Origin of the sequence: Parafrankia irregularis (assembly GCF_001536285.1) — a bacterium.
GTDB lineage: Bacteria > Actinomycetota > Actinomycetes > Frankiales > Frankiaceae > Parafrankia > Parafrankia irregularis.
The window spans coordinates 1-115343 of the sequence record NZ_FAOZ01000018.1; the positions used below are offsets into that span (position 1 = coordinate 1).

92 protein-coding genes are annotated in these 115343 nt (G+C 70.5%); 31 read left to right on the forward strand and 61 right to left on the reverse strand.

Annotated elements, in window-relative coordinates; genetic code table 11:
- Positions 1-354 (forward strand): cytochrome P450 (locus AWX74_RS23610; protein WP_131799526.1); only part of this gene is annotated, 354 nt, incomplete at its 5' end.
- A 95-nt stretch (positions 355-449) separates the two neighbouring features.
- On the opposite strand, the gene AWX74_RS23615 is transcribed toward AWX74_RS23610, so the two are convergent.
- The 6 genes from AWX74_RS23615 to AWX74_RS23640 form a co-directional block, all read right to left on the reverse strand.
- A complete protein-coding gene (locus tag AWX74_RS23615) occupies positions 450-3341 on the reverse strand; it encodes an ABC transporter permease subunit (protein ID WP_091281047.1) in 2892 nt (963 codons plus the stop codon).
- Between the two features lie 45 nt (positions 3342-3386).
- Positions 3387-4178, reverse strand: coding sequence for an ABC transporter ATP-binding protein (locus AWX74_RS23620; protein ID WP_091281050.1), 792 nt, complete (start codon positions 4176-4178; stop codon positions 3387-3389).
- Between the two features lie 383 nt (positions 4179-4561).
- Positions 4562-5542 (reverse strand): zinc-dependent alcohol dehydrogenase, encoded by a 981-nt coding sequence (locus AWX74_RS23625; protein ID WP_091281054.1) that lies wholly within the window; start codon positions 5540-5542, stop codon positions 4562-4564.
- Between the two features lie 83 nt (positions 5543-5625).
- Positions 5626-6411, reverse strand: coding sequence for an alpha/beta fold hydrolase (locus AWX74_RS23630; RefSeq protein ID WP_091281059.1), 786 nt, complete (start codon positions 6409-6411; stop codon positions 5626-5628).
- Positions 6412-6420: 9 nt separating this feature from the next.
- Complete coding sequence (locus AWX74_RS23635) at positions 6421-8085, reverse strand: flavin-containing monooxygenase (RefSeq protein ID WP_207550400.1); 1665 nt, start codon at positions 8083-8085, stop codon at positions 6421-6423.
- Between the two features lie 149 nt (positions 8086-8234).
- Positions 8235-9407: a thiolase family protein gene (locus tag AWX74_RS23640; protein ID WP_091281061.1), complete on the reverse strand. Its 1173-nt coding sequence runs from the start codon at positions 9405-9407 to the stop codon at positions 8235-8237.
- A gap of 404 nt (positions 9408-9811) precedes the next feature.
- On the opposite strand from AWX74_RS23640, the gene AWX74_RS23645 reads away from it, so the two are divergent.
- Complete coding sequence (locus AWX74_RS23645; protein WP_091281064.1) at positions 9812-11530, forward strand: class I adenylate-forming enzyme family protein; 1719 nt, start codon at positions 9812-9814, stop codon at positions 11528-11530.
- Between the two features lie 94 nt (positions 11531-11624).
- Complete coding sequence (locus AWX74_RS23650; RefSeq protein ID WP_193209695.1) at positions 11625-13091, forward strand: aldehyde dehydrogenase family protein; 1467 nt, start codon at positions 11625-11627, stop codon at positions 13089-13091.
- A 156-nt stretch (positions 13092-13247) separates the two neighbouring features.
- Here AWX74_RS23650 and AWX74_RS23655 read toward each other — a convergent pair whose 3' ends face one another.
- From AWX74_RS23655 to AWX74_RS23685, 7 genes are all read right to left on the reverse strand, one after another.
- A complete protein-coding gene (locus AWX74_RS23655; RefSeq protein ID WP_091281066.1) occupies positions 13248-13994 on the reverse strand; it encodes a FadR/GntR family transcriptional regulator in 747 nt (248 codons plus the stop codon).
- A gap of 277 nt (positions 13995-14271) precedes the next feature.
- Positions 14272-15783 carry an acyl-CoA synthetase gene (locus tag AWX74_RS23660; RefSeq protein WP_091281367.1) on the reverse strand — a complete coding sequence of 504 codons (1512 nt, stop codon included), beginning with the start codon at positions 15781-15783 and terminating at the stop codon, positions 14272-14274.
- 356 nt (positions 15784-16139) lie between these two features.
- Entirely contained in the window at positions 16140-17279 is a 1140-nt protein-coding gene (locus AWX74_RS23665) for a lipocalin family protein (RefSeq protein ID WP_091281069.1), read from the reverse strand.
- A 548-nt stretch (positions 17280-17827) separates the two neighbouring features.
- Positions 17828-20191, reverse strand: coding sequence for a LuxR C-terminal-related transcriptional regulator (locus AWX74_RS23670; protein WP_091281072.1), 2364 nt, complete (start codon positions 20189-20191; stop codon positions 17828-17830).
- A gap of 366 nt (positions 20192-20557) precedes the next feature.
- Positions 20558-21637, reverse strand: coding sequence for an NAD(P)H-dependent amine dehydrogenase family protein (locus AWX74_RS23675; protein WP_091281076.1), 1080 nt, complete (start codon positions 21635-21637; stop codon positions 20558-20560).
- A 155-nt stretch (positions 21638-21792) separates the two neighbouring features.
- Positions 21793-22815 carry an NAD(P)H-dependent amine dehydrogenase family protein gene (locus tag AWX74_RS23680; protein WP_091281079.1) on the reverse strand — a complete coding sequence of 341 codons (1023 nt, stop codon included), beginning with the start codon at positions 22813-22815 and terminating at the stop codon, positions 21793-21795.
- Complete coding sequence (locus AWX74_RS23685) at positions 22812-23735, reverse strand: SDR family NAD(P)-dependent oxidoreductase (RefSeq protein ID WP_091281371.1); 924 nt, start codon at positions 23733-23735, stop codon at positions 22812-22814. The genes AWX74_RS23680 and AWX74_RS23685 overlap by 4 nt, the downstream gene beginning before the upstream one ends.
- A 287-nt stretch (positions 23736-24022) precedes the next feature.
- Here AWX74_RS23685 and AWX74_RS23695 point away from each other — a divergent pair, with 287 nt between their 5' ends.
- Positions 24023-24643 (forward strand): TetR/AcrR family transcriptional regulator, encoded by a 621-nt coding sequence (locus AWX74_RS23695; RefSeq protein ID WP_207550401.1) that lies wholly within the window; start codon positions 24023-24025, stop codon positions 24641-24643.
- A gap of 204 nt (positions 24644-24847) precedes the next feature.
- On the forward strand, positions 24848-25666 hold the full coding sequence (locus AWX74_RS23700) for an ABC transporter substrate-binding protein (protein WP_242666378.1): 819 nt from the start codon (positions 24848-24850) through the stop codon (positions 25664-25666).
- A gap of 299 nt (positions 25667-25965) precedes the next feature.
- Here AWX74_RS23700 and AWX74_RS23705 read toward each other — a convergent pair whose 3' ends face one another.
- Entirely contained in the window at positions 25966-27051 is a 1086-nt protein-coding gene (locus AWX74_RS23705; protein ID WP_091281092.1) for a TIGR03857 family LLM class F420-dependent oxidoreductase, read from the reverse strand.
- A gap of 195 nt (positions 27052-27246) precedes the next feature.
- On the opposite strand from AWX74_RS23705, the gene AWX74_RS23710 reads away from it, so the two are divergent.
- Positions 27247-28461: an amidohydrolase family protein gene (locus AWX74_RS23710; protein ID WP_091281096.1), complete on the forward strand. Its 1215-nt coding sequence runs from the start codon at positions 27247-27249 to the stop codon at positions 28459-28461.
- Positions 28462-28552: 91 nt separating this feature from the next.
- On the opposite strand, the gene AWX74_RS23715 is transcribed toward AWX74_RS23710, so the two are convergent.
- Positions 28553-29560, reverse strand: a complete 1008-nt coding sequence (locus AWX74_RS23715) for a DUF2382 domain-containing protein (RefSeq protein WP_091281099.1) — start codon at positions 29558-29560, stop codon at positions 28553-28555.
- A 312-nt stretch (positions 29561-29872) separates the two neighbouring features.
- Between AWX74_RS23715 and AWX74_RS23720 the strand changes: the two genes are divergently transcribed.
- Complete coding sequence (locus tag AWX74_RS23720; RefSeq protein ID WP_091281103.1) at positions 29873-31072, forward strand: cytochrome P450; 1200 nt, start codon at positions 29873-29875, stop codon at positions 31070-31072.
- Here the strand turns inward: AWX74_RS23720 and AWX74_RS23725 are convergent.
- The 6 genes from AWX74_RS23725 to AWX74_RS23750 all read right to left on the reverse strand — a co-directional run bounded on the left by AWX74_RS23725 (position 31069) and on the right by AWX74_RS23750 (position 36503).
- The gene (locus AWX74_RS23725) at positions 31069-32379 is read right to left on the reverse strand and encodes a PIN-like domain-containing protein (RefSeq protein WP_091281106.1); all 1311 of its coding nucleotides are present in this window, start codon (positions 32377-32379) and stop codon (positions 31069-31071) included. The genes AWX74_RS23720 and AWX74_RS23725 overlap by 4 nt on opposite strands.
- The gene (locus AWX74_RS23730) at positions 32376-32891 is read right to left on the reverse strand and encodes a hypothetical protein (protein WP_131799527.1); all 516 of its coding nucleotides are present in this window, start codon (positions 32889-32891) and stop codon (positions 32376-32378) included. The genes AWX74_RS23725 and AWX74_RS23730 overlap by 4 nt, the downstream gene beginning before the upstream one ends.
- A complete protein-coding gene (locus AWX74_RS23735) occupies positions 32884-33813 on the reverse strand; it encodes a ParA family protein (RefSeq protein ID WP_165615760.1) in 930 nt (309 codons plus the stop codon). The genes AWX74_RS23730 and AWX74_RS23735 overlap by 8 nt, the downstream gene beginning before the upstream one ends.
- 403 nt (positions 33814-34216) lie before the next feature.
- A complete protein-coding gene (locus AWX74_RS23740; RefSeq protein WP_091281117.1) occupies positions 34217-34930 on the reverse strand; it encodes a TetR/AcrR family transcriptional regulator in 714 nt (237 codons plus the stop codon).
- Positions 34927-35691 carry a carboxymuconolactone decarboxylase family protein gene (locus AWX74_RS23745; protein WP_091281119.1) on the reverse strand — a complete coding sequence of 255 codons (765 nt, stop codon included), beginning with the start codon at positions 35689-35691 and terminating at the stop codon, positions 34927-34929. Before AWX74_RS23745 ends, AWX74_RS23740 begins: the two co-directional genes overlap by 4 nt.
- Entirely contained in the window at positions 35688-36503 is an 816-nt protein-coding gene (locus AWX74_RS23750; protein ID WP_091281121.1) for an SDR family oxidoreductase, read from the reverse strand. The genes AWX74_RS23745 and AWX74_RS23750 overlap by 4 nt, the downstream gene beginning before the upstream one ends.
- Before the next feature lie 330 nt (positions 36504-36833).
- Between AWX74_RS23750 and AWX74_RS23755 the strand changes: the two genes are divergently transcribed.
- Both AWX74_RS23755 and AWX74_RS23760 read left to right on the forward strand, forming a co-directional pair.
- Entirely contained in the window at positions 36834-37895 is a 1062-nt protein-coding gene (locus AWX74_RS23755; protein ID WP_091281124.1) for a phosphotransferase family protein, read from the forward strand.
- A 70-nt stretch (positions 37896-37965) separates the two neighbouring features.
- Positions 37966-38799 (forward strand): amidohydrolase family protein, encoded by an 834-nt coding sequence (locus tag AWX74_RS23760; RefSeq protein ID WP_193209696.1) that lies wholly within the window; start codon positions 37966-37968, stop codon positions 38797-38799.
- Positions 38800-38929: 130 nt separating this feature from the next.
- Here AWX74_RS23760 and AWX74_RS23765 read toward each other — a convergent pair whose 3' ends face one another.
- The 3 genes from AWX74_RS23765 to AWX74_RS23775 all read right to left on the reverse strand — a co-directional run bounded on the left by AWX74_RS23765 (position 38930) and on the right by AWX74_RS23775 (position 41200).
- Complete coding sequence (locus tag AWX74_RS23765; protein ID WP_091281127.1) at positions 38930-39334, reverse strand: hypothetical protein; 405 nt, start codon at positions 39332-39334, stop codon at positions 38930-38932.
- A 346-nt stretch (positions 39335-39680) separates the two neighbouring features.
- Positions 39681-40430 carry an enoyl-CoA hydratase/isomerase family protein gene (locus AWX74_RS23770; RefSeq protein WP_091281377.1) on the reverse strand — a complete coding sequence of 250 codons (750 nt, stop codon included), beginning with the start codon at positions 40428-40430 and terminating at the stop codon, positions 39681-39683.
- A gap of 8 nt (positions 40431-40438) precedes the next feature.
- The gene (locus tag AWX74_RS23775; protein WP_006539424.1) at positions 40439-41200 is read right to left on the reverse strand and encodes an SDR family oxidoreductase; all 762 of its coding nucleotides are present in this window, start codon (positions 41198-41200) and stop codon (positions 40439-40441) included.
- 511 nt (positions 41201-41711) lie between these two features.
- Here AWX74_RS23775 and AWX74_RS23780 point away from each other — a divergent pair.
- The 3 genes from AWX74_RS23780 to AWX74_RS23790 all read left to right on the forward strand — a co-directional run bounded on the left by AWX74_RS23780 (position 41712) and on the right by AWX74_RS23790 (position 44748).
- On the forward strand, positions 41712-42515 hold the full coding sequence (locus tag AWX74_RS23780) for an enoyl-CoA hydratase/isomerase family protein (protein ID WP_006539423.1): 804 nt from the start codon (positions 41712-41714) through the stop codon (positions 42513-42515).
- A gap of 155 nt (positions 42516-42670) precedes the next feature.
- Entirely contained in the window at positions 42671-43447 is a 777-nt protein-coding gene (locus tag AWX74_RS23785; RefSeq protein ID WP_091281129.1) for a FadR/GntR family transcriptional regulator, read from the forward strand.
- A gap of 137 nt (positions 43448-43584) precedes the next feature.
- Positions 43585-44748, forward strand: a complete 1164-nt coding sequence (locus AWX74_RS23790) for an alpha-hydroxy-acid oxidizing protein (RefSeq protein ID WP_207550402.1) — start codon at positions 43585-43587, stop codon at positions 44746-44748.
- Between the two features lie 22 nt (positions 44749-44770).
- Here AWX74_RS23790 and AWX74_RS23795 read toward each other — a convergent pair whose 3' ends face one another.
- The 5 genes from AWX74_RS23795 to AWX74_RS23815 form a co-directional block, all read right to left on the reverse strand.
- Positions 44771-45580 carry a patatin-like phospholipase family protein gene (locus AWX74_RS23795; RefSeq protein WP_226930946.1) on the reverse strand — a complete coding sequence of 270 codons (810 nt, stop codon included), beginning with the start codon at positions 45578-45580 and terminating at the stop codon, positions 44771-44773.
- Between the two features lie 80 nt (positions 45581-45660).
- Positions 45661-46590, reverse strand: coding sequence for a sugar phosphate isomerase/epimerase family protein (locus AWX74_RS23800; RefSeq protein WP_091281137.1), 930 nt, complete (start codon positions 46588-46590; stop codon positions 45661-45663).
- A 73-nt stretch (positions 46591-46663) separates the two neighbouring features.
- Positions 46664-47938 (reverse strand): tetratricopeptide repeat protein, encoded by a 1275-nt coding sequence (locus tag AWX74_RS23805; protein WP_091281141.1) that lies wholly within the window; start codon positions 47936-47938, stop codon positions 46664-46666.
- Complete coding sequence (locus tag AWX74_RS23810) at positions 47935-48345, reverse strand: PadR family transcriptional regulator (RefSeq protein ID WP_091281144.1); 411 nt, start codon at positions 48343-48345, stop codon at positions 47935-47937. Before AWX74_RS23810 ends, AWX74_RS23805 begins: the two co-directional genes overlap by 4 nt.
- A 285-nt stretch (positions 48346-48630) precedes the next feature.
- Entirely contained in the window at positions 48631-49422 is a 792-nt protein-coding gene (locus AWX74_RS23815; RefSeq protein ID WP_165615761.1) for an RICIN domain-containing protein, read from the reverse strand.
- 511 nt (positions 49423-49933) lie between these two features.
- Between AWX74_RS23815 and AWX74_RS23820 the strand changes: the two genes are divergently transcribed.
- Positions 49934-51238 (forward strand): NtaA/DmoA family FMN-dependent monooxygenase, encoded by a 1305-nt coding sequence (locus AWX74_RS23820; protein ID WP_091281151.1) that lies wholly within the window; start codon positions 49934-49936, stop codon positions 51236-51238.
- Between the two features lie 179 nt (positions 51239-51417).
- Here the strand turns inward: AWX74_RS23820 and AWX74_RS23825 are convergent, their stop codons facing one another.
- The 4 genes from AWX74_RS23825 to AWX74_RS23840 all read right to left on the reverse strand — a co-directional run bounded on the left by AWX74_RS23825 (position 51418) and on the right by AWX74_RS23840 (position 54553).
- The gene (locus tag AWX74_RS23825) at positions 51418-52212 is read right to left on the reverse strand and encodes a VOC family protein (RefSeq protein ID WP_091281154.1); all 795 of its coding nucleotides are present in this window, start codon (positions 52210-52212) and stop codon (positions 51418-51420) included.
- A 237-nt stretch (positions 52213-52449) separates the two neighbouring features.
- Entirely contained in the window at positions 52450-53445 is a 996-nt protein-coding gene (locus AWX74_RS23830; RefSeq protein ID WP_091281157.1) for a cobalamin biosynthesis protein, read from the reverse strand.
- Positions 53442-54266 (reverse strand): CbtA family protein, encoded by an 825-nt coding sequence (locus AWX74_RS23835; protein ID WP_091281160.1) that lies wholly within the window; start codon positions 54264-54266, stop codon positions 53442-53444. The genes AWX74_RS23830 and AWX74_RS23835 overlap by 4 nt, the downstream gene beginning before the upstream one ends.
- A gap of 50 nt (positions 54267-54316) precedes the next feature.
- Entirely contained in the window at positions 54317-54553 is a 237-nt protein-coding gene (locus AWX74_RS23840) for a CbtB domain-containing protein (protein WP_091281163.1), read from the reverse strand.
- A 314-nt stretch (positions 54554-54867) separates the two neighbouring features.
- Here AWX74_RS23840 and AWX74_RS23845 point away from each other — a divergent pair, with 314 nt between their 5' ends.
- The 4 genes from AWX74_RS23845 to AWX74_RS23860 are packed head-to-tail and all read left to right on the forward strand — an operon-like array spanning position 54868 to position 59206.
- Complete coding sequence (locus AWX74_RS23845) at positions 54868-56241, forward strand: ABC transporter substrate-binding protein (protein WP_193209697.1); 1374 nt, start codon at positions 54868-54870, stop codon at positions 56239-56241.
- A complete protein-coding gene (locus tag AWX74_RS23850) occupies positions 56220-57125 on the forward strand; it encodes a carbohydrate ABC transporter permease (protein ID WP_193209907.1) in 906 nt (301 codons plus the stop codon). Before AWX74_RS23845 ends, AWX74_RS23850 begins: the two co-directional genes overlap by 22 nt.
- Positions 57122-57964: a carbohydrate ABC transporter permease gene (locus tag AWX74_RS23855; RefSeq protein ID WP_226930947.1), complete on the forward strand. Its 843-nt coding sequence runs from the start codon at positions 57122-57124 to the stop codon at positions 57962-57964. Before AWX74_RS23850 ends, AWX74_RS23855 begins: the two co-directional genes overlap by 4 nt.
- 15 nt (positions 57965-57979) lie before the next feature.
- The gene (locus tag AWX74_RS23860; protein ID WP_091281168.1) at positions 57980-59206 is read left to right on the forward strand and encodes an ABC transporter ATP-binding protein; all 1227 of its coding nucleotides are present in this window, start codon (positions 57980-57982) and stop codon (positions 59204-59206) included.
- A 59-nt stretch (positions 59207-59265) separates the two neighbouring features.
- On the opposite strand, the gene AWX74_RS23865 is transcribed toward AWX74_RS23860, so the two are convergent.
- From AWX74_RS23865 to AWX74_RS23905, 9 genes are all read right to left on the reverse strand, one after another.
- Positions 59266-62235 (reverse strand): DEAD/DEAH box helicase, encoded by a 2970-nt coding sequence (locus AWX74_RS23865; RefSeq protein ID WP_207550403.1) that lies wholly within the window; start codon positions 62233-62235, stop codon positions 59266-59268.
- Between the two features lie 54 nt (positions 62236-62289).
- The gene (gene tatC / locus AWX74_RS23870) at positions 62290-63315 is read right to left on the reverse strand and encodes a twin-arginine translocase subunit TatC (RefSeq protein WP_091281389.1); all 1026 of its coding nucleotides are present in this window, start codon (positions 63313-63315) and stop codon (positions 62290-62292) included.
- Between the two features lie 210 nt (positions 63316-63525).
- A complete protein-coding gene (gene tatA / locus AWX74_RS23875; RefSeq protein WP_054566139.1) occupies positions 63526-63804 on the reverse strand; it encodes a Sec-independent protein translocase subunit TatA in 279 nt (92 codons plus the stop codon).
- A gap of 422 nt (positions 63805-64226) precedes the next feature.
- Positions 64227-64448 (reverse strand): hypothetical protein, encoded by a 222-nt coding sequence (locus AWX74_RS23880; RefSeq protein ID WP_054566138.1) that lies wholly within the window; start codon positions 64446-64448, stop codon positions 64227-64229.
- Positions 64448-65413, reverse strand: coding sequence for a helix-turn-helix transcriptional regulator (locus tag AWX74_RS23885; RefSeq protein ID WP_091281172.1), 966 nt, complete (start codon positions 65411-65413; stop codon positions 64448-64450). Before AWX74_RS23885 ends, AWX74_RS23880 begins: the two co-directional genes overlap by 1 nt.
- Entirely contained in the window at positions 65410-66516 is a 1107-nt protein-coding gene (locus AWX74_RS23890; protein ID WP_226930948.1) for a helix-turn-helix transcriptional regulator, read from the reverse strand. Before AWX74_RS23890 ends, AWX74_RS23885 begins: the two co-directional genes overlap by 4 nt.
- Before the next feature lie 133 nt (positions 66517-66649).
- On the reverse strand, positions 66650-67285 hold the full coding sequence (locus tag AWX74_RS23895; protein ID WP_091281176.1) for an FKBP-type peptidyl-prolyl cis-trans isomerase: 636 nt from the start codon (positions 67283-67285) through the stop codon (positions 66650-66652).
- A 189-nt stretch (positions 67286-67474) separates the two neighbouring features.
- Positions 67475-68833, reverse strand: coding sequence for a Pup--protein ligase (gene pafA, locus AWX74_RS23900; protein WP_054566134.1), 1359 nt, complete (start codon positions 68831-68833; stop codon positions 67475-67477).
- A gap of 10 nt (positions 68834-68843) precedes the next feature.
- Complete coding sequence (locus tag AWX74_RS23905) at positions 68844-69956, reverse strand: hypothetical protein (RefSeq protein WP_091281178.1); 1113 nt, start codon at positions 69954-69956, stop codon at positions 68844-68846.
- Positions 69957-70279: 323 nt separating this feature from the next.
- Between AWX74_RS23905 and AWX74_RS23910 the strand changes: the two genes are divergently transcribed.
- Entirely contained in the window at positions 70280-71038 is a 759-nt protein-coding gene (locus AWX74_RS23910; RefSeq protein ID WP_091281182.1) for a dienelactone hydrolase family protein, read from the forward strand.
- 66 nt (positions 71039-71104) lie between these two features.
- Here the strand turns inward: AWX74_RS23910 and AWX74_RS23915 are convergent, their stop codons facing one another.
- The 6 genes from AWX74_RS23915 to AWX74_RS23940 all read right to left on the reverse strand — a co-directional run bounded on the left by AWX74_RS23915 (position 71105) and on the right by AWX74_RS23940 (position 79100).
- On the reverse strand, positions 71105-72427 hold the full coding sequence (locus AWX74_RS23915; protein ID WP_193209698.1) for a M20/M25/M40 family metallo-hydrolase: 1323 nt from the start codon (positions 72425-72427) through the stop codon (positions 71105-71107).
- 53 nt (positions 72428-72480) lie between these two features.
- Positions 72481-73620, reverse strand: coding sequence for a hypothetical protein (locus AWX74_RS23920; protein WP_076829138.1), 1140 nt, complete (start codon positions 73618-73620; stop codon positions 72481-72483).
- A 59-nt stretch (positions 73621-73679) separates the two neighbouring features.
- On the reverse strand, positions 73680-75263 hold the full coding sequence (locus AWX74_RS23925; protein ID WP_091281189.1) for a hypothetical protein: 1584 nt from the start codon (positions 75261-75263) through the stop codon (positions 73680-73682).
- Positions 75260-76441 carry a pullulanase-associated domain-containing protein gene (locus AWX74_RS23930; RefSeq protein WP_165615762.1) on the reverse strand — a complete coding sequence of 394 codons (1182 nt, stop codon included), beginning with the start codon at positions 76439-76441 and terminating at the stop codon, positions 75260-75262. Before AWX74_RS23930 ends, AWX74_RS23925 begins: the two co-directional genes overlap by 4 nt.
- Positions 76442-76447: 6 nt before the next feature.
- Complete coding sequence (locus AWX74_RS23935) at positions 76448-77692, reverse strand: hypothetical protein (protein ID WP_207550404.1); 1245 nt, start codon at positions 77690-77692, stop codon at positions 76448-76450.
- A gap of 220 nt (positions 77693-77912) precedes the next feature.
- Positions 77913-79100: a hypothetical protein gene (locus AWX74_RS23940; protein ID WP_091281194.1), complete on the reverse strand. Its 1188-nt coding sequence runs from the start codon at positions 79098-79100 to the stop codon at positions 77913-77915.
- 207 nt (positions 79101-79307) lie between these two features.
- Between AWX74_RS23940 and AWX74_RS42610 the strand changes: the two genes are divergently transcribed.
- Both AWX74_RS42610 and rsgA read left to right on the forward strand, forming a co-directional pair.
- Positions 79308-79793, forward strand: a complete 486-nt coding sequence (locus AWX74_RS42610; RefSeq protein WP_091281197.1) for a helix-turn-helix domain-containing protein — start codon at positions 79308-79310, stop codon at positions 79791-79793.
- A 435-nt stretch (positions 79794-80228) separates the two neighbouring features.
- Positions 80229-81509: a ribosome small subunit-dependent GTPase A gene (gene rsgA / locus AWX74_RS23950; protein ID WP_226930950.1), complete on the forward strand. Its 1281-nt coding sequence runs from the start codon at positions 80229-80231 to the stop codon at positions 81507-81509.
- Between the two features lie 109 nt (positions 81510-81618).
- Here rsgA and prcA read toward each other — a convergent pair whose 3' ends face one another.
- The 5 genes from prcA to arc form a co-directional block, all read right to left on the reverse strand.
- Positions 81619-82347, reverse strand: a complete 729-nt coding sequence (gene prcA, locus AWX74_RS23955) for a proteasome subunit alpha (protein WP_054566129.1) — start codon at positions 82345-82347, stop codon at positions 81619-81621.
- Position 82348: 1 nt separating this feature from the next.
- Positions 82349-83170 (reverse strand): proteasome subunit beta, encoded by an 822-nt coding sequence (gene prcB / locus AWX74_RS23960; protein ID WP_193209700.1) that lies wholly within the window; start codon positions 83168-83170, stop codon positions 82349-82351.
- Between the two features lie 368 nt (positions 83171-83538).
- The gene (locus AWX74_RS23965; RefSeq protein ID WP_054566127.1) at positions 83539-83757 is read right to left on the reverse strand and encodes a ubiquitin-like protein Pup; all 219 of its coding nucleotides are present in this window, start codon (positions 83755-83757) and stop codon (positions 83539-83541) included.
- Between the two features lie 221 nt (positions 83758-83978).
- Positions 83979-85478, reverse strand: coding sequence for a depupylase/deamidase Dop (dop, locus tag AWX74_RS23970; RefSeq protein WP_054566568.1), 1500 nt, complete (start codon positions 85476-85478; stop codon positions 83979-83981).
- A gap of 891 nt (positions 85479-86369) precedes the next feature.
- Positions 86370-88175, reverse strand: coding sequence for a proteasome ATPase (arc, locus tag AWX74_RS23975; RefSeq protein ID WP_006539392.1), 1806 nt, complete (start codon positions 88173-88175; stop codon positions 86370-86372).
- A 120-nt stretch (positions 88176-88295) separates the two neighbouring features.
- Here arc and AWX74_RS23980 point away from each other — a divergent pair, with 120 nt between their 5' ends.
- Positions 88296-88664, forward strand: a complete 369-nt coding sequence (locus tag AWX74_RS23980) for a ferredoxin (protein ID WP_054566126.1) — start codon at positions 88296-88298, stop codon at positions 88662-88664.
- Positions 88665-88835: 171 nt separating this feature from the next.
- Here the strand turns inward: AWX74_RS23980 and AWX74_RS23985 are convergent, their stop codons facing one another.
- Together AWX74_RS23985 and AWX74_RS23990 are read right to left on the reverse strand one after the other, a co-directional pair.
- The gene (locus AWX74_RS23985) at positions 88836-89957 is read right to left on the reverse strand and encodes a tRNA (adenine-N1)-methyltransferase (RefSeq protein WP_242666380.1); all 1122 of its coding nucleotides are present in this window, start codon (positions 89955-89957) and stop codon (positions 88836-88838) included.
- 199 nt (positions 89958-90156) lie between these two features.
- A complete protein-coding gene (locus tag AWX74_RS23990; protein ID WP_091281200.1) occupies positions 90157-91347 on the reverse strand; it encodes a site-2 protease family protein in 1191 nt (396 codons plus the stop codon).
- A gap of 202 nt (positions 91348-91549) precedes the next feature.
- On the opposite strand from AWX74_RS23990, the gene AWX74_RS23995 reads away from it, so the two are divergent.
- From AWX74_RS23995 to AWX74_RS24005, 3 genes are all read left to right on the forward strand, one after another.
- Entirely contained in the window at positions 91550-92644 is a 1095-nt protein-coding gene (locus AWX74_RS23995) for a RecB family exonuclease (RefSeq protein ID WP_091281202.1), read from the forward strand.
- A 249-nt stretch (positions 92645-92893) separates the two neighbouring features.
- A complete protein-coding gene (locus AWX74_RS24000; protein WP_091281206.1) occupies positions 92894-94051 on the forward strand; it encodes an ABC transporter ATP-binding protein in 1158 nt (385 codons plus the stop codon).
- Positions 94052-94054: 3 nt separating this feature from the next.
- Complete coding sequence (locus AWX74_RS24005) at positions 94055-96583, forward strand: ABC transporter permease (RefSeq protein ID WP_091281208.1); 2529 nt, start codon at positions 94055-94057, stop codon at positions 96581-96583.
- A 129-nt stretch (positions 96584-96712) separates the two neighbouring features.
- Here AWX74_RS24005 and AWX74_RS24010 read toward each other — a convergent pair whose 3' ends face one another.
- The gene (locus AWX74_RS24010; protein ID WP_091281211.1) at positions 96713-97399 is read right to left on the reverse strand and encodes an HAD family hydrolase; all 687 of its coding nucleotides are present in this window, start codon (positions 97397-97399) and stop codon (positions 96713-96715) included.
- A gap of 337 nt (positions 97400-97736) precedes the next feature.
- Here AWX74_RS24010 and AWX74_RS24015 point away from each other — a divergent pair, with 337 nt between their 5' ends.
- Positions 97737-98579 (forward strand): PAC2 family protein, encoded by an 843-nt coding sequence (locus tag AWX74_RS24015; protein ID WP_006545928.1) that lies wholly within the window; start codon positions 97737-97739, stop codon positions 98577-98579.
- 35 nt (positions 98580-98614) lie between these two features.
- On the opposite strand, the gene AWX74_RS40860 is transcribed toward AWX74_RS24015, so the two are convergent.
- The 4 genes from AWX74_RS40860 to AWX74_RS24035 form a co-directional block, all read right to left on the reverse strand.
- Positions 98615-99880: a DivIVA domain-containing protein gene (locus AWX74_RS40860; RefSeq protein ID WP_193209701.1), complete on the reverse strand. Its 1266-nt coding sequence runs from the start codon at positions 99878-99880 to the stop codon at positions 98615-98617.
- 3 nt (positions 99881-99883) lie between these two features.
- Positions 99884-101173, reverse strand: coding sequence for a cysteine--1-D-myo-inosityl 2-amino-2-deoxy-alpha-D-glucopyranoside ligase (gene mshC / locus AWX74_RS24025; protein WP_091281214.1), 1290 nt, complete (start codon positions 101171-101173; stop codon positions 99884-99886).
- A gap of 102 nt (positions 101174-101275) precedes the next feature.
- Positions 101276-102130 carry an SCO1664 family protein gene (locus AWX74_RS24030; RefSeq protein ID WP_091281217.1) on the reverse strand — a complete coding sequence of 285 codons (855 nt, stop codon included), beginning with the start codon at positions 102128-102130 and terminating at the stop codon, positions 101276-101278.
- Entirely contained in the window at positions 102127-102957 is an 831-nt protein-coding gene (locus AWX74_RS24035) for a histidine phosphatase family protein (protein WP_091281221.1), read from the reverse strand. The genes AWX74_RS24030 and AWX74_RS24035 overlap by 4 nt, the downstream gene beginning before the upstream one ends.
- A 263-nt stretch (positions 102958-103220) precedes the next feature.
- Between AWX74_RS24035 and AWX74_RS24040 the strand changes: the two genes are divergently transcribed.
- Both AWX74_RS24040 and AWX74_RS24045 read left to right on the forward strand, forming a co-directional pair.
- Positions 103221-105614, forward strand: a complete 2394-nt coding sequence (locus AWX74_RS24040; protein WP_091281223.1) for an AAA family ATPase — start codon at positions 103221-103223, stop codon at positions 105612-105614.
- A gap of 95 nt (positions 105615-105709) precedes the next feature.
- Positions 105710-107602, forward strand: a complete 1893-nt coding sequence (locus tag AWX74_RS24045; protein WP_091281226.1) for a glycosyltransferase family 39 protein — start codon at positions 105710-105712, stop codon at positions 107600-107602.
- On the opposite strand, the gene AWX74_RS24050 is transcribed toward AWX74_RS24045, so the two are convergent.
- Positions 107560-109194: a glycosyltransferase gene (locus AWX74_RS24050; RefSeq protein WP_091281228.1), complete on the reverse strand. Its 1635-nt coding sequence runs from the start codon at positions 109192-109194 to the stop codon at positions 107560-107562. The genes AWX74_RS24045 and AWX74_RS24050 overlap by 43 nt on opposite strands.
- 284 nt (positions 109195-109478) lie before the next feature.
- Here AWX74_RS24050 and AWX74_RS24055 point away from each other — a divergent pair, with 284 nt between their 5' ends.
- The 4 genes from AWX74_RS24055 (at position 109479) to AWX74_RS24070 (ending at position 115200) form a co-directional block, all read left to right on the forward strand.
- A complete protein-coding gene (locus AWX74_RS24055) occupies positions 109479-110957 on the forward strand; it encodes an NAD(P)/FAD-dependent oxidoreductase (RefSeq protein WP_091281231.1) in 1479 nt (492 codons plus the stop codon).
- A gap of 217 nt (positions 110958-111174) precedes the next feature.
- The gene (locus tag AWX74_RS24060) at positions 111175-113097 is read left to right on the forward strand and encodes a glycosyltransferase family 39 protein (RefSeq protein WP_091281235.1); all 1923 of its coding nucleotides are present in this window, start codon (positions 111175-111177) and stop codon (positions 113095-113097) included.
- Complete coding sequence (locus tag AWX74_RS24065; RefSeq protein WP_114476414.1) at positions 113094-114506, forward strand: mannosyltransferase family protein; 1413 nt, start codon at positions 113094-113096, stop codon at positions 114504-114506. Before AWX74_RS24060 ends, AWX74_RS24065 begins: the two co-directional genes overlap by 4 nt.
- Before the next feature lie 490 nt (positions 114507-114996).
- On the forward strand, positions 114997-115200 hold the full coding sequence (locus AWX74_RS24070; RefSeq protein WP_054566111.1) for a DUF5703 family protein: 204 nt from the start codon (positions 114997-114999) through the stop codon (positions 115198-115200).
- Positions 115201-115343: the final 143 nt, after the last annotated feature.

Genomic DNA, 115343 nt, shown 5'->3' on the forward strand with positions numbered 1-115343 from the left:
TCCCCCGTCAAGCACTTCATGCGCACCGCCACCCGCGACACCACCATCCGCGGCGTCCCGATCCCCGCCGGCGACGCCGTCCTGCTGTCCTACCCCTCGGCCAACCGCGACGAGGACGTCTTCACCGACCCGCAGACCTTCGACGTCGGCCGCACCCCCAACAAGCACGTCGGCTTCGGCTTCGGCGCCCACTACTGCCTCGGCACCCACCTCGCCCGCCTCGAAGCCCGCGCCCTCTACACCGAACTCGTCCCCCGCCTGCGCGAGGTCGAGCTCGCCGGCACCCCCGAGTACATGCAGACCGTCTTCGTCGGCGGCCCCAAACGGCTCCCGATCCGCTACAAGATCTCCTGACACCGATCCGGTACAAGATCTCCTGACACGAGACTCGCCCGGCCACTGGCGTGGCCGGGCGAGGGGCATTCGTGACCAGCGGCGTCCCGCTGCTGTCAGTCGTTCGACGGGCCGGACGGGCCGCCGTCGACACGGGATCCCGCGCGGGTCCCCACCTTCTCCGCGACCGGTGCCGTCTCCGGTTCCGTGCCCGGCTCGGCTCCGACCTCCGCCGGCTCGACGGCCACGCCCAGGTAGGCGGAGGCGAGACGGTCGGAGTCGACCGCACTGACCGGACCACTCCAGGAGATGTTCCCGACGGTGAGGAACGCGACCCGGTCGGCCAGCGCCAACGCGTCGCGGGTCTTCTCCTCCGCGATGAGCAGTGCGGTGCCCCGGCCCTGCAGTTCGCGCAGCGCCGTGTAGATCTGGTCGATGACCAGCGGTGCCAGGCCCAGGGACGGTTCGTCGGCGATGAGCAGGCGCGGCGGCCGCACCAGTGCCGGCGCGAGGGTGAGCATCTGCTGCTCACCACCTGACATGGCGCCGGCGAGCTGGCGACGACGCTCACCGAGCACCGGGAAGGCGTCGTAGGCCGCGGTGCGCTCGTCCTCCTGCCGCAGCCAGAGCATCAGGTTCTCCTCGACCGTGAGGTCGGGGAAGATGCCCCGGCCCTCAGGTGCGAGGTAGATGCTGTCCCGCTCGCGACGCTGGGCGGGGGTTCGGGTCACGTCCGTGCCGGCGAGCATGACCGTGCCCGCGCTCGGGGCCAGCAGACCGCCGATGACGGCACACAGGCTGCTCTTGCCCGCGCCGTTGCCACCGAGCAGCGCGACCGCCTCGCCGGCGGCGACGGTGAGGTCGATGCCGTGCAGCACCTCGATCTCGCCGTAGCTCGCACGCACGCCCTGGACCCGCAGCACCACCGGGCCCGCAGGCTCCGCCGTCGTGTCAGCCACCGCGGCCGCTGTCTCGGACACTGCCGTGGCCCTGGACGGAGCCGTCGCCTCGGACACAGCCGTCACCCCCGACACAGCCGTCACCTCCGACACAGCCGTCACCTCCGACACAGCTACCACGTCGGCGGTGCCCGCCGCCGCCCTGGAGCGTCGTCGTTTCTGGCTCGAGCGGCCGATGGCGGCCAGCGCTCCGTCCGGGTCACGAGCCAGGCCGATCGCGCCGAGGCCGAACAGCACCTGCATGAAGTAGGACGAGGCCGGGACGGCCTCGAACGCCTGCGGCGCGAGCGCGCTGACCAGGCCGGCGAGAACCGCGCCGGCCGGCCGGCGAATACTGAAGGTGACGGTCGTGGCAAGCCAGACCAGGCCGAGCAGAACGTCGTAGTCGGTGTTGGTGACCCGTCCCCGGCTGGTCGCCAGCATCACCCCGCCGAAGCCGGCGATCGCCGCCGAGATGACGAACACCAGCAGTTTCATCCGGTCGACGGCGATGCCGCTGGTACGCGCACCGACCTCGGTGGAGCGCACCGCGAGCATCGCGCGCCCGGTACTCGACGTACGCAGCGCGTGCACCAGCCAGAGCACCAGGCCGACGAGCACGAGCATGAGGACGACGAGCCACCGCGGGTTCTCCGTGTCGACGATCCCCAGGTCGGGCGCCGGGACGGCCCAGCCGGAGCTGCCGTTGGAGATGTCGTGGATCTGGAAGAGCAGGTTCTGCCCGATGTACGCCAGCGCCAGGGTTGACAGGGCGAGCGGCAGACCGCCGAGCCGGCGGGCCGGCAGCGCCACGATCAGCCCGGTGATCGCGGCCACCGCGGTCCCGGCGAGCAGTGCGAGGAGGAACGGGACGTCATGCCCGATCAGGATGCCGGCGGTGAACGCACCCGAGAGCACGAACGCCGCCTGGGCGAGACTGACCATCCCGCCGACACCCGTGACGACCGTGAACGACATCAGCACGATCGCGGTCGCCAGCCCCTGTGCGAGCAGCCCCGCCCAGAAGTCCGTCGCACCGAACGCCGTGTAGGCCAGTAGTCCCGCGACCACGGCGGCCCACAGTGCCCGCCGGGCCCACGGCGAGGCCTCGGTCGGATCGTCCGCCGGTGGCTTCTCCTCCAGCGTGGCCCCGGCGCTGCGGCCACGTTCGGCACCGAAGTAGATCAGCAGGCCGAACAGGATGATGAACGGCACGGCGGTCGGGAAACCGGTGATGTCCAGGTCGACGTAGCCCGCGACCAGGTTCTGGGCCACTCCCAGGAGCAGCCCGCCGCCCATCGCCACCGGGATCGAGGCGAACCGGGCCAGCACGACGGCCGGGATCGACACGAAGAGCATCGTGTTGAACGTGAAGCTGCCGAGCCCGAACATCGGCGCCAGCAGCACACCGACCAGGCCGGCGAGGCCGCAGGACAGGATCCAGGAGACGGCCGAGGCCCGGTCCGGGTCGACACCGCGCAGTGCGGCGATCTTCGGCCGGCTCACCGAGGCACGCATCTCGAGGCCGATCCGGGTGTGCCGCACCAGCCACCACAGCAGCAGCGCGGCGAAGATCGCCGCGCCCAGCATGGCCAGCTGGTTGGTGTCGATGACGAGCCCGTCCCCGAGGGAGAAGCTCTCCTTCGGGGACGGGCCGAGACCGGGGATGAGGAACACGTCCTCGATCGCCGGGAGATCCCAGTGCGCCTTCTCGCGCAGCATCGCGGTGACCCACAGCGCGAACGCGGGTAGCGCGATCAGCAGGCCGAGCGTTCCCACCATCCGGGCCGCGATCGACGCCTCCCGCAACGGATTGAACAGCACCCGGTGCAGCAGCCAGCCGAGCAGTGGCGCGAACACTCCGACGCAGAGGAGAGCCGCCGGCACCACCGGCATGTCCTGACCGGTGTTCAGCTGGAAGAAGAGATAGGCGGTCGCGAACGCGACCCCGCCCTGCCCGAAGTTGAAGACTCCCGACGTCTGATAGGTGAGGGTGAGCCCCGACGCCAGAATCGCGTATAAGGCGCCGGAGACCAGACCTGCGACCACCAGGCTGAGAAATTCGGTCACGTGTTCCTCCCCCAGTGAGTCTTTACAGCTGGCATCGCCGGCCGGTCAGCCAAGGTAGGCATCGCGGACTCTTTCATCACGCTGGATCTCGTCCGGGGTTCCTTCCGCAAGCACCGAGCCGAGGTTGAGAACGGAGATCCGGTCACAGATCCGCATCACGAACCCGGCGTCGTGCTCGACCAGAAGGACCGCGCAGCCCTCGCTCCGCAGCGACTCGATGAGATCACCGAAACGCGCGGACTCCGCGGCGTCCAGGCCCGAGGTGGGCTCGTCGAGCAACAGGAGGGTCGGGCGATCCACGATCGCCCGAGCCAGCTCGACGAGTCGCTGCTGCCCCAGTGGCAGTGAACCGGAGGTGATCCCGCGGACGGCCGTCAGGCCACACCACTCGAGGACCTCGGCGACCCGCTCCCGGCGTTCACGCTCGTGCCGCCGCCGCGCCGGCCAGCCGCACAGGTCACCCAGGACACCCCCGCCGCCACCTCGCCATTCCAACGCTGCCAGCACGTTGTCCTCCACCGACAGCCAGCTGAAGACCTGGGCACGTTGGAAGGTCCGACGCATGCCCATGCGGGCGCGTGCGGTCGAGGACCGGCCGGTCACGTCGGCGCCGCCGAATCGCACAGAGCCGCGGCTGGCCGGGGTGATCCCGGAGATGACGTCGAACAGCGTCGTCTTTCCCGCACCGTTCGGCCCGATCAGGCCACGCACGGTTCCCGGTGCGACCTCAAGGTCGACGTCGGTGAGTGCATGCACGCCGCCGAATCGTTTGCTGACGCCGCCGAGCGCCAGAAGTGGGCCGTCAGCGGGGGCAGCGGGTGCCGCCGGGGTGGGCATGGGGCCTCCTGTGTCACGCACGAGGTGATCGATATGCGGCGAGCCGTCGGCCAGGACGGTGAACGGGACCCGTCAGGGTCGGCGACGACGACGTCCGAGCCGGGGTCAGTACGACGGCTGCCCGGCACCGGCTCCAGGCCCTCTAGCCCCGACATGTGACGACTCACACAGAAGCGTAGCCGATAGATATATATGTTTCTAGTCCGGCGTCAAACGGCGATCGCCGAACGCCCACGCGGTCGCCCCGCGCAGGCGTCGGCGCGATCCACAGAACCTGGAGGCCACGGGATTGGGTGACGTCCGGCGAACCGGGCGGCAGATGATCCACGACGGAACGTGGCCCGCAAATGAGCTAGAGATTTAAGGTGCCAGACGACGCGGGGTCAGGGCCGGAGGAGAATCTTCGCGCTCGCGGTGACGTTGGCGAGATCGTCGAAGGCCTCGTTCACCTCGCTGAGGCCCACCCACCGGGCGATCAGCGGCTCCGGGTCGATCTGCCCGCCGGCGAACGCGTCGACGACGGTGCGGAACTCCTCGGGGGTGTAGTAGACGGCGAAGCCGACCGAGACCTCCTTCATCAGGGCCGCGACCGACGCGAACGGGGTCGGCTCGATCGTCACGCCTGCCATCACGATCCGGCCCCCCGGCCGCGCGACGGTCACGCAGGCGTCGAGCAGCGATGCCCTGCCCGCGCACTCGGCGACGAAACTGTAGGTGCCGGCGGCGACCTCCTCGACGGAGCCGACGACCTCGGTCGCCCCGAAGGATGCCGCGGCTGACCGGCGGATGGCCACCGGGTCGACGGCGGTGATCCGCCGGGCGCCGCGTTGGCGCGCCCACGCGATCGTCGTGAGGCCCACCGTCCCGGCGCCGACGACGAGCACGTCGTCGCCTTCGGTCAGGTGCCCCGTCCGGGCGATGTGCAGGCCGACCGCGAACGGCTCCACCAGCGCGCTGTACAAGGGATCGATCCCCGGTGCCAGCGGGATGGCGGCGGCCGCGGTGACCACCGCCAGCTCCGCGAAACCGCCCCCACTGCCACCGAGCCCGACCAGGCGCACCTGCGGGCAGTGGATCACCCGGCCGGAGGCGCACCACTCGCATCTCCCGCAGGAAAGCGCGGGCAGCACCGCGACCTGGGTGCCCTCCCGCCAACCCGTCGTCTCCGGGCCGATCCCCACGACCTCCCCGCCGAACTCGTGCCCCATGATCTCCCCTGCGGGCATCGCCGCCCGCGCCTTGACGTCCGAGCCGCAGAACCCGCACGCGGTGACGCGGAGCAGGAGTTCGCCGGGGCCCGGGGACGGATCCGGGACCTCGCTGATCTCATACCGGCCCCCGGAAGCGATCACAGCCGCACGCATGACACCTCGCTTGTTCCACGACCGGCCCACGGTCGCGTGAGATCGACGTCTGTCGTGGCCACCACAGGCAGCCGAGGAGCAGCTCAGGCGAGCGATTCCAGCCACGCGGTGAGAAGGGAGTTGAACTCGGCTGGACGCTCCTGGTGCAGCCAGTGGCCGGCGCCCTCCCAGGTCACCACCCGGGACCGCGGGTCCGTGAAGATCGCCTGCTCGGCGGCGGCCCGCGTCGGGTCGGCGTAGAAGGTCAGCACCGGGCAGGTCCGCCTGCGCAGGTAGGGCGCGCTGTGCGAGTGCAGCGCCATCCCGGTCGCCTGGGCCTCCAGCGCCTGGCGCAGCACGTGGTCGGCCATGCCGGCGATACGGCGAACCTGCCAGGTGCGCAGGGCCAGGTCCCGGGCCGGGGAATCCATGCCCCCCACCAGCTGCTGGACCAGGGGAACCGGGTCGGACACCGCGAGCAGGTCGAGCAGCGGCCGGATGCCGCCGGCGATCTCGTCCGGGAGCAGGTAGGCCGGGTCGACACCGACCATGGCGGCCACCCGGTCGGGGTGTTCGACCGCCAGGCTGCCGGCGACGCTGCCACCCATCGAATGACCGACGGCGACGACCCGCTCCACCTCGAGCTGGTCGAGCAGCCCGGCGAGGTCGGCGGCGAACTGCGTGGTCGTGTAGCCGTCGGGTGGCGCGCTGGAGCGCCCGTGACCGCGGAGGTCGACGGCGATCACCCGCCGGCTGGCGGCCAGGTACGGCAGCTGCCAGCTCCAGTCATGCGAATCGGAGGTGTAGCCGTGGATGAGCAGCAGCGGCAGGTCGCCGGTGCCCTCGTCGGTGAAGAACAGCCGGACGTCTCCGACCTGTGCGAACGCCACCGGAGGCCCCTAGGAGATCTTGAAGCCGGAGTAGCCGGCGGCGACGACCTGATCACACTGTTTGTGGAACTCCGGAACGCCGGCGACGTAGGTCGTGTACATCCGCTTCTTGCCCGGGACGTTGGCGCCGTTGTACCAGGAGTCGCACTTCGGGTGGAGCAGCACGCTGCCCGCCACGAGCGCCTGCACCCCGTCGATCCACTCGCTCTGTGCCTCGGGAAGCGTCTCGATCGTCTGGTGGCCACCGCCGCGCAGGTGGGCCACGCAGTCCGCTATCCACCTGATCTGGTACTCCATGGTCGCGAGGTAGTTCGACGCCGCGGACGGGCTGCCCGGCCCCTGGATGAGGAAGAGGTTGGGGAAGCCGGCGACCCCCAGGCCCAGGTAGGCGACGGGACCCTCGTCCCGCCAGACGTCGCCCAGGACAACACCTCCCCGACCACGGACGTCGATGCGCGTCAGCGCGCCCGTGAGGGCGTCGAAGCCGGTCGCGAAGAGGATCACGTCGACCTCGTGATGGCCCTGCCCGGTCCGGATGCCGGTGGGGGTGATCTCCTCGATCGCGCCCTGGCGCAGGTCCACCAGCGTGACGTTGTCCCGGTTGAACGTCTCGTAGTAGCCGACGTCGATGATCGGCCGCTTGCAGCCGAACGGGTAGGTCGGGGTCAGGCCGGCGGCCGTCCGCGGATCCCGCACGATCAACGCGACCGCCTCGCCGTACAGCGCGGTCGCCAGCTCCCCCGCCTCGGGGTCGGACAGCACGTCGCTCCAGTACAGCGCTCCCCTGACGCCGTTCTCCTCGATCGCGCGCAGCTGCTCCTCGCGCGTCGCCGTCTTCAGCGGCGGGAAACCGCCCATGTTCATGAACACGGAGAAGGCGCTCGTGCGGGCCGCGCCCACGTGGGCGACCAGCTGGGCGGCCCGGATGTCGTCGTAGTTCGCCTTGAGCTCGTCGAGCTCGCCCGGCTCGTAGGGACGGGCGGGCGAGGGCAGCGTGTAGGCGGCGGACCGCTGCAGGACGTAGAGGTGTTCCGCCTGCTCGGCGACCACCGGAATGATCTGGACGCCGGTGGAGCCGGTTCCGATCACCGCCACCCGCCTGCCGGCGAGGTCGAAGCCCTCGCGCGGGTACTGGCTGCTGAACAGGACGGTGCCGCCGAAGGTGTCCAGGCCGGGTATGCCCGGGTCGAGCGGCGCGGAGAGGATGCCGGTGGCGGCGACGACGAACGGCGCGGTGAAGCTCTCCCCCGCCTCGGTGCGCACCGTCCACGTCGAGTCGGCCTCGTCGAAGGACATCTCGACGACCCGGGTGTCGAACTGGATGTCGCGGCGCAGGTCGAGCCGGTCCGCGACGAAGTTCAGGTAGGCCTCGATCTCCGGCTGGCCCGGCAGCACCTCGGACCAGTTCCACTCCTGCTGGAGCTCCGGGGAGAAGCTGTACGAGTACTCGATGCTCTCGATGTCACAGCGCGCACCGGGGTATCGGTTGAACAACCAGGTTCCGCCGACGCTGTCGGCGGCCTCGAGCACCCGCACCCGCAGGCCGTCGGCTCGCAGCCTGTGCAGTGCGTAGAGGCCGGCGAAGCCCGCACCCACCACGATGGCGTCATAGTGCCGGTCCGCGGCGTCCGTCAGCCGGGCGGCACCGGCCCGTGTTCCGTTCCCGTCGCTCACGGCCACGCCCCCACGAATCGCTGATGTAAGTCGGACCCCCGCATAGCTCTAAATATTTCGCCGGTGGCGGGTGTCGTCAAGGGAGCGGCCAGCGCCGACCGGGCGCCAGACCGGCACCGACCGCTCCCCGGCCCGTCAGCCCGGCGGGGTCAGAGGGCCTCGATGACCATCGCGGCACCCATGCCACCGCCGGCACACATCGACACCACGCCGAGCGCGTTCCCCCGGCGGCGAAGCTCGGCGACCATGGTGACCACCATCCGCGCGCCGGTGGCCGCGATCGGGTGGCCCAGGCTCGCGCCGCTGCCGTTGATGTTCACGATCTCCGGCCGGATCCCGAGCTTGCGGATCGTGGCCACCGGGACCGAGCAGAACGCCTCGTTGACCTCGAAAAGATCGATGTCGGCGAGTGTCAGACCCGCACGGTCCAGCGCCTTCGGGATCGCGAGGGAGGGGCCGAGGCCGGTCAGCGCCGGGGCCACCCCGACCGAGGCCCACGACCGGATCCGGGCCAGCGGGCGCAGACCGTGGGCCTCGGCGTACTCGTCACTGGCCACCGTGACGGCGGCCGCCGCGTCGTTGAGACCGGCGGCGTTGCCTGCGGTGACCGTCGGGTTCGGCAGCTCAGGGTGCAGTAGCCGCAGCTGGGCCAGCCCTTCCACCGTGGTGCCGCGGCGGGGGAACTCGTCGGTGTCGAACAGCCGGGTCGAGCCGTCCGGCTGGGGCACCGGCACCGGCACGATCTGCTCGGTGAAGTACCCGCCGTCGATCGAGGCGATCGCCTGCGCGTGGCTGTACACGGCCCACTCGTCCACGTCGAGACGGGTCAGGCCCAGCTCGCGGGCGGTGTTCTCACCGACCGTGATCGACATGTCGAAAGCCGGGGCCTCCGGGCTCTCCGGGTGCGACGCCGACACCCAGGTCACCGGCTGCCCGTCCGCGCCCTTGCGGGTGGTGGTCATCGCGCTGTTGCTGAGGCTCTCCGTCCCGCCGGCGATGACGACCTTGTCCATGCCGGCCCGGACGCTGCCCGCGGCGATGGCGACCGCGCTCAGCCCGCCGGCGCAGTGCTGGTTGGTGGCGACCCCGGCGATGTCGTCGAGGCCGAGCCGTACCGCGATGTTGCGGGCGATGACCCCGCCACCCTGGTAGGCCTCGGCGAGCACCAGGCTGTCGACGTCCCGGGCCGGCACGCCGCTGCGCTCCAGCACCGCGGGGACGACGACCTCCGCGAGGTCGAAGGCGTCCAGGCTCACCAGCGATCCCTTGCGGGCTCGTCCGATCGGGGTGCGGGCGGTCGAGATGATGACTGCTTCGGTCACGGTGGACTCCTCCGGGAGGTTGACTGTGCCCGGGGACGCCGGACACCGACGGCGGATGGTGCGCGAACCGGGCACGGCCGGGCACCAGGCTTCGGGGGGCCGCCGGGTGCGAACTCATCACTCGCCCGAGCACTCGCCGCACCGCGGGCCGGCGCCCGGTACCCGACCTCACACCACCGAGCCCGTGATACATCTACATCTAACAACGTGTGGCGGGTTCGATGCATCGCGATGCTCCTGCTGCTCCGTTGGTCCACCGCAGGTGCGCGCCCGCGATCCGACCACCGATACATCTGGATGTTTTGGGGTCAATGAGGTACAACCCATCGTGGGAAGGTCCGTCGACCTGCGGTTCCGCGGCCGGAACGGACAGGGACCCACGCGCGAAGGGCGGTTCTCCCGCGATGACCCGACATAGCCTGGCCGGCTCCGGCATCGCGCCGGTCTACCGCGACGATCCGCGGCTGGCGCCCCTCGTCGGCCCCGGTGGGCCGTTCGAGGTCGATGACGTCGAGATCCACGGCGTCCCGTTACGCGACTTCGTCCGCGGACCGCGCACCGTCAACGACATCTTCCTGATGGGCGCCGCCCACCAGGCTCTGATCCACACGGTCTACCAGGGTGAGCGGCAGACCTTCGCCCAAACCCGGCTGCAGGCGCGGGCGGTGGCGGCGCAGCTGCGGCTGGTCCACGGCGTGCGCCCCGGCGACCGGGTCGGCATCGCCATGCGCAACCTGCCGGAGTACGTCACGTCGTTCTGGGGCGCCCTGCTCGTCGGCGCCATCGTCACGCCGCTGAACGCGTGGTGGACCGCACCGGAACTCGACTACGCGTTACGCGACGCCGCGGTGTCGGTGCTGTTCGCGGACGAAGAGCGCCTGAGGCGGGTGCGCGCGGCCGGCAGGCCCGACGGCCTCACGCTCGTCGGCGTGCGTTCCGACCTGGGTGACGTCCCGTTCGCCGAGCTCACCGCCGCGGAGCCGATCGACGACGACTCCGTCGCCCGGCTGGACCGCGACGACCCGGTGACGCTGCTGTTCACCTCCGGCACCACCGGACGACCCAAGGGCGCTGTCAGCACGAACCGGGCGATGACCGCCAACATCTGGAACATGGCCTTCGCGAACCTGCGTGAAGGCGTCGTCGCCGGCCGGGCGCCGCGCGAGAACCGCCAGCCCGCGACGCTCTCGACCGGGCCGATGTTCCACATCGGCGGTGTCACCACCATCATCTCCAGTCCGCTCGGCGGCGCCAAGATCGTGATGATGCGCCGGTGGGACGTCGAGGAGGCCCTGCGCCTCGCCGCCGCGGAGCAGGTGACCGCGCTCGGCGGTGTCCCAGCCGTCGCGCGGCAGATACTCGAGCACCCGCGGACCCCCTCGCTCGCCGAGCACGTCCGAGGTTTCTCGATCGGCGGTGCCGCCGTTCCCCCCGACCTCGTCGCGCGTGCCGTCGAAGTGCTCGGCCCCGACGTCCAGGTCTTCAACGGCTACGGTCTCACCGAGACGACCTCCGCCGTGGTGACCAACGTCGGCGTCGAGTTCCAGGCGCATCCGGACTGCGTCGGCCGGCCGAACCTCACCGCGGACGTGCGGGTGCTCGGCGCGGACGGCGAGCCGCTCCAGACCGGCGGGACCGGCGAGGTCTGCTTCCGCTCCCCGCAGGTGGCCAGGGGCTACTGGAACGACGAGGCCGCCACCGCGACGTCGTTCCAGGACGGCTGGTTCCGCTCGGGTGACGTCGGCTTCCTCGACGACGAGGGCTTCCTGCACGTCGTCGACCGGCGCAAGGACGTGGTGATCCGGGGCGGCGAGAACGTCTACTGCACCGAGGTCGAGGCGGTCCTGCACGAGCATCCGGGCGTGGCCGAGGTGACCGTCGTCGGGCTGGACGAGCCGATGTTGGGCGAGCGGGTCTGCGCGGTGGTCGTCCCGCGGCCCGGTGCCACACCCGGCATCGAGGAGCTGCGGGCCTTCGCGGCCGACCGGCTGGCCGTCTTCAAATGCCCCGAGGCGCTGTACGTCATCGCCGAGCTGCCGAAGACCGCCACCGGCAAGGTGGCCAAGAACGACGTCCGTGCACTGATCACGGACGACACCGACAGGATCGTCCGTGCCTGGTGACCCGCGCCGAGCGCCGCTGACCACCAGACCAGGCCGGTCCGCATTTCCGCAACCACGTGTGCCGGCGAAGCCGGCGCCTCCGGAGGGCTGAACCGTGTCCGAGCACCGCCTGTTAATTGACGGAAAGCTTGTCGAGGCCGAGGGCGGCCGGGTGTTCGACAACATCAACCCGGCCACGGAGGAGGTGCTGGGAGTCACCGCGGACGCCTCCCGTGCCGACATGGAACGGGCCGTCGGTGCCGCCCGCGCCGCGTTCGACCAGACCGAGTGGTCGCGTGACCCCGGGGCCCGCAAGCGGGGCCTGCTGCAGTTGCAGGCCGCGATCGAGGGCGAGGTCGAGGAACTGCGGGCCGAGCTCGTCGCGGAGGTGGGCTGCCCGGTCATCACCACCTACGGCCCGCAGCTCGACGCACCCCTGCGGGAGGCGCTGCGCTGGCCCGCCGAGCAGATCGAGTCGTTCCCGTGGACGCGCTCGCTGCCGGACCACGACGCGTTCGGCATGGGCTTCCCCTCCGCCCGCGAGGTCTGGAAGGAGCCCGTCGGCGTCGTCGGGGTGATCGTGCCCTGGAACTTCCCCCTCGAGATCGCGCTGAACAAGCTCGGCCCCATCCTCGCGATGGGTAACACCTGCGTGCTCAAGCCCGCCCCGGACACACCCTGGAACACGACCCGGCTGGGCCGCCTGATCGCTGAGAAGACCGACATCCCGCCGGGCGTCGTGAACATCGTCGCCTCCTCCGACCACCTGGTCGGCGAGGTGCTCTCGACCTCGCCGGACGTCGACATGGTCGCCTTCACCGGCTCGACGGCAACCGGGCGACGGGTCATGCAGGCCGCGGCCGCCACGGTGAAGCCGACGTTCCTCGAGCTCGGCGGCAAGTCGGTGAACCTCGTCCTGGAGGACGCCGACTTCACGAAGGCGATCCCCACCGCCGCCATGGTCTGCATGCACGCCGGGCAGGGATGCGCCATGCCGACCCGGCTGCTCGTCCCGAACTCCCGCTACGACGAGGCGATCGAGCTCGCCAAGGTCGCGTTCGAGGGCGTGAAGTACGGCGACCCGACCGACCCGTCGGTGCTCCAGGGCCCGCAGGTCTCACGCCGCCAGCAGGAGCGGGTCCTCGGCTACCTCGACTCCGGCCGCCAGCAGGGCGCCCGCGTTGTTCTGGGCGGCGGGGTACCGAAGGACCTCGACCGCGGCTACTTCGTCGAACCGACCCTGTTCGCCGACGTCACACCCGACATGACCATCGCCCAGGAGGAGATCTTCGGCCCGGTCCTCGTCGTCATCGGCTTCGACGACGATGACGACGCCGTCCGCATCGCCAACAACTCCGTCTACGGCCTGTCCGGAATGATCACCTCCGGCGACCTGGACCGGGCCAAGGCCGTCGCCCGGCGGATCCGCACCGGAACCCTCGGCATCAACGGCGGCATGTGGTACGGCGCGGACGCCCCCTTCGGCGGTTACAAGCAGTCCGGGATCGGCCGCCAGTGCGGCCTCGAGGGCCTGGAGATCTTCACCGAGACCAAGACCGTGGGGTGGCCGGCAGGCAGGTGACCGGCACCGCGCACCGCACCTGGGCGGTGACGGCGCGGTGGCCCGGGTGGTGACGACGGATGGCCGTCACCACCCGGGCGACGGTCAGGCACGGCAGAGCCCGTCCGCCGTCGCGGATCCGCCCGTCCCCCCGCCCTCCCACGGCCGGGCGCCGGGTCAGTAGTCGTCGATCAGGTCGACGACGGCCTCCGCCCGAGCACTGGGCGCCAGTTTGCCGAGGGCGACCATGTGCGATCGCCAGTGTTCCTGAGCGCCCGGACCGTCGCAGGCCACGATGAGCTCGACCAGGCGGCGCTGGGACCGGACACTGCGTCTCCGGTTGGCGAGCGAACCGGCGACGCCCCGGTCCTGCGCCGCGGCGACCGAGCGCGCGACGATGTCCGTCAGCATCTCGGCCACGATGGCGAGAGTCTGGTTCCCGGCAAGGGCGAGCAGCCGCTGGTGGAACTCCGCGTTCACACGCGCGAACGCCCCCGCGTCGCCCATCACCGCCTCCTGCTCGGCGATCAGCGCCTCGAGCTCGGCGACGGCGGCGAGCCTGGTGTCCAGGTCGGCGACCCGACGCGCCGCCAACGGCTCGAGATGGCTGCGCGCGACGAAGACATCCGCCAGCGAAACGTTACGGGCGAGGAGCATCAGCGCCGCGGTGCGCGCGGTCGCCTGCTCGTCCGGATGACGCACGAAGATCCCGCCGAGGACACCGCGCTGTACCGAGATCAGCCCCTGGGCCTCCAGGATGCGCAGCGCCTCACGCAGCGAGGGCCGGGAGACACCGAACCGCGCCACCAGGTCGGATTCACGGCCAAGCAGGTCGCCGTCCGTCAGCTCCCCGCTGACGATGAGGCGGCGGAGCTCGTCGGCGATCTGCTGGGGCTTCTCCCGGGGCGAGCCTTTCGATGCCATGGGCCCTCCCCGTCTGCAGTTCGCGGTCACGGTATCGCTGATGATGACCGAGCCCTGATGGTTTGACATCCTCCCCGGCCTGAAGGCCGCCCTCGAAGGCGGGGCTCGGGCCAGGCTCCACCCCGACATGGTGGCCGGGGTGGAGCAGCTACTCGCCCAGCGGAACCCCACCACTGGCTGACTGCACCGCACGGAGACGGAAGGGCCTGGCCACCTTGTCAAAGCAGCCACGCCGTTCCCGTCGGGCCCCGCCCGCCTTCCGTCACGTGGGCGCCGGTCACCGTGTTGCCTCCGGGGGCAGCAGTCGCCGGGCGACCTTCCCGGTCAGCAGGCGCGGCAGCTCGGCCAGGAACACCACCGAACGCGGCGCCTTGTAACGGGCGATGCGATCCCGAACGAACTCGATGAGCTCCACCTCGAGCGCCGCGGAATCCGCCGGCGGTGCCACCGGCTGGACGACAGCGCGCACGGACTCCCCCATCTCCGCGTCCGGCACGCCGATCACCACGACGTCCGCGACCGCCGGATGCAGGATCAGCGCGTCCTCGATCTCACGCGGATAGATGTTCACCCCGCCCGAGATAATCATGTTCGACGCACGGTCGGTGAGATAGAGATACCCCTCCTCGTCGACCCAGCCGATCTCCCCGAAGGTGCCCCAGCCCTTCTCGTTGAACGCACTGGCCGTCTTCTCCGGATCTCCGTGATAGGTGAAACCGTTCGGTGACTCGAAGTACACCCTGCCCTCTGTGCGCGGCGGCAGCTCGCCGCCGTCCTCCCCGACGATGTGCACCGGCCCCAGCATGGATTTCCCGACCGATCCCGGATGGGCAAGCCATTCCTCCGGTCCGATCACGCAGAACCCGATGCCCTCACTGCCGGAGTAGTACTCGTGGACCACCGGCCCGAGCCAGTCCAGAACGGCCCTCTTCACCTCCGGCGGACACGGCGCCGCCGCGTGCACGAGAGTCCGAAGGCTCGACAGGTCGAACCGGGCCCGGTCCACCTCGGGCAGCTTCAACAACCGCACCAGATGCGTCGGCACCACCTGAGCCAACGTCACCCGATGGCGTTCGATCAGCCCAAGGAACTCACCCGCGTCGAACCGTTCGACCGCCACAACCGTGCCGCCGATTCGATGGATAGCCGTCGCCCACCCCAGCGGAGCGGCGTGGTAGAAAGGCGCCGGACTCAGATAGACGGTGGACTCGTCGCCGCCGAAAAGGAACCGAACCATCGCGGTGAAGCCGGTGGGTTCACCGAGGGGGCGACCGACCATCGCCGGGGTGATCCCCTTGGGCCGGCCCGTGGTACCCGACGAGTAGAACATCCAGTTGCCCTCGCATTCGTCGCCGATCGGCGACGTGGGATGGGCTGCGAGAGTCTCCTCGTAGGAGACGAACCCGTCGATGGGCCCGCCCACGGCGAGTCTCACCTTCAGTGCCGGCGCGTTGATGCCGGCCGCGATTTCCGCCCGCGGTGCCGACGCGACCAACGCCGTCGCACCACAGTCCACCACGATGTACTCGGCCTCGGCGGCGGACAGATGCCAGTTGATCGGTGTGACGAGCAGCCCGGAGCGCAGCCCCGCCCACACGACCTCGAAATACTCCGACCGGTTCTCCATCAGCACGGCCAGATGACTGCCCGTCTCGAGCCCGAGCGACCTCAGCGCGTGTGCCAGCTGGTTGGAACGTGCCTCGAGCTCGGCGTACGAAACAGTCCGGTCCCCGATGACCACCGCCGGACGGTCAGGCGCCGTCTCCGCGAACCGTTTCGGATGCTCCATGTCCACGTGGACTCCCTCACCGGCCTGTGACGCCCACAAAACTCCAGGCAATTGATATAGATATATATCAACGCCTCTCGTCGCGCACCTGTCCACAGCCGGCGCCAGGCAGCCCGGCAGCCAGCGTCGCGCTGGTCGCGGACCACACCGCGTGGCAGCCGCATCGCGAACCCCAAGGCGATGGCGGACCCGTCACACGGGCCCGCCATCGCTTTGAGCTCTCCTCTGTGCCGAGGTGCCGGGGCTCCTTCACGGAGTCTGACGGCGCACTCCCCGGGCGACCGGGTGGCGGGTCCGCGATAGATCCCGCCACCCGGGTCAGAGAATTTTCCCGAGAAGGGGTTGCCGACGACCGGCTAAAGGCCCAGGAGATCTCCGACCTGCTCCCAGACATAGCCGTGGCCCGGCATCGCGATGAACGGAATGACCTCGGCGTAGGCCTGCCCGGTCACCGCCTGACCGTTGATCGTCCCGGACACGGTCGTGGTGCCCTCCCAGTACGACCCCACCGTGACGATGTCGCTGTAGACCTCCTGGTCAGGGAACTGCGACGTCACGGTCAGCGTGCCGCCCGGAACATTGACCTTCCAGTTCTGGGGATACACGATTCCGGTATGCGGACTGGTCCAGCTGCCGAGCGCCGTCTCGCTGAGCTGGCTCGCCGGCAGGTTCACGGTGCTGCCGTCGGGGTTGATGAGCGTACCGACCGTCTGGACGTAGTTGTGATTCTCGTCGCGGATGAAGTAAAGCATGTACTGGGTGTTGTTGGACAGCTGGATGCTGAACCACTCCCAGCCACCCTTGCCGGGGTTCCAGTTGCCCCACTGGTGGTCCATCCATGCCTTTCCGGTGACGTTCACCAGCAGGCCGTGGTCGAAGAGCTTCCCGGAGACGTCGAGGTTCGTCTGCGAGTAGTAGGCCGACTCACCGAACGGGCCGTAGGGAATCACACCCGAAGGTCCCCCGTGCAGCGCGGCCGGGGTGCTCTGCTTCAGCGTCAGCCCGCTGTACACATAGCTGAGGTCCGGGAATCCTCCCCAGATGTGGTTGACGCCGTTCTTCCCGTCCATGTGCACGCCACCGACGTCGAAGCTGAATCCGCCGCCGGCCGGGGTCTGGTCGTTCTGGATGCTGTAGATGTCCCGGTTCTGCTTGAAGGTCCCCCGGGTCAGGTCGGTGACCGACATGTTTACGTTGTAGATGACACCGGTCGGCGCGGTGTCGAGCCCGTCGTTACGGACGACCATGGTCTCGAACCCGTACGAGTGGCTCTTGCCGAAGACGTCCTTTCCGGTGAGGTGGCCGGTGAAGTACCACCACTCCATTCCGGCGTCCGGGTGGGCGGACTCGTCCGCCGGCAGCACCACCGGGGGTGTCGCCGCCGAGGCCACTGGCGCGTGCACCGCGGACAGCGCCAGGCTGGCCGCCGTGCCTAACACAAGCGCTGCGAGTCTTCGGAACCGTGGCCGGGCCCGGAAGCCCTTGGTCGACGTCATGACGTCGCTCCTTTCGTAAACTGCGGTCGTGCGACGAAGCGGTCGCCTCGCCGCCCGTCGGCGGCCTGTCCCCGGCTGCCGAGGTCCATAACAATCGGCGGCCGCCACCCGAAAAGGCGGAAACGCCGAGATGACATGTCACTGAGAGACCAAAGAATTTGTTTCGCCTGCCGGGAAGTACCCCGGCTCATCTCCGGTCGGCGGTGGCGCCGTGTTCGCGGGATCTCGACAACGACCGCCGGTCGGAAAGAACGTGATCGAAGGGCTGCGTGGCTCACTCCGACGCCGCCGCATCGGTGACTTCCGATACGTACGTCGTCCCGGCGTCCAAAATACGGACGACCCGGAGGTTTTGAACAGGAAACCGGCACTCAAGGCAACCGCAACGATCGCCTGGGCCAGCTGGTCGTGGGTGAATCGCGGAGTCCGGATGGCCGCCGCCGACATACGACGATCATCCGACGAGTGAACCTAGCCGAAATATCCAGAAGTTTCAAGCCGGGATCGGAGCCGATCCAAAACAGGCGCCGGTCCGCCGGCGGCTCCTGTCAGCTCGCCGTCGTCCTGGAGGCACCACCAAGCTGGTCGGCCAGCCACACGGTGACCTTCGCGCGGGAGTGGAAGCCAAGCTTGCTGAGGACCTGGTGGACATGCGACTCCGCGGTCCGCGGAGCGATCCGCAGCTCCGTCGCGATCTCCCTGTTGGTCCGCCCCAGGGCCAACAGGCCGACGACCTCCCGTTCGCGGCGGGTCAGCCCGGCGTCGGACAGCGGGCCCCTGTCGGCGATCCCGCTCGCGACACCAGGCGGGGTGCCTTCCTCGGGTTGGCCCAGAGCGCGGGAACAGGCTTCGGTCGGCGTCAGCTCGGCGCCGTGCGCCCGCGCCGCCTCGAACGGGCCGTCACCGAGTGACCGGAGGCAGTCCGCCTCACAGTCACTGCGAAAGCGGAACAGAGCGGGGAAGGCCGCGGTGGACGTCCCCATCCGCGACCACAGTCGATCCGCCGCACCGAGCAGTACGGCGGCCGTCACGTGCCGGCCGCGGCCCGCCTCGATCCAGGCGATGGTCTCCAGGCACAGTGCGAGGCTCAGCCGGTCGGACCGGCTGGCCGCGAAGGACAGCGCGTCCCGGGCGCTCGACACTGCGGCTTCCGCGTCACCCGAGCGCCATACGGCGAGCGCATAGGGCCAGGCCGTGTACAGGCGCAGCGCCGGCTCGCGACGGCGCACGGCCATCGCGCCGCACTCCGCGTGGTAACGCCCAGCCGCCGCGGGGGCGGGGCCGAGCGCCGCGGCCACGGTGAGCATCGCGAGGGTCTCCAGTTGGCGGTCGACGTCGCCGACCTGGCGAAACCGCTCCAATGCGAGTTCGAGGTGTTCTGTCGCCACGGACTGACCGGTGTACAGCGCCTCCATTCCGTCCAGCTGGGTGATCAGAGCGGCGGCCGAGACGTCATCGCTGCTGGCGGCCAGCTGGGCTCCCTCGCGCAGGATCGCCGCCGAGGCGACGGCGTCGCCCTGCAAGGTCGCCAGCCAGCCTGCCGCGTGCAAGGCCTGTAGACGATCCAGCGCCGTTCCGTCATCGACGTGCTGGAACCGCGCGAGCCAGGTCCGGCCCTCGTCGAACCGCCCGTCGGCCACCCAGTAGTAATGCAGCGACCGCGCCAGGGTGCGTCCTTGTGCGTGGTCATGCGCCTCGGCGCTGTAGGCCATCGCCCGCTGGAGGTTGGCGTGGTCGCGGCGCAGGCGGCGCAGCCACTGCCGTCGGTCGGTACCGAGCAGCCCGCCCTCCGCCCGTGTCGCGAGCTCGAGGAACCAGTCGCGGTGAGCCCGGCGCATCGCGGTGTCCTCGCCGCTTTCGCGCAGCTTCTCGTAGCCGTACTGGCGCAGCATCTCCAGGAGCCGGAAACGCGCCTTCCCGGAGCCCGGCTCGGGCATCAGGATGGACTTGTCCACCAGCGACAGGATCAGGTCGACCACAGGCTCAGGCAGTCCCGAACCGTGACAGACCCCCTCCACGGCATCAAGCTCGAAGCCGCCGGCGAACACCGACAGCCGCGCCCACAGGCGCTGTTCCGCACCGGTGCAGAGGTCGAAACTCCAGTCGATGCAGCCTCGGAGGGTGCGCCGCCGATCCGGCATCCGGCGGCCGTCGTGCCGCAGGACCCCACCTCCCTCGTGGAGTAGTCGCAGGATCTCGGCTGGCGACAACGCACGCAGCCTGACCGCCGCCAGCTCTATCGCGAGCGGTATCCCGTCGACCAGGCGGCAGATGTCCCCGATCGCGTCGCGGTCGTCCCGGGTGAGATCGACGCCTGACCGCACAGCGCGAGCCCGGTCCAGGAAGAGGGTGGCGGCGTCACCGCCGGACTCGCCCTGCTTCTCGATGCTGGACCGCTCCGGCACCGAGAACGGCGCCACCAGGTACGTGCACTCGCTCTCGACGCGCAGCGATTCCCGGCTCGTCGCGAGAACACGCAGTCGCGGGCACCCCCGCAGCAGACTGTCGACCAGATCCGCGCAGGCGTCCGCCAGATGCTCACAGTTGTCGAGAACGAGCAGCAGTCGCCGCTCGCGCAGGTGCCCCAACAACGTGTTCAGAACAGTCCGATCCGCTGGCGGTGAGCAGCCGAGCGTCGCCGCGAGCTGATGCGGGAGCAGGTCCGGATCACGCAGCTGGGCCAGTTCGACGAACCACACCCCGTCGGGAAACTCGCCGCGGACCTCCGCGGCGGTACGCAGGGCCAGCCGTGTCTTACCCACGCCTCCCACGCCCACGAGCGTCACCAGCCGAAACCGCCCGAGCCGCTGTCGTAGGTCGGCACGCTCCTGGCGCCGACCCACGAAGCTGGTCACTTCCGTGGGCAGGACGGCGCCGGGCAGCTGCGGTGACCCGGACACGGACGCGGTCATGGTCAGACTTTTCTGGGCGGTCGACGGGACGTCAAGTCAGACATCTCCGTAGTCCGTCTACGTAGTTCCACTGTGGACGGACCCGGGAAAACCGTCGATCCTTTCCCCGTGGCCGGGTCCGACATCCCGGCCGCTCCGCGCGTTCGAGGTGTGCGACGCGCGCACCAGGACCGACCCCGGGCACCCGGGCCCCGGTGCTCCGACGCGTCGCGCACCGAAACCGAAAGGAGGCCCAACCAGGCCACGGCCCGGGAGACGTCCGGTCCGGTTGTGGAATTCCTTGGCCGGGCCACCGCGCCGGCACCCACTGACACGACGGCAGGACAGCCAGCGCGGGGTCATGGTCGAGTCGCTACGACGATGTCCTCACGGCCGACTTCCCGGACTTTTCCGGTGCAGATGCGGTGGCTGCGCCACCGGGAGGTCCAGATGGGTCCGGATACCCGCGGGTGCGTCCACGACCGTGGGTATGGCGTTGACGGCGGACAACGCCGTCCAGATGCGCCCCCAGTAACCGATGTCGCCGTTCGGCCCGGGATCGGTCGGCTCGTAGTTCACCCGGAAGGATGGCAGACCGGTGAAGTACAGCGCGTATTTGCAGTCCTCGTACCCCCAGTCGGGGTCGGTCTCGTCATCCATCCGCCAGAAGGAGCGAAAGATCAGGACCGGCCGGCCGCCATTCCAGACCCGCCATTCGAGCCGCATTCCCGCGACACCACCCTTTGCGATCGATCCGGCTCGAACGGTGACATCGCGTCGGGCGACCGCGCTGTCCCAGACGAAGTCGTAGTCCTCCACGTCGATTCCCAGGCCTGCGGCCAGCAGGTGGATGGACTCCTTGAAGGTCCGGCCCATGGTGTCGAACATCCGCGGCGGGTTCGCCCTGAGATCGTCCGGATCGCGGCCGAAGCCGAGTCCGTCGAACATCATCGCGGCCGAGGGGTGGTTGCGGAAGTCGCCGACTTCCTGCACCACGAGCTCGTCGATGCGCGAGGCCAGCCGCGCGAAGGTCAGCGGCAGCAGATCGCCGGCGAACCCCGGATGAATGCCGGTGCCGAACAGCGACACGCCGCCCTCCTGGCAGGCGGCCTCCAGCCGCTCCCGCACCTTGTCGTCGAGCGCTGCGGGATAGGTGAAGCCGGAGGGGGTCACCAGGTTCTTTCCGCTGCGCAGAATGCGCGTGATCTCGTCGATGTCGACATACAGCGGCGCGTAGTTGACGCAGTCGGCGTCCAGCGCCAGCACCGCTTCGGCATCACAGGTGGCGAGCACTCCGACCGGGTCGACACCGGCCAGTTCACCGATGTCGCAACCGTCCTTCTCCGCGGAGGTGACGAAACACCCGACCACCTCGAAGGCCGGGTTCTCGACCATGTGCCTGATCGATATCTGTCCGACACTGCCCGTCGCCCACTGGATGACCCGCAGCGGCCGCCTCTCCGACACAGCGTTTCCCCTCTTTGCTCTGGTGCTCTCGGACGGCAGGGACCAGTCCCGCCGGCGGGGCACTTCCCTGCCGTCCGCCGGGCCGATGCCTTGGATGTGGTTCGGAGCCGGAGGTGGTTCGGCGCCTGAGCCGCACTCGGGGCCTGCGCCGTATCTCAGGGCCTGAGCTGGTGGGCGCCCCGGACGAACGGCAGCCCGGTGAGGTTCACGATGCCGGGTGGCGCCGCGCAGACCTGCGGGATGGCATTGACGGCGGGCAGCGCCGTGGTCACGGTGCCGTCGAGGTGGTCACCCTGGGGCTCGAGACGGACCCGGACACCGGGATCACCGTCAAGCTCGATGATGTAGCCATGGGTGACGGGCCAGTTCGGGGTCATGTCCTCGCCGAGCTTCCACACGAAGGAGCACTCGATGAGCGATCGGCCGTCCCGGTCGCCGGACACGGTGCCCTTGAAACCGGCGATGTGTCCCTTGCGGACGGTCATGAACCCGAAGTCGGTGTCCTCGTTGGCCGTGGCGAACTCCACCCGGAAACCGACCCTGTCGATACGGACACCGAGTTCCCTCGCGAGCACTGGGATCTGATCCTTGAACGACCCGCAGGACGCCTCACAGGCCACCGCGGCCGCGGGATCCTCGGGGGGCAGGTCGAAGCCCTGGGCGCGGAACATCTGTTCGTTGGCGTAACCGGCGATGTCGAGCGACTCCAGGATCGAGACCCGTTCGATGCGGCTGCACATCGCGCTGGCGGCGAGCGCGACGTTCGGCGCATGCCCCGGATAGATGCCGGAGGCGTAGAGCGACGAGCCGCCGCGCAGGCAGGCGTCCCGCAGCCGGTGGGTGGCCTCCTCCCCGTAGCCGAAGCCGGCCATCATGTACATCGTCGAGACCACGTTGACGCCGGATTCGAGGATCCGTTCCAGGTGGTCGAAGTTCGGCCGGTAGGCCATGTACGAGACGCAGTCGGGCTCCAGCGCGACGAGCGCCTCGACGTCATCGGTGGCCAGCACTCCGATCGGGTCGAGGCCGCACAGCTCTCCGACGTCCCGGCCGACCTTGTCCGGTGCGTGGGCGTAGCAGCCGACCAGGTCGAGGACGGGGTGGCCGACCATGCCACGGACCGCGGCACGCCCGGTCTTACCGGTCGTCCACTGGACGACGCGCAGCCGCCGGCTCATCGGGCGATCCGGTCCGGTCGCCGGGTCGAGGTCTCCTGCAGCGCACGCCAGACCCCGGTCGCATCCGCCCGCGACAGGCCGAAGCACCTGCGCGACACGAACTCGTCGTCGGAATGCGTGTAGGCCACCGGCCCGTGGGCGAGCCCCTCGTACGACGCGGTCGCGACCTCCTCCGGCGAACTCGGACGCATCAGGCGTGACCGGGCCCGGTCGAGCGGGTCGTCGGTGTCCGTGCGGTTGCACAGGTCGGGATCGAGCGTCTCCTGGAAGGCGTCGTAGTTCGGCGACGAGGTCGCTCCGACGAACACGTTGACCGCGTCCACACCGCGGTCCGCGAGTTCCGTCCACAGCGACTCGGTGAGGATCCACTCGAAGGCCTTGCCCGCGTTGTAGGTGCTGAAGTTCACCGCGCCCTGGGTGCCACCCATCGAGCTGATCATGACGATCCCGCCGCGGCCCCGCTCCGCCAGCCGGCGTCCGAAGTGGTGCGAGAGGATCACCGGCGTCCGACAGTTCACGTCGACGCTGAGCAGGTGCAGGTCCAGGTCGCCGTCGATGAAACGGCTGTTCGGGCCGACCGCGGCGTTGTAGACGAGCAGGCCGACATCGAGATCCGCGGTCGCGTCCGCGAGGATCTCGCCGATGTCGGGTGACGCGAGGTCCGCCGCGACCGTGCGCACCTCGCGACCGTGCCGCGCGGCCACCTCCGATGCGGTCGCTTCCAGCTTCTCCTTGCCACGAGCCACCAGGACGACGTTCAGCCCACGCTCGGCCGCTTCCATGGACAGTGCGCGGCCGATTCCCATCGACGCGCCAGCCACGACCGCCCACGGCCCGTACCTGCCGGCGAAGTCCTTGCTCGCGACGGCGCCGTCCGCCGCATCGCCGTTTCCCGGGCCATGCCCCGACACCACAGTCATCCCGTTCCTCTCGACGTCCACCGCGGCCGGGAGATCCGCACAGCCGCACCATCCGGGTCCACCTACGACCCCGAGGGCGTAAACATAAAACATGCAATGTTATTGGGCAAGACACCTGTACGGCTCCCGACGCGGTGGGGGCGACCTCGTACGATGGCCGCTGTGCCCCTGGATCACCCCGCGCTCATGAGAAGCCCGGCCTGCCCGACCAGGAAGCACCGACGTCGTCCGGCCGGCCGCGACCGGAACGGCCGACGGCACACGACACGGCGATCAGGCCAGCCGAGGTGACCAGGCCAGCCAAGGCGACCAGGCCCAGTGGGCCGACCCAGCGAACCCAGGTTCGTGGCGACCGCACCCGATCGATGATCATCGACGAGACGGTGCGCTGTGTGCGCGAGGAGGGCTTCGGCGCCGCCAGCGCCCGGCACATCGCGGAACGCGCGGGCGTCACCTGGGGGGTGATCCAGTATCACTTCGGTGACCGGGACGGTCTTTTCAGCGCCGTCGTGGAGAGCGGGTACCAGCAGCTGCGTGCGAGCGTCGAATCGGCGCAGCTACCCGTGACAGGTACGACCCGAGAACGCGTCAGCGCTCTCGTCGACGCCGCCTGGGCGGCGTTCTCCGCGCCGACATCCATGGCCAGCCTCGAGATCTCGATCGCCACGCGGGTCGACCGTTCCGCCAGCCAGGCCGCCTACCTTGAGAGCGTCGCCGGCCAACTCCACCAGCTCGGCGGCCGCCTGACGGACGGACCTGACGACCGCCTCGGCGACCTCGTCTGGGCAGCCCTGCGCGGCCTCGTGCTGCGGCAGATGGTCGTTCGCGAGCACCTTGACTTCGCCGACGATCGAGCCCTTCTCGTCGATGTACTCGTCGCCTACCTCGACGCGAGACACACCACCTGATCTCCTTCCAGGCGTGTAACACGGAGGATTCCCACTACACGCAAGCCGGCAGCCGGCTCGCGCAGTCGAGGTTCGTGGCCGGCGCCCGGACCCCCTGCCGATCCGAGGACCAGGGCGTCCTCCGGCGGCTTCGATGCCCCGGCCCGGGCGGGGCCGCGAACAGCCTCACCCGGGCGGACCGCCGGCGCATTCTGCATCGAGTGCGTGCAGACGTACTGGTCCTACATCGCCAAGCTCGCCGGAGCCACGAAGATCGCGGCGATCGGGCTCGGCGTGAATCCGGCGTCCAAGAACTGCGCGAACGGCGTCGTCAAATCCATCGAGAAGCAGGGTGGAGCCTTCGGTCAGAAGGTCGTCTACCTCAACGACGGCCTGCCCTTCGGCCTCCCGAACGGCGTCGGCCCCGAGGTGACGGCCATGAAGAAGGCCGGCGTCCAGCTCGTGATCGGCTGCGTCGACTCCAATTCCATGAAGACCTTCTCCCAGGAGATGCGGCGCCAGGGCGTCGGAGACGTCACCATGGTCCACCAGAACACCTACGATCAGAGGTTCGTCGCCGAGAGCGGCGATCTCTTCGAAGGCGACTACGTACTGGCCCGGTTCCGCCCCTCCGAGGCCGACGCCGGCTCCTCCGCACTGACGAACTTCTTCACCTGGATGGACGGGGCCAAGGCCGAGCACACTGAATACGCCATGCTCGGCTGGATCGACGCCGATCTCGCCTATCAGGGGATCAAGGCAGCCGGCGAATCCTTCACCCGTGAGTCCGTCATCACCGCCACGAACCAACTGACCGCCTACAGCGCGGACGGCCTCATCGACCCCATCGACTGGAGCCGTCAACATGTACCGCCCACGGACGAAGATCCCGTCACCCACGGCAACAAGCAGGAGTGCATCTCTCTCGTCCAGGTCCACGGCGGAAAGTTCAAAGCCGTCGGCGATCCCGCGAAGCCGTTCATCTGCTGGCCGGTGACGAAGGACCGCGCCTGGTCCGAGCCCACCTTCGTCGAGCTGAAGTAACGCCTCGCCAGCTCGCCGGTGGGCCGTACGCAGCCCACCGGCGAGGTCAGGCCCGACCGAGCGAGGTCCGGCCACTCGCCCGTGAACCGCTACTCGTGCGTGAACCTCGATTCCCGACGAGCGACAAACGCCGCAGCCCCTCCAGCAGGCGGACGACACCCGCAGAAAGATCGAAAATCTATCTAGATATTTTGCGGATGTCGAGTGGCACCGCTGATCGCACCCGGGCCGACGCGCCGTACATCAGTGTGGACCTCATCAGGATCAATGCTTGTGGAAGTACGGTGCCGCCGGCCTGTCTAGGACAGCCGGCCGGGGTTCGCGGGCAGGCCACGCGCCGACGGCGGCCGGATCCCGCGATAGGCCTCGACCACCGGAGCGACCTCGTCCGGCGAGACGCCGTGCAGGATCACACCGGTGGCCCCCAGCTCGAACTGGCGGGCCACGGCCGCAGCGCACTGCTCGGCCGTCCCCGTCGCGCTCGCCGCCAGCCATTCCGCCGGGATCAGCGTGGCGAGATGCTCCAGCTGCCGTTCGTCGGCCCTCGCGTCGAACGCGCCCTGGAAACCCTGGACGAACTCGTCGGCCCGGAACCGGGCGAGCACCGCCGGATCCCAGTCGTTGACCCGCACCAGGATGTCGCCGTAGCCCAGCAGGTAGGTGGCCAACCGCCCGACGGTGCGCCGCAGCATCTGGTCCGGTGGGATGTGATCACCGACGACGGCCAGCACCGACCAGACCCGGACGCTGTCCGGGTCCCGTCCCGCCGCCTTCGCTCCCCGGCGCACCGCCTCCACGGACTCCGTCAGCGCGACGTCCGAGAAGAAGGTGTGCAGCACGACGCCGTCCAGGCAGCGCCCGGCGAGCTCCAGGCTGCGCGGTCCGAGCGCGGCGAGCATGAGCGGGATGTCCTCGTCGAAGTCCGGGTCCTGCTGCAGGTACGGGTACTTCCCGGCCGGGCCGTCGTGGCCGAGGATCATCTCTCCTCGCCACAGCCGGCGCATGAGCCCGGCGAAGTCCTCGATCTGGGCGCTGGTCACCGGGCTGAGCCCGACCGCGGACCAGAACCGGTCGAAGCCCCGGCCCAGCCCGAGCGCGAACCTCCCACCGGTGAGGCGGTGCATGGTCGTCGCGAAGGTCGCGGTGACCAGCGGATGGCGGGTGTGGTGGTTGGTCGCCGCCGTGGCGATCCCGAGCGTCTCGGTGAGGGCGCCGGCCGCACCCGACAGCACGGCCGCGTCCTTCGTCGAGAAGCGCTCGGAGACGAACGTGGCGCCAAGACCCAGCCGCTCGCCGGCCAGGACCTCCGTGACCAGGTCACGGGGCGTGCCGGAATGCCCGGGCAGGGTGTAGAAGCCAAGCTCCGTGAGCTGGTCGGTCGTCATGGGCGGTCTCCCTCACAGCGGCCCGGCTCGGGGGTGGCCCGGCTCACACCGAAGCCGGCAAGCCGGAGGACCTCAATACATCTAGATATCTCGACGTCCCCTGGGGTATAACCCGAAGAGGGCACTGTGGGCAAGACCCGTGGCCCTCCGGTCCGCGAAAGCGCCACTTCCCTCTACGCACCCAGGATGTCCAGGATGACCACCAGCAAGGATCTCGGCTTTCCGGTCTTCGACGCGGATCACCACCTGTACGAGACGGAGGACGCCTTCACCCGGCACCTGCCGGCGCGGCACAAGGACCTGTTCCGCTTCGTCGAGCTCGGCGGCCGCAAGAAGCTGGTCGTGCGCAACACCCTCACCGAGTTCATCCCCAACCCGACCTTCGAGGTCGTCGCCGCCCCCGGCGCACACATGGCGTTCTACTCGGGCAACAACCCCGAGGGCAGGTCCCTGCGGGAGCTCAGCGGCAAGCCCATCCGGCCGCTCCCCGCGTTCCGCGAACCAGCGGCGCGCCTCGCCCTGCTCGACGAACAGGGCGTCGCGGCCTGCCTGCTGTTCCCGACCCTGGCCAGCCTCATCGAAGAACGGCTGCGCGACGACCCGGCGCTCACTCAGATCGCGATCCGGGCCTTCAACGACTGGCTGTACGACGACTGGACGTACAGCTACGCCGACCGGATCCTCACCACCCCGATCATCTCCCCCTGCGACGTCGAGGGCGGCATCACCGAGCTCGAACGTGTCCTGGAGCGCGGCGCCCGCGCGATCCTGGTCCGTCCGGCACCGGTCGCCGGCCTGCGTGGCCTGCGCTCACCGTTCCTGCCGGAGTTCGACCCCTTCTGGGCCCGGGTCCAGGAAGCCGGCGTGCTGGTCGCCCTGCACGCCTCCGACAGCGGCTACCAGGACTACCTCAACACCTGGGAAGGCAACACCGGCGAGTACGTCGCCTTCAAGCCCAAGACCTTCGCCTACGTCGCCGACGGCGGCCGCACCATCCAGGACACCCTCGCCTCCGCCATCTGCCACGGGATGCTCGACCGCTTCCCCGGTGTCCGCCTCATCAGCGTCGAGAACGGCGGCAGCTGGGTGGGGCTGCTGGCCAGGAACCTCGAGCTCGCCTGGAAGAAGATGCCGCGGGAGTTTCCCACCCACCCCATCGAGGTCCTGCGGCGCAACATCTGGATCAATCCGTTCTGGGAGGACTCCCTCGACGGCCTCATCAGCCTCATGGGCGCCGACCGGGTCTGCTTCGGCTCCGACTACCCCCACCCCGAAGGCCTCGCCGAACCCCTCTCGTTCGCCGACGAGCTCGGGGACCGGACCCCGGCCGAGATAGAGAAGATCATGTCCGCCAACATGTTCGACCTGCTCGGGCTCAAGCGCCCGGCACCGGCCACAGCTCAGGCCTGACAACCCGGCGGCGTGACGCGACACAGTCCGGCGGCGTGACACAGCCGTCGCCGCCCCCGCTCCCGGGCGGTGGCGGCGACGGTCTCCGGCTTCAGGGCCGGCGAGGCCTCTGCTCGCCGCTGCGACCCTGACTTTCGTCGACGTCCATGTTGATTTCCTCGTGGCGCAACTGCTCCTCTATCTGCCGCTCCTCGGTTACCCGCTCGGTGGTCAGCCGTACACGTTCGACCGGCACGGTCTCCTTCTGGATGACGGGCCGCTCCGCGTGCAGCGTCACCTCCTGATCCTGTTCGGTCAGCTCGGGCCTGGTGCGTATCGCGGCCCGGTCGGCATCCGTGATGGTCTCGCGTTCGAGCCGCACCTCCTCGTGGCTGAACGGAACGGATTTGCGAACGTTCTCGGTCACCACGTACTTGTGCAGCCGAGCCCGACCGGTCTCGACGGTCTCGGTGCTGATCCGGAGGCGCTCCTCCGAGCGGGTCATCTCACCTTCGGCACCACGGACCGGTGCGCCGCGTTCCCGCTCGTCGGGCGCTCTGCCCTGGGCGGCGCCGGCCCGCTGGTCTGTCGCCGATGTCGCCTGCCGGGAAGCTCGCTGCTCCTTCTCCATGCCTCGCTGCCCAGCGGTCCGCTCATCCGCCGCCATGGTTCGCTGGCCCGTCGCACTCTCGTCCGCTTCCACGGTTCGCTGGTCGGCCCGTTCACTGCCCGCGAAGGTTCCGCCCATAGTGCCGGCCGCGGCACCGGCCGCCGTTCCAGCGGCGGAACCCCGGACTGTCCTGCCGGTGCCGAAGCCGTAGTAGGCGTTGATCTCCTCCTGTTTGCGCGGCGAGATGTCCTCACCGGAATCGATCCTCGGCGCGTCCTTCACCTGCTCCCTGGTCAGGGGCACAGCGAGCTTGTCCCCCTGGACGGAGGCCTTGTCCAGCGGCACGACCGTCGTCTTCGTCCCGAACAGCCCGGTGTGCACGGCGGCATAGGCGGGGCGCTCGGTGTTGGACGGCTCGACGTAGAGAGTCGAGATCGTCCCGATCTTCTCCCCGTCGCGGCCGACGACGGTACGGCCCGGCCAGCGGTCGAATTCGGTGAGCGCAGGCATGCGATCCCCTTCTCCTGATTAGTCCGGTCACTGATGTTCGTTTTCCCGCCGGGGCTCCTCTAATACGTCCCCCGGCAAGATAGTCGGCCACGGACAACAGCACGCGAAACGGATTTTCGGGCGTCGGGTGCACCAAAACTATTAATCGCCGACGCGCCACTCGGGGCGGCGAGCCTGCTGCCGCTCGTAGTTGGCCCGCCGCCACTCAGGGCCGGCCGGCCGCCACTCGATGTTGACAGCAGCCCCCACCGATAGTTTGAATCACTGTTCAAACTTTGACCGCGAAATGCGGCCATGTCAGGAGGTGTCCGAGTGAGCGACTCGAGCCCGGTGTACTGGGATCCGTTCGACCGTGAGATCGCGCGCGACCCGTACCCGGTCTACCGGCGGCTGCGGGCCGAGGCCCCGCTCTGGTACAACGACCGCCACGACTTCTGGGTCCTCAGCCGCTGGGACGACGTCAACGGCGGGCTGGTCGACTGGGCCACCTACTCCTCCGCCAAAGGACCGATCCTCGAGGTCATCAAGGCCGACATCGAGATCCCGCCGGGCACGTTACTCATGGAGGATCCGCCCATCCACGACATCTACCGACGGCTGCTCGCGCGGGTGTTCACGCCGCGCCGGGTGCTCTCGCTGGAGCCCGAGATCCGGGAGTACTGCGTCCGCTGCCTCGACCGGCTCGACGGCGCCGACCGGTTCGACCTGATGACCGAGTTCGCAAACGAGGTGCCCATGCGGGTCATCGGCATGCTCCTCGGCATCCCCGAAGCCGACCAGCTGACCGTCCGCGAGCGCGCCGACGCCAAGCTGCGCACCGAGCCCGGCCAGCAGATGAAGGTGTCGGCCGGCGCGCTCATGGACACCGACATCTTCGCCGACTACATCGACTGGCGCGCCGAGCATCCCTCCGACGACCTGATGACCGAACTCCTGCGCGCCGAGTTCGTCGACGAGAAGGGCGTCACCCGCACCCTCACCCGCGAGGAGATCCTGACCTACGTCACCGTCCTGGCCGGGGCCGGGAACGAGACCACCGCCCGCCTGATCGGTTGGCTCGCCGCCCTGCTCGACCGTCACCCCGACCAGCGCGCCGATCTCGTCGCGAACCGGGACCTGATCCCGAACACCATCGAGGAGACGCTGCGCTTCGAGCCCACCGGACACGCCATCGCCCGCTATGTCACACGCGACGTAGAGCTACACGGCCAGACCGTCCCGGCGGGCAGCGCGATGATGCTGCTCGTCGCCTCCGCCAACCGCGACGAGCAGCGGTGGAGCGCCGGCGAACGCTACGACATCCGCCGCAAGATCGACCAGCACATCACCTTCGGGCTCGGTACCCACTACTGCCTGGGCGCCGCCCTGGCGAGACTCGAGGGCCGCATCGCCCTCGACGAGCTCCTCAACCGCTTCCCGGCATGGGAAGTCGACTGGGACAACACCGCGTTGTCCTCCACCTCGACCATGCGCGGCTGGGAATCCCTGCCCATCACCGTCGGCGGCGACTAGGCCGGAGCGTCCTGCGGATCCGCCCATTCCAGGACGAGCGGCAGAGCTGACCTCGGCACGGAGAAGCCGGTGGCCAGCCCCACGGTCTCATCGTCGTAGACCGCCTGAAGCAGGTCATCGACCCCGCCGGGGATCAGACCCCTGTCCTGGAAGGCCTGGACGATGCGGCGCACGGGACGCGTGAATCCGCGGAGACTGCGAGTCGAGTCGTAGTTTCCAATCCGGTAGACGTCGTCCCGGTTGATGAAACCACCCAGTTCAGCGGCACGTCGCAAAACCTGCGCCTGGACCGGAGCCTCCTCGGACAGCCGATCGAGAACAGCCGCGACGGCCTCCGCCGCCCACTCGTCGCCGGCCTGCTTCGCAACCTCGAACTGTTGGACTCGTTCGACGTTCTCCAGAGAGGATTCCGATACGTCGACGTTGAGGAGGCTCCGCGCGCGTTCCAGGAGGCCGTCCGGCTGCATCATGAACAGAGCGCGCCCGGTCTGCTGCCGCATCTCCCGGACCAGCTCGGGTCGCGGACCTCGGGGAGCCTCCCCGACCCGCCGCCACCAGTCCTCCTTGACGTCGCTGGTGACGAAAAGTGCATTGCAGTCGCGCCGCTTCGCCTCCTCGAGGAGCTCACACCAGAGCAGAAAATCCCCGACAGGCCCGTTTCCTGGCTTCCCCTTGTCCTTGTATCCGGGTGGTATTTCCTGTGCAACGCGCTCATGGCCGGTTGCGATCCTGGCCTCCAGCACGTCCTGGGTCGGCTTCGCGCCCACCTTCCCCGCGAGGATGTCTGCGAGGGCGGTCACGACCGGGTCGCCTGCGGAGTCCTCGAGGTACCTCGTCCCGCCACCGTCGTCGAACTCTCCAATGCGTTCGATCGCAGCGTCGAAGGCAGCTTCGATACCGGCTCGCAGATCTTCTGCCGTACCAGGGGAAAGAGATCTCTCCCGCGCCCACTCGCTGATCATCTTCTCGGCACGGGCCTGTAGTTTGTCGAGCTCCGTGGTGAGCGCAAGGGTACCCCTCGGATCACGCAGCACACTGTCACGTACGCTCCAGAACTCGCTTATCACCTGGTGCGGAACCCAAAGGCTGCTGCCGAGGTTCTGGAGCACACTGAGGAGGCTGTCACGGGCTTCGGAGCTGTACCGGTAGAGATTGAGGAGAACGTTCGTGTCCGGCACCACGAGCCCGGCAGAAAAAACGAATCGAAAGTCGTCGTCGGATGGAGTCCGAAAGGCCTCGAAGCCGTCGAAGAGACCGCAGCTCAGCCGCTGGTCGAGTTGACCGCCAGGTGCTGTGGTCACTGTCATCCCGCCGTATCCCCCCGTATGGCGCGTGCTGTCAGCACGGCCCCCAGTGTGCCGTCGACAACCTTGCGGATGATGTCGGGCCGGCGATCCTTCGCGGACAGTCGAACGCCCAGTTCGCCCGCCAGGCCGCGCAGCACCGCCACCGTTCCGAGAGTTCCGACATAGCTCGCCGCTTCCTCACGGCTCGCCATGGTCATGATTGTCGCCCGGATGGATTCCGCGTCGATCTCGCGGCCGGCCCTGGCCACACCGCGGGCCGTCGAGCCTGCCTCCGGGGCAGGCGACCCGACCAGGGTCTCCTGGCTGCTGCGTACCCCGGCCCGCAGCCCCAGATCAGGGGATTCCAGCGGGTGCGGCGCGGCACCGGTGTCCGCAACGGCGGCGGTGGTCACGACCGCCAGTCGGCAGCGGCCAGCCACCAGATCACGGATCTGTGCCGGGTCGAGCCGCTCCAACAGCCTGGAAACCTGATGCAGCAGCAGGCTCGCCACTTCGGCGGACGTGTCAGACATGACTGCCACCCTGTATTCTCGAGACGATCTCGGTGACCAGCTCGCGCATCTCGGCCACATTCTTCTCGGGCGCCCGGTGGGAGAGCACCAGCGGAAGTCCCTCACTGGCCGACTCCGCATAGAATCGGTGACTCTCCCGAACCAGGTTGTTAAATCTCGGGATGCCGGCGCGCGGCAGATCAATGAAATTCTGTTCGGCAAGCACGGGCCCGTTCGCCTGATAGCGGACCATCGTGAAGATGATACCAAGGACCTGCGCCGCCACACGGTCATCAGGCACCACCGAACGAGCCCTGCCAGCCACGCCGTTGTACGCGCCCCGGAAGTGGTTGAATCGATCGACGAAATGCTCGATCGCAACGGTCGACAATTCGTCCGGCCTTGCCGGAACCAGAATGAACTGACTGGCGAGGATAGCCGATCGAGTAAGCATCCCGAAACTGGGTGGGCAGTCGACGAGAACAAGTTCGTAGGTGTCCGGGGGTATCCCCCTGAAGGCGTCACGAAGTCGCCCGAAGACCCGAAGGTAGTTCCGGCGGTCGCGAGCCCCGTTCTCCTTGCTCGCGGCGACCACCAGCTCCTCCTCGACCTCGCTGAGCGTCAGGTCCGAGGCCATGACATCGAGGCGTCCGCTCGAACCGATGTAGAAGTTGGCTCGTTGCGGGCTGTCAACAAGCTCGAGCGGGTTGCGGAGTTCTCCGCGTGGCTGCCAGGACTGGAACCAGTGCTTGACCGTCCGATGCGGCTGAAGGTACTGGCGCCAATGCTCGGGCTTGTAGAAGGACAGCGTCAGGCTGGCCTGCGGGTCGAGATCGACGAGTAGCACCCGATTGCCGCGCCGTGCGAGCTCGGCGCCGATATTGGCGGTGAGCGTGGTCTTCCCGACGCCACCCTTGTAGTTCACTACCGAGACGACCTGCACCGTTCCCCCTCGGCTGTCGCCGCATGCCTCAACCACTTCCACGTACGCGTCGAAGCGCCACTCGACGGCGAGTGCGAGCGTGAAATGCTGAGAGCAGTCGGATGAGTGTAACCAGTGGAGAGGCGGCGCCGATCGGCAGGGGCTCTCAAAGCCTGGCGGCCTCCCTGTGGTTACGTTCGCCGTCAGGCTCTGCGGCGCACGCGTCGTGCGTCGACCCCAGTTGCAGTCGACGGGCGCCGCCCGCACGGATTCGGGTGCGCAGAACAGTTCCCAGACACTCTCAGAATGAGATCTGGCCTGATGAAAGCCGGTCAGGCCAGTCCCGGACCGATGGGACGTCCGCCAATGGCTGGCGTGGCATGAACGGCCTCTGCTGGCAGTGTGCGGGGGGCGCGCTGCGGTCTCAGAGCACCGACGGGGGCACAGCGGGGGGTGCCTGGTCCTGGTCGATCCCGAGGAGGAAGCGGCGGGTTTCCGGGGACACCGGGGCCGCGAGGTGCCCGGTGAAGCCGTCGATCAGGGTGCTGACGAACAGGCCGAACGGACTGACGTGCTCGCCTGCCGCGATCGCCCGCTCGCGCCGCGCGGCGGCATGCACGCTGAGCTCCTGGACCTCGCGGATGCGCATCGTGCGCACCGGCTCCTCGAGGTGGGCCAGCAGCCGGCGCATGTCGTCGAAGAAATCCCGCTGCGACCGCTGGATCTCCGTCGGCTGGGCGAGCGCGCCCGACTCCTCGCTGCGCTGTAGCTGCTCGACGAAGGACACGTAGAAGTTGTCGGGTGACTCGGCCAGTTCGAGCACCGGCAGCAGCTGTGCCTCGAAACGTGCCCGCAGGTCGTCCCGGTCGATGCGGGCGAGCAGCAGCGCGCGCCGCTGCACCAGCTGGGGCAGCCGGTGGGCGAAGATCGCTTCGATCAGCTGGCTCTTCGAGCCGAAGTGATAATGCACGGCCGAGTTGTTGGCCGACCCGGCCTGGGCGGCGATCTGCCGCAGGGACACCCCGTCGATTCCATGCTCGGCGAACAGCCGCTCCGCGGTCAGCAGGAGCCGCAGCGCCATCGCACCCGGCGGGGTGCCCGGCGCATGGCCTGACGGGGTGCCCTGCGGCTGGCTCATGACCGGCCCGCTCGCCAGTGTCGAGCAGCGTCGTGCAGCACCTCGCCCTTGGCGAAACCGTAGTAGGCACTGAAGTGCAGGATGATCTCCTGCATCTCCTCGTAGCTCACATCGCCCGACTCTAGTGCCGAACCGACGTGCGAGAAGATCGGTCCGACGGCGTCCGACGCCCCCACGCAGGGGATCGTGACGAGTCGTCGTTCACGGCGGCTCAGACCCGGTCGGCGCCACACATGACCGAACACGAAGTTGAGGATCCCGGCGTAGAAGTACGGCGAATCGGACGGTGGCGCCGGAATGACGTTGACGCTCCGGAACTCCTCCTGCCCGCCGCGGATCCGTTCCGCACGGTCCTCGGGCCCGAGATCCTCGGCGGTCAGGGTCGGCCAGGCCGGTGCCTCCTGCCCACGTTCCTCGTGCAGCCGCTGCCACTGCGCACGGACGGTCTGTTCCAGGAACGAGGCCTTCGGCCAGCCGCAGTAGACCGCGAAGTGCAGTGTCACCTCGTTCAGCTGCTCGATGGTCAGATCGCCGCTGCGTAACGCCGCGTAGACGTGGCCGGCGATCGGCGTCGCCGCGTCGGCCGCGGCGACGCAGGCCAGCGACACCAGGCGCCGGTCACGGATACCCAGGTCCGGGCGGCCCCAGATCTCCCCGAACAGGAACCGGCGAGACGCGGCTTCGAAAGGTGTCTCCACCGCCGGCGGCTCGACAGTCATCACCAGGCGGTAGAGATCATCGGCGGGCGTGTTCACAGTCATGACCGTCCCTCTGTCTGCTCAGCTATGCGGGCCTGCAGGTAGGCCTCCAGGTTGCCGGCCCGCCCGACCAACTCGTCCCGGATCTCGGGCACGGTGAGGACGAGGAACCGCCCCTTCGCCACGGCTTCGGCCACCAGCTCGCCCACGGCCTCCGCCGAGACGAGGGGGTGGTCGGGGGCGCGCGGCGACGCGGCCACCTCGCCGTAGACGGCGATCTGTTCCACGATGTTCGTGATCACGCCCGAGGGGCAGACGCAGGTGACCCCGACCCCGCGGGGGCCCAGGTACAGCGCAAGCGCTTCGGACAGCCCGACGATCGCGTGCTTGCTCGCGACGTAGGGCAGCCGGTCGAAGCCGTAGGCGAGCAGCCCCGAGGCGGACGACGTGTTCACCACGTGCCCCGAGCCCTGGGCGAGCAACAGCGGGAGGAAGACCCGGTTGCTGCGCGCCACGCTCATCAGGTTCACGTCGAGGACACGTTGCCAGGCCTCGTCGGGCAACGACTCGGGCGCGCCGAGCGCCAGCACGCCGACGTTGTTCATCACGACGTCGACCCGGCCGAACCGTTCGAGGCAGGCGGTTCGCAGTGCCGTGAGGTCGGCCTCGCTCGTGGCGTCGACTCGCAGGCCGATCGCGTCGCCGCCGATGACAGCGATCTCCGCGGCGACGGCCTGGGCCCGGGCCGCGTCGAGGTCGCTCACGACGACCCGAGCCCGGCGGCGCGCGAACGCGAGCGCGCTGGCCCGTCCGATGCCGCTACCCCCGCCGGTGACGACCACGGCGGCTCCGGTGAGTTCCAGAGGATGGGTCATCCGATGCAGGCCTCCCTCACTTAAAGCGGACAGCTTAGAAATCAAGGTAGTCGCCTTCACGGGCGGGCGCACGCCACGACGGGTACGAGGAAGGTCCGAATAGTTTAGATACATAGGCACACCACATCCACGGTGGACGCCCACCCAGCAGCACGTCGGCGGGCCCGCCCAGCCAGCAGCTGGAGCTGTCGTGCCACACATGCCGCTGGTACTCTGACTACAGCTTGCGATCAGGCACGGCTTCCCACCGTCAGGACGAGCTGCAGGCTAGCGGCGTAGGCCTCAGAAACATATAGTTCTTTTAAGCCGCTACCACCGTGAGGCCTGCCCATGGACTTCCAGTTACGTGACCCCCTCGAGACCGCCAGCCGCCTGCGCACCTGGCTGACCGACGTCCGCGGGCTGACCGACGTCGAGGTCGGGGAACCGACCATCCCGGCCGGGACCGGGGCATCCAACGAGACAGTGCTGTTCGAGGCCAGCTGGGCCGGGCCCGCCGGGCCGGAACGGCATCGTCTGGTCGCGCGCATCGCGCCGACGAGCTACGTGGTGTTCCCCGACGACACGTTCGCGCTGCAGTTCCACGTGATGCGCGCGCTCGCCGAAGCCTCCAGCGTGCCGATGGCCCGCATGCACTGGTTCGAACCGGACACCTCCTGGTTCGGCGCCCCCTTTTGGATCATGGAAAGGGTCGCGGGCCTGATCCCCAGCGACACCCCGCCCTACGCGTCGGCCGGGTGGCTGGCCGAGGCGTCGCCCGAGCAGCAGCGACAGGCCTGGGTGAGCGGGGTCCGCGCGCTGGCGGGCATCCACACCACCGCGCTCGCCGATCTCAACGTCCCCGCAGGCCTGCTGGTACCTCCGGACGATCCGGTGGGCGCGGAGCTCGACCGCTACGAACGGTTCCTGGCCTGGGCCGAGGAGGGCAGGCCCTTCGAACTGGCGCGGGAGGCACTCGCCTGGCTCAGGCGCAACAAGCCGTCGACACCCGTCGACGCCCCGGCGCTGTGCTGGGGGGACGCCCGGCTCAGCAACCTCATCTTCCAGGACTTCGAGGTCGCCGCGGTGCTCGACTGGGAGATGGCGAGCGTCGGCGACCCCCTCCTGGACCTGGGCTGGTGGATCTTCGCCGACGAGACGCTCACCACCGGCCCCGGTGTCAACCGACTGCCGGGCTTTCCCTCCCGCGACGAGACGGCCGCGCTCTGGAAGTCGATCACCGGGCGCCCCACGGACAACCTCGACTACTTCGAGGTGTTCGCCGGGCTGCGGTTCACCGTCATCATGGTCCGGATCGGGAAGCTGGTCGTCGACATGGGATTCATGCCCGACACCTTCCCCTACGACAACATGGTCAGCCAGGCGCTCCGCCGAGTGCTCTCCCAGGTCTGACCACGGCCCAGCGCGACTGCGCAGGGGGTATACGCGGGCCGAACAATCCCGACAAGGAAAGGAGATCACGTTGACCCGTGCCATCGACTGCCTGGTGAACGTCGACTTCGGCGACACGAAGAAGCAGCCCGACTGGATGGTCCGTGTGAAGGAGGACTATTTCAAGGGCGGCGACAACTTCTTCCGCAGCCCGGAGCTGCCCGAGCTGCTGGAGGACATGGACGCGAACGGTGTCGAGCGCGCGGTCCTGATCGCGAAGGCCGGGAAGCCCGACGGCCGGGCGTTCCAGTTCGCCGAGGCCCGCCCGGACCGGTTCGCCCTCGCGATCGGCGGCTTCAACCTGCTGCATCCCATGCCGACGGTCCGCGCCCTGGAGTCGTTCGCCCGCGACTTTCCGGTGGTGAGTGCCACCGTCGGCCCCAGCTTCTGGGGTGACGGCATGTACCCGCCCACCGACCCGGTCTACTACCCCCTCTACACGAAGTGCTGCGAGCTCGACCTGCCGCTGTGCGTCAACACCGGCATTCCGGGACCGCCGCTGCCCGCCGAGCCCCAGAACCCGATTCACCTCGACCGGGTCTGCTACCGGTTTCCCGAACTGAAGCTGTGCATGATCCACGGCGCCGATCCGTGGTGGGACACCGCGATCCGTCTGATGATCAAGTACCGCAACCTGCGTCTGATGACGTCGGCGTGGTCGCCGAAGCGGCTGCCCGAATCGCTGCTGCACTTCATGTCGACCCGCGGCAAGAACCGGGTCATCTTCGCCTCGGACTACCCCGTGCTGTCTTTCAAGCGGTGCCTGGGTGAAGCCGAGGCCCTCCCACTGACCGACGAGGTCCGCGACAACTGGCTGTACGGCAATGCGGACGCCTTCTTCTTCGACCGCAAGCCCGCCTCGTAGCAGCGGACGCCATGCCACGGGAACCGGGATGGCGGACCAGCCGTAAGGATCCGCCATCCCGGTTCAGAGGATGCGACGACCGAGCAGGAGTCGTTCCGACAGATCAGACCCCGTAGGGCCGATCAGCTGCCTAGAACAGGGCTCTCCGTAGACGCGACCACAGATCGTCACGACGCCGGTTTCGCACCGGCGCATGCGGACGGGGCTCATGCGCGGGCTCGGTCAACGGGCGGCGCAGCGGATGCTGATAGAGCGGGTGGTCGCTGTCCGGCAACGATTCGTTCATCGCGGTCCGCGCGGAATCGAGAGTGCATCCGGTCGCGTTGGAGATAGCCCCGGCGAGTGCCGCCGGGGTCGGCATGGCGGCGTGCCACGGCGGGCTGAGCCAGACTTCCGGACCCTGCGACTCGGCGTCCCACCCGGACCCATTTCTGGTGAGCTGGGCGTAGAGGGAATCCGAGGCCGGGTCGAACCCCCAGACACTCTGATGATCCCATCCGCTCAGCTCAAGGTTGTACTGCGGATATGACACCATGCGGCGCACCTCACGGACATGCGGGCCAAGGGGCGCCTGTGACCTTAGCCGCGCCCGACAAAGCTGCTGGACTATGGCAGCAAATGGCCTCGCCGGGCCACGCCCGCGTCTGCCCACATGCGTGCGTACGCCGCCGAGGTCTTCGGGATGCGCTTCGAGGCCAGCCGGCCGGTGCGGCGTCGGCCGTGGCGGGGAGGTTGTGCTGTGCGCACCGACTCCGATCTCCGCCACGGCCCCGAGCACCGGCTCGTCCGCTCTGGTGCCATGTCGCTCTGCGGTTCTGTTGCTCTTTCGGCCTGTTACGCCTTCGATCTGTTGCGCTGTTGCCCTTGTCGCCTGCCGGCGATCAGCGGCCCTTCCAGACGGGAGTCCGCTTCTCGGCGAAGGCGCGACCGGCCTCCTGGGCGTCCTCGCTCCCCATGAGCGTGCCCATCGCCTCGAAGACCGGCTTCATCGCCGCCTCGTCGTCGCCGAGCTCCGCACGCATCAGCCGCTTGGTCGCGGTGACGGCGAGCGGGCCGCCGAGCCCGATGCGGGCGGCGAGCCCAAGCGCCGTGGTCAGCAGCTCGTCTCGGGGCACCACGCGGTTGATCAGGCCCCAGCGCAGCGCCTCGGACGCGGGAATCGGCTCCCCTGTGAGCCCGAGCTCGAGGGCGACCGCGATCGGCAGCCGCTGCGCCAGCCGGGTGCCACCGCCACCGGCCAGCAGGCCACGCCGGACCTCGGGCAGCCCGAACGGCGTGTCCTCGACGGCGACAACGAGGTCACAGAACATCATGACCTCGAAGCCACCGCCCAGGCAGGCACCGTTCACCGCGCCCAGCAGCGGCTTCGGGAAGTCCCGCAGCGCGTTCAGACCATCCATGACGGGCTTGAGGTTCTCGCCACGGGCCAGGGCCTTGAGGTCGAGGCCGGCACAGAAGCTGCGGTCGCCGGCACCGGTGAGAACGACGCAGCGGATGTCCGCGTCATCCGAGGCACGTGCGAGCGCGTCGACGATGCCCTGGCCGACCTCGCCGTTCAGGGCGTTGCGGGCCTCGGGGCGGTTGATGGTGACGACGAGCGCGCCGTCGGTCAGGTCGGTGAGGATGCTCATCTGGTCGCTCACTTCGGGGCGAAGCGCTGGCCGCCGTCCAGACGGATCGTCTGGCCGTTGAGCATCGGGTTCTCGACGATCCCGACGGCGAGCAGGGCGTACTCCTCGGGCCGGCCCATCCGCTTGGGGAAGGCCGCGTCCTTCGTCAGCACCTTCTCGTACTCCTCGGGGATCCCCGCGGTCAGCCCGGTGTGGAACAGGCTGGGCGCGATCGCGTTCACCCGGATTCCCAGCGAGCCCAGCTCCCGGGCCATCGTGAGGCTCATCGCCGCGACACCGCCCTTGGCCGCGGTGTAGGCGATCTGGCCGATCTGGCCCTCGAACGCGGCGATCGACGCCGTGTTGATGATCACGCCGCGCTCGCCCTCGGCGTTCGGCTCATTGGTGGCCATCCGTGCGGCGGCCAGCCGGGCCACGTTGAACGTGCCGACGAGGTTGAGGTCGACGACCCGCTGGAACTCCTCGATCGGCAGCGGGCCCGCCTTGCCCAGGGTGCGCCCGGGTGTCGCACCGCCCGCGGTGTTCACCACGACGTCGATGCCGCCGAGCGCGGCCACGGCCGCGTCCAGGACCGCCTCGAACCCGGCGAAGTCGGTGACGTCGCAGGGGTGGAACGTGCCGTTGAGGCCGGCGGCGACCGCTTCCCCGTCGCTCGCCGCACGGTCGAGGATCGCGACCCGGCCACCGCGGGCACCGATCAGCTCGGCCGTCGCACGGGCCATCCCGGAGGCGCCGCCCACGGCGACCGCCCGTATGCCTTTCAGTTCCACGTGATGCTTCCTCTCTGAGGTTCACGTCCTGGCCGGCCCGGCCGGTTCCTGGCCGGCCACCCGATGCGGGTGGTGGGCCCGCGCCTCGGCCGCCCCGCCCGCTGGATGACATCCGCGGGCGGCGAGGCTGATTTTGGATAAAGTATTTCTTTCTTTTATCCCTGCGGACCGGTCACCCGCAAGCACAGCGCGGGCGACCGGTCCAGATGCGGCACCGAACCAGCTAACTCGAAAAATCTACACTTTTTGGGCGACGCGTTCACGCCGCACCTCGCGGAGGATCGACGCCCCACCGATCCGCGCACCGCCGCCGGCAGGTGCGGCAGGCGGGGTCCCCCGCGGCGACCGCCCAGCCGACGGCGGCACGCGGGTGCGCGGACGGCACGGTTGACCACGGCACGGTCCGCGACCGTTGCGCGCACACCACGAGAGAAGCTACGCTCCATAATATCTATATGTTTACGGCGCCTGACGTCGGTGCAGGGCAGACGGACGAGAGGGAGAAACACCCATGGGGTTCGAGTCGATCCAGTACGACGTCGCCGACCGCATCGCCACGATCACCTTCGACCGGCCGGACCAGCTCAACGCCCTGAGCCCGGCCATGATCGAGGAACTGCGCCGTGCCTATGCAGAGGCCGAGGCCGACGACAACGTCTGGATCCTCGTCATCACCGGCAACGGCCGGGCCTTCTGCGCCGGCGCCGACGTCGGCGAGATCTCCGGCGACGGACGGGTCGTCTACGAGGAGCCGTACCTGACGACCTACCCCCAGTGGGAGGCCCCGCAGGAAGGCACACCCCCCTTCCGGACCATGACCAAGCCGATCCTCGCCGCGATCAACGGCCTGTGCTGCGGCGCCGGGCTCGACCTCGTCACCACCGGGGACATCGTCATCGCCTCCGAACGCGCCGAGTTCTTCGACCCGCACGTGAGCATCGGCCTGGTCAGCGGACGGGAGGCCGTCCGCCTCGCCCGCGCACTGCCCACCAACATCGCCATGCGGATGGCGCTGATGGGCCGGCACGAGCGCATGAGCGCCCAGCGCGCCTACGACCTCGGGCTCGTCTCCGAAGTGGTCGAACACGACCGGCTGCTCGAACGCGCACACGAGATCGCCGGCATCGTGAACCGCAACGCCCCCCTCGCCGTGCGCGGCACCCGCCTCGCCATCCGCAAGGGCCGCGACCTCCCCCTGCACGAGGCCGAGATCATGGCCGAGGCCTACCGCGAGCGTGTCGTACGCACCGACGACGCCCAGGAGGGACCGCAGGCGTTCATGGAGAAGCGCACACCCAAGTGGCAGTGCAGCTGATCCCGCGGACCGCGGCCGTTGCGGCCGGCGCCGAGCGCGCCGGTCCGTGTAAGGCAGGTGGCCTGGGCGGGGCGACCAGCCGAAGGCGACCAGCCGAAGGCGACCCGTGGAAGGCAATCCGTGGAAGGTATCCAGCGGAAGGAAGGTCGGGCCAGGTGACCGAGGCCGTGAACGCCCGCGGCGGTGAGCGGGCAGCGCCCCGCGAGAAGCCGCAGCGGATCGCCGACGAGCTCCGGCGGCTCATCGTGCAGGGCGCGCTGGCGGAGGGTGAGTCACTCGGCCGTGAGCCCGACCTGGTCGACCGGTTCGGGGTGTCCCGCCCGTCGCTGCGGGAGGCGCTGCGCATCCTGGAGACGGAAGGCCTCATCTCCGTGCGCCGCGGGGTGCTCGGCGGTGTGATCGTCCATCAGCCCGACGAGCGGTTGACGGCACGCACGGCGGCGATGGTCCTGCAGGCCCGCAATGTTCCGCTGGTGGACGTCTACGACGCCCGCAGCATGATCGAACCGGTCGCGGCAAGGCTGGTGGCCGCGTCGCGCTCGCACCGGTCGGCGGCCGCGGAGCTACGTCGGCTCACCGCCGAGCAGCTTGAGGTGGTTGACGACCCCGAAGCCTTCGGACAGGCCAACTCACGTTTTCACAGCCGGCTCGTCGAGCTCGCGGGCAATCAGACGTTGTCCATCGTCATCGAGATGCTCAACGAGGTCGTCGCCCGGGCGGTGGCCGCGGTGAGCCAGCCCGACGACGCCGGCGACGCCACCACCACCAAGCTGCGCGGCCTGCGTTCCCAGGCCCGGCTCGCCACCCTCATCGAGCAGGGCGACGCCGGCGCGGCCGAGGAGCACTGGGCCGGGCACATGAAGATCGTCGGTCTGGTCATGCTCGCACAGCGCGCGAAGACCGTCATCGATCTCATGCAGCACGCCTTCTGACCGAGTGTCGTTCCTGACCGGATGTCGTTCCTGACCGGATGTGGTCCGGCGGTGGTAGCTCGCCCGGCAACCGCCGGTGGCGGATACGGCGGTACGGGCGTACGGTTGCGCCACCTACGAGCGAGCAGGCGAGCCCTGTGGCGAACTTCGGTGACTACCAGTTCGAGATCTACCTGAACGGCCTCTCCGGCGTCATGCCGACGATGCCGATGACGTATGCCGAACTGGAGGAACGCGGCTCCCGGGCACTCGACCCGTGGCTGCTCTCGTACGTGGCCGGCGGTGCCGGAGACGAACACACCCAGGATCTCAACGTCTCGGTGTTCGACGACTGGGGCCTGATTCCCCGGATGCTCGTCGACGGCAGCCAGCGGGACCTGTCGGTCGAGCTCTGCGGGATGACGCTGCCGTCACCGCTGCTGATGGCTCCCGTCGGCGTGATCGGTGTGTGCGCCCAGGACGGCCACGGCGACCTGGCGGTGGCGCGGGCTTCGGCGAGGACCGGCGTACCCATGATCGCCTCCACTCTCGCGGCCGACCCGTTGGAGGATGTCGCATCCCAGCTCGGGGAAACCCCGGGATTCTTCCAGCTCTACACACCCAACGACCGTGAGCTGGCCGAGAGCCTGGTGCACAGGGCCGAGAAGGCGGGCTTCAAAGGGATTGTCGTCACGCTCGACACCTGGGTTCCGGGATGGCGGCCCCGCGATCTCACCCGATCGAACTTTCCCCAGTTACGCGGGCTGGCACTCGAGAACTACTTCAGCGACCCGGTCTTCGTCTCCCGGCTGGCCAGACCGCCGCGGGAGGATCTCCAGGCCGCCGTGGGGACCTGGGCGCTGACCTTCGGCAATCCGAGCCTTACCTGGAAGGACCTGACCTGGTTCCGGTCCATGACCAGCCTGCCGCTGATCCTCAAAGGGATCATGCATCCGGAGGACGTCCGACGAGCGGTCGACGGTGGTGTCGACGCGATCTACTGCTCCAACCATGGTGGTCGCCAGGCGAACGGCGGGCTGGCCTCGCTCGACATGCTGCCCGACGTCGTCGAGGCCGCCGGCGAGATCCCGGTGGTCTTCGACTCCGGTGTGCGCTCCGGTGACCACATCGTCAAGGCGCTCGCGCTGGGCGCCCGGGCGGTCGGCGTGGGAAGACCGTATGTGTACGGTCTGGCGCTCGGCGGCGAGGACGGAGTCGTCCACGTGCTGCGTTCGCTGCTCGCCGAGGCCGACCTGCTCATGGCGGTCGACGGCTACCCACGGATCGCCGACCTCGGCCCCGCTGCCCTGCGTCGTCGATAGGTCTTCCGCGCGAGGTCCAACGTCAGGAAACCGGAAGGCGAATTCGCCCGGCGGCCGCCGGGGCCTGTCGCAGGCCGGCCTCGAAGGCCGGTACCCAACGGGTGTGGTCACCCACATCCGTGCCGATGGCCGCGAGCGCGGCATCGTCGGGGACGACGCCTATGGTGCGGGTGCCCTGCACCAGTACGTCGCCCGAGTCGACGCCGAAGGGCTCCACCAGGACAATCGTCTTCGCCCCGGCGGCAAGACGCGGATGGGATCCCCCGGCGAGGGCTCCGTCGACATAGCGACGGCCGTTGATCGTGACCGGCGGATAGGCACCGGGCATCGCACAGCTCGCCGCCACCACTCTCGCCAGCGGAGCGGCGCTGGCGCGGTCCCACACCACGGGCTCACCGGTATCGAGATCCACGGTGGTGATCAGCATTGCGCGCTGCGGCCAGCCGCCGGCACCGACCAGGTACTCCATCGAGGCCACATGTTCCTCCTCGGCGATGGTGGGCGCGGTGAGCGCGAGCCGGCCGACGCGGCGGCGGGCCTCGGCCGGCGCCAGCCCGGAATCCCCGAGAACGGCCCGCACCCGAGCCATGAGGTCGGGATCGGGCCGGTGCCACGGTCCGGACGACTCGGGAGGCGCCGCCAGCCGCCGGAGGTCACCGCCGGAGGCCAGCGCCGCGCCGGCGATCGCGCCCGCGGAGGTTCCCACGATCAGATCGGCGTCCGCCAGGTCCACGCCTTCGTCACGAAGCCCGGCCGCGAGCCCGAACAGCCACGCCATGCCGACGAGCCCACCGGGACCGAGCACGACCGCCTGAGCGGCAGAGAACGTCATGCGCGCCAGCATCGGACCTCAAGAGAGGTTCAGGTCAAGTCCCGCCTGTGGATGGACCGGCAGGCGGTTTCGCCCAGAAATCATCCGCCCAGGACCAGCGGGCCGAGAGTACGCGCGGCGATCTCAAGGCCCCTCTTCACCTTCTCCTCCGAACCGCTCCACACCGGGTCCTCGTGCTCGACGGCGACCGTCCCGGAGAAGCCTCCGTCATGGAGGACGTCGATGATGCGGTTCCAGTCGAGCTGGCCGCGGCCCGGAACGCGGTAACGCCACCAGCCGACGTCCTCGGGCCTCGCCCGGCCCAACGCCCGCCCGAAAACGCTGTACCGGCTGCGCCGCCGTTCGTCGATCTCGATGTCCTTCGCCTGCACATGCAGCACTTTTCCGCCCTCCAGGGCGGGCCGCAGCGCGTCGATGGGGTCGATGCCGAGCCAGCGAAGGTGGGAGGGATCGTAGTTCAGGTAGAAACCCAGATCGAAGATCCAGTCCCACAGCTCCGGTGAATAGGCCAGATTTCCCGGGTAGCCGTCGGGGTGCCAGCCCTCCATGGGGCAGTTCTCGACGACGAGCCGCACATCGCGCCGCCGTGCGTAGTCGACCAGCCGTGGCAGGGTCTTCTCCGCGAGCTCCACGTTCGCCGCGACGGTGCGCGAGGGATCCCTGCCGACGAAGGTTCCGACGCAGGGAACCTCGAGCCTGGCCGCGGCATCGACGCAGCGGCGGAGATGGTCATGCGTCCGGCGCCGTTCATCCTCGTCAGCGTGCAGGTTGTTGCCGTAGTAGCTGACCGCCGAAATGGAAAGTCCGTGCTGGGCCAACAGTTTGCGGACGGCGGTCGCCTCCGCCGCGGAGAAGCTCTCGGCATCGATGTGGCTGGCCTGGTGAGCGTGCTCGCTTCCGACCGGCCAGGCAGCGACCTCCAGCGTCTGATAGCCCGACCGGACGCACCAGGCCGCGATGTCGGCGAGCCCGAGCCGCGGCAGGCAGGCGGTGAACAGGCCAAGTTCCACGGTGGTCCCTTTCCGTTTTGTTCCGGACGTCGTCCTCGCGGCGCGCGGGACGACCACCCACGACGAAACCGGGTCAGGCGCCCGGTGAGCCGACGAGTTCGAGGAGGTACGCACGGGTGTCGATGGTGCTCGGATGGTCCGCGCCGAGACGGCTCGTCTGCGTCCGGAGAATCCTCCGCAGCTCGCGGCGCGCCGCCGGAACACGCCGCCGGTCGATCCGTGCCGTGGCCAGCGCGTGGTACTTCCGTGTCTCAAGGGTGTCGGGATGCCCGGCACCGAAGATTCTGCGGCGAGCCACCAGCACCCGCGCGCACAGATCGCGGGCACCTCGGATGTCCCCCATCGCCAGCAGCACCTGAGCCAGCGAATGCTCCGCGTCCAACGTGTCCGCGTGCAGGGGCCCGAGAAGAGCGGCCCGACTGTCGATGACAGCGCGGTAGGCCGCCTCGGCTTCGGCCCATCGCCCCTGCCTGCCCAGCAGCCAGGCGTACATGCAGTCGAAGTGCAGCCGCTGCGTCGCCGTCGTGTCGACGGCCTGCTCGATCATGGCCTCGAGCTCGGCGAAGACCACCTCGGCTTCGTCCGGCCGGCCCTGCTGCACCAGAGCCCAGGCCAGGTAGCGGCACGACTCCACCGTCTCAGGATGACCCGGGCCAAGCACCCTCGTCTGCCTCGTGTGGACGTCCCGCAGCTCGCGCTCCGCCCAGTCACGGTCACCGATCCGCAGCGCCGCCATCGCGCCGGTGAAGCGGCAGCTCAGCGCCGCGGGCCGATCCGCGTCCAGCAGGATCACGTGCGGCCGCGCCGCGGCGATCAGAGCGGCGCCGGCCCGGTCGTCCCGGTTCTCGACGAGCACCGCGCCGGTGTGGGCGACCAGAGCGAGCAGTTCGTCCCTGCTCCGCCGGTCGAACGTGCCAGCCGGGCTTCCGAGCAGCTGGAGCAGCAGCCGCGTCAGCGCGGTGAACCGCCGACGGCTGGCCCGCGGCAGACCACGGATATCCCCGAACGCGTAGATCGCCCGTGACAGCGACTCGATCGCGCTGATGCGCCAGGTGGTCGCCGCCGACCGCGCGGCGAGTCGATCAGGCCGGCCGAACCGCCGCCCGAGCGCGGCCCCGACAGCGGAGACGAACAGCCCGCCAGCGGTACACAGTTTGAGGAGCTTGCCGGGCCGGGCGTCGATGTGTGCGGCCAGCTCCTCGGCCCGCACGTGGGCTCGCAACGGGTCCGTATAGCGGAGGCGTGCGGCCCAGCGGGCGAGCACCCGGCCGAACCACGGAGCGATGTCATAGATCTCGTTCAGCAGATAGCAGCACATGATCCCCAGCAGAGGGCCGGCGATGTTCACCGCGCGCCACCGAAGAGAACGAAACGGCGCCACGCCCCGGTGAAGGAGAGGCCCCGAAGCGCGTCAGAGGGTCGCGCGGGTCCGGATTCGGCCGGCCGCACAACGCCCCGGCGGTTGCTGCTTCCCCGTCGCTCAGCCAGTAGTTCCCGCGCCGCCGCGGCTCCTTCGGCCGAAAGGACGTACAGGCGGCGACGGGGCCGGGACGGCTCCACCGGAGGCTCCTCCCACCGGCCGGTCACCCACCCCAGATCCTCGAGGCGGTCGAGAATTCCGTAGACGGTCGGCCCTGACCTCCCCGTCGACCTGGAGATGACCCATCCATGGAGCTCCTCGGATTTCTGCATGGCGTCAAGAAAGGCTTCCAGGACGTCGAGAAGCGGGCCCGTGACCCGAGTGGGATCCGGCATGACCCTTAATCTACCTAGGAAGAACAAGCGCCGCAGCCATTTCGTCAAACCCGACAAATATCGGGACAATCCGCCGTCAGCCGACCCGCCGCCCGTTCCGGCGCTCGCGACAGCTCAATGCGGATGGCGCTGCCGGGCACCGCGAACGCGTGAGCCCAACGCTCCTGCGACTCGCTGTCCAGCCGGCGCGGCGTCGCGTGCCGCGGCGAGAACGGCGGGCGCGTCTGCTCCCTGTTCTCGGTGGGGATCCGGGCGAGCCGGGTGGATTGGCCACCGTGGCGGACGTCAGGCGCCGCCAAAACGCCAGTACTGCTCAGGTCGATCGCCGCAGACCGTCTGGATCACCGGTGCGGTCTGCCGCGTGTCCCCGTCGCGTACCGCCAGGCAGAGCCCACTGTTGTTGTTGATGATCCGATACAGCGGACGACGACTGGAATCCAGGAACTGGAACTCGATACGCCAGAAATGGTCCGGATAGTTGCCGCACAGGTACTGGTTGACGTTCGCTCCAACCGCCACGCTCGCCCCAGGCACCGCAGCGCAGAATCCGCTGTGATTGTTAACTATCCGGTACACCACCTGCCCGCCCCCCGCGGCGGACCACGGGTCGATCCGCCAGTAGGTGTCGGGAAAGTCCCCACAGCCGAACTGGTTCAGATCCACATAGGTGTTCGTGCTGGCCCCCGGCACAGCCAGGCACAGCCCGCTGTTGTGGTTCACCACCCGCACCGGGCTGTCGATGGGGACCGTCGGGTCCGGCGCCTGCGGGGGTGGCGCAGCGGAGGCGCGCGGTTCCGGCAACACCGATGACGGCGCCGGCGCTGTCGGCGAACGGCTGTCGGGGGTCAGCTGTGCCGGCGAGCGAGCGGTTGACGCAGGGCTGGCGGCCGCCACCGGTGACAGGAGCGACGCGGCCGGCGACGGACCGCGCGGGGTCGGCGATGATGGCGACGAGCCGTCAGTGGTCGCCCGGTTTGTGACGGGCTCCGATCTCACGATCTCCGCCGAGCGCGCACGGTACGGACCGACCAGCACGGTGATCAGAATGCCGATCAGCGGAATCACGATGCCAACCACCCACCATGCCCATCTTGGTGGCTGGTCTGTCATAGAACTGCGTCAAATGACTGGGATTTCCTCAATCCCCACATCACCTGTAGCACCCGCACACTCCCCCCGCGAGATCTCCCGGGAAACAGTATCGCCTAAAACGTGCGCTTCCCTGTGTTTCCTGGTCAACCCGGCCCTTGGCGGGGCCCCGGTTGACCAGGAACAGCCGACACGCCCGAACACGCACCTGCCTGCCGAAGAACCGGTGTCTGCCCGTGCCCTGGGAGTTCCGCCGCCAGCGGGGGCACGGTCCTGACGCGGGTCGCCGTCGCGTACTGCGGCGCGATCGAAGCACACCGGGCACCGATCGGGAACCGCACGGCGGATCCGCCGGCGCAACAGCAGGGCAACCAGACGGCTCCTGGCCGGCAATCCGCGGCGACAAGACTGCCGCGTGCCTGGATCAACGACCCGCGCACGGCCCCATCGGCCCCGGCTGCCGCCACCCGTCGTGGGTACGACCGCGAGGGAGACACACATGTTCCACCTGGGCTGGTTCGTCGGCAGTGGATTCGGGCCGCAGGCCTGGAACGACATGTGGTCGGGCACGCTTTCCTCGGAATGGACCAGGGGCAGCTTTTACACCGATCTCGCCCGTTCGCTCGAGCGCGCGTTCTTCGACTACCTGATCCTCGAAGACGGCCTGATGATCACCGATACCTACAAGGGGACGATGGAGGTCGATCTCGCCCACGCCTGGGAGTCACCGCGGTTGGACCCGATGGCCGCCGTGGCCGTGATGAGCCAGGCCACCTCACGCATCGGGCTGGTCGCGACACTGTCCACGTCGTTCTATCCGCCGTTCATGGCGGCCCGGATGCTGGCATCTCTCGACCACCTCTCCGAGGGCAGGGCCGGGGCGAACCTGGTGACGTCCAGCAGCCACCGCTCGGCCCAGAACTTCGGCTTCGCGGAACACTTCGAGCACGACCTTCGCTACGAGATGGCCGACGAGTGGATGGAGCTGGTGGATCGGCTCCTGTCCTCCTGGGAGCCCGGCGCGGTCATCGCCAGTGGCGGGGTCTTCGCGGATCATCGCAAGGTGCACACCGTCGACTTCGACGGGCGTCTCCACCGCAGCCGCGGGCCTCTCAACGCCCCGGCCGGGCCGCAGGGCCGCCCGGTGATCTGCCAGGCCGGCGGGTCACCCGCGGGCCGGGAGCTCGCCGCGAAGCACGCCGACACCATCATCGCCGTGCCGCACGGCGTGGACGCGATGCGCGCCTACCGGGACGACATCTCCGAGCGCATGCTTCGGCACGGGCGCAAGCCGGCCGACTGCAAGGTGCTGTTCCTGGTCAACCCGGTTCTGGGCGAGACCGACGCGGAGGCCCGCGAGACCCTGGCCCGCCGCCGCGCACGGCAGCACGACCCCGACGTCATGGACACCATCCTCGGGCAGATGTCCTATTTCAGCGGCATCGATTTCGCGCAGTTCGACCTGGACGCTCCTTTCCCGGATCTGACCGGCCAGGTGAACGGCCACCAGAGCTCGATGGCCCGGTTCGCCGCCGCCGCGGGCGGACGCACGCTGCGGGAGACCGTGATGGATCACGACACGGTCGAGTCGGTGGAGCTGGTCGGATCGCCGGACACCGTCGCCGTGCAGATGGGCGAGGTGATGGACGCCGTCGGCGGCGACGGTTTCCTGATCGCCACGCCGGTGCACCGCCGTTCGGTCAGCGAGATCGTGGACGGGCTCGCCCCGGCGCTGCGCCGCCGCGGGCTCATGCGCGGGTCGTACCCGCACCGGCTGTTCCGCGACAACCTGCTCGACTTCTGATCGATCGACACTGACGCTGCCTCCGTGCAAGGCCTGGCAGAACGACACCGGCCAGCACCCGGACGGGCTGCGGCCGGGCGGAACCCGGGATGACGTGCGGCCCGCCCCGGTGACCACCTCTCACCGGGGCCGGACCTCCCGCCGGGTGGATCGCACCGGGGCCGCGGGCGGCATCCACCTCAGGCGGTCGCCTGCTCCTCCTTGTTGGGCCCGACCAGCTTGAAGGCGGCGCCGAACGGGTCGGCCGCGATCGCGAGCCGGCCGTAGGGGGTGTCGATCGGCGGCTGGGCGATCGTGCCGCCGAGCTTCTCGGCCAGGGCCACCGCGGCATCGGTGTCCTCCACCGCGATGTACACACCCCAGTGCGACGGGACGCCCTCGGGGAGGAAACGCGAAGCATCCATGATCCCCGCGTACTGCTCGCCGGCGTCGTCGACCTGGACGAGGTAGCGGAAGTCGTCGGTGTCCCCCATGAGCTTCGTCTTCCAGCCGAAGACCTCCTGGTAGAAGGGGACGGAGGCGGCGAAGTCACGGCTCATCAGCTCGAACCAGCCGGGTGCTCCCGGCTCGGCCAGCAGCTGGAAACCACGGTGGCTGCCCTGCTGCCACAGGCCGATCACCGCACCCGCGGGGTCGGTCACCACGGCCATGGTTCCCAGGTCGGCCACGGGCATCGGCGGGACCAGCACGGTTCCCCCGTGCGCGGATGCCGCCGCCACGGTCTTCTCCGCATCCGCCACCATCAGATAGGTGGTCCAGACGTCGGGGAGCTCGGCCTCCTGCTTCGGCATCCCGCCGGCGATCATCTTCCCGTCCTTGCTGAAGAACATGAAGTAGCCGCCGAACTCCTCGGACGGCTCCGCCGGGACCCAGCCGAACAGCTCCGCGTAGAACGCGCGGGCGCCTTCGACGTCCGAGGTCATCAGGTCGATCCAGCAGGGGGCGCCAGGCAGGGTGGTGTCGTTGGCGGGCATCACAGGCTCCTTCATCGTCGTGGCACGCGGCGCGCGGGGCGCGGGAGGTGCTCCCGCAGGTCGCTGTGCTCGTGCTGTCGACAGATTGGACCCGACCACCGACAGAAACTCATCGCCGCACGGCCGCGGCGTTGCGAGAAATTCGCCGACGGCATGCCGACGCCTGCCGACGCCAGGCGATCGCCCGACGATCAGAGCGGGGTGAAGCAGGGCGCGCCGCCGTGGCCGCACCGGCGATCAGGCCTGCTCCCCCGCCGTGGCCCGCGACCTCGACCTCGACCGCGTCGCCGCCGCGGCGGCGACGCCGGCGCTGAGCCCGGCCGCGGCCACCGTGACCGCTCCGGACAGGCGCGCCGCGACCGCCAGGTCCTCGACCTGCGGCCGGCGTCCGGTGCCCAGCTCGGGACGGTGCTCGACGCCGTGGGCATACCGCAGCTCGCCGCCGAGCCGCAGGCCGGCCGCCCCGGCGAACGCGGCCTCGGCCATACCCGAGTTCGGGCTGGGGTGGCGGCGGCCGTCCCGGCGCACCGTCCGCAGCGCCTGCGCCGGTGAGCCGCCGACCACCGGGGCACAGGCACAGGTCAGCAGCGCGCAGACCCGGGCGGGCAGCAGGTTGGCCAGGTCGTCGGCCCGGGCGGCGGCCCAGCCGAAGCGGCGATGGCGGGCGTTGCGGTAGCCGACCATCGCGTCCAGGGTGTTCACCGCCCGATAGGCGACGAGACCGGGCAGGCCGGCGGCCGCACCCCACAGCAGCGGTGCGACGACGGCGTCCGAGGTGTTCTCGGCCAGCGACTCGACCCCGGCCCGGGCGAGCCCGGCCGCATCGAGCACCGACGGGTCCCGCCCGCACAGCGACGGCAGCCGGGAACGCGCGGCAGCCAGGTCGGCCCGGGCCAGCTCGCCGCCGAGCGCTCGGCCCTCCCGGCGTAGCGATGTGCCGCCCAGCACCGCCCACGTGGTCGCGGCGGTCAGCGCCGTCAGGGCCAGCCCGGCCGCCGGGCTGGCGGGGCGGGCGGCCAGCGCTCGTTCCACCCGGTGGGCGGCCAGCGCCGGGACTCCGACGAGCACCGCCGCGTACGCGGCACCGACCAGCCGGTTGTCACGATGGACGACACGCTCGAGACTCCCGGCGACCCGGCCGAAACCAGCCACCGGATGGGACCGGGCCGGATCCGCGAAAAGCACGTCGAGCCCCGCGCCGAGCAGCAGGCCCAGGGCTCGGCGGCCGATCAACCGGCCGAGCCGCTCGACGCCGGCGAGGCCGACACCGGAAGGGCCGTGGTACGCCGGGCCGGTGACGGGTTGAGCACACGTTCGGCGAGCGGGCCGAAGCCGAGCCCGAGCACCACCCAGACCAGCGCCTGGGTGCCCAGCGAGGACAACCGGAAACGCCACAACAGCTCGGCCGGGAAGGATGCGGGCACCTCGTTGACCACGGGCATGAGAACGGCGGCCACCGTCACCAGCACGGTGAACGCCCCGGCCGAGGCGAGCCAGGCGTTCCATCGGCTGCTGCGGCCGGCGAGCGTCCGGCCGACCTGAGCCGCGATCAGTGCGGCCAGCACCGAGACCAGAACCATCACCACGTACAGGCCGGTCCGGCGGTCGATGGTGTCCGCGTTCCCGACTGCCGGGGGATTCGCCGGGTACTTGAGAAAGGGAACCAGGGCGACCGCGACGAAACCGCCCAGCGCGACTGTCGCGGCGGTGGCCCGCATCCCCGGCACGCCGATGCGACCGTAGGCGACGGCGCACGCGATGGCGAAAAGCCCGCCCATCGCGACGCCGTACAGGCCGGTCGCGACGGCCAGGCCGATCCCCTTCTGGGTCGACCGTGACACCTCCGCGGGCTCCTCGTGCGAGTGCGTGGCCGCGGCCTCGTCGTCATGCTCGCCGTGGGAATGCGGGGTCACCGCCTCCCCCTGGGCCGCCGCCTCCTCGAGGGCGATCGCCGCGTCGACCTGCGGCTCACCCGCGATGGAGGCGAACCCGAAGGCGACCAGACCGGCGACGAGACCTACGAGCATGCCAAATACAAGAAGTCTGCGCATCATGTGAAACGGCCTCCGCCGTCAGCGCGGAAAGCTCCGCGGGCCGAGGCGGATCAGTGGCAGGGGAAACCGAGCAGGTGCCGACCATCGTGCACGAACTCGTGGATCCAGGTGCCGCCCACCATCGAGAAGGCGCCCTCCTCGGACCCGACGAAGTAGATCACGAGCAGCATGAGCACGCCCGTGAGCACAGCCCACGGAACGATCTCGCGCAGCGGAAGCTGAAGCGGCCGCGCGCCGCCGACTGACGGAGCGGGAACAACAGACGAGGGAACAACGGACTCGGCCATGCGAGGACCTCCCAGGGATCACGCGTCCCACTGGTTGTTACGTGACGAATCGGGTCTGGCTTCCACCCATGAGGGAAATCCCCCCAGGCGGTCACAGTGGCGCGGCCGCGCCGGAATCTCACCGGCTTCCTGTCAACATCACGACTATCGGCAGTCAGGCTACGAGATATCCGAACGCACCGTCAACGGCGAGTTCCACCTGTCTGTTCCAAGTCACAACGCCTACCGTGATCGGCACGCAACTCTTCTCACACGAAATCCGGGCATGGGGCCGCACCGGGTAGCACTCTGATCTCCGTCAGGAAGGAGGGGCCGTGCTCCCGAGAAGGCGGCCTGGGCCGGTGACGCTGGACGCGCGGTCGGCCCGCTCGGTGTTGGTGCGGCCGACCCACGCAGCGCTGTTCCGCAGGGCAACGGTCCGCTCGGCAGCGGTCCGCACGGCAGCGGCTGGCTCGGTGGTGGTCGGCTCGGCGACGCTGCTCATCGCCGGCTGCGGGAGCCGGCCGGCCGGCGGTCCACCGGCCCTGCACTGGTATGTCTACAACGAGTCGTCCGGGTCGTTCGCGGCAGCTGCGGCGGACTGCTCCAAGTCCTCGGGTGGCGCCTACCGGATCAGCATCGACGTCCTGCCGAACGACGCCGACGGCCAGCGCCAGCAGCTGGTGCGCAGGCTGGCCGCCGAGGACACCTCGATGGACATCCTCGCCCTCGACGTTACCTGGACGCCCGAGTTCGCCGAGGCCGGGTGGATCGAGGCGTTCGACGACGCCACCGCGCAGCGGATCACCACCGGCACGCTCCCGGTCGCGACCCGCACCGGCACCTGGGCGAACCACCTGTACGCGGCGCCGTTGAACACCAACGTGCAGCTGCTGTGGTATCGCAAGGACCTGGTTCCCACTCCCCCGCGGACCTGGGACGAGATGCTCGCGGCCGCCCGCGGTCTCGCGGCGCGCGGGAGGCCGCACCTCGTCGAGGTGCAGGGAGCCCAGTACGAGGGGCTGACGGTCCTGTTCAACACGCTGGTGGCCTCGGCGGGTGGTTCGATCCTCTCCGCGGACGGATCTCAGGTAACGCTGGGCGCACCGGCGGAGCGGGCGGTGGCAGCGATCCGGGCGCTGGCGGACTCACCGGCGGCCGACCCGTCCTGGTCGAACCAGCGGGAGGACGACAACCGGCTGGTCTTCGAGAGCGGGGCGGCGGCGTTCCAGCTCAACTACCCGTTCGTCTATCCGTCGGCGCGGCACAACGCGCCGGGCCTGGTGCCCGAGATCGGCTGGGCGCAGTGGCCTGGCCTCGTCGCCGGGCAGCCGTCGCATCCCACCATCGGTGGTTACAACCTCGCGGTCAGCTCCTATTCGGCCCATCCCGGCCTGGCCCGACGGGCGATCGAATGCCTGCGCGGCCGGGCCAACCAGATCCGTACCGCGATCAGGGGCGGGCTGGCGCCCACCTTGGAGGCCCTCTACACCGACCGGGAGCTGCTCGACGGCGGCTACCCGTTCGCCGCCGCGGTCGGTGAGGCGTTGCGCAACGCGAGCGTCCGGCCGCGGACCCCGGCGTACCAGACCGTGTCGTTGCAGATCTCCGACGCCCTGTCGCCGCCACGGTCGGCTTCGGCGGGGCGGCTCGACGGCCTGCGCACCGCGATCGCCGACGCGCTCGAATCGAAGGGGCTGGTCCCCTGAGCGGGCTGTCGCCGCGGACGCGGGCCGAGCGGCGGTTGGGCTGGCTGCTGTGCGCGCCGGCGGTGCTGGTGATCCTGCTGGTCACCGCGTATCCGATCGGCTACGCGGTCTATCTGTCGCTGCGCCGGTACGACCTGCGCTTCCCCGCCGACACGGCGTTCGTGGGGCTGGCGAACTACGGCACGGTGCTGTCGAGCGGGCTGTGGTGGCAGGCACTGAAGATCACCATGATCATCACGGTGGTCTCGGTGGCGATCGAGTTCGTGCTGGGCCTGGCGCTCGCGCTGCTGATGCACCGGACGCTGGTCGGCCGCGGCCTGGTACGCACCGTCATCCTGATCCCCTACGGCATCGTGACCGTGGTCGCCGCCTTCGGCTGGCGCTTCGCCTGGACGCCGGGCACCGGCTACCTGGCCGGCCTGTTCGGGGACGCCGCGCCCCTGACCTCGCAGACCTGGGGCGTAGCCGTGATCATCCTCGCGGAGGTGTGGAAGACGACGCCGTTCATGGCGTTGCTGCTGCTCGCTGGGCTGGCGCTGGTTCCCGAGGAGCTGCTGCGAGCGGCACAGGTGGACGGAGCCGGGGCGTGGGCGCGGCTGCGCCGGGTGACGCTGCCGCTGATGAAGCCGGCGATCCTGGTGGCGCTGCTTTTCCGCACCCTGGACGGCTTCCGCATCTTCGACGACGTCTATGTGCTGACGGCAGGCGCCCACGACACCCGCTCGGTGTCCATCCTCGGCTACGACAACCTGTTCACCGCGTTGAACCTCGGCGTCGGCTCCGCGCTGTCCGTTCTGATCTTCGGAGTCGTCGCGCTGATCGCCGTCGTGTTCATCCGGGGATTCGGGACGGCGGCGCCGGGCCAGGAAGCGGACCACCGTTGACCAGCGACCCGGCAGCCGGAAACCGGGCCCTGCTGGGCTGGGTGACGGCGAACACGGTCGTCGTCGTCCTGTCGCTGGTACCGCTGCTGTGGCTGGTGTCGCTGTCGTTCAAGACGCCGGAGTCCATCGGCGACGGCCGTCTCGTGCCCACCGACTGGACCCTGGCGAACTACCGGGGAATCTTCACGCAGTCGCTGTTCACCCGGGCGCTGGTGAACTCACTCGGCATCGCGCTGATCTCGACCCTGCTCGCCGTCGGGATCGGCGGCCTGGCCGCGTACGCGATCGCCCGGCTGCGCTTCCCGGGGCGGCGGGCGCTGGTGGGGCTGGCGCTGCTGATCGCGATGTTCCCGCAGATCTCCCTGGTCAGCCCACTGTTCAACCTGTGGCGCCAGCTGGGGATCTTCGACACCTGGATCGGGCTGATCGTCCCGTACCTGACGTTCTCGCTGCCGCTGGCCATCTACACCCTCGCCACGTTCTTCCGGGAGATCCCGCCGGACCTGGAGAAGGCCGCCGCGATGGACGGGGCCACGCCGGCTCAGACCTTCCTCCGGGTGATCCTCCCGCTGGCGGCGCCCGGGACGGTGACCACCGCGATCCTGGTGTTTATCTTCTGCTGGAACGACTTCCTGTTCGCGATCTCGCTGACGTCCACGGAGTCGTCCCGCACAGCCCCGGCGGCGATCGCCTTCTTCACCGGGGCGTCGCAGTTCGCCCAGCCGATCGGGTCGATCGCGGCGGCGGCCGTGGTCATCACCATCCCGATCATCGTCTTCGTTCTGCTGTTCCAACGACGGATCGTCGCCGGGCTGACCTCCGGCGCGGTGAAGGGCTAGGGGTTGGCGCCGGTCATGGCCGACATCGTTCTGGATCATGTGAGCAAGCGCTTCGCCGACGGCCGGGTCGTGGTCGACGACGTCACCCTGACGATCGCCGACGGCGAGTTCCTGATCCTGGTCGGCCCGTCAGGATGCGGGAAGTCGACCACCCTGAACATGATCGCCGGGCTGGAGGACATCTCCGCCGGCGAGCTGCGCATCGGCGGGAAGGTCGTCAACCGGCTGTCGCCGAGGGATCGCGACATCGCGATGGTGTTCCAGTCGTACGCGCTGTACCCGCATATGACGGTGCGGCAGAACATGGGGTTCGCGCTGTCGTTGGCGAAGCTGCCGAAGATCGAGATCGCCCGCAGGGTGGAGGAGGCGGCGCGGATCCTCGGCCTGACCGAGCACCTCGAACGCCGGCCGGCCGCGCTGTCCGGCGGGCAGCGGCAGCGGGTGGCGATGGGCCGCGCGATCGTCCGCTCACCGCAGGCCTTCCTCATGGACGAACCACTCTCGAACCTGGACGCGAAGCTGCGCGTGCAGACCCGGACCCAGATCTCCCGGCTGCAGAACCGCCTCGGGACGACCACCGTGTACGTGACCCACGACCAGACCGAGGCGATGACGCTCGGCGACCGGGTGGCGGTCATGCGGGCGGGACGCATCCAGCAGATCGCTCCCCCGGGCGAGCTCTACGCGGCTCCGGTGAACATCTTCGTGGCCGGGTTCATCGGCTCGCCGGCGATGAACTTCCTGCCGGTGACCCTCACCGCCGACGGCCGCGCGCTGCGCACTCCCCTGGGCGAGTGGCGGCTGGACGGGCCGCGGCCTGATGACGGACGTCAGCTCGACGACGGGCGGCTGGTGGACCGGCTGCGCCGGGCGGCACCGCCGTCGGGTGAGCGCCCACTCGTGTGCGGGATCCGTCCCGAGCACTTCGAGGACGCCGCCCTCGTCCCCGCAGACCGCGGTGGCGCACGGTGCACGGTGCGCGCCGAGGTCGTGGAGTCCCTCGGCTCCGACAAGTACGTCTACTCGTCCTGGGCGGGCCCGGTGGCGCTGGGCACCGATCTATCCGCCGATCTGCCCACCGATCCGCCCCTGCCCGCAGGCGCCGGCACTCAGCTGGTCGCGCGGCTCGACGCGGCCAGCCGCGCGGCCGAGGGCGAGCCGGTGCGGCTGTGGGTGGACACGACACGGCTTCACCTGTTCGACCCGGCCAGCGGCGCCAACCTCACCGCGCCCCGGGTCTGAGAGTCCGCGCAGGCCCGACGTCCGCGCGGGCCCGAGGTGCGCTCAGGCCCGAGGTGCGCTCAGGTCGACATCGAGTAGGCGACCACTCCGCGGCGGATCGCGTCCATCGCGTCCCGGGCGGCCTTGCCCACCCCGGCCCCGCTCTCGCCCGCCATGAACCTCGGCGCCAGCTGCGCGATCTGGTCGAGAAGGTCGAGGAGCTGACGCATCCAGCGGACGAAATCACCGGCGGTGAGCTCGGTGCCGGCCTCCGAGAGCACCCGTTCCAGCCCACGGCCCGACGCCCACCCGAAGGCTGCCGCGACGAAACCCAGGTCCGGTGGGCGGAGGAAGCCCAGCCGGTGATCGTCCTCGACCATGCTCAGGCGGGTGTAGATGTTCGCCATGTCCGCGAGGGCTTCCTGCAGGGCGGCACCGCCGGGCAACGCGGGGGCCGCGACATCGTCTCCACGCGGTTCGAACACCAGCGTCGAGACGGCCGCGGCCAGTGCGGGCGGGGTCAGCCCCTCCCACGCCCCGGTGCGCAGGCATTCCGCGACCTGCAGGTCCTGCTCGGTGTAGATCCGTGCCAGCATGGCCCCGGCCTCGGTGACGGAGTCGCCGCCGGCGCTGAGGTAGCCGAGCTCGGCGAGGGTGTCCCGGACCCGGTCGAACGTTCGGGCCACCGTGTTCGTCCGCCCCTCGACCTTGCGTTCGAGACCGGCGGTCTCCCGGCGCAGCCGGTCGATGCGCTCGGCGGAACGCAGGTGGGCCTCACGCTGCGGGCAGTCGTGCACGGGATGGCCCCGCATGGCACGGCGCAGCCGGGCGAGCTCGGTGTCGTCCGCCGCCAGCGACCGCATCCGCTCCCGCCGGCCGGGCTCCTCGGGCAGCCGGGTGTTGCGCAGTGACGACGCCAGATCGCGGCGGGCCTGCGGTGAGCGGGGGTTGAACGACTTCGGGATCCGCACCCGCGCCAGCGGCTCCACCGGGACCGGGAAATCGATCATCGACAGCCGCCGGACCTGCCGGTCCACGGTGAGGACGACCGGCCGGGGCCCTTCCGGCGACCCGGTGTCGAGCCCGGCGTCCAGCACCACGACGAGGCCGCCGCGCCGCCCCGAGGGGACGCGCACCACGTCCCCGCTGCGCAGTTTCGCCAACGCCTCGGCCACCTCGGACTGCCGGCGCGCCGTGCCCGCACGGGACAGGTTGTTCTCCCGCTCCCGGATCTGGCGACGCAGCTCGTCGTACTCCGTGACGGCACCGCGGTCGCAGTCCAGCGCGGCGGTCAGCTCCTCGATCGCGGTCTGGTTACGGCGTACGGCACGGGCGATCCCCACCACCGCCTTGTCCGCCTGGAACTGCGCGAACGACGACTCCAACACCACCCGCGCGCGCTGCGCACCGAGCCGCCCGACCAGGTTGACGGCCATGTTGTAGGACGGCCGGAACGACGACTTCAACGGGTAGGTACGGGTCGACGCGAGGCCGGCGAGGGCGAGGGGGTCCAGCCCGGGCTGCCACAGCACCACCGCATGGCCCTCGACGTCGATCCCGCGTCGCCCGGCACGCCCGGTGAGCTGGGTGTACTCCCCCGGGGTGATGTCCGCCCTGGTCTGGCCGTTGAACTTCGTCAGGCGTTCGAGCACAACGGTACGAGCCGGCATGTTGATGCCCAGGGCGAGGGTCTCGGTGGCGAACACGGCGCGGACCAGCCCGCGGACGAACAGCTCCTCCACCACCTCCTTGAAGGTGGGGAGCATGCCGGCGTGGTGGGCGGCGATGCCGCGTTCCAGCCCGTCGAGCCACTGCCAGTAGCCGAGCACGTCGAGGTCGGCCTGCGGAATGCCCGCCGTCCGGGCCCGCACATGCGCGTTGATCTCCCGCCGTTCGTCGGATGTCGTCAGGCGCAGGCCCGCCTGGACGCAGGAGTTCACCGCGGCGTCACAGCCGACCCGGCTGAAGATGAACACGATCGCGGGGAGCAGACCAGCCCGGTCGAGCCGGATCACGACGTCCGGGCGGCTCGGGGGCCCGAAACGACGCCGACCGCCACCATTACCGCCACCGCCACCGCCACCATTACCGCCACCCGGCCGGCCCGAACGCGAGGAGCGGGGCCCGCGGCCGCGCTCGTAGCCGGACTGTGACTCCTCACGCGCGAGCCTGAGCAGGTCCGGGTTGACCACCCGGCCGCCCGCTGCCTGGCCACCCGAGTCACTCGACCGCGGGCCGCCTGGCGTTACCCGCTCCGCGGCAGCGGCCCGGTTCGCGGCAGGCGCCCGATTCGCGGCACGCCTCCCGGCCACGGGAGCGTCGGGGCTGTCCGGGGTGGTCGTGGTGCGTGCGTCAGTGCCGGAGACCGGGCCGTCCGAGGCCGTGGCACGCGACCCGGAGGAGCGATCGACGAAGAGATCGTGCAGGGACCGATCGGCGAGCACATGCTGGTAGAGCGGCACCGGGCGATGCTCGCTGACGATCACTCTGGTGTGGCCCCGGACGGTGACCAGCCACTCGGCGAACTCCTCGGCGTTGCTGACCGTCGCCGACAGGGAGACCAGGCGCACGTGCTGAGGAAGGTGAATGATCACCTCCTCCCACACGGCGCCCCGCTGGCGGTCGGCGAGGTAGTGGACCTCGTCCATGACCACGTAGGCGAGCGCGTCCAGCCGGCCGCTGCCCGCGGCCTCGGTGTAGAGCATGTTGCGCAGGACCTCGGTGGTCATCACGACCACCGGGGCGTCGCCGTTGCGCGACGTGTCGCCGGTCAGCAGGCCGATCGAGTCGGCACCGTAACGGGCGACCAGATCCGCGTACTTCTGGTTCGACAGCGCCTTGATCGGCGTGGTGTAGAAGCAGCGGGTGCCGGTGGCGAGCGCGAGGTGCGCCGCGAACTCGCCGACGACCGTCTTGCCGGCGCCCGTCGGCGCGGCCACGAGCACACCTTCGCCCTGGGCGAGGGCGTTGACGGCCTCGGACTGGAACGGATCGAGCCCGAAGGGATACCGGGCCGCGAATTCCTCGACGGCGCCAGGCGCGGAGGACACGTTGCTCACCCTACGCCGCCTGGGCGTGGCGCAAAAAGTGGGTGTTCGGCGGAATCAGGTGACGTCGCCGTGAAGGTTGTCGGCAGGGGACGCACCCGCGGCACCGGCCACCACCGTGTCGACGTTCAACCCGCTGCCCGAGCCGGCCGCGGCCCCGCCACCCCGGCTGCCCGTGCTGGTCGCACGGTCCGCCCTGGTGTCGTCGAAGTCGAGCGGCGAGACCTCGTCGTCAGCCAGGTCCGCGTACGGCGAGGTGTCACCCCGGCGGATCTTGCGCCGGTCGTTGACCCACCCGATGATCAGCGCGACCTCATAGAGGAAGATCATCGGCAGGCCCAGTGCCAGCATGGTGAAGGGGTCCTGGCTCGGCGTCACGACCGCGGCGAAGACGAACACCAGGAAGATCTCGGCCCGCCGCCAGGAGCGCAGCTTCGCGGTCGTGACCAGACCCGCGAGGTTCAGCATCGTGATGAGCAGCGGCACCTCGAACGACAGCCCGAAGACCAGCAGCATCGCGAAGACGTAGCTCAGGTACTTGCTTCCGTCCAGGACGCTGACAAGACCGTCGCCACCGAAGCCGAGCAGCAGTTTCAGGCCGGTCTGGAGCGTGATGTAGGCGAAGAAGCCGCCGGCGGCGAACAGGACGAGCGAGGCGAGGACGAAGGTCAGCGACCAGCGCCGCTCGTTGCGGTGCAGACCGGGGGTGATGAACGACCAGAGCTGGTAAAGCCAGATCGGGGCCGAGAACACCGCACCCGAGAGCATCGAGATCTTCAGCCGGATGGTGAAGGCATCCAGGATGCCGAAGAAGTACAGGTTGCAGGACCCGTCGGCGCCACCGAAGTCACCGCGCTTGTCTGCTGGCAGGGAGCAGTACGGGTCGATCAGCCACTGGAAGATGTTCGGCTCCCAGATGAAGCAGATGATCGACGCTACGCCGAAGGCGAGAAGCGCCTTGGCCAGGCGGTTCCGCAGCTCTCGCAGGTGCTCGGTGAGAGGCATCCTGCTGTCCTCGACCGTGCGGGTGCGCCGCTGGTTCACCGACGAGGCGAGGGTGCGCGGCGTTGGCAACCGTGGCACGGGCTGAGGCTCCTGCTCGATGAGGGCGATGGTTCGGACGGACGGGCTCACCACGGATGATCGGGGCGACGCTGTCGTTCAGCTCGCCGCCACCGCTCCGTGAGGGTTCAGACGGAGAATCCGCCGACATGCGCACGCCGGGTCAGCCAGCGCGCGGACCGATCGGCAAGCTGGTCCGGGCCTGACGGCCCGGACCGCACCGGCGTTCGTTCAGCGGCGCTCGGCGTCGACCGGCGATGCGCCGTTGACCGAGGTCGCCGGAGTGACCACGGGACGGCTCTCGATCGGGAGCGGAGCGACGGGCTGCGCCGCGGGGGCCGCGGTGGCCGGAGCCGGGGCGTCGTCCTCACGGAGGCCCTTCGTCTCGGCCTTGAAGATGCGCAGCGACCGGCCGAAGGAACGGGCAGCGTCGGGAAGCTTCTTGGAGCCGAACAGCACCATGACTACCAGCGCGATGATGATGATCTCGGTCGTGCCAAGGTTGGGCATGGCAGGCGTCCTCCAAAATGCAAATGCCGGTGCGGTCGGGAGACCGGTGCGGTCGATGCTACGTCGGTCAGCCTAGGAAGCGATAGACAGTAACCGGGTATCCCGCAGGTGACGTCTTCGCAACGCGAAGATGATGAGCTGCCTCACCGGCACTTTCCGCTACAAACCGGACCGCCGACGCAGGGCATCCAGGACACTCCGACCACAGTTTGTCGCGCGCTGCCAACCTCGGCCACCCGACCTCCGGTCGATCATCGACGGATACCGGCCGACATTCGGTGCCGGAACGCCGCGACATAACGACCCTGCGCGATCACACCGCGATGCCCATCAGCGCGCCATCACCCGGCGTCTCCAAACACGAACCTGGTGCGGCCACCACCGAAGTCGGCTTCCTCACCTCGCGTTGGCCGCCGGCTTCCTCACCTCGCGTTGGCCGCCAGCCGGGCGGCGACATCCACGGATTCCAGGCGCTCGGTCAGTTCCGACACCTTGTTTCCCAGGTCGGCGGCGCGGTCCTTCAACTCGAAGGCCGCGGATTTCGTCGCCTTGATCTGCCTCCACAGCCGCAGGGCGCAAAGCGCCAGCACGCCGAGCGAGCCGAAGATCATCACCAGATGTACGAGGAGCAGAGGCACGCCCATCACCCTATGATCTCGTCGCCGTACCCGGCGAGCGCGCGGCCCGCCAGCTCGTTCACGCTCGCGGCGACCGACGCCGGCGCCACCTCGCGCACCAGCTCGCCGAGGCCGAGGACCAGCCGGCTCAGCCACGCCAGGTCGGCCACCCGCAGAACCACGCTGACCCCCCCGTCGGGCAGGTCGCACACCTGGGACACCGGGTAGTAGTCGACCACCCAGCGCGCCCGCGGATCGAGGTCGAGCCGGACCGGGATGTCGTCCGGCCCCGGCTGGTACACCCCCTCGGCGGTGTCCCGGGGGGTCGCGTCCGGCGGCGGCTGCGCCGCGACGTCCAGGACGTCGACGCCCGCGCGGCCATCGATCCGGTCGAGCCGGAACAGACGCACCGCCGACGCCCGGCGGCACCAGCCCTCCAGGTACCAGTAGCCACCGCGCACGAGGACCCGCATCGGGTCGACCTCCCGCTCGGTCATCTCGTCCCGGGCCCAGACCAGGTAGCGCAGGCGCACCCGACGGCGCAGGCGGATCGCCTCCTGCAGCACCGCGAGCACCTCGTCGTGCGGGTCGAGCGCCACCCGCACATGGCGGGCCGACTCGTGACCGACGGCCTCCTCCACCTTGCGCACCGCCCGGTCGAGGGCCTCGCGGCCGGTCAGCCCCGGCACGTCGGTCAGCGCCCGGGCAGCGACGAGAAGCGCCATGGCCTCGTCGGCCGACAGCCGCAGCGGCCGGTCAAGGGTCTGCGGGTCGACCACGGTCACCCGGTCCCCGGAGTAGCTCACATCGATGAGGTCGCCCGGAGCGCCACCGGGAAGCCCGCAGACGAACAGCAGGTCAAGGTCGGCCCGGAGCTGGCGCTCCGTGATCCCGAACTCGCTCGCCGCGTCCTCCAGCGACACCCCCGGGTGGGCCCGCAGCCACGGAACCAGCGCGAGCAGGCGGCTGAACCGATCCACTGATCCACTCACCTGGGACCGGTTCCCACCGCCGCCGCACGGGCCACCGGCGATGCTGCCGGCGTTGGCGGTGCTGTCGCCGCGACAGTGGCCCGCAGCCTGCGGACGACCTCACCGCGCAGATCCGCCGGCTCGAGGACGACCACATCGGGACCGTAGCCGACCGCCCAGCGGGCGAAGCGTTCCAGATCGGAGAACTCGACCTCCAGAAGATCACCGCCCGGGAGGCGGCCCACCCGCTCCGCTGCCGCCGCCCGAGCAGGCCCCGCGGGACGCCCATGGCGGCGCAGCGCATGGCCACAGCCACGCCGGACCCACAGCAGGGCTGTGCGGGTGGGTTCGGTGGGCTCCGTCGCGGACACCATCGCCCGCAGATCCACCTCTGGTGGCACGGTGAACGCCTCGGCCGGGCCGACCGCCCGCACCGGGCCGGTCACCCGCGACAGCCGGAACACCCGCGACGCCTGCCGGTTCAGGTCGTGCCCGACCAGATACCAGCGGCCACGCCAGGACAACACGCCCCAAGGCTGCAGGTGCCTCTCCGTGTCCTCGGTCTGGCCAGGGCGGCGGTAGGGGAAGCGCACCTCGCGCCTGGCCTGGACGGCGGCGAGCACGGCCTCGAACGCCGGCTCCGTCGCGTCGACCCTCGGTTCGAACCCCGCGAACCCGTCAGCGGACCCCAGGCCGCCCATGCCGTCCGCGGCGTCGAACCCTGCCGCGGGCCCGGAGGAGACAGCCAGCGGATCCGGCCCGCGCAGCGCCGCGGGCCGGACCGGCGCCCCGGCGGCGGCGAGCTTGCGCAGCGCGCTCGCCGCCGGCGCGGCCAGTGCCTCGCTGGACCACAGGGAGGCCGCAAGTGCCAGCGCGGCGAACTCGTCGGGATCCAGTGGGATCTCGCCGAGCGCGTAGTCGCCGCGCGGGATGCGGTAGCCGAGCTCGTCGCTGAAGGCCGAGTCGGAACCGGTCTCGACCGGGATGCCGATCTCACGCAGCGACTGCTTGTCCCGCTCGAACATCCGGCGGAACGCCTCCCGGGCCTCCTCCGACTCCCCCGGCTCGTAGCCGTCCACCATCTCCCCGATCTGGGACACGGTGAGGAAACGCGATGTCGCCATGAGGCACATCGTCAGATTGAGCAGGCGCTCCAGCCGTCGGCGGGACACATCTGATCAGGCTAGCGGTACTCGGCGTGATCTCGGCAACCGGCCTGCCGCGACGACCACGCCGATCGTCAGCTACGCCTGCTACTCACAGTTGCCCGGAGGTCGAGCCCGCCGCACCCCCGGAGCCGCTGCCGGTGGCGTCGCCGCTGCCCACGGCGAGCAGGTCGACGATGAACACCAGCGTGTCATCGGCCTCGATCCCCGCCTCCGGCTGGCCACCCATCGGACCGTAGCCCAGGTCGGGCGGGATCACGATCAGGCGGCGACCGCCTTCCTTCATCCCGGCGATGCCCTGGCCGAAACCGGGCACCGTGTTCTGCAGCGGGAACGTTTCGGGGGTGCTCCGGTCCCAGCTCGCGTCGAACTGCTTGCCGGTCTTCCAGATCGTGCCGGCGTAGTGGATCGTGACGGTGCTCGACGCGCTCGCCACCTTGCCGTCGCCGCCCACCAGGTCCTTGGTGACCAGCTCGGACGGCGCCTCGCCCTCGCCGGCCGCCGCGACGGGCTTGCGCTTGAGGTCGGTGGCGTTCTCCACCGCGGGCGTGCCTCCGTCGACCGCGGTCGCCGCCGCTGACGGCGCCGCGATCGGAGCGGCCTTGGTTCCGTCGGGGGCGTCCGACGAGCTGCACGCGGCCATCGGCACCAGCAGCACGGCGGGGAGAACGAAGCCGACCAGCCGGCGACGATGACGGGCTGCGACGTCACGGGAGAAAACGGTCACGGAAACTGAGATCCTCTGCTTGCGCGGGACGCCGGCACGGCAGGCAACACCGCCGCCGCGTTCGGCGCCACGCTCCGGACGAGCTGGCTGCACATGTGCAGACGACTGTAGAGGACCACACACCGACCACCCGCGACCCGGCTGCGGCAGAACACCCCGGCCGCACCGAACGCCCTGGGCTGCTCGCTCCTACATGCTCGCGATCAGCTTGTCCACCCGGTCGTCGACCGAGCGGAAGGGGTCCTTGCACAGCACCGTGCGCTGCGCCTGGTCGTTGAGCTTCAGATGGACCCAGTCCACCGTGAAGTCGCGCCGCTTCTCCTGCGCCCGCTTGATGAACTCCCCACGCAACCGGGCCCGGGTGGTCTGCGGCGGAACCGACTTGGCCTCGAAGATGTCGAGGTCGCGGCACACCCGCTCGACCAGACCGGCCCGCTCCATCCGGTAGTAGAGCCCTCGCTCGCGGTGGATGTCGTGGTACTTCAGGTCCAGTTCGGCGACCCGCGGCGACGACAACGGCAGGCCGTGCCGATGCCGGAACCGGTCTATCAGCACGTATTTCGTCACCCAGTCGATCTCCCGGGCGACAAGCTCCAGATCCTCGGTCTCGATGGCCAGCAGGGTACGGCCCCACAGGTCGAGAACCCGCTTCGCGACGGCGTCCCCGCCGCGCCGCTCGACGAACTCCACCGCCTTCGCGTAGTACTCACGCTGGATGTCCAGCGCGCTCACCTCGCGGCCGTTGGCGAGCTTGATCCGACGCTGGCAGGTCATGTCGTGCGAGACCTCGCGGATGGCCCGGATCGGGTTCTCCAGCGACATGTCCCGCAGCACCACACCAGCCTCGATCATGCGCAGCACGAGGTCCGTCGAGCCGAGCTTGAGCAGCATCGTCGTCTCGCTCATGTTCGAGTCACCGACGATGACGTGCAGGCGACGGAAGCGCTCCGCATCGGCGTGCGGCTCGTCGCGGGTGTTGATGATCGGCCGCGAACGGGTTGTCGCCGAGGACACCGACTCCCAGATGTGCTCGGCGCGCTGCGAGATGCAGTAGACCGCGCCACGCGGAGTCTGCAGCACCTTGCCCGCACCGCACAGGATCTGGCGGCTGACCAGGAACGGCACCAGCACGTCGGCCAGCCGGCTGAACTCCCCGTGCCGGCCGACGAGGTAGTTCTCGTGGCAGCCGTAGCTGTTCCCGGCCGAGTCCGTGTTGTTCTTGAACAGATGGATGTCGCCCGCGATGCCCTCCTCCCGCAGCCTGCGCTCGGCTTCGACGAGGAGGCCCTCCAGGATGCGTTCACCGGCCTTGTCGTGTGTGACGAGGTCCGGCACGGAATCGCACTCGGGAGTGGCGTACTCCGGGTGGCTACCGACGTCCAGATAGAGCCGGGCGCCGTTCTTCAGGAACACGTTGCTGCTGCGCCCCCAGGACACGACACGCCGAAACAGGTACCGCGCCACCTCGTCCGGAGACAGCCGCCGCTGCCCTCGGAACACACAGGTGACGCCGTACTCGTTTTCCAGGCCGAAGATGCGGCGATCCACGAGACCGACCCTATGCTCGGAAGCCCTCCTCGCGCGGCGAGACGCCATGGCTGATCTCGAGTCCACCCTCTCGGGGTCGTACGATCTGCCCCGTCGCCGGCGTCGTGCCCACCTCCGCGGGGGCGGGCTCACCCGGCAACGGGGCTTCCGGCCCACGGGCGAGCCCGGCGCCGGCCCGCTCCCGGCCGACGAGCATGAGCGCGATCCCGACCACGGCCCAGATCGTCAGCACCGCCGCGGCCCGGCCCCCACCGGCCCCGTCGAAGTAGAGCGTCGACCGCGCCAGGGTCACCCCCGCTCCGGGCGGCAGCAGCTGGCCGAACCCGCCCCACGGGGTCGGCAGCATCTCCGGCGCCGACGACGCCCCGGACAACGCCACCCCGACCACCGTCAGGGCGACGGCGGCGACGAGTCCGCGCACAGCGGCCACCGCGCCCAGCCCCATCACGGGCGCGGTGACCGCCGCGGTGATCACGGCCAGCACGACCACGCTGCGCAGGAAGTTGTCGGGCAGCACATCAAGACCACCGCTCAACGCCAGCGTGCCAGCCACCCCACCGGCGACCACGAAGCACGACAGGCCCACGAGACGCTGCTGCCGGGACCGGCCCGAACGTGCCAGCAACACGCCCACCGCCGCGGCGATCAGCACCAGCGGCAGGTACCCGGCCGACACCCCGCCGCCCTGATGATCGGCGGCGGCGTTCGGGACGACGTCCACGACCGGGATCCGCAGATCGGGAAACGTCATCGCCATTCCGCGCACCAGCGCCTCGGCGACCGCCGGGCTGGCGGCGGAGGCAAGCCGCAGCGACAGGCCGTCCGCGGTGAAGACGAACGCCGCGTACGCCTTGCGGTCGCGCAGTGCGCGGTCGGCGGCATCGGCGTCGGCGACGACTGTCACCCGCATGGCACCGGGTGACATGTGCTCCACCTCGTCCATGAACGCCTGTGTCGACTGCGCCGGTCCCGCCACGAGCACGGGCAGGCCACGAGGACGCACGGAGGTGACGGTCGATCCGTAGAGGCAGACGATCAGGCCGAGCAGGACAGCCATCCCCACGGGCAGCGCTGCCGCGCGACGCACCCCGGTCAGGCTGCGGCGTTCCACTGTCAGCACCATCACGCCTCCACTACCTGTCCACTACCTGGCTGCCTGCCCACTACCTGGCCACCGTCGGCGGCTACTGCCCTACACAGGGCGACCAGGGGGCAGCGTCCCCCAGGTCAGGGCGTCCGGGTGGGGTGGCATCAGGGGTGGCGTGTCCGGGTGGGATCACACCGGAGGCCACATCGCCCACGTCACCGACACCGCGGCGGAAAAGTGCGCGCCGCGGGCGTCGACCACGACCCGGCCGCAACCGGGTGGGAGCGGAAGCGGGATCCGAAGCGGGAACATCGGCCCGGATGGTGCTGCCCTGCCCCGCGCGGGGGAAGGATGGCCGCATGACAGCCGAGGCCAACGAGAAGCACACGCACGACCATCTGCGAACCGAGGTGGCGGCCCGGGACCGCACGCCCGCGACCGTGACCGCCCCTGCCGCCGACGACCCGCCGCGCGCCGGGATCGTGGTGATCCAGGACGCCCGCGGGATCACCCCCTACCTGCTGTCCGTCTGCGACGAGCTGGCCGATGCGGGCTATCTCGCGATCGCGCCCCACCTGTACCACCGGGACGGCATCGCCGAGGTCGACCCCACCGACGGCTGGGCCGGCGCGATACCGCAGATGGGCACGCTCACCGGTGACGGGATCCACGCGGATGTGGATGACTGCCTCGCGCACCTGAGCGACGTCGGCCTCGACCCGTCCCAGACAGCCGTCATCGGCTTCTGCATGGGCGGAACCGTGGCGCTGGCCACGGCGAGCCGCCGGCCACTCGCCGCCGCGGTGTCGTTCTACGGCGGATCGGTCAGCACCTCCGCCTGGCCCGGAGTGCCCCCGCTGCTCGACATCGCGCCGGCGCTGATGGGCCCCTGGCTCGGCCTGTACGGCGAGGAGGACGCCCTGATCCCGCTCACCGACATCAACGAGCTTCGGGTCGCCGCGGCCCGATCGGGCCAGCCGACGGAGCTCGTCAGCTACCCGGGCGCCGGCCACGCCTTCCACAGCCACGACCGGCCGGCCGTCCACCGCCCCGAGGCAGCCGTCGACGCATGGCGGCGGACGATCGACTTCCTGGACCAGCGGGTGCGCCCGGCCTGAGCAGGCCACGCGTCGGCACGCCCGGCGGTCCGTGAAGGGATGCCGCGAGGCGGACCGAAGATCTTTTCATGCCCTCGACGGGCGCGCGAGGCCGTGCAGGAACCAGATGCAGGTGTCCACGGACCGCCAGAAGACCTCCAGGTTCAGTTGCTCGTTCGGCCCGTGGATGCCCGCGTCGGGCAGGGTGAAGCCGAGCAGCACGACCGGGATGCCCAAGATGTCGCGCATGAGGGACACGGCCGGGATGGTGCCCCCGGAGCGGAGCAGAACCGGCGATCGCCCAAAGCCATGCCGATAGGCCTGCGCGGCCACCCGCATCGCGGGATGGCCGGGCATGGTCTCCGCGGGGCCGGTCGAGGAAACCACCCGCAGTGTGGCCCGGACCGTGGTCGGCAGCGTGGCGGCGATGTGGCCGCGCAGCGCCTCGACCACTGCCGCAGGGTCCTGGCCAGCCGCCACCCGGACGTTGACAATCGCCGACGCACGACCCGGAATCGCCGTCACCCGATGGTCCCCGGACCGCAACGAGATCACGTTGAGCGCTGGAAGCAGCGTGGTCCGTTCGTAGGCTGTCGGACCGGCCATCCCCCACAACGGCCTGCCACCCGCACTGCTGCGGAGCTGCGCGTCGGTCGGCCCGTGCGTCCGCATCCGGCGCCGCTCGGCGGGCACCGGCACGCGCACCCCGTCGTAGAAACCGGCGACGGCAACCCGGTTGTCCGGGCCGTGGAACGACGACAGCAGATCGGCCAGGGCGTGCGCCGGATTGTGAACGGCCCCACCGAACGCCCCGGAGTGCACATCACGTGGCTGACCGCGGACCTCGATCTCGAAGGTGATGGAGCCCCGCAGCGCGTAGACAAGCGCCGGCCGGTCCGGCCCGAGGATGCGGGTGTCGGACACCACGGCCACGTCCGCCGCCAGCTCGTGGCGGTGACGGAACAGCGCGGCCCGCAGATGCGGGCTGCCGATCTCCTCTTCGCCGTCGAAGACACAGCTCACGTTCAGCGGTAGCTGGCCCGCACTGCGGATGACCGCCGTCAGCGCCGCCACGTGGGCCATGATCGGCCCTTTGTTGTCGGCCGCCCCGCGCCCGACGAGGTTGCCATTGCTGACCACCGCCGTGAACGGGTCGGTGCGCCACCCGTCGCGAGGTGCCGGCTGTACGTCATAGTGCCCGTAGACGAGCAGATGCGGCCGGCCGGGACGATCCGCCGAATGGCCGATCACCATCGGGGGCCCACCGCCGGTCGGCACGAGGCGGGTGTCGGCGAGCCCGGACCGCCGCAGTCGCCCGGCCAGCCATTGCGCGCAACGCCCCAGGTCGCCGGCCTGGCCCGGTCCGGCGCTGACGGACCGGAACCGCAGGAAGCGGGAGAGATCTGCCACGACCTCCCTGCGCGCCGCACGCGCCGCGGACATCGCGGCGCGTGGACCTGCCGTCAGATCACACCCCGGGTGGCTCCCCGCCCACTCTCCGCCATCGGTCGCAGCGGTGCCCGGCCCTGAAACGGCAGGACCCGCGCCCCTGATCGCCGTTCCGCCGCGCCGAGCGCCTCCGCGCTGGTCAGCCACTCCTCGGCGTACTCGGCGATCTCAAGCAGCAGCATCTCGAACTGCACCCGGCTGGTCTGCAACAGGTGCGGTTGCGCGAGCCATCGCAGCACCTCACGGCCGGCAACCGCCATCCGCTGCCGCGGAGAGGTGACCAGACGCTCGTGGAAGTAGCGGATCAGCACCTCCTCGACCACGTCCCACGCGTTGTCCGCACCGAACAGCCGCCTGATGTCGTCGGACTCCAGCACGCGGAATGCCTCGTCGAGTACCTGCATCACCTCCACCCGCAACACGTTGAGGTGGCCGAACGAGGCGAACTTCAGGTTGTTGCGCAGGTCGAGGCCAGCCCGGCGCACCACCGCGATGCTGCCGAAGCTCGGGTCGTAGGAGCGCTCCCGAATAACGTCGGAGATCCGCTTGTCCCGCCAGAAGAGCGCGACCTGGTTGACGAAGTGGCTGTACTGCCGATGGAACTCCACGTTGCGCCGGGATCCTCGGGGTACCGCGGCGGCCCCATAGCCCAGTACCCGCGCGTAAGCGGCGGCTCTGTCCCGACGGGTGTAGCGCAGCACGTCACGCCGGTCGAACTGGTAGAGGCCGTAGGCGCCGGGGCCGCCCGACAACCGGACGGTTCCGGCCCGGAACAGCTCCTGGAGCTTGCGGACGACCCGGAAAACCCCCAGCCGCTCGTGCTGGTAGATGTAGTACAGATCGCCGACGGCGATCATCCTCTCCGAGGTGACCGACTCGTCGTAGGGCACCACCCCGGTCGGGATGCGCGTCTGCCCCAGTTCCTGTGCCGCTTCCGGCCCGACGCCGATGAGCGCCGCCAGCCCCCTGTCCGGCGGCACCGGCTTGGCCGCGTCCGCGGCGACGACACCCGCCAGCAGGTCGTCCACCTGACGCACCAGCGCATCGGCGAGCTGCGGATTGGCGATGAGGTCGGTGCCGAGTTGTTTGGCCAGCTGCTCCCGCAGGCCAGCGACGCGGTCGTACAGGGCCTGGTACTCCTGCTCCGTTGCCATCTGCTCCTCCTCCAGCCGACGCCTGGGCCGGGTCCAGGGCCTCGCCGACCACCGACCGGCTATGCGACTCGCACGTCCTGAGCCAACTGATCCACCCGACGCAGGTAGGCGCGCAGCTCGTTGAGTGGGTGACGGACCCGGGGATGACGCATTCCGGCCGGCAGCCCGGGGTCGAACCCGATCGCCCCCAGCAGGTCCTCCACCAGCCCCCCGAGCCGGCCGGCGGTGGTGATGACAGCCCCCATGGCCCGCCGCCCGCCTTGTTGCACGAGCTCGCGGGCCTCCTGGCCGGCAAACGAGGCGATCCAGCTCAGCAGCTCGGAGACGAGCATCGCCCGGCCGTCACTGGTCCGGAACTGGGCCACGTTACGCTCCGCGCTGCCCACGAAGACCGAATCCAGGGCGGCGACGACCTCGTCGGTGGACTCCGCCACCACCTGCAGCGCGGTCGAGAGCAACACCAGCCGGGTTCCCAGATCCCGCCCGAAGGATCCGTCACGGAACGTCTTCCAGCTGGCCTCGACCGTCACGATGTGATCCTGCAGCAGCAGGAAGGAGGAGAGGTTCTGCTCTTCGGCCACGGTGTTGACCCGGCCCGACTCGAGCCCGAAGACCCAGCTCAGATAGCCCACCATCCCGCCGCGGACCGGTTTGTTGCCGATACCGATGACATCCTGCTTGAGCAGGATCTCGAACAGGTCGTCAACTCGGGGTACCCGAGGGCCACCCTCCGCCCCGAGCTCGTTGACCACGGCGCTGAACTCCGCCTGAATGATGCTGCGGGCCGCGTCCATCTCCTCGACATCGACGTCCGCACGCAGCGGTGTGAGGCCGTCCAGCAGCGGCAGGACGGCGGCGAGCGAATCCCGGGCACGCGCGTACAGGCTCGCCTGCGCCCCGGTCACCGCCCCACCCAGCTCCGTCTGGCCGACGTAGCTGCGCGGCCGCCAGGTGACCACCGATCTTCCCGCGACCTCCGTTCGGTCGAAGGACGCGTTCAGCGCCGCGACGAACGCCGTGCTGTCGGTGTGACGGGGCAGCCTTCCGAGGGTCTGCTGGATGGCGCCGTCCACGATGCGCTGCAAGCTGTCACGGCCGGCGCCGGGTGCGGCCGAGCCGCCGCGCAGCCCGCCCGAACCCCCGAGCCCGCCGAGATCGGCGGTGAGGATCGGGTAGGACGCGATGTCGTCGACGGCGCCGCGGATCCTCCCGATGTTGTAGGACGGCCCACTCGGCCAGCTCCCCGCAGCCTCCAGTTCCTCGACGGCCTCCGTCGCCACGTCGTCGACCGCGTCGATCAGGGACCTGTAACGCGCCACGTCGCTGCTGGGCGCGAGCCTGTCGCTCGCGGCCTTCACCTCGTCCGTGACGCCTCTCCGGACCAGCTCCCGGGTTGCGCGGAGCTCATTGAGCGCGAACTCGAGAACCCCCGCCATGCTCGGCTTGTCGCGCACCTGGGCCGCACTGTCGCGCAGCCGTGCCCCCTGCCTCCGGGCCGCCTGCAGGAAGGTGCTCAGATTTCCGGCGGATTCGTGCTGGCTGTTCTGCTGGAGCAGGGCCTGGACTGCGATGATCGCGTCAGCCAGCTCGTCGCACTGGTGAGCCAGCGAGAGCAGCGTCGATTCGACCGCCCGGTAGATCACGACTTTCCGCCTCTGCTCTCGATCTCCCGCTCCAGCTCATCCACCCGTACCGCGACATCGCCGCCCGGCCGCAGGCCGACGAGCAGGGTCTCCACCGGCCCCGGCACCTCTTCGTTCGATTTCTCATACGCGTCGACCACCTCGTCGACGACCTGACTCATGCTGTTCCTGAGGTGCTGGACGTCGCCGAGGATGTCCGCCTCCAAGCGGCCCGGATCGTGCGGCCCGGGTCGCTCCCGTACCGCGGTGACCCTGGCCTTCATGCCGGCCGCGACACCGCGGACGAAATCGAGGCGCCCCAGCAGCGCATCGCGGCGCGACAGCGGCCGCGGCTCGACGCCAACGACAGGCACCGACACCCGGCCACCTGCCGGCCACGACGCGAGACCAGGCAGTGGCTCCTCCTCCCGCGGCAGGCTGTGCGCGGCACCGAGAAGCTTCTGGCGCTCGTGGTCCAACGCCTGCGTGACCACGTCCAACCCGGCATCGGCCGCGGCGGCCAGCGCCAGCGCGTCGGCATTCCCGCCTTCCTCGGGCGGGATGAGACGTCCGAGGAAGGCTCCGATCCCCGAAGACAGACTGTCCAGGCTTTCACCGATGCTGGTGATCGTTTTCTGCTGGTTCTCCACGGTCGTCGCGATCCGCGCCACCGCTGCCTGCCCGCTGCGGGCCTGGGACTCGATCTCGTCCAGCGCGGAGACGACAGCCGTGATCTGGCTCTCGACAGCGTCACGTGAGGACGTGGATGTCGGCGGGATGCGCGGCAGGTAGCGCACGGCCTCACCGCCGGCCGTGTCGCCGGAGAAATACCAGACCTCGTACCCGTGCTGGGCGAAGATCAGCTTTTGCCGGTGAACTTCCGCGGGGTCGGACCTGGCGGGCGCCCTGCCCCGCTTGGAGTCCGTCCCCGAGCTCGACGAGGACCTGAGGGTATAGACGAGTTCGGGCGCGTCGTACGGCACGGAAATTTTCCAGAACAGGCCGAATTCATCCGTATCGTCAGGCCCCGTGACTCGCCTGTCGCCGTCGACGTCGACTTCCAACGACCAGCCGTCGTATCTCCCGTTTGGCCGGCGGTAGTGAAAGGTCACCGTCCTGGTCCTCGCTGACTGCTCCTCCCGCTCCTCCCGCGCAGGGATGCCGGAAGGATCGCCCGCATCCGCAGAGGTCTCGATCACGAGCGTCTACCTCCTGGCCAGCTCTCGGTAGAAGTTGGTGGTGATCAGTTGAGGTGAGGCAAGTCGGCGGTCGACAGCGAAACGGGCGGCGCCGATCAGGAAGCGTTCCGGCACAACACCTGGATCGTCTCCGGTCGCGAGACGCCTGGCCGCCTCCTCGATCATCTGCTGTTCCTTGGCCTCGAACCGCAGGACCTGGGCAAGTGACCGGTTGCCGAGCGAAGGAAACGCCGTGTAGCACATCGCGTCCACAACCACCCGGTGCGCGTCGGGAAAGGTCGCCCGAAGCGGGCCGGGAAGCGACCTCGCGGCCGCGGCCGGATAGACCCGGCTCCAGATTCTCCGGAACAGGTCGGCGTCCGCGGTCAGCCCCATCCGGCGCAGCAGCTCAATACTCAGGTAGACCCGCAGATACGGCACCGGATGCGGGCCCCGCGGGTTGTAATGGGTCACGAACTGCGGGCTTCTGCCGATCACGTCGAACAGGGACGAGACCACCGCCGGCCCGCCAAGCAGCAGGCCGGCAAGGTCGGCGAAGGTCTCCCGGTTCCATCGGACCCACACCGCCGCGACCGGAGCCGGTATGCCCTCAGCGCGCAGCCGATGGCCCACCAGCGCCGGAACGGCCCGCGCGAGTCCCAGGTCGTTCTGCAGATTGTGGGACACCTCGTGCAGGATCGCGCCGAGCGTCCACGGGTTCACCAGTCGGTGATAAGGAAGCTGGATGAGCGGGAAGGGGTTGAGATGACGTCCGAGTCGGCGCAGCGGGACCCCTCTCCGGAAGGTCGCCGGAGAGAATCCCGTCCGCATATAGGAGAAGGCCGCGGGAGCGGGAATCGATCGGGCCCGACCGAGACCGAGGTAGGCGTACTGGTAGCAGTCGAGAGCGATCCGGTCACAGCCCAGCAGCCACGTCCCGAACCGTGACTGACGCTGGCCGAAGAGCTCGAAGTAGAAATCCCAGATCTGCTCCGCCCGCCGCGCGGCGTCATGCGCCGCCTCCTTCTGCCGCACGACTCGCCGCAGGTGGTCCCGCGACGGCACGTTCGTCGCCGCCAGGACCATCCGGTCCAGTTCTCGTGCCCGCAGCCGCAACTGCCCGCGCAGCAGATCGACCAGTTCGTTGGCGGCAGCGACCTGCCCTTCGGTCGGCGCCTCCGGCCCGGTGCCGAACTCGGCGCGAGTGAACGGGCGCAGCGCCGCCACATGCCGGCCCGCGTTGTCGGACTGAACCCGGACCCACGTGAGCAACTCTCTGGGCACCGGGCCGATGCCGGGGCGGGGCGCCGGGGAGCGGCGTGCGCCGGCGCGTCGTGCCGCTGGAGTTCCTCGTGTCCCCGGCAAGGTCGGGGCACGGGTTGTCATGTACCCACCGCCTTCTGGAATCGTCGCCTCGCCCGCCAGTGCTGCCGCACCCGGGTATGGCTGCCAGTCGCGCAGGCAGTCCAACCACGGGTGGCCAAGTCCCGGTTCAGATGCGCCGGGGCACCCCGCGGGCACCCGCGGTCGCCCGAGGGATGACCCGGCCACCGCTGAGCGGGACGACCCGGGCAGGAACCAGCCGGCCGCTGGGCGTGCGGGCAACCACTACTCCTGGCGGTGGCCGCCGCACACCGCTCGGCGGGCGACGGAGACCGGCGCCCGCCGCCCTGGTCGCCGCAACCGGACGCGCCACCGTGCGGGTGGCCCGCACGTTGCGAGCGGCGACGTTGGAGATGACCCGCGGATTGGCGAGAACACGACGTGTCTGCTGCGCCATCACCTGACCGGCGATCCGGCGGTTCACCGGGAGGCCAGCGCTGGCCCGCCGGCTCAGTGTTCTGGCGGTGCCGCCCACGATGTGGGGGACAGTGCGGATTACCTGCCGGGTGTCACGCCGCCGGTGGAGGATGCGGGTCAGCGCTGCCATGCCGTGCACAAGATGGGGCAGGAGTTCGAGAAGCGCACGGCGGTCACGAGCTGTCAGCACCTGTATAGTCGCCGCGCCCACGTACGCCTCGGCCTCGGCCTGCGTGTGCGCACGGGTCGCGGCCGCCGCCATCATCTCCGCGACTGCCCGGCTCCTCGCCGGTGTGGCCTCCAGCTCTCCTTCCAGCTCGCCCTCGCTCTCCGCCTCGCTGAGTGCCTGCGCGAGCCGACGGGCCACCAGACCACCGGCGGGTCCGGCGACCGCGGTGCCGACGATCTGAGCCGCATGGGGGGCGAGCCTGCGGGCTATGGGAGCGACTCTGCGCAACGCCCGCCGGATGAACTCCTCGCTCTCGAACTCGCCTTCCCACTCACCCTCGTACTCGTACTCGCCCTCGAGTTCCCACTCGCTCTCGAACTCGCCTTCCCACTCACCCTCGAGCTCGTACTCGCCCTCGAGTTCCCACTCGCTCTCGAACTCGCCTTCCCACTCACCCTCGAGCTCGTACTCGCCCTCGAGTTCCCACTCGCTCTCGAACTCGCCTTCCCACTCACCCTCGAGCTCGTACTCGCCCTCGAGTTCCCACTCGCTCTCGAACTCGCCGGACGCGCCGCCGAGCGTTCCTCTCGCCCCGCGGAAGCGAGACGAAAGGATCGCCTCCTCCTCCGCCTCCAGCTCGCTCTCCCCCTCACCCTCGCCTTCCAGTTCGAGCTCCGCCTCGTACTCGAGCTGCCGCTCACGCGTGCTCATGCAACCTCCCTCGGCTGGTGAAGCAGTCCTGTTGTAGCCCCAGCCGACGGTCGGCGCGTAGTCACTCGAAAGCAGGAAACTCGCTTGTGGTCCCTTTTCGATGGTCGCACGTTCGAGTGATTGCGCGAACGTCGATATCAATTTATTATTGGGCATTTGCACCGACACGCCGCCAGAGGGCGGGGTGACGAAGGGGGCGGTGATCAAATGCCCGGATCGCCTTTCGGCGACCGCACCACGAACCAGGTTCCTCACCAACGAAGTCGCACACCTGTCGAGACGGCACTCCGGCGGCTCCTCGCCGCAGTCGACGAGTCCGGGTGCACGGACCAGAGCACCCTGTTGCTCGACATCACCATCGAAGGCCGCCGCTACCTGCTTACCCGCACACCCAGGAGTCCATTTCCAGAAAACGCGGAGATACTCAGCCCCCGCGAGCAGGAAATCGCGCAGATGGTAGCCAGGGGTTACACAAACAAAGAGATAGCACGCACGTTACAAATCAGCACCTGGACAGTCTCCACTCACCTGCGCAGAACATTCGCCAAGCTGTCCGTCTCGACCCGCGCCGCTATGGTGGCCCAGCTTTTCGACACGTCCCCCGCGCCGGCGCCGACCACCAGGCCCATGGGGACGGTGGTCCTCGGGTCGTCAGCCCCGGGCTTCACACCCGACAGTTTCCGGCAGCCCTGACGCGAGAACACGGCCGCGCCGGCCGACACCGCTGGACGGCGTGGCAGGTACGCCCGGTCTGAGCGGACCACGTGCCGGCGAGCCCGCGGGGTGTTCTCCCCGCGGGCGGGGCACACGGGACCGCAGGCGGCGCGAAAACCGGTGGGCGCCGCGGCGCCGGCAAGGTAATGTCCCGACCCGCGAGCGAGCACGACCAGAATCACGGCGCCTGACCGGCCCGGGCTGGTCAGGTCGCTGGCGGCACGTGATCGAGCAGGTGAGAACACGGGAGAGGGTGGCCATGGCCGCGCGGATTTTGACCACTTCAGATGAGTCGTTCCGTCCTGTCCGCAAGGCCTCTGTCTGAGCCCCGCCACGACCAGCCAGCCAGCCCGGCCGGGTGGTCTCGAGTTCGCCTGGCGGGCTCAGGGAGGCCTCATCCCGAAGGTCTCCACCTTGTCTTCTCGTATTCCGTCATCCTCGCAGAATCCGCCGTTTCCCCGGGATCCCTCCCTACCGCCAACCCTCGCCCCCCGGTCACCCTCCTCCGTCGGCCTCCCGGCGGGCTCGCCAACCGCGGGCCCACCACCCGCAGCCCCGGGCACGCCGCGACCTCTCCTGAGCCGCTACGGCTGGACCGAGGAGGACGAAACCGCGTTCGCGGCCCGTCGCCAGGCGGGTCAGTCACCGGCCCGGGTCGTCCGGCGCGACCGGAGCAGATGCAGCCTGATCAGTGAGCACGGGCCGTGCGAGGCCGAGATCGGCCGGGACGTCGCGGTCGATCCGCTCCTGTCCGCGTGCACCGGCGACTGGGTTGCCCTGGGCGCACCCGACCCGCGGCGACCGGCGACGAATGACCCGGCCAGCACCACAGTGATCCTCGAGGTACTTCCCCGACACAGCGTGCTGGTCCGCGCCACCGTCAGCGGGCGCTCCACCGGCCAGGCTCTCGCCGCGAACATCGATCTGGTGCTGGTCGTCGCGGCGCTCACCGAGCCACCACGAATGGCCCGGCTGGAACGGCTGCTCGCACTGGCCTGGGAGAGTGGTGCCAGACCACTGATCGTCCTGACGAAGGCCGACCTGGCTGCCGCCGGAACGGCCGCCCACGCGGCATGGCTGCCTGCTGCGGCGGCAGCAGCACCCGGCGTCGACGTCCTCACCGTGAGCGCCACGGCCGGACTCGGCATGGACGAACTGCGCGGCGAGCTGGCCGGGCCCGGCCCAGCCGGTCGCTCCGCCGTGCTCGTCGGACCTTCCGGCGTGGGGAAGTCCACCCTCGTCAACGCCCTCGTCGGCACGGACCTGCTCGCCGTCGGGCCCGTACGGGCCAGTGACCGGAAGGGCCGGCACACCACCGTCCGCCGGGAGCTGATCGCCCTGCCCGCCGGCGGAGTGCTGATCGATACTCCCGGCATCCGCGGTGTCGGGCTCTGGGGGGCCGGTGATGGCATCGACTCGACCTTCGCCGAGATCACCGAGCTTGCGTCCGGCTGCCGGTTCACCGACTGCGAGCACAGCTCCGAACCCGGATGCGCGGTGCTCGCCGCGGTCGAAGACGGCTCCCTGCCCAGTCGAAGGCTGGCGAGCTACCGAAAGCTCCAGCGGGAAAGCACCTGGATCCAGGCCCGTCACGACGCCCGGCTCGCCGCCGAGGAACGGGCGCGGTGGAAGAGCACCCACAAGGAGATGCGTCGGCTGTACGCCGACCGTGAACGTCAGGGCCGGTATCGATGAGCCGGACCTGACGGTGCAGCAGCCGAGCCCCCGGGGCGGCAGGGCTGGCTGAGCCACCGCGCCGTCCCGGGGCTGGCCCCGGGACGGCGCGGTGAGACAACCGCCCGTGTCAGGACGAGGAGGGTGCGGACTCCGCCAGGAGGCTTTCGAGCTGGCTGCCGGCGATCCGCTTGAACAGTCGCCGGCTGCGGGTGCGGTCGAGCATCGCGACCTCGAGGTTGGCGGCCGTCAGGGTGCGCTCGCCGTTCTGTGCCGTTCCCGGAGGGGCACCGGCAGTCAGCGCGGACACGGCGACCCTCAGCGCAGTGGCGAGCGGCTGGCCCTCGGTGTGGTGCTCGCGCAGCGAGGTCATCACCTGCTCGGACTGCCCACCGATCGCGATGAAGCCACGCTCGTCCGCGATCGAGCCGTCGTAGGTCAGCCGGTAGATCTGGTCCGCCGCGGCGGTCTCCCCCACCTCGGCGACGACGATCTCGACCTCGTAGGGCTTGATGCTCTCGGTGAAGATCGCGCCCAGCGTCTGCGCGTAGGCGTTCGCGAGTGCCCGGCTGGTGACGTCGCGGCGGTCGTACATGTAGCCCCGCGTGTCCATGATCCGGATACCCGCGGTGCGGAGGTTCTCGAACTCGTTGTACTTGCCGACCGCGGCGAAACCGATGCGGTCGTAGATCTCGCTGATCTTGTGCAGGGTCGAGGACGGGTTCTCCGCGACGAAGAGGATCCCGTCCACATAGGTCAGGACGACCACGCTCCGGCCGCGGGCGATGCCCTTGCGCGCGTACTCGGACTTGTCCCGGACCTGCTGTTCGGGACTCGCGTAACCGAACGGCATGGTCACGTCAGCCTCCTGGGTTCTGCGCGCGGGCGTCGATGAGCGACTCGACCACCGGGCCGACCTCGTCATCGGTGAGGCGGCGGTAGCCGTCGGCGGTCACCGAGGCGACGATCGGGTACAGCTTGCGGATCAGGTCGGGCCCACCGGTCGCCGAGTCGTCGTCGGCGGCGTCGTAGAGAGCCTCGATGCTGATGCGGACCGCGTCGTCGGCGCTGAGGTCCGGGCGGAAGCGCTTCTTGAGCGAGCCGCGGGCGAAGACCGAACCCGACCCGATCGACTCGTAGGTGCGCTCCTCGGACTTCGCCGCGGCGACGTCGTAGGAGAAGATCCGCCCCTGGCCGGTCTCGGTGTCGAAGCCGGCGAACAGCGGGATGACCGCGAGGCCCTGCATCGCCATGGGAAGGTTGCCCTTGACCATGAACGCGAGCCGGTTCGCCTTCGCGTCCAGGCTCAGCGTGGAGCCCTCGATCTTCTCGTAGTGCTCCAGCTCCACCTGGAACAGGCGGATCAGCTCGGCGCCCACGCCGGCGGTGCCGGCATACCCCACGCAGGAGAACTCGTCCGCGTGGTGAACCTTCTCGACATCCCGCTGGGCGATCATGTGCCCCTGTGTGGCACGGCGGTCGCCGGCCATGATCACACCACCGGGAAAGGTCACGGCCACGATGGTGGTGCCGTGAGCCGCGTCGGTCACCGGAGCGGGCAACGGGCCGCGGGCGCCCGGAAGCAGTTCCGGCGCCGCAACGGACAGGAAATCGGTGAACGACGACGTTCCCGGCGTCATGAACACAGCCGGTAGACGCCCGACTCCCGATGGATCAGGCACGCATCCCCCTTCAGATAGTCGATCATTCCCCCCGGCAGCGTCGGATGGCCCCCTGGCCCAGCCCGCCGCCGGTGACGCACAACATGCCACGTGAGGTCGCGTGACGGGCGGCCGCAGTGGCAGTGGCCCCGCTCCGTCCCACCAGGGCCACACCGCGACCGGGCACTCGACCCGGCCCGATCCGACCCTCCATCGGGACCAACCGGACAGTGGGCCAACGCAGGGCGGGAGCAGCACCAGGGCAGGAGCAGCACCGGCCAGAGCAACTCAGGTCAGAGCAGCTCAGGTCAGAGCGCCGCAGCCCTCCGCGGGCCGGTCAGCCGGGCACGGCGAGTGCCCGACCTGACCGCCCGCGGGGACGACAGACCCTACTGGCCGCCCTTCTGGACGTATCCCTTCACGAACTCCTCGGCGTTCTCCTCAAGAACGTCGTCGATTTCGTCGAGCAGGGAGTCGACGTCCTCGGAGAGCTTCTCGTGCCTTTCCTTGAGGTCCGAGGCAGCGGATTCCTCGACCTGGGCCTCGCCACTCTCGTCGGTGCGGCGGCTGGTGTGCTGCTGCCCGCCACCGCTGTCCCTCTGGGCCATGGGAGCCTCCTTCGATCGCCTGGGGCGACACTATCCCGCTCCACCGACAACTTCCGATGGACCGGTGCGTGCTCCACTCCATCACGAACCTGCGACGACGTCGCCTCGTCCGCCGAGGGCGCAAAAACTCCGACCACCCATGGCACCGTCCGCCATCCCCGGATGAACCGCCGCCTCGCGGTGCGGGCCTGCGGAGACACGCCCACCAGAACGATTGGGTGTCAGTTCCCCGACAGAGCGTCCACCAGGTCGGAAGCGGTACGGCAACGGTCGAGCAACGCGCCCACATGGGCCTTGGTGCCGCGCAGCGGTTCCAGGGTCGGCACACGCTGCAGCGATTCCCGGCCGATGTCGAAGATGACCGAATCCCAGGACGCGGCAGCCACCTGCTGCGGGTACTGCGCCAGGCAGCGGCCGCGGAAGAACGCCCTGGTGTCCTCGGGAGGCTCCGTCATCGCGCTGGTGACCTCATCCTCGCCGAGCAGCAGGTTGAAGCGCCCACGCTCCACCAGGCGGTTGTAGAGGCCCTTCTCCGGCCGGACGTCGTGGTACTGCAGGTCGACGAGCTGCAGCCGGGGCGAGTCCCAGCCGAGCGTGTCGCGCGAGCGGTAGCCCTCCAGGATCGACAGCTTCGCCACCCAGTCCAGCTCCCGTGAGCAGGACATCGGGTCGACCTCCAGGCGAGCGAGCACCGACTCCCAGCGCGAGAGCACATCGGCCGTCTGGGCGTCGACGTCCGCCCCCTGCCGGTCCTCGACGAACTTGCGGGCCTGCTCGAAGTACTCCATCTGCAGCTGGACCGCGGTCATCCGCCGCCCGTCGCGCAGCGTCAGCAGGTGCCGCAGCGACGGGTCGTGGGAGATGGCCCGCAGGGTCGCGACCGGCGCGTCCACCGACAGGTCGACCTCCAGCCAGCCCTCCTCGATCATGGCGAGCACCAGCGAGGTCGTACCCACCTTGAGGTAGGTGGAGATCTCGCTCATGTTGGCGTCACCGATGATCACATGCAGGCGCCGGTACTTCTCGGGGTCGGCGTGCGGCTCGTCGCGCGTGTTGATGATGGGGCGCTTGAGCGTGGTCTCCAGGCCGACCTCGACCTCGAAGAAGTCCGCGCGCTGGCTGATCTGGAAGCCCGCCTCGCGCCCGTCCGCGCCGATCCCCACCCGGCCCGCGCCACAGACGACCTGCCGGGAGACGAAGAACGGGGTCAGATGCCGCACGATCTCACCGAAGGGGGTGGACCGGGCCATCAGGTAGTTCTCGTGGCAGCCGTACGAGACACCCTTGTTGTCGGTGTTGTTCTTGTACAGGTGGACCGGCATCGTGCCGGGAACCGCGAGGGCACGGCGGGCCGCCTCGGCCATCACCCGCTCGCCGGCCTTGTCCCACAGGACGATGTCGCGTGGGTTCGTCACCTCGGGCGTCGAGAACTCCGGGTGGGCGTGGTCGACGTACAGCCGGGCGCCGTTCGTCAGGATGACGTTCGCCAACCCGAGGTCATCCTCGTTCGCGGGTGCGCTCGGATCGACCGCGGGCTCCCTGGGCAGCTCGAAGCCGCGGGCGTCGCGCAGCGGGGACTCCTCCTCGAAGTCCCACCTGGCACGACTGCCCCCGGTCGCGGCTCTGTTGGCGTACGAGTTCACCACCAACGACGAGGCCAGCATCTGGTTTGTGTTGGGTTGACCGGGCACGGACACGCCGTATTCGGTCTCGATCCCCATGATCCGGCGCACGCTCACCATGCAAGCGTAGGTGCTGAGGAGCCACCTGGGCGGCCGGACGGCGCCCTTGGTCGTTCCGAACCGTCCGCCCGGAAGGTCCCCGGCCACGGAAATGTGGTCTTTGCGGGTTCCGGAACGAAGAACAGCAGCATGAATTTTCATGATCGTTTCCGGTTGCGGTCGCACGTCAACACCGTTGACTATCTTGAATTCGCGAGGGCGCCGGACCCGACAGACCGTCACAGCGGGACAACAAGCGCTCGTCACGGCACAGACGCCGGCCGCACGAATCGTCAGCCGGCTCCGGGAGCATGTAGGCAGAGCCCCGAGCTTCGGGCCGCCATTGCCGCCACCACCCCCGAGCAAGGGTCGCCAGGCCGCTGCGCTGGCCTCCACGGATGCAGGGAGAACCGGCCCGGGTCGCCTGCCGAGAGCAAGACCTGAGGATTCTGGTCACTGGGATGACCGCGATCCTCAGATCTTCCGAACCGCGACGTCGGACTACCGTTGCCGCCGAGCAAGACCTGAGGATCGGGGTCGTCAGAACGACCAGGATCCTCAGATCTTCCGGAGCGCGGCTACGAGCGGGGGCGTCCGCTCTTCCGAGCCGACCGACCCGCGACTCACGCCAGATCTTCGGGTCAGAAGTGAGGATCTTGGCTGCTGCAGCAACCGAAATCCGCGCTTCTTGCGGACCATCAAGCGACTCGATGCCCCGCTTGCCCCATTGGCGCGAACTGCTGGTGTGGCGGCACGGGATGTCCAGTGCGCCGCCACGCAGGCGGGTTGCACCAAAGCGGCGGCGGCCGCCTCGCCTTGCGAGACGGCCGCCGCGCGTGCCCTACCGGTGCGGACCCGCCACCGGCCCCCGCACCCACCTGCTCATCCGACCTACAGGTACTGGCCGGTGTTCGCCACGGTGTCGATGGAGCGCCCGGCCTCGGTGCCCTTCGTCCCGGTGACGAGCGTGCGGATGTAGACGATCCGCTCGCCCTTCTTGCCGGAGATCCGGGCCCAGTCGTCCGGGTTCGTGGTGTTGGGCAGGTCCTCGTTCTCCTTGAACTCGTCCAGGCACGCCGACAGCAGGTGCTGCATGCGCAGGCCCCGGACGTTGCTCTCGATGAGGTCCTTCACCGCCATCTTCTTCGCCCGAGCGACGATGTTCTCGATCATGGCACCCGAGTTGAAGTCCTTGAAGTACAGGACCTCCTTGTCACCGTTGGCGTAGGTGACCTCGAGGAACCGGTTCTCCTCGCTCTCGGCGTACATCCGCTCGACGACCCGCTGGATCATGCCCTGGCAGGTCGCCTCGCGATTGCCTCCGTGCTCGGCGAGATCGTCGGCGTGCAGCGGGAGCTCGGGCAGGACGTACTTGGCGAAGATGTCCTTGGCCGCCTCGGCGTCGGGGCGCTCCACCTTGATCTTCACGTCCAGCCGGCCCGGCCGCAGGATCGCCGGGTCGATCATGTCCTCCCGGTTGGACGCGCCGATCACGATCACGTTCTCCAGCTGCTCGACGCCGTCGATCTCGCTGAGCAGCTGCGGAACGATCGTGTTCTCCACGTCCGAGGAGACACCCGAGCCACGGGTCCGGAAGATCGAGTCCATCTCGTCGAAGAACACGATCACCGGCATGCCCTCGGACGCCTTCTCACGCGCCCGCTGGAACACCAGCCGGATCTGCCGCTCGGTCTCACCGACGTACTTGTTGAGCAGCTCCGGACCCTTGATGTTGAGGAAGAAGGCCCGGCCGGAACCCTGGCCTGTCTGTGCCTCGACCTTCTTGGCCAGGGAGTTCGCCACCGCCTTGGCGATCAGCGTCTTGCCGCAGCCGGGCGGGCCGTAGAGCAGCACACCCTTCGGCGGCTTGAGCTGATGCTCCAGGAACAGGTCCTTGTAGAGGAACGGCAGCTCGACGGCGTCGCGGATCGACTCGATCTGACCCTTGAGCCCACCGATCTGCTCGTACCCGATGTCGGGCACCTCTTCCAGGACGAGCTCCTCGACCTCGGACTTCGGGATCCGCTCGAAGGCGAATCCCGACCGGGGCTCGATGAGGAGCGAGTCGCCCGCTCGGATCGGCCCGTCCAGGAGGGGCTGGGCCAGCATGACGACCCGTTCCTCGTCGGTATGGCCGATCACCAGAGCCCGGTCACCGCTCTCGAGGACCTCCTTGAGCAGGACGATCTCGCCCTGCCGCTCGAACGCGCGGATCTCCACGACGTTGAGCGCCTCGTTGAGCATGACCTCCTGACCGGGCTGCAGGAGTTTCACGTCGACGTTCGGCGACACCGTCACGCGGAGCTTTCGGCCCTGCGTGAACACGTCGACCGTGCCGTCGTCGTATCCATGGACGAAGACGCCGTACCCGCTCGGCGGTTGCGCGAGCCGGTCGACCTCCTCCTTCAGCGAGATGATCTGGTCACGTGCCTCCCGAAGGGTCGCGACAAGCCTGTCGTTCTGCCCGGTGGCGGTCTGTAGCTCCGCCTGTATCTGGGCAAGCCGCTCCTCCAGGACACGTACCTGTCGAGGCGATTCAGACAGCCTTCGCCGCAGCATGGCCACTTCTTCCTCCAGGAAGGTGACCTGAGTCGTGAGTTCGTGTACTTCCTTCTCGGACACCGACCGTTGCGAATCGGCGTCACCAGGACGACCCGTGCTCCCACCGGAGCCAGAGCCCGAACGGGGACCGGACACCGCGCCTCCACCTCCCCCGTGCCGACCGGGACGCAACCAACACTACCGTTGTCACAGCCGCTGGCAGGCCTGTCGCACGAGTACGACGCGGCTTTGCCGTAAACAGCGGGTTACGGTGCCATGGTGACAGAAGATCGGAGCTCTGTGGCAACACCAGTGAACCCGGGCGATTCGCCCGACCTCTCGCCCGACCTCCGGGTCCGCATCGACCAGGACTCCTGCACCGGCGACGGTCTGTGCGTCCAGTATGCACCCTCCGTGTTCGAGTTCGACATCGACGGCCTCGCCTACGTGAAGAACGCCGACGGCGAGCTGCAGAGCGAGCCCGGCACCCACGTGGTCGTGCCGCTGCCGCTGCTCACCGAGGTCCGTGACGCCGCCGAGCAGTGCCCTGGCTTCTGCATCTACCTCGAACACGCGGACGGCACCCTGGAGGCCGGCGGCCCACAGGAGGAGCCGGCGGAGCAGGCCCGTGCGGACGCCGGATGACAGCGCTTACCCCCGCAGACCTCTCCGCCCACCCCGCCGCCTAAACCGGCGGCCACGGCACCCGAGCAGCACCGGCCGCATCCCCCGCCCACCTGGCCTCTCCGGCGGGTCTGAACGAATCGGGTCATCCGGCTGCACGCCCATGGCACGGATCACGCCCATGGCTCGGATCTACGCCTGCGACTGCGTCCCGTCCGGCTGGCCCGCCTCGTCCGAATGGTCCGCCTGGCCCACCTCGTCCGGCTGATCCAGCCCGACCGCCCGATCCGGCTCGCCCGAGGGCACCGCCAGCCCGGGAGGCACCGCGGCGCCCGTGGGGCCCGGGAGGCTCGAAGGATCCACCAGGCTCGAGGGGTCCGCCAGACCTGACGGGTTGCCCTGGTCCAGCTGCCCGGCCGGGTAGGAGCCCTTGGCGGGCCGGCGACGCCGTGGCGGGGCGGTGACGCCGTCCGCCAGCTTCCGGGCCGTCACCAGGAAACCGGTGTGGCCGACCATGCGGTGGCCCGGCCGCACCGCCAGCCCCTCGACGTGCCAGTCGCGCATCATCGTCTCCCAGGCCGCCGGCTCGGCGAAGCCACCGTGCTCCCGCAGCGTCTCGACCGTGCGGGAGAGCTGGGTGGTCGTCGCGACGTAGGCGCACAGCACCCCGCCGGGGATGAGCGCGGCGGCCGCGACACCCACGACCTCCCAGGGGGCGAGCATGTCCAGAATCACCCTGTCCATACCCTTTTCGGACGTCTCGCCCAGATCGCCGACGTGCAGCGTGTGCGCTGGATGTGGTCCGCCGAAGAACGCCTCCACGTTCTTGCGTGCCACCTCCGCGAAGTCGGCCCGGCGCTCGTAGGAGACCAGACGACCCGCGTCGCCCACCGCGCGCAACAGGGCGCACGACAGCGCCCCCGACCCGGCACCCGCCTCGAGGACCCGCGCCCCCGGGAACACGTCCGCGTACATGACGATCGCCGCCGCGTCCTTCGGGTACACGACGGTCGCGCCGCGCGGCATCGACAGGACGAAGTCGGCCAGCAGCGGCCGCAGCGCGAGGTAGTCGGTTCCACCGGTGCTGTGCACCACGATGCCCTCCGGCTGCCCGAGGAGGTCGTCGTGCGGGATCGCGCCGCGATGGGTGTGGAACTGCTTGCCGGGCTCCAGCACGACCGTGTGCCGCCGGCCCTTCGGGTCGGTGAGCTGGACACGGTCGCCCTTGGTGAAGACCCCGCGGCGATGCGCGGCACCGGTCGGGGCTCGACCGGCCGCGATCTCTCCCAGGTCGGGCGGGATCTCCCCGCTCACGGGCAGGAGCTCGACCGGCTCCTGTGCCGTGCCTGGGCGATGCGTCGGCTCGTTCTCACGGTGCTCGCTCGCCGCCGGCTCCGGATGGGCGCCGGACGCGACCGCGTGCGGCGGGGTCGGGTCAGTACTGATCTCGATGTCCTCTCGGCGCGTGCCCGCGGTCAGCCCACGGCCACCACACGCCCTGCTTTTCGAAACGTCACCGAGAAGAGACCATACGGGCCGCGGCCGCGGGGTCGATCCTGGCCACGAGGTCGACCATCGCCAGCACACCGACCGGCCGGCCGTGCTGGACGACGAGGTACTCCGGAGCGGGAACGCGCTGCACCGCGGACAGCAGCGCCTCGCCCTCGAGCTCGGCCTGCAGGGTCATCCCCGGGCCGATGGTCCGGCTCACCTCGTCGACGGTCGTCCACGGCCGGCGGTGCTGCGGCATCGCATCCACCGACAGACCATTCATGATCTTGACCGGCATGCCGCCCCGGTCGATGACGGCGACGGCCGTCGCGCCGACCTCCTGCGCCCGCCGAAGCGCCTCGCCGAGCGGTACCGCGCCCTCTACGGGCAGCGTGCGCCGGGCCAGCCGCCCCGCGGACAGGCCCGGAAGCCGCTCCCGCACCTTCGTGAGCCGCAGCGACTGGTAGGCCCCGAAGCCCAGGAAACCGGCCAGGAGGTACGCGTAGAAGGCGCCGAACCCGTCCGAGCTGGTCAGCGTGCCCCACACCACCAGCGCCCCGGCGACGACGAAGCCACCGTAGGCCCCGGCCCGCTGGCCGCGCAGCCTGTCGTGCCCGATCGCCCACACCGCGGCGACCACCACGCGACCGCCGTCGAGCGGGAGGCCGGGTGCCAGGTTGAACACGAACAGCGTCAGGTTCGTGAAGCCCAGGTAGAACAGCACCGTTCCGATGCTTCCGTCGTCCGGGACGGCCAGCAGCCCCAGCCAGCAGAGGCCGGCGAGGACGCCGTTGACGGCCGGGCCGACGAAGGCGATCAGGAACTCGCGACCAGCCGACGGTGGCTCGGGCTCGAACTCGGTGAAGCCCGCGAACCCGTGAATCGTCACCGACCGGACCCTCAGCCCGAAGCCCTGCGCGGTCAGCGCATGCCCGATCTCGTGCGCGAGCAGCGACAGGACGAAACCCACGGACACGATGACGGACAGCGCGAGCACGTGCTCGTCGGTCGCGGACGGCAGCCGGTTCCCGATCGTGCCGACCAGCAGCGAGGCGACCAGTGCCGCGAAGACCAGTGCCATCGGCGACACGAAGATCGGGACGCCGTGCACCGCGCCGACCCGCAGCCCCTGCGGACGCTCGGCCGGGCGCCGCTCGGGCGGCTCGGTCGCCCCCGATGCTCTGCGCTGCCCCGGACCGGGCTGACCCTCCATAGGTGTAGATGCTACGGACCAACCGGCGCTCTGTCCGGTCCGGATGACGCCCCTCCTCCCACAGATGCCCGGTTGCTCCCGGTGGGCTGCGTCACGCCCGGTTCGCGGGCAGGGCTGGCGCCACGGTCGTTCGGGACACCGCGACCGGCACCGGCACGAGCCGGGACCGATCGTGTCGGTGGGGCGTTCTAGGGTCGGACCCATGAGCACAGGACCGGCCTCCGCCCCACCTGTTCCGACTGCCGACGCACCGGCTACCGATGCCCAGGCGGCGGAGGTCACGGCGGCCGAGGACACGGCGGCGGCGAGGCCGGTGTCCGGCACGCCGGGTGCCGCCGGCCGGGGCGCCGAGGGTCGTTCTCCCGGGCAGCTCGGAGGGCAGCTCGGAGGGCAGCCCGGCCGGGCCGGGGATCCGCCGGTTCCGTCGGTTCCCTCGCAGGGCCCTCGTCCGGTGGCCTCGCTGTCGCCTTCTCGGGCCGCCGACTTCGTCAACTGCCCGCTGCGCTACCGCTTCCGGGTGATCGACCGGATCCCCGAACCGCCGAGTGAGGCGGCGACCCGTGGCACGGTGGTGCACGGGGTGCTCGAGCGGCTGTTCGATCTCCCCGCCCGCGAGCGCACCCAGCCGGCGGCGGCGGGCCTGGTCGAGCCGGTCTGGGCGGACCTGCTGGCGAGGGACGCGTCGCTGGGCGGTCTGTTCACCGATCCCACCGCGCTGGCGGCCTGGCTGGACAGCGCCCGCGACCTTCTCACCGGCTACTTCACCCTGGAGGACCCTCGCCGGCTCGCGCCGGCGGCGCGCGAGCTGTACGTCGAGCACGTTCTCGGGTCCGGCCTGCGGCTGCGCGGCTACGTCGACCGCCTGGACGAGGCGCAGACACCGCAGGGCACCGCGCTGCGCGTCATCGACTACAAGACGGGACGGTCTCCCGGCCCGGCGTTCGAGGGCGCGGCGATGTTCCAGATGCGCTTCTACGCCCTGGTCCTGTGGCGTTCCCGTGGTGTTCTGCCGCGGGAGCTGCGGCTGTACTACCTGGGCGACCGCACCTGGCTGCGGGCCGCTCCGGACGAGGACGAACTGCGGGCGACCGAACGCCGCATCGAGGCGCTGTGGGCGGCCATCGCGCGCGCCCACCGCACGGGCGACTGGCGGGCGACCCCGGGCCGGCTGTGCGACTGGTGCGACCACAAGGTGCGCTGCCCGGCCTTCGGCGGGACGCCTCCGCCGCTGCCGGAAAGCGTGGCCGAGGTGCCGGTCGACGACGGCGCGCCCGCGGTGTGTGAGGCCGATGGCTGACCGGTCGGCGGCGCCGCCGGGAGCGGTCCACACCCGCAGTGTGGTCACCGGGCGTGACCGGTGGGAGCATGTCCGGAATATCCGGCAGTACGGCCCAAGGCCGGGCCGGTTACCGTCAGCTGCGAACATGTCAGGCGGAAAGATGTTGATCTTACCTTCCGCGTTGTTCGTTCGGAGCCCCCGGACCGGAGGCGCCGCACGGGCAGCACCCGCCGGCCGGTGACGTAGTACGCGACTTGGAGGAACGCAATGGCCCGACGCCCCGCATCGGACCACCCGCCTGCCCGCCGTGGCTCCGGCCGCCGGCAGGGCTCAGCCGCGCGCGCCTCCAGGCTCACCAAGGTCTACGGCTCGGGCCCCACCGCGGTGACCGCTCTGCGCGGTATCGACCTGACCTTCCCCTACGGCAGATTCACCGCGATCATGGGCCCGTCCGGCTCGGGCAAGTCGACCCTGATGCACTGCCTCGCCGGCCTGGACCCGGTCACCTCCGGGCGGGTCTTCATCGGGGACATCGATCTCTCCCGCCTGGGCGACCGGCAGCTCACCCAGCTTCGCCGGGACCGGATCGGCTTCATCTTCCAGCAGTTCAACCTGCTGCCCACGCTCACCGCGGCCGAGAACATCACCCTGCCGCTGGACATCGCGGGCCGCCGGCCCGACAAGAAGTGGATGCGGATGGTCGTCGAGGCCGTCGGTCTGGAGAAGCGGCTCGGCCACCGCCCACCGGAGCTTTCCGGAGGGCAGCAGCAGCGGGTCGCCTGCGCCCGCGCGCTCGTCACCCGGCCGGAGATCATCTTCGCCGACGAGCCGACCGGCAACCTCGACTCGCAGTCCGGTGCGGAGGTCCTGTCGTTCCTGCGCGACTCGGTGCGTGAGCTGGGCCAGACCGTGGTCATGGTCACCCACGACCCGACGGCCGCCTCGTACTCCGACGAGGTGATCTTCCTCGCGGACGGTCGTCTGGTCGACGCGATGGCCGAACCGACCCCGGACGCCGTCCTCGACCGGATGAAGAACCTGGACGCGCTCGCCCGCGGAGGTGCCGGCACCCACCCGGACACCGAGTTCGACGACGGGCCGTTCGACGGCGGGCCGCCTCGGCCGCGGTCCGCGCGCACCCAGCGGACCCCCGTCGACGCCGACCACGGTGACTACGACGCCCCGGATGACGAGTACCCCGGCGATCTGACGCCCGGCTACGGCGCGGCCGGTCACAGCAGGTCCGACTACAGCGCGTCCGACTACAGCGGGTCCGACCGTGGCCCCGCCGATCGCGGCCTGTCCGGCTACGCGGCGCCGGGCCCCACGGACACGGCTCCCGTCGACTTCGGCCGCCCGGACCCGCGCGGGGGTCGCCCCGATGGGCCGGCGATCGGCCGGCCCCAGCCGGGTGGGTGGTCCTGAGGGATGCTGCGCGCGACGCTGCGGAGCCTGCTGGCCCGCAAGGTCCGGTTGATGCTGTCCGTGCTCGCGGTGGTCGTGGGCGTCAGCTTCGTCACCGGCACGCTGGTCCTGACCGACACCCTGAACCGCACCTTCGACACCCTCTTCACCGACATCAACAAGAACGTCAGCGTCTCGGTCCGCGCTGTCAACGCGGTGGGCAACCAGGACATGAACAGCCGGCGCCCGGTGGACGCCTCGCTGGTGCCGACCCTGGCCAAGGTCGACGGGGTCGCGGCCGCGAACGGCGTGGTCCGCGGGACGGCGACGCTGATCAACCCCGCGACGGGCGATCCGTTCTCGAGCGGCGGAGCGCCGGGCATCGGGGTGAACTGGAGCGGCGACTCCCCGACCAGCGCCGAGACGATCGCCGACGGTCACGCCCCGACCGGCCAGGAGATCGCCGTCGACAAGGCGACCGCCGACAAGTACCACCTCACCCTCGGGCAGAAGCTCTCCGTACAGACCGCCGCGAACCCGGAGGAGTTCACCCTCGCCGGCACGTTCCGCATCGGTGGCGAGGACAGCATGGGCGGCGCCATCGTCACCGTGTTCGACACGGCCACAGCGCAGCGCCTGATGCTCGCCCCTGACAGGTTCACCTCGATCAACCTCGCGGCGGCCGACGGGTTGACCCAGGAGCAGCTGCGGCAGCGGGTCGCCGCGGTGCTCCCCGCCGGCATCGAGGCGATCACCGGTACGGCCCTCGCCGAGGAGAGCGCGAGCGCCGTGCAGGACGCCATCGGAGGCTTCTCCACATTCCTGCTCGTCTTCGCCGGCATCGCGATGTTCGTCGGCGCGTTCATCATCTTCAACACCTTCACGATGCTGGTCGCGCAACGCGTCCGTGAGCTGGCGCTGCTGCGCGCGATCGGTGCCAGCCGCGGCCAGGTCCAGCTCTCCGTCCAGCTCGAGGCGCTGATCGTCGGCTTCATCGGCGCGACCGTGGGGCTTGCGCTCGGAGCGCTGCTCGCGGTGGGGCTGCGGGCGGCCGTCGGGGCGTTCGGGGTGTCGCTGCCATCGAGCAGCCTGGTGTTCCAGGCCCGGACGATCCTCGTCGCCTACCTCATCGGGCTGCTGGTCACCAGCGCCGCCGCGTTCGTGCCCGCCCGCAAGGCGGCCACGGTGCCTCCGGTGGCCGCGATGCGCGAGACCTACGTGCTGCCCACCAGGTCGCTGCGCACCCGGGCGATCGCCGGCGGTGTCCTGACCGGGCTCGGCGCCATCATGGTCGTGGCCGGGCTGACCACGGGCGAGTCCGCGAACGCGACCGTCGTCGGGGCCGGCGCCGCCTTCGTCTTCCTCGGCATCACCACGCTCTCCCCTCTGCTCGCCCCGCCGGTGACGCGGATCGTGGGCATGCCGCTGCGTGCGCTGTTCGGGACCAGCGGCCGGATCGGGCAGGAGAACGCGATCCGCAACCCGCGGCGCACCGCGTCCACCGCGTCGGCGCTGATGATCGGCCTCGCGCTGGTGAGCGCGTTCGCCGTCCTCGGGCAGTCCATCAAGGAGTCGGTGCGGGAGACGGTGTCGAGCAGCCTCGGCGCCGACTTCTACGTGTTCGGGGAGAACTACGCCAGTTTCAGTCCGGAGGTCGCCAAGGGCCTGAAGGACCTGCCCGGCGTGGCCACCTCCAGCGGCGTGCGCAGCACCGCGATCAAGCTGGGGTCGAAGACGTCGTCCGTCACCGCCGGCGATCCCGCGGGCCTGCGCCAGCTACTGGCGATCAAGCAGGTCGACGGCGACCTCAGCGCACTCGGGGACGGTTCGGTTCTCATGGACGAGAAGATCGCCCAGGAGCAGGGCCTGCGGGTCGGCGCGCCGGTACCGGTCACGTTCCCCGACGGCACCACGAACCTGACCCTGGTCGGAACCTACGAGGAGAGCACGATCGCCGGTCCGGTCCTCATCACCACCGGCGACTACGAGAAGCACTCCGGCAACAACCTGGATCTGTTCGTGATGGTCCAGAGGGCCGACGACGCCGACCCGGCCGCGGTGCGGGCCGAGATCGACAAGGTAGTCAAGCCGTACGCCAACCTGAAGGTCAACGACCAGAGCGAGTTCGTGGCCGAGCAGGAGAAACAGGTCGACCAGCTGCTCGGGTTCGTGTACGTCCTGCTGGCCCTGGCCGTGGTCATCGCACTGTTCGGCATCGTGAACACCCTCGCGTTGTCGGTGATCGAACGCACTCGCGAGATCGGCATGCTGCGCGCGATCGGGATGACCCGGCCGCAGATGCGGCTGATGGTGATCGTCGAGTCCGTGATCATCGCGATCTTCGGCGCGGTGCTCGGCGTGGTCGTCGGCAGCTTCTTCGGCTGGGCGCTCACCGGAGCCCTGGAGAGCCAGGGCGTGAGCACCTTCGCCTATCCCGTCGGCACCATCATCGCCGTGATGATCGTCGGGGCGCTGCTGGGCGTGCTCGCCGCGGTCTTCCCCGCCCGCCGCGCTGCCCGGATGGACATCCTGCGCGCGATCGCCTCGACCTGAACGGGTGATCGCCATGACCGTGGTGAGGCCGTCAGGCGTAGTTCAGGCCGGTACGCCGGTACGACGTCACCTGACGTCGGTACGACGTCACCTGACGTCGGTGCGCGGTCAGGTGACGTCGGTGCGCGGTCAGGTCGCGTCGGAGCGCCGGACGAGGCCGGCGAGCAGCGCCAGGTCGACCTCGTGCAGGTTGGCGACCCGGGCCTGGACGGGCGGGAGGTCCTGGCCGGCCGGGATCGGCATCGACGGCACGAGGACCGTCACGCAGCCGGCGGCGACACCGGCGGCCGCGCCGGTGAGGCTGTCCTCCAGCACGACGCAGGCGGCGGGGTCGACGCCGAGCAGCCGGGTGGCGGCCAGGTACGGGTCGGGGTGCGGCTTGCGCCGCTCGACCTCGTCGCCGGCGACGGTCACGGTGAAGTGCCGCGCGCCGAGCAGGGCGACCACCGGGTCCACCAGGGACCGGAACGAGGAGGAGACCAGCGCGGTCGGCACGCCCGCGGCGGTGAGGACACCCAGCAGCTCCGGCGCGCCCGGCTGGGGGATGATCGCCCCCGGCTCCCGGAAGAGCTCGGCCGACCGGCGCAGCAGGAACTCGGCGGTCGCGGGTTCCTCCGCAGCCGGGGCTCCCAGCATCTCCAGCATGATCGGGACGGCGGTGTCGATACCGTGCCCGATCATGGCCTGCTTCATCTCGGGGGTGAACTCCCGGCCCAGGCGCGCGGCCGCCTCATGCTCCGCGATCGTCCACAACGGCTCGGTGTCGACCAGCAGACCGTCCATGTCGAGCAGAACCGCCGCCGGCAAATCACTCACAGGATGTCGTCCTCCGAAAGGTCCGCGGCCGCTTGGGACGCTTCCGGAAGGGTACCGGGACCGGGTCGAAAGGCCGCCCGCGGGCCACCGGGGAGCCCCGCGGTGACCCGTCGTCACCCAGGTGGCGCCTGTGCGGCATACCCTCTCCGACGGGACATGACGTTGTGGAACACCCGGGGCCGGTGACGGCCCCCGGGCCGGGGTTGTTCGGCGCCCTTGAGGCGGAGGTTGCGATCACGCGGCAGACTGGACGACAGACGTTCTCGCGCTCGGCGAGGACGTACCGTTGCCCTGTTACGGGGACTGGGGGCCGCCAGGTGGCGGCAGGAGGTGGTAGGTGATCGAGTTCTCCGGCGTCGGCCAGCTACGGTCGCCGGTGGTCGTGGCCGCCTTCGAGGGCTGGAACGACGCCGCCGACGCATCGTCGGCTGCCGTTGAGCACCTGGAGAACGTCTTCGGCGCTCGGGTCATCGGTGCGATCGACCCCGACGACTACTACGACTTCCAGGTGAACCGGCCGACGGTGAGCGGCACCGACGGCGCCTCACGCAAGATCGCCTGGCCGACGACCCGGCTGTCGGTCGCCCGGCCGGCGAAGTCGGACTCCGACCTCGTGCTGGTGCGTGGGCTCGAGCCGAACATGCGCTGGCGGGGGTTCACCGACGAGCTGATCGAGGCGGTCCACGCGCTGGGCAGCGACATGGTCATCACGTTGGGTGCCCTGCTCGCCGACTCTCCGCACACCCGCCCCGTTCCGATCAGCGGCACCGCCGGCGATCCGGCGACCGCTGCCCGGCTGGGGCTGGAGGCGTCCCGCTACGAGGGGCCGACCGGGATCGTCGGGGTGTTCTCCGACGCCTGCTCCCGGGCGGAGCTGGCATCGGTGTCGTTCTGGGCGGCCGTACCGCACTATGTGGCGAACCCGCCATGCCCGAAGGCGACGCTGGCTCTGCTGCGCCGGGTCGAGGACCTTCTCGACATGGAGATCCCCCTCGGCGAGCTGCCCGACAAGGCGAAGGCCTGGGAACGGCAGGTGGACGAGCTCGCCGCCGGCGACTCCGAGGTGGCCGAGTACGTCCGCTCGCTGGAGTCACGCGAGCCGGAGACCGCCCTGCCGGAGGCGAGTGGCGACGCCATCGCCCGGGAGTTCGAGCGTTACCTGCGCAGGCGGGGCGAATAACCGCACACCTCGCGCCCGCCGCGGCGGGCGCGAGGTCACTCCTCGACGATCTCGGCGTCGATGATGTCCTCCTCGCGCGCCGGCCGGTGACCTGCCGGGGGCATGTGCACCGCGCCGGTCGCCGGGCCACGGCCCTGCGCGCCCGCCGGCACGAATCCGCCGGCGGTGCCCGCCGCCGAACTCGGGTTGCCGGCGGAGCGCGGGCCGGGAGTCGAGTACGGGTCCGCCGTGGCGTATGGGTCCGCCGTGGCGTACGGGTCAGTGGCCGCGTACGGGTCGGTGGCCGCGTAGGAGTCCGCCGCCGGGTAGGGCTCGGCGTCGGCGACATCGCGCTGCTGGCGGTGCCGCCCGCGGCGGGCGGCCGCGGCCGGGCCCGCGCGCCCGCCTGCCGTCGCGTGCCGGACTCCCCCCACCGCGAACCCGGACGGGGCGGTCGCCTGCGCGCCCATGTAGCCGTCGGTGGCGAAACCCGCGCCGGGACCACCCGTTCCCGGCTGCGGGGCTGCTGGGGCGGCGGTGGCCGTCCCAGTGGCGGCTCCCCCCGTGGCGGCCGTCCCGGCGGCTCCACCGGAACCAGCGGCTCCACCGGTGGAGCCGGTGCCACCGGTGCCGGCGGGCCCTGCCGCCGCGGCGCCGGTGGCGGCACCGCCGGTTGCCGCGGCGCCGGTGCCGTGGCCGACGTGGCCCGCCAGGCCCTCGGGTGCGAGCCCGGAACGGACGAGATCGGTGACGGCACGGTCGATCTCGTCCTCGCCGAGCAGTCGGCGCAGCCGCAGGACGGCGCCGACGATCTCACCCTGCTGGCGGCGCAGCGCGTCCAGCGAGTGCGTGCCGCGGGCGATCTCGGCCTCGAGGTCCTCGTGTCGGGTGAGCGCGAGCCGGCGGCTCTCCTCGACCGCGTCGAGCAGGAGCTTCTCCGCCTGCTCGCGGGCCTCGCGCACGATCGGATGGTTGGCGCCGGCCTCGGCGACGGCCTCCGCCAGCGCCGACTGGGCGATCTGGCGGGCCGCGCCGAGGATCTCGTCCGCCTCCCGCTGCGCGATCTCGAGCATGAGCCCGATCCGCCCGCCTGCCTGCGCGGGGACGCCCTCGGCGAGGCGGGCCTGGGCCTCCTGGCGGTCACGCTCGTGGCGCAGTGCCGATTCCGCCGCCGCCAGCCGGGACGTCACCTCGCTCGCGTACCGCCACAGGACACCGACGTAGTCGTCGACCTGGCGGCGGTCGTATCCCTGGGCGACCTCGTCGAACGTCGGCCGCTCCATGCCGGCGCCGGACTCTTCCCGGCGGTGGTGCGCCCCCATGGGCTACGTTCCTCTCGGTAGGCCCGAACCAAGATCAATACCGAGCAACGCATCGACGATATCGCGGACGGTCACCGACTCCAGCACGTCTGTTCCCCCCGATGCCCCCGAAGCGCCCACACCGGCACCGCCAGCACCGAGCGCGGCCGTCACCCACTCGTCGACGGCGGTGACGGCTCCCGGTGCGTCGAGGCCGTCCGCCAGCCGATCCCGGACCACGGCGAGCAACCGGCCGGCGTCCGGCGCGGCGGGTGCGGGCAGTGCCGCCGCGGCCCGCCACCGCCGCACCATCAGGTCGGCGGCCGGCAGGTCCGCGGGCGTCCACTCCCACTCCACGGTGTGATGATGATGCAGCAGTGCCAGCCTGATCGCCGCGGGGTCCGCGCCGCCCGCCAGCAACCGCGAGACGAACTCCAGGTTCCCCCGGGACTTCGACATCTTGTGGCCGTCGAGGCCGACCATGGCCGTGTGTACGTAGGCGCGGGCGAACGGCGCCGCGCCCCCCGCGACCTCGGCGTGCGCGGCGCTGCACTCATGGTGAGGGAAGACGAGGTCGCTGCCCCCGCCCTGGATGTCGATCGGGGCGCCGAGATGGTGGCGGGCGATGGCGGAGCACTCGACGTGCCAGCCCGGCCGGCCCGGGCCGAACGGAGACGGCCAGGACGGCTCCCCCGGCCGCTCGGCGCGCCACAGCAGCGGGTCCAGCGGGTCCTTCTTGCCCGGCCGGCCGGGGTCGCCGCCGCGCTCGGCGGACAGCGCCAGCATCTGCGCCGGGCTCAGCCTGGCGACCTCGCCGAACTCCTTCGCCGAGGACACCGAGAAGTACAGGTCGCCCTCGACCGAGTAGGCCGCCCCCCGCTCGACCAGCTGGCCGATCATCTCGACGATGAGCGGCACGGCCTCGACGACGCCGACGTAGTGGTCGGGCGGCAGGACGCGCAGCGCGGTCATGTCCGCGCGGAACAGGTCGATCTCGCGGCGGGCGAGGTCACGCCAGTCGATGCCGTCGCGGTCGGCGCGCTCCAGCAGCGGGTCGTCGACATCCGTCACGTTCTGGACGTAACGCACCTCGTGGCCGGCGTCGCGCAGCACCCGCTGCACCAGGTCGTAGGTGAGGTAGGTGAACGCATGGCCCAGGTGCGTGGCGTCGTAGGGGGTGATCCCACAGACGTAGAGGCTGGCTGTCGGACCCGGCCGCAGCGCCCGCACCCGTCCGCTCGCCGTGTCGAGGACACGCAGGTCGCGACCCTGTCCGGGAAGCCTGGGAAGCTGGGGAGAGGGCCACGCGTACATGCGTGTCAGGGTAACCGCGCCGAAGCGGGCTGCGGGACAAGCTGGGCTGGCTCGCCCGAGACCGGGACGCACCGCCCGGCCGGTCGGAAAGCGCGCCGCTGATCAGAAGGGCGGCCAGGGTATGGCCGGCCAGTCCGCGGACGGCATCGGGAAGCGGCGCCGGGCCAGCAGCCGCTCGACCCTCGCCTGGAGCGCAGCCAGTTCCGCGGTGGTGAGCAGAGGCGTCAGACGCTCACCCAGATCGCCCCCGAGGGACTCGCTCAGGCCACGGAGCACGGTGCACTCCCGCGCGGTCAGCCGCTCCCCCCGCCAGGTCCACAGCAGGGTGCGCAGCTTGTCGTCGGTGTGAAACGTCACACCGTGATCGATGCCGTAGACCCGGCCGGACGGCGCGGGCAGCAGGTGCCCGCCCTTGCGGTCCGAGTTGTTGATGACCGCGTCGAACAGTGCGATGCGCCGCAGCCGCGGATCGTCCGAACGGGTCAGCTCCACCAGGTCCACAGTCGTGTCGACGTCGATCCAGAGCTGCACCATCCCCTCACCGAAGGGGCCCGGACGCATCACCGTGGGCGGGACGATGCCCGGGTCCATCGCCTCGGAGACCTCGTAGGCCGCCAGCTCCCGGGCGGCCAGAGTGCCGTCGGGGAAGTCCCAGAGCGCACGCTCGCCGCGCACCGGCTTGTAGACACACCGCGCGCTGGTGACCCGGCCGGCACCGTCACCACCGGGATCCGCACCGGCACCGTCACCGGCCCCAGCCGCGACATCCGCGACGGCGCAGTCCAGGCGGATCTCGCACAGCAGGGTCGCGTTGCTCGCGTCGACGAGCCGGCCGGTGATCTCCAGCTCGCCGGACCGCAGCAGCTCCAGCGCCTGCGACGCGTCCAGCCCGCCGCTGTCGAGCGGATCCAGCGCAGGGCCCTCTCCCGGATCGGGACCGGCCGCGGAAATGCTCACGGCTCCAGTCTCGCCGCCGGCGGCTGCTGGGGGGACGGGTGCCCGCCCGATGCGGCCCTCACCACCGGGGCCACCCCGGCGCCACCCCCGATGATCTCGTCCTCGCCCGGTGCGGCCGACGCGCCGTCGGCCCCCGACCCGCCCTCCGTGACCGCGCCGGCGGACGGCGCCGGGGCGGCGGGCGGCGGCAGGAGATCAGCCACGGAGCCGCCGATGTCGTTGATCCGCCGGACGAAGGGCCGGTGCTCGCCGTAGCGCACCACGGTCAGCGAGCACGGATCGACGGTGATCCGGTGGTACATGTCCAGATGCATGCCGAGCGCGTCGGCGACCACGGTCCGGATCACGTCACCGTGTGAGCACAGCAGCCAGGTCGCGTCCGGCCCGAGCCGCGCGTTCCACTCACGCACCGCGTTGACCCCGCGGGCCTGGGTGTCGCGCAGCGCCTCGCCGCCCGGGAAGGTGATGGCGCTCGGCTGACTCTGCACGATCTTCCAGAGCGGGTCGCGGGCCAGGACGGCGAGCTCCTGCCCCGTCCAGTCGCCGTAGTGGCACTCCCCGACCCGGTCGTCGGTCTGGACGGGCTGGCGCCCGCCCGTGACGGCGGGCCCCGCCGGACGGCGCTCGGCGATCGCCTGGGCGGTCTGCTGGCAGCGGTCGAGCGGGCTGGACACGATCGCGGCCAGCGGGATCTCGGCGAGGCGATCGGCCAGCGCGGCGGCCTGCGCCCGGCCGCGGTCGTCGAGGCCGACGCCGGGAGTCCAGCCGAGCAGGATCTTGCCGGTGACCTCGGTGAGACCGTGCCGGACCAGCAGGACGGTGGTCAACCCTGACTTCTCCTTCACCAGTGCGGGGCGCGTACCCGCAGCGGACACCAGCGGACACCGGCAGGCACACGGGTGGGGCTGCCGGTGCCGAGCACCGGCAGGCGGCTGCCAGGCCGGACACACGTACCAGGTCAGACGCGACGTGCCCGCCAGCCAGAGGCCGACGTCACGACGCGTGATCGGACCACCCGCGGACCACCTACCGCACCACGCTACCGAGCGGGCGTACCCGGAGCTCCCGACGCCGTCGTTACGCTTCGGCAATGCCCGAAGACGCCGTCGACATCCCGCTTGCGCCCACCGCCGACCCTGGCGGGCCGGCCTCGCCCGCGGCGGGCGCGGGTCCCGACGACGGGGTCGTCTTCGCGGCCTTCTGCGCCGCCGGTCTCTGGCCGGGCCTGGGCCGGACGACCGCCGGCCGCCTCGGCGAGGCCGGCATCGAAGGCCGGGCGGACGTCGACCTGGCCCGGCTGTCGGCGGTGCCCGGTGTCTCCGGGCCGCGGGCCAGGCGCCTGCTCGACACGTTCCGCGCGGCCGAGGCCACCTACGCCGCGGTGGAGCTGCTCATCGCGGCTCGGCTGCCGGCCCGGCTCGCGCGCGGCCTGAGCGAGGCGCTGGGCCCCGCGGCGGTCGACGCGCTGCGCGCCGACCCCTGGTCGCTGCTGGACGGCGGTGAGGCCGAGCTCGGGGACGCCGACCGCTTCGCCCGTTACTTCGGGCTGGGCCGCACCGACCCACGGCGCGGCCCGGCGGTCGTCACCCACCTGCTGGGCCGGGCCGCCAGCCGGGCCGGTGACACCGCCGCCGAGGTGGCGGCCGTGTCCCGAGCCGCGGCGGGTGAGGGGGTCACCGACCCGCTGGCGGCGTTGACCAGCGCACTCGAGGTCGGCCGGGTGGTCCAGGTGGACGACCGGGTGGCCCTGGAGCGGTTCGCGATGGCCGAGCAGGCGATCGCCGAGGGGGTGGAACGCCTGCTCGCGACGGCGGAGCCCCTGCGCGCCGACGGCGAGGACGGCCAGGCCCGGCGGCGCCGGCGGGCGGCCTCCGGGTCACCCGGGGACCCGGCGCTCACGCCCTCCGGCGGCGCCGCCTCCGAACTCCCGGCGCCGGAGCCCCGGTCGATGTTCGACGATGACGAGGCCGACGACGACGAATCCGATGGCGACGGTCCCCATGACGACGAGGCCGGCACCGGGAGCGGGAGCGAGGTCGGCGACGGCGACGGTGCGGCCGGTCCGGCGGCACCCGGTGCGGCCGGTGGCCCACGGGGCGGGTCGGCGGACCCGGGTGCGGCCGCTGACCACGCCGTCGCCGGTCTGGACGAGATCCAGCTGCGGGCCGCGCGCACGGCGCTCGAGGCCGGCGTCAGCGTGCTGACCGGCGGACCAGGTACGGGCAAGAGCCGCACCGTGGCCGCGGTCGTCCGGCTGGCCGAGGCCGCCGGAGTGGAGGTGGCGCTCGCCGCGCCGACGGGGCGGGCCGCCAAGCGGCTGGAGGAGCTGTGCGGCGCCCCGGCCAGCACCCTGCACCGCCTGCTCGGTGCCCAGGGCCGCGGCGGTGGCTTCACCCGCGACGAGCACAACCCGCTCGAGGCGGACCTGGTGGTCGTCGACGAGACCTCGATGGTCGACGCCGAGCTCGGCGCGGCGCTGCTGGACGCGTGCGCGGACGGCACCCATCTCCTTCTCGTGGGTGATCCCGCCCAGCTGCCGAGCATCGGGCCGGGCCAGCTGCTCGCCGACCTGCTGGAGTCCGAGATCGTTCCCGTCACCGAGCTGACCCGGCTCTACCGGCAGGCGGACGGTGGCGCGATCGCGACGATGGCCGCGGCGGTCCGCCAGGGCGAGCTGCCTCCGCCGCCCAGCGGCCCCGGCCGCGAGGTCGTCGTCGTGCCTGCGCGTACCTCCGGCGAGGCCGCCCACCGGGTCGTCCAGCTCGTCACCGACTCGATCCCACGGGCGCTGGGCATCCCGTCCACCGAGGTGCAGGTCGTGACCCCGGTGCACGGCGGGCCGGCCGGAACCACCGCGCTGAACACCGCGCTCAAGAAGGCGCTCAACCCCGGCCCCGGTGAGGTCTCCGGGTTCGATGTGGGCGACCGGGTCGTGGCGACGGCGAACCATCTGGACCTGGGGTTCGCCAACGGCGAGATCGGCGTCGTCGTGGCGCTCGGTGAGCGGGGCGCGCTGCGGGTGGCCTTCCCCGGCGGGGAGCTCGACATCCCGTCGCACGGTGTGGTGGACCTGCGGCACGGCTGGGCCGTCACGGTGCATCGTGCCCAGGGCAGTGAGTGGGCCGCCGTGGTGGGGGTGTTCCCCCCGGAGGCCGGTCGCATGTTGAACCGCCCGCTGGTCTACACGGCGATGACCCGGGCCCGCAGTCATCTCTCGATCGTCTCGGTGAACGGCCCGGCGCTGCGCGCGGCGGTGCGTGACGCCGGCGGGCGGCGGCGGGCGACGCTGCTGCCCGCGCTGCTGGCCGGTGGCTCGGTCGACCCCTTCGGCCCGGGTGTGGACGATGACGAGGACGCCTACGACGACACCGACGAGCTGCCGGCCGACGACACGCCGAACGAGAGCGGCCGGCGCAGCCCGAGTAGCCGGGCCGACGCGCTGGCCGTGCCGGCGCAGGCCGGTCCGCGGGCGGGATCGGCGTGAGGCGAACGTCATGAGGCACAGGACTGCCAGGAAACCTGTCATGAAGCTGTCGCGGGGCGCTGAACCCGACCTGACGAAGATCGCGTGGCACACGAATGGGTAGCGTTCGGGTGGTGAGCCCTGACGACCTGCCGACCGGGCAGGTCGGGAAATCGTCCTCGGCGCCGGGCACCAGCTCGGAACCGGGGCAGGCACCGGTTCTGGAGGCCCACGAGACGGGCGAGGCGCCGGCCGCGGCCGAGACACCCGCCCACGGTTCCGTGCTCGCCCAGCGGGTGCCGATCGAGCTGGCGGGGCCGGGTGAGCAGGCCGTGCCGGTCAGGCAGGCCGCCACGCCGGCCGACCCGCGGGAGTCCGCGCGGCGACCCGCTCCCGAGGGCGTCCGACCGGGGTGGTCGCAGCGCTGGGCGGCCGGGCTGGGACTGGCCCGGCAGTGGACGGTGGCCGCGGCACCCCAGCTCGTCCTCGTCGGGACGCTGCTGGCGGTCGTGACCGGTGCCGTGCTCCGCTTCGCCACGCCGAGTCACCTGTGGCTGGACGAGTCGCTGACCGTCGGGATCGCGTCCCGGTCGGTGCCCGACCTGCTCGAGGCGCTCCGCCACGACGGCTCGCCGCCGTTGTACTACCTTCTGCTGCACGGGTGGATCACGCTGTTCGGTGACGGCGACGTCGCCGTCCGGGCCCTGTCCGGTGTGCTCTCGCTCGCCACGCTGCCGCTGGCCTGGCTGGCCGGGCGGCGTGTGGGCCGCTATGCGACCGCGCTCGGCAACGGTGGGCCGACAGCCGAACAGCGCGTCGGGCGCGCCGCCCTGCTGCTCTTCGCGTGTTCGCCGTACGCGATCCGCTACGGCAGCGAGGCGCGGATGTACTCGCTGGTCGTCCTGCTGGTGCTGGTCTTCGGGTTCGCGGCGATCGGGGCGCTGAACCGCAGCAGCCCGTTTCGGCTGGCCCTGCTGACGATCGCGACGGCCGCCCTGGTCTACACGCACTACTGGACGTTCCTGCTGGTGTTCACGGTGGCGGCGTTCCTGCTCGTGCAGGCGCGTCGCCGGCCCGGCTACCTCCGCCCGGCGCTGCGCGCGTTCGCCGCGATGGCGGCCTCGGCGTTGCTCTTCGCGCCATGGATGCCGGTGTTCCTCTTCCAGATGCTGCACACCGGGACGCCCTGGGCACCGCGGGTGCAGGCTCAGGTACTGCTTGACACCGTCTTCGACTGGGCCGGGCCGCAGTCGACCGGGGCCCTGCTGGGCGTCATCCTGCTCGGCGGCGCGCTGATCGGGCTCACCGCCAGGCCCCTGGGCCGCGAGCTCCACGTCAAGATCTCCGGGCGCACGCCGGGCCGGTACCTCGCGGCGATCTGGCTCGTTCCGCTCGTACTGGCCTACTTCGTCAACATGTTCGGCGGCAGCGCCTACGCGGAGCGGTACACCGGCATCGCCCTGCCGGCCTGCCTCCTGCTGGCCGCGCTGGGCATCGCCCACCTGCCTGTTCACCGCGCGTTCGTGGCCGTGCTCGTCATCGCCTCGGTCAGCGGGCTGATCGGCGGGTACCAGCTCGCCCGCACCGAACGGACCCAGGCCGGTGAGATCGCCGACCGGATCGCCCGGATCGCCCGGCCGGGCGACGTCGTCGCCTACTGCCCGGACCAGTTGGGCCCGGCGGTGCACCGGGCGATCGTGCGCCGCGGCGACATCGACGTCCGGGAGATCGTCTACGCCGACGAGACCGGCCCCGCCCTCGTCGACTGGGTCGACTACGCGGACCGGATGAAGCGCGCGAACGGCGCGGCCTTCGCCGCCGAGGTGAACGGGCTCGCCGGGCCCGACCACGCCGTCCTGCTCGTGCGGGCCGATGGGTACCGATTCCTGGAAGGTGCCTGCGCGGTGGTCTCCGACCAGCTCGCGGCGCTGCGCGACCGTGCCTTGCAGGTCGAGAAGCGCAATCTTTACGAGGGCGCGGCGTTGGAGCGGTTCTCCACTCTGCGCTGACCGGCCGCGGCACGCTGACCGGCTGCGGCACGCTGACCAGCCGCGGCACGCCGAGGCCGCGCCCTGAGCTGCGGCGGGGCCACGAGATGGCCCCGCGCGGCCGCCGTGCTGGTCGCCGCCAGGACGAGCAGAGCCATCGGCAGCGTGTAGTGGTTGAAGAAGGTCTGCTTGTTCATCAGATCCAGCCCGAGCAGGACCACCGCCGAGCCCGCGCAGAAGCCTGCCGCGCCCCCGCGGGCCCGCCAGGCCAGCAGGTAGCTGCCAGCCAGCACGGCGGCGGTCGCGCCGAAACCGAGCGTGATCCCGAAATGGTGGGCCCAGCCCGGCAGCGAAAGCGAGTGGTCGAGCACCGGGTAGTCGAGGTTGGTGCGGACGGCGTCGGCGAAGAAGTCCCGCGGTGCCGCCACGATCCAGGGCGCCACCACCGCGAGCCCGAGGCCGGCCGACGCCAGCGCCCGGCGCGGGCCGAAGGCCGGCCAGCAGGCCGCGACCGGCAGGAGCAGCGCCACATGCTGCTTGCTGGCCAACGCCAGCGCGAGGGCGACCACGGCCAGCCGGGTGCGGCCGGTGGTGACCGCCCGGACCATCACGGCGAGGGCCACCACGAGCAGCGGCTCCGTCCACGACTGCTGGAGCGCGTACATCGACTCCGGGAACACGACGAGCAGGAGCGGAAGGAGCCGGGTGACGCGCGGGCCGGTGCCGGTGCCGGTGGACACGTCCGTGCCCGGGCCCACGGTGCCGCGCCCGGCGCCGCGCGGGCGGGCGATGACCGCCGCGCAGGCAACCGCCAGAAGCAGGCCGTACCGGACGTCACCGAGTACCCACCGAAACGGCGCCAGCAGCAGCGAGGTGCCCGGCAGGTAGGGGTAGACGTCGAAGAGCCCGCCCGCGGTGTGGGCGTAGGTCACCGGGTCGGTCCCCCACTGCTGGCGATACATGTTCTCGCCGTCGGCCAGCCCCGACGTCGAGCCCTGCAGCAGGTGGAACACGTCGATCCGGGGCCGCGGCGAGGCGACGATCGTGGCGACGCCGGCGGCGACGGCGAGGCCGAGCACCGCCCAGAACACCCAGGACCGCGCCCACCACGGCCCCCGGCTCCCGGCCAGGCCCAGGCCCACCCTGGCCCCCACGCCGGGCCCGGATCGCGCAGCGTCGGCGCCGGCCGGACCTGCGGGCCTGGCCGTGCGGGCGGCGCTGAGCAGTGCTGCCCCGGCGAGCAGCCCCGCGGCGGCCGCCAGGACGTCCGCCACGGCCGCGGCCGGGCCCGTGGCGTAGTAGCGAGGGTGACGCACGAGCGGGCCGGCTGCGACCACCACGCCACACAGGACGATCACCGCCCGGGGGGCGAACAGTGCCGCGGTGCCACCCCACCCGCGCCGCGACGTCGGGGACCCGCCGCCCGGTGTGAGACCCACCACCCTGGAAGCGGCGAGGGCGGCCACGGTCGCGGCGGCGCCCAGCAGCACCATGACGAGCGCGAGGGGGCTGTACCTGCCGTCCGACAGGCTGATGCCAACCGCGCAGCCGCACCAGCCGGCCAGGAGCAGCGCCGGCTCCGGAGCACGCGGGGTGGGCAGTGCGCGAGGCATGTCCGCACCATGCCAGAGCGCCCGGCGGGTCGGCCGCCGAGGTCAGGCACACTGGAGCGGCGCCGCCCGGGCAGGGCCCACCGCATCAGGTGTGCCGGGCCGATATCGGTGCCCCACCGGGGGGTCCGGTGAAGCGGCGGTAACTCCCATGCGAGACTGCCCCGGAGGCCGGATGCGAAGGTTCCGGCACCGGGAGGGGTCCAGCCAGCCGCGGGCGCGAAACGCGCCGCCTGTGCGTCCCCCGACTGACCACGGACGATGTTGTTGAGGAGAGGTCCGGCACAGTGACCGAAAAGCCAGAGGTAGTCGTCATCGGAGCCGGGCCGGCCGGTCTCTCCGCCGGCTGGGAGCTGATGAAGCGGGAGATCCCCGTGACGATTATCGAGGGTGACTCGGTGGTCGGCGGAATCAGCCGCACGGCCGAGCGGGACGGCTGGCGTTTCGACATCGGTGGCCACCGTTTCTTCACCAAGGTGCCCGAGGTCGAGAAGCTGTGGCACGAGATCCTGCCAGATGAGGACTTCCTGCTCCGGCCGCGTTCCAGCCGCATTTACTACAACAACAAGTTCTTCGACTACCCGCTGAAGCCAGGAAACGCGCTGGGTGGCCTGGGCGTGCTGGAGGCGGCGCGTTGCATCGGCTCCTACGCGGCGGCCCGGGTACGCCCGCCGAAGGACCAGTCGAACTACGAGAACTGGCTGGTCGCGCGATTCGGCTGGCGGCTCTACCGCACCTTCTTCAAGACCTACACCGAGAAGGTCTGGGGCGTTCCCGTCAGCGAGATGCCCTCCGACTGGGCCGCTCAGCGGATCAAGAGCCTGTCCCTGAGCAACGCCGTCATCAACGCGGTGCTGCCGAAGCGCAACCAGACGGACATCACCTCCCTCATCGAGGAGTTCCAGTACCCGAAGTACGGGCCGGGAATGATGTGGGAGACCGCCGCCGACAAGATCACCAAGCAGGGTGGCCGGATCGTCTTCGAGGAGAAGGTCAAGAAGATCCACCACGAGAACGGCAAGGCCACCGGTGTCACGACGGTGGTCACGGGCGGCTATGGGCCCGGCGCGGGCGCGCCGGAGTCGTCGCGGACGGACATCGGCACCGAGTACCAGTACACGGGTGACCAGTTCATCTCCTCGATGTCCTTCTCCTCGCTGGTGCGCGTTATGGACCCGCCGGTTCCGCCGCGCGTCCTCGCCGCCGCGAACGCTCTGAAGTACCGCGACTTCCTCACCGTGGCGCTGGTCGTTCCCGAGTCGGCCGGGTTCCCGGACAACTGGATCTACATCCACTCCCCGGACGTCAAGGTCGGCCGCATCCAGAACTTCTCGTCCTGGTCGCCGTTCCTGGTGAAGGACGGCAAGACCTGCCTGGGCCTGGAGTACTTCGTCTTCGAGGGCGACGAGATGTGGAACTCGTCCGACGAGGACCTGATCGCGCTGGGCACCCGGGAGCTGGCCCGGCTCGGCCTCGTCCGCGCCGGCCAGGTCGAGACCGGCTACGTCGTGCGGATGCCCAAGGCGTACCCGTACTACGACACGGAGTACAAGAAGAACGTCGACATCATCCGCGGCTGGCTTGAGGACAACGCTCCCAACGTCCACCCGGTCGGCCGTAACGGTATGCACCGGTACAACAACCAGGACCACTCGATGCTCACCGCGATGCTGACGGTTGAGAACATCATCGACGGAAAGTCCCACGACGTCTGGGAGGTCAACGTCGAGGAGGACTATCACGAGGAGTCCTCGAAGCGCGCCTAGGCGACGCGCGGCGGCGTCTGGGGCTCCCTCCGTGACACGGCCGGGGGCTCCCGACGAGCGCGCCGCCCGCCTTCGCGTGGCCGACCCGCGGCGTCACGCGTCATTGTGAACGCGTCCACGTTCACCAGTAGCAACGGGCGCGAGCGAGCGCCGGGTGCCTGCCTGGGCAGCCCCGGCCCTCGCGCACCGCACCCCTGGCACATCGAAGGGACTGACCGTGACCGACGTCGCGGTGCGGCCGGCGGAAAACCCCTCCGAGCCGGCTGAACGGGTCGGGGCGCGACCCGGCCGCGAGGACCGGGTCTTCCGGGCCGCGCTCGTTCTGATCATCGCCGGGGCCGTGGCGGTGCGCTTCAGCGCACGCCAGCCGCTCTGGCTCGACGAGGCGCAGAGCGTGGCCATCGCCCGCCTCCCCCTGTCCGGCGCCGGCCCGACGATGTGGGACGGGCTGCTGGAGGACGGTTCGCCGCCGCTGTACTACATCCTCCTGCACGGGTGGGTGGGCCTGTTCGGCGACGGCGCGGGCGCGGTGCGGGCGATGTCCGCGGTCATCAACCTGCTCTCGGCGGTGCCGATCTTCCTCCTCGGGCGCCAGCTGGTCGGCGAGCGGGCCGCGAAGGTCGCCGTCGTGCTCTACCTGACCTCCCCGTTCGCGCTGTACTTCGGCACCGAGACGCGGATGTACAGCCTGATCGTGCTGCTCACGGCGCTGGGCGGTCTCGCGCTGGAACGGGTGCTGCGCGATCCCGCCGTGAAGAACATCGCGTTGCTCGCGCTGTGCGCGGGCTGTCTCGCGCTGACGCACTACTGGTGCCTCTACGTTCTGCTGACGGTCGGCGCGTGGCTCATCGGGCTGATGATCATCCGGCCCCGGATCGCCGCGGCGCAGGCCGCCCGGCGCGCCCGTGCCGGGCGTGGCCGGGGTGGGCACCGTCCTGGCGCCGTGCGCGCGCCGCGCCCCCCCGCGGCGGCCGCGCCGGCTGCCGCGCCCGGATGGCCGGCTGTGGGGAACCCGGCGCATGCGGCGGGGAACCCCGCACACACGGCGGCCGGGAGCATGCCGCACGCGGCCGGCGGCCTGGCACCGGCGACCGCCGGGGCGCAGCCGGTGGATCCGGCGGGTGGTGGTGCCCGCGCCGGAGCCGGTGCAAGCCCGGCCGAGCTGCTGGCCGACGCGGCCGGGGGTGCCACCCGCACCGTCCCGCAGTGGCACCGGCGTGGCCCGCTGGCCGGTGTGGTCGGGCTGATCGCCGGGGGCCTGGTGTTCGCGCCCTGGCTGTCGAACTTCTTCTCCCAGCTGGCGCACACCGGCACCCCCTGGGGGGAGCCCGCGAGCTTCGCCGCGGTCACCCACGCCTACGGGCAGTGGGCCGGCGGACCGACCACCCTCGGACGGCTGCTGCTGTTCATCGTGACCGGCCTGGTCGCCGCCGGTATCGCGGGACGTCCCCTCGGGGGCCGGTTCATGCTGCTCGACCTGAAGGGCCTTGAACCGGGCCGCACGCTGTTCTTCCTCGCCACCGGGACCCTGATCGTCGCGGTGGCGGCCGGCAAGGCGGTCGGCAACGCCTGGGCCGACCGCTACACGGCGACCGCGTTCGTCCCGTTCCTCCTCGTGGTCGGCCTCGGCGCCACCATGCTGGCGGACCGGCGGGTCTTCCGCGGCGTGGTCGTGCTCGCCGCGCTGGTCGGCGTCGTCGCCGGGACGAGCGACGTCCGGCGGGAGCGCAGCCAGGCCGGCGAGGCCGCCGCGGTCCTCACCCGGCTGTCCAAGCCCGGTGACGTCCTGCTGGTGTGCCCGGACCAGCTCGGGCCGGGTCTGGCCCGCACCGTGCCGTCCTGGCTCAAGGTCTACGTGGTCCCGACCTACGCACCGCCCGACCGGGTGAACTGGGTCGACTACGAGGAGCGGAACGAGAAGGCCAACGGCGTCGCGGTCGCCGAGCGCGCCTTGGCCGAGGCCGGATCGCACACCGTCTTCATGGCCGGCTCCGGGGCGTACCGGACCTACGAGGAGCTCTGCACCCAGGTGCGCACCACGTTGCAGGAGCAGCGCCCACTGGCCGACGAGGTGATGACGCAGGGCATTCCGGCCCGCGTGTACGAGAACTACGCCCTGCTGCGGTTCCGAGTGTCATGACCGCAGCGCGCCAGCCCGCGTATCCCGAGGCGCCGCGGCAGCCTCCGGGTACGCGGGAGACGCCGCAGCCGCGACGGGGGAGGCCGGCCCGGGGCAGGCACGGGGTCAGCCGTGGCGACCACACGGCGGCCGCACGGGCCCGGGCCTGGGCCCGCCGCTGGTATCTGCGGGACGTCCTCGTCGCCTGGGTCGCCGCACGGGTGGTCGTCGGCGCGGCGCTGGCGCTGACCCGGTTCATCGCGGACAGCGTCAGCGAGGACGGCGGCGTCACGCTTGAGACGACCGACCTGCTCGGCTGGGACGCCGGCTGGTACCTCACCATCGCCGAGCACGGCTACGACGGGGCCGGGGACGAGAGCCGGCGTTTCTTCCCCCTGCTCCCCCTGCTCGTCCGCCTGTTCACGGCCCTGCCCGGCGCGGGCGGCCACGCCGGGGCCGTGCTGCTCGTCCTGGTGAACCTCATCGCCGTCGCGTTCGCCCTGGTGCTGGTCGGCGTCGCGCGGGCCGAGGGCTTCGACGACGACACGACCCGCCGGGTCATCTGGATCGGGGCGCTGGCGCCGCCCGCCTTCGTGCTGGTGATGGGCTACGCCGAGGCGCTGGCGGGGCTGCTGGCCGCCGCGGTCCTGTTCGGGGCGCGGACCCGCCGCTGGGAGATCGCGATCGTCGCCGGGCTGCTCGGCGGCCTGTGCCGGCCGTTGGGCCTGCTGCTCGCCGTGCCGGTCGCGATCGAGGCGGCCCGCGGACTGCGCCTCCCGCTGCTGGGCCGGCTGGGGCCTGCCGGAGCACCGGGCCCGCCCACCCCGCTGCTCCCGCTCGGAGCACCCGGAGCGCTCGGAGCGCCCGGAGCGCCCGACGCCTCCGCGCTGCCGACGACCGGCGGCGGGCAGACTGGTGGCCGGCCTGCCGGTGGCGGCGGGCGGGAGCTGGCCGGCCGGCTCAGCGCGGTCGTCGCCCCGCTGGCCGGAGCCGGGATCTACCTGCTGTGGTCCGCGTCCGCCCACGGTGACGGGCTCGCCCCGCTGACGATGCAACGTGACGCGGCCCGGCACGGCAGCAGCGCGAACCCGCTTTCCACGATCATCGACGCGGCCCGCGGCGCGACCAGCGGCGAGCTGGGCACGGCCCTGCATGTGCCCTGGCTGCTGCTGGCCGTGCTCGCCCTGGTGGTCATGTTCCGCTGGCTGCCCGTGTCGTACCCGGTCTGGTCGACGCTCGTGATGCTGGCGATCGTGACCGGCAGCAACCTCGACTCCGCCGAGCGCTACCTCTACGGCTCGTTCCCGTTCCTCCTCGTTGCCGCCCTGGCCACAGCCCGCCGCGAGGTGTGGACGTTCGTGATCACCGTCTCCGCCGCGGCGATGACCGTCTACGCGACCCTCGCGTTCACCCTCTCGTACGTGCCCTGACGTCCCCTGGCGGGCGTCGCCGCGCTCGGGCAGTCGTCTGACGGACCGGGCCGGCGTCGTTTTTTCGCGCCGTCGCCGCGCCACCGTCCGCCTCACCGGACTTCCGCGGCCCGGTCGTTCCGTGGTGGTCCGAAATTCCGCCGGGCAGGCCGGTCAATGTCGACCGCGGCGTCCCATTGCCGCGCGCTTCACCCCGGCAACGCGGGATGTCGTTGTCCGGCGCCCTTGTCCGGCGCCCTGCCGGGGCGCCCCGCCGTCCCCGTCGACCGGGATCGGTGTGACTTTTCCCTACGGCACACCCGACAACGGCTTGTGCGCGATCGACCGCTACGACAAGGTTTCTTTCCAGGACACCGTGCGTTCATCAAGGTCCCCGGTGTCACGGTGACCGAAGAGGTGCGCGCGAGACGCGCGCAGGCGGGTTGGGAGCCGGTGATCGCGTGGGCGTCCGTGCGCTCATCGGGCCGGCGAAACGGGAGGTGCAGGCACCTTGGTCGACAGGGAGCTCGAGTACCAGAAGCTGACGATGCCCCCGGGCACCGACCGGCGGACCGCGGTGGCGATCCTCACCCTGCACGCCGAGTTCGGGGACTGGGAGCTTGATCGCTCCCGCATCTACCCCGATGGGACCCGCCGAGTAGTGCTACGCCGACGGCGCCGGCCGGGCGGCTTGCCCGGTTATCTCCCCACCTGACCCGGCGGTCCGGTCACCGAACGCAGCGGGCCCACGCCACCGACAACCTGCCAAAGGTGAATTGGCGCAGCACGGCAGATGTGACGTCCGACCCGCCGGGACGGACATCGCCGGGTGAGACGTGAGTATCGCCACGATCCCCG

Excerpts from the sequence above, each read along its gene's own strand:
- AWX74_RS23620 (WP_091281050.1), bottom strand. The coding sequence starts at position 4,178 with ATGCCCACCCCGGCGGCACCCGCTGCCCCCGCTGACGGCCCACTTCTG.
- AWX74_RS23625 (WP_091281054.1), bottom strand. The coding sequence starts at position 5,542 with ATGCGTGCGGCTGTGATCGCTTCCGGGGGCCGGTATGAGATCAGCGAG.
- AWX74_RS23645 (WP_091281064.1), top strand. The coding sequence starts at position 9,812 with ATGACCCGACATAGCCTGGCCGGCTCCGGCATCGCGCCGGTCTACCGC.
- AWX74_RS23655 (WP_091281066.1), bottom strand. The coding sequence starts at position 13,994 with ATGGCATCGAAAGGCTCGCCCCGGGAGAAGCCCCAGCAGATCGCCGAC.
- AWX74_RS23660 (WP_091281367.1), bottom strand. The coding sequence starts at position 15,783 with ATGGAGCATCCGAAACGGTTCGCGGAGACGGCGCCTGACCGTCCGGCG.
- AWX74_RS23665 (WP_091281069.1), bottom strand. The coding sequence starts at position 17,279 with ATGACGTCGACCAAGGGCTTCCGGGCCCGGCCACGGTTCCGAAGACTC.
- AWX74_RS23670 (WP_091281072.1), bottom strand. The coding sequence starts at position 20,191 with ATGACCGCGTCCGTGTCCGGGTCACCGCAGCTGCCCGGCGCCGTCCTG.
- AWX74_RS23680 (WP_091281079.1), bottom strand. The coding sequence starts at position 22,815 with ATGAGCCGGCGGCTGCGCGTCGTCCAGTGGACGACCGGTAAGACCGGG.
- AWX74_RS23685 (WP_091281371.1), bottom strand. The coding sequence starts at position 23,735 with ATGACTGTGGTGTCGGGGCATGGCCCGGGAAACGGCGATGCGGCGGAC.
- AWX74_RS23705 (WP_091281092.1), bottom strand. The coding sequence starts at position 27,051 with ATGACGACCGACCAGCTCACGGAGCTTGGCTTCTACACCCTGCCCGGG.
- AWX74_RS23710 (WP_091281096.1), top strand. The coding sequence starts at position 27,247 with ATGACCACCAGCAAGGATCTCGGCTTTCCGGTCTTCGACGCGGATCAC.
- AWX74_RS23715 (WP_091281099.1), bottom strand. The coding sequence starts at position 29,560 with ATGCCTGCGCTCACCGAATTCGACCGCTGGCCGGGCCGTACCGTCGTC.
- AWX74_RS23725 (WP_091281106.1), bottom strand. The coding sequence starts at position 32,379 with ATGACAGTGACCACAGCACCTGGCGGTCAACTCGACCAGCGGCTGAGC.
- AWX74_RS23730 (WP_131799527.1), bottom strand. The coding sequence starts at position 32,891 with ATGTCTGACACGTCCGCCGAAGTGGCGAGCCTGCTGCTGCATCAGGTT.
- AWX74_RS23740 (WP_091281117.1), bottom strand. The coding sequence starts at position 34,930 with ATGAGCCAGCCGCAGGGCACCCCGTCAGGCCATGCGCCGGGCACCCCG.
- AWX74_RS23745 (WP_091281119.1), bottom strand. The coding sequence starts at position 35,691 with ATGACTGTGAACACGCCCGCCGATGATCTCTACCGCCTGGTGATGACT.
- AWX74_RS23750 (WP_091281121.1), bottom strand. The coding sequence starts at position 36,503 with ATGACCCATCCTCTGGAACTCACCGGAGCCGCCGTGGTCGTCACCGGC.
- AWX74_RS23755 (WP_091281124.1), top strand. The coding sequence starts at position 36,834 with ATGGACTTCCAGTTACGTGACCCCCTCGAGACCGCCAGCCGCCTGCGC.
- AWX74_RS23765 (WP_091281127.1), bottom strand. The coding sequence starts at position 39,334 with ATGGTGTCATATCCGCAGTACAACCTTGAGCTGAGCGGATGGGATCAT.
- AWX74_RS23770 (WP_091281377.1), bottom strand. The coding sequence starts at position 40,430 with ATGAGCATCCTCACCGACCTGACCGACGGCGCGCTCGTCGTCACCATC.
- AWX74_RS23780 (WP_006539423.1), top strand. The coding sequence starts at position 41,712 with ATGGGGTTCGAGTCGATCCAGTACGACGTCGCCGACCGCATCGCCACG.
- AWX74_RS23795 (WP_226930946.1), bottom strand. The coding sequence starts at position 45,580 with ATGACGTTCTCTGCCGCTCAGGCGGTCGTGCTCGGTCCCGGTGGGCTC.
- AWX74_RS23810 (WP_091281144.1), bottom strand. The coding sequence starts at position 48,345 with ATGCCGGATCCCACTCGGGTCACGGGCCCGCTTCTCGACGTCCTGGAA.
- AWX74_RS23820 (WP_091281151.1), top strand. The coding sequence starts at position 49,934 with ATGTTCCACCTGGGCTGGTTCGTCGGCAGTGGATTCGGGCCGCAGGCC.
- AWX74_RS23825 (WP_091281154.1), bottom strand. The coding sequence starts at position 52,212 with ATGCCCGCCAACGACACCACCCTGCCTGGCGCCCCCTGCTGGATCGAC.
- AWX74_RS23835 (WP_091281160.1), bottom strand. The coding sequence starts at position 54,266 with ATGATGCGCAGACTTCTTGTATTTGGCATGCTCGTAGGTCTCGTCGCC.
- AWX74_RS23840 (WP_091281163.1), bottom strand. The coding sequence starts at position 54,553 with ATGGCCGAGTCCGTTGTTCCCTCGTCTGTTGTTCCCGCTCCGTCAGTC.
- AWX74_RS23860 (WP_091281168.1), top strand. The coding sequence starts at position 57,980 with ATGGCCGACATCGTTCTGGATCATGTGAGCAAGCGCTTCGCCGACGGC.
- tatA (WP_054566139.1), bottom strand. The coding sequence starts at position 63,804 with ATGCCCAACCTTGGCACGACCGAGATCATCATCATCGCGCTGGTAGTC.
- AWX74_RS23880 (WP_054566138.1), bottom strand. The coding sequence starts at position 64,448 with ATGGGCGTGCCTCTGCTCCTCGTACATCTGGTGATGATCTTCGGCTCG.
- AWX74_RS23890 (WP_226930948.1), bottom strand. The coding sequence starts at position 66,516 with ATGGCGACATCGCGTTTCCTCACCGTGTCCCAGATCGGGGAGATGGTG.
- AWX74_RS23905 (WP_091281178.1), bottom strand. The coding sequence starts at position 69,956 with ATGGTGCTGACAGTGGAACGCCGCAGCCTGACCGGGGTGCGTCGCGCG.
- AWX74_RS23910 (WP_091281182.1), top strand. The coding sequence starts at position 70,280 with ATGACAGCCGAGGCCAACGAGAAGCACACGCACGACCATCTGCGAACC.
- AWX74_RS23920 (WP_076829138.1), bottom strand. The coding sequence starts at position 73,620 with ATGGCAACGGAGCAGGAGTACCAGGCCCTGTACGACCGCGTCGCTGGC.
- AWX74_RS23940 (WP_091281194.1), bottom strand. The coding sequence starts at position 79,100 with ATGAGCACGCGTGAGCGGCAGCTCGAGTACGAGGCGGAGCTCGAACTG.
- AWX74_RS42610 (WP_091281197.1), top strand. The coding sequence starts at position 79,308 with ATGCCCGGATCGCCTTTCGGCGACCGCACCACGAACCAGGTTCCTCAC.
- AWX74_RS23965 (WP_054566127.1), bottom strand. The coding sequence starts at position 83,757 with ATGGCCCAGAGGGACAGCGGTGGCGGGCAGCAGCACACCAGCCGCCGC.
- dop (WP_054566568.1), bottom strand. The coding sequence starts at position 85,478 with ATGGGGATCGAGACCGAATACGGCGTGTCCGTGCCCGGTCAACCCAAC.
- AWX74_RS23980 (WP_054566126.1), top strand. The coding sequence starts at position 88,296 with ATGGTGACAGAAGATCGGAGCTCTGTGGCAACACCAGTGAACCCGGGC.
- AWX74_RS23990 (WP_091281200.1), bottom strand. The coding sequence starts at position 91,347 with ATGGAGGGTCAGCCCGGTCCGGGGCAGCGCAGAGCATCGGGGGCGACC.
- AWX74_RS23995 (WP_091281202.1), top strand. The coding sequence starts at position 91,550 with ATGAGCACAGGACCGGCCTCCGCCCCACCTGTTCCGACTGCCGACGCA.
- AWX74_RS24000 (WP_091281206.1), top strand. The coding sequence starts at position 92,894 with ATGGCCCGACGCCCCGCATCGGACCACCCGCCTGCCCGCCGTGGCTCC.
- AWX74_RS24005 (WP_091281208.1), top strand. The coding sequence starts at position 94,055 with ATGCTGCGCGCGACGCTGCGGAGCCTGCTGGCCCGCAAGGTCCGGTTG.
- AWX74_RS40860 (WP_193209701.1), bottom strand. The coding sequence starts at position 99,880 with ATGGGGGCGCACCACCGCCGGGAAGAGTCCGGCGCCGGCATGGAGCGG.
- mshC (WP_091281214.1), bottom strand. The coding sequence starts at position 101,173 with ATGTACGCGTGGCCCTCTCCCCAGCTTCCCAGGCTTCCCGGACAGGGT.
- AWX74_RS24040 (WP_091281223.1), top strand. The coding sequence starts at position 103,221 with ATGCCCGAAGACGCCGTCGACATCCCGCTTGCGCCCACCGCCGACCCT.
- AWX74_RS24045 (WP_091281226.1), top strand. The coding sequence starts at position 105,710 with ATGGGTAGCGTTCGGGTGGTGAGCCCTGACGACCTGCCGACCGGGCAG.
- AWX74_RS24050 (WP_091281228.1), bottom strand. The coding sequence starts at position 109,194 with ATGCCTCGCGCACTGCCCACCCCGCGTGCTCCGGAGCCGGCGCTGCTC.
- AWX74_RS24065 (WP_114476414.1), top strand. The coding sequence starts at position 113,094 with ATGACCGCAGCGCGCCAGCCCGCGTATCCCGAGGCGCCGCGGCAGCCT.